Here is an 87268-nt window from a genome sequence, read left to right as displayed (position 1 = left end):
GCCATTGGCAGTGAAATTCTCTGGGATGGTGAGTGGGAAAAAATCGGCAAGCCGCACGGCGATATTGCCTGTTTTTCCTTTCATCCCCGTAAGGTAATTACCACGGGCGACGGCGGGATGTTGACGACAGCCAACCCCGAATGGGACAAGCAGTTTCGTCTGTGGCGACAACACGGAATGAGTGTTTCTGACACGGTGCGCCACGGTGCAAAACAAGTGATTTTCGAGTCTTACCCGATGTTGGGCTACAACTACCGGATGACCGATATCCAAGCGGCAGTCGGAAGGGAACAACTCAAGCGCTTACCAGAAATCGTCGCACGCCGTCGTTTATTAGCAGAGCAATATCGGGAAAAGCTAGCGGATGTGCCTAGATTAAAATTACCAACAGAGCCAGTTTGGGCGCGGAGTAATTGGCAGGGTTACTGCGTCCGTTTACCAGATCGATGCGACCAGAAGCAAGTCATGCAGGCGATGTTGGATGCAGGAATTTCGACGCGACGCGGGATTATGTGCGCCCATCGTGAAGCGGCATATCAAAGTGAAGCTTGGTCTTGTGGTGGCGATCGCCTCACCGAAAGCGAACAAGCTCAAGATCGGACTATTGTTTTGCCACTTTTCCATCAGATGACTGAGGAGGAGCAGGAGCGCGCGATCGCGGTTTTGAAAACTGCTTGTCAGGCTTGATTGTAGTTATAGGAAAGAATAGCAGGAGATCGCAAAGAGTATTGTATGGAGAGGATAGCTAGCGATACACTCAATCTTTGGCAAGCAGAAGGTAGCCGCCTGATTCCACAAAATTTCGAGGTATTTCGCAACCTAGTTGCTCGGACGAGAGATTTTGTACAAAGGGGTAAATATAACACAGCGGCAGTGTATGCAGAAATTGCAGCTTTGTATGCAACTGAGCAACACTGCGGTCTTTTTGCTAGCCCTGAGCTAGAGCAGATTCTCCTGACAATCGGACAAAAGGCTATACCGACCGACTTTACTCTTAATAAAAATTCCTCATTCAATCAAGCACCAAAAAACATCCTACATGTTTCTACTGCTGTCATGGGCGTTGGCGGACATTCTAGAATGCTGTGGCGCTGGATTGGACAGGATACTGAGCGTTCCCACTCGCTTGTATTAACACGGCAGGGATCGAACGAGATCCCTCAATTTCTGAGTGATGCCGTGAATAACAGCCACGGTAGAATATATGCGCTAGACAAGAGCATTGGTAACCTTGTCTCTTGGGCTAAAAAACTACGTGAAATTGCTGCATCAGCGGATCTGGTCGTACTGCATATATGGAGTTACGATGTGATTCCAACTATTGCATTTGCAAATAGGAAACAATCTCCACCGATTATTTTTGTAGATTACGGCGATCATTGCTTTTGGCAAGGAGTTAGTATCAGCGATATCGTGGCTAATCTTCGCGAATCTGGTATGCATATATCACAAGAGCGTAGAGGTATCGCGAGCGATCGCACCGTAATCCTACCGATTATTTTAAATCCCACGCAAAGAATACTTTCCCGAGCGGAAGCAAAACAACAGCTCGGTTTTGCTGAAGACAGCGTTGTATTGCTCTCTATCGCTCGGTCGCTTAAGTACAGAACAATTGATGGAGTTAGCTTTGCTGATGCACACGTCCCATTATTGGAAAAATCCGACCGAGCGATTCTAATAGTAATTGGTCCAGTTGATACCGAGGAATGGTCGGCAGCTATCCAGCGATCGCAAGGGAGAATTATATTTTTTGGACAGCGCGAGGATACTGCCGTATTTTATCAGGCTGCTGATATCTACGTTGATTCATTTCCTTTCGTCTCGATTACATCGCTGCTGGAAGCAGGAAGCTATGGTACGCCTCTAGTAAGCCGCTATCCCTACTCTAATGCGTCCAAAATACTGAGTGCTGATGCACCAGGTCTGACTGACAACTCGATCCTCGTACCTAATCTTCAAGAGTACACAGCAGTGCTATCTCGCTTAGTTGAAGATGAAGAATTCCGGCTATCGCTTGGAGAAACAACTAGGCAAGCAATTGTAGAAAAACACATGGGAAGTAACTGGCAGCGCTGCCTGGAAGATGTGTACTTCCGTGCGACAATTGTGCCTCGATTAACTATTACATCAATTCCAACGGCAGATCGAATATTTGTTGGTGAGCCAGATGTTTTCTTACAGAAAGTTTTTAGTTCAAGAGATATTGAAATTGAGGAAATAATTCAATCTCGCCTGAGACTTATGCCATGGGAGCATCGTTTTTCTAGCTGGGTCGAACTAGTCAAGAAGCATGGCTTTGGACGGCTTAACGTCTTGTTACCGGAATGGTTTTACTGTCACTACTACCGCCGCTTACAAAAATGGCGTAACTTGCTGAAAAAGCGGCTTTGTCAATATCTTCCCGCTCAAACTTTTAAACCCTTTAAGTAAAGAAATTTTTTAATAATTTTTCTGAGTTATCTTAAAATTATGCGGACATATTATTATGTGGACATGTTGGCGTACCCGTAATGGGAGTACTCGGATCAAACTGGCAATTTCTCGTTCGATTCCCTATTTCTTTGAGGATTTACGCGGCGGATTTATTCATCAAATTAGTAATCTCCTTCGCTTCACTGGCATTCATGCCAACATGAAACATCTTGGGATGAAACTTGGTATTGTTAAGATCCCAGAAAGTACTCTCCCCCATATTTTAGAAAAGTCGCTAGTTCAACAGCTAGCAACTCCAGTTAGCCAGCCGATTATTTTTGCCTCTTACTGTATCGATGCTAGTTTCCAAGGTAACTTAAAATTTTGTGGTGGCACTAAAGAGCTGAATCTGCTGGTGAAACTGCTGCGTCAAAAAGGCTACGAAGCATACATGGTTACCTATGACGGTAGCTATGAACCCTGGTTGATTGATAGTCAACCTCATCTTTCCATAGCTGAGTATCAGGAGAAACTTAAGTCGGCTCAGAATGTACGCTGTGTGACTTCCCTCGCAGGTGCTAAAGCTTTCATACAACCGTGTCAACAGATTTACTTTTGGGACATGGAATTAGCAATTACCGAGCATCAAGATTTTGCTGCCTTAGCAGAGCTGTATCAAGGCAAAATTAAAGGTGTTGCTACTATCTCCCGCACGATTCAGGCTTGGCACATGGCTCACTTTCAGCGTGCCTGTACTCTCTTGCCCAATCTGATCGATCGCGCCTTTTGGTTTCCGGCTCCAGAACAACGGCAACCTCGTCGCATTGGCTACATGGTTGAAGGTTGTCACACAGAAGCTTATCTCAAAATTATACAGGAAACCGTTCATGCAAAGGGTCTCGACTTAGAATTTCAGCAAATTCAGGGTATTGAAGCAGAGGTTCTTGCTGGTATGCGCTCTTGCGAAGTTTTCCTTAGCATGAATATTGGCAAGGATCTCTTATGGGGAGAAGGCTGTCCCAGAACTGTAATTGAAACCCTCGCCACTGGAGGTGTTGTCATTGCATTTGATATTATCGGCAACCGCGAAACGATCCAAGACAATTTCAACAGCATCCTCGTACCCCGATATCGCCCCGACTTAATGGCAGAGGCACTAGTAAGCCTTTATCGTATTCCTGGCGAACTCGATCGCCTCCGCAGCAATGCTCTAGCTCTAATGCAAGCGTGCCATACTTTTGAAGCCCGTTGGTCTGCCATCCAAGAATTCCTGCAACTGTGAGTAAAATGCTACATCTTAAAATTTTCCAAGCCAGCTATTGCAAAGCGATCGCATTTGTCCGAACAAGAGTGCGATCGCTTTTAAGGAACTTTTGAGCGAAATTCTCGATTGCGTGCGTAACATTTGTAGGGGGCGCACAGCTGTGCGCCCCCTACAAATCGTGTGTTTTACCCAATTGAAAATTGCTATAAATTAAGGAAGCGTAGATAACTTCCTAAATAGGATTTAGTTATTGGGAGTAAAGACAACATCAACCCAGTAGTTACTCGCCTTGTATGTTTGGTTGGGGAAGCCACTGGAGCCGTATTTGTAAACTCCATTGCCACCACTAGCTCCATTGACTAGAAAGTGTAGCGGTCCATTGTCAGCACCAGAAACAGCAAAGTAATTTTCATCACTAGAGTAGCGCCCAACATTGGTGTGATAAGAAGCAACATAGACAGTATTGGCAGTAATTGCTACGGGGCGATCGAAGTTGACTTGCTGCCAACCTGAAGCAGTTTCGTTGGTAAATGTTGCCGTTGCTAGTTGTTGTCCGCTGCTAGTCCACAAGTTACCAGTATGTACGCCCGTATTTCCAGTACCCTTGTAAAATCGAATGCCAGTAATAAAACCGCTGACATCCGTTCTAAACTTAATCCCAAGTTCCACGGCTGCGGTATCGGAGTCGGCTACCACAATGGGCATTGCGTTAGAACTCCAAATACTATAAGCAGAAGTCGATGCAGCGGCTGCGGTGGTGAAAGACCAGGTAGAGTTTGTCGCTAGAGCATTGCCAGCCAGGTCTTGTACCCGTGGTTGAGTTGTCCCACCTCTGAGGGTAGCGCGATAGGTTGCACCAGTTGCCAGTGAGTTGCTCGGTTGCAGTGTAGCGGTGCGAGTTGCGGCATTGTAGGTGACAGTAGCAGGGACGACGAGCGCGTTATTGGCATCCTGCAACACAAAAGTATTGGCATTTATCGTCGCGGGGTCAATGGCTTCGCTAAAAGTAGCGGTGAGACTCGTGCTAGTACTCACATTAGTCGCGCCGTTGCTGGGAGAAACTACACTGATCCTGGGCGAAGTTGTGTCTGTAACTGGTGGGGTGGGATTAGTTGCGTTGGTGGTAAAGGTGACATCAACCCAATAGTTGCTAGCGCGATAGGTGTTGGTGGGAAAGCCAGTTGTACCGTACTTGTACACCCCATTCCCGCCACTCTCGCCATCGCGGAGAAAGTGTAGTGGTGGGCTATCGATGCTGCTGGTAAAATAGCCTTCGTTGATGGCGTAACGACCGCTGCTGGTGTGGTAGGAGGCGACGTAGATCGTGTTAGCGTTAATTGCCACTGGTTGAGAAAAGTTAACTTGTTGCCAACCCGTAGCAGTTTCGTTGCTAAATGTTGCTGTTGCCAGTAGCTGCCCCGTACTCGTCCAGAGGTTGCCAACGTGCGTCCCAGTATTGCCACTACCTTTGTAGAAGCGGATGCCCGTCACATAACCGTTGAGATCGGACTTGAACTTGACTCCCAATTCCACAGCTTGAGCGTCAGGAGCAGATGCTGTGGTAGGAGTTGCCGTGTCATTCCAGGTACTGCACGGACAGGTACGTTCCCCAACCGTGACGGTAGTGCTTGCCCCAGAGGTTTCAAGGTTGCCGCTATCGTCGATCGCATGACTTTTAATTATTACCGAGCCAGTTGCTTGAGGTGTCCAAGTGTAGCTCCAGTTAGTACGACCTGTAGCTGGATGCCATGTCGTACCACCATCAACGGATACCTCAACACCACCGACAACACCACCAGGATCGCTTGCCGTGCCGCTAATCGTGACTGGGCTGCCTGCCTGTACGCTGACAGATGGTAGCGATGAGATTGTTGAAGTAGGAGCGGTGATGTCGGTTGAGGCAGTGGCAAGAACTAATCCAGCCTGTAATGTATGAGGTTGTACGCCCATGTCAGCAAATAAGTTAACCGTCGCTTGCTGCATCCGTACATCTGGAACTGAGCTACCGCGATCGTGATTCCCATCTAAGCCCCAAGACCATTGGACTGTTCCAGCGCCAAACACGAGCGCGCCACTATTATGTTTATACAGTGTCAGGTGGTGAGTTGCTCTAGCCCGTCCAAACCTAGAGCCATAGTCTTGCAGAACGGGTGCATTGTCAACGGTGGTTGTTGACAGCCGAATTAAGCCAGCTGGTCGAAAACCATTGTCAATATCCTCATCCCATTCGTAACCTAGCGTGCGATCGGATAGTGTGGCAGTGCTTCCTGGCGAGAGGGTCGCAACACTCGTATTACGCCACAAGCGCATTTTCCCGTCTGCTTCAGGGACTTTAATAGCAGTCGTCGCCCCGTCATTAACTGTAAAGAGAGTGCCAGTTAAGGCATTTTCAGGACGACCACCATCAGCTGGTGGGCTGAAGCGCGGATCGCGCCAAGTACCAGTCCAAGTCGATGTTTGCGGATCGATTTTTGCATTGGCTACGGTCTCCTTATAAGTCACTAGAGTGCGATAGGATGTCCCCGATCCATCAATGGCGTTTTCCCAGCGCGTCTTCCAATAAACCTCGTTACCGCTGAAGAAAGCCAAGTTCACACCGCGATCGCGAGCGGCTTCTACGTTGGCACGTTGCCCTGCCGACCAGTACTCGTCATGACCGACTGATAAGAAGATTTTGTGATTGCGGATCAGGCTGCCGTAGCGATCGCTATCGACCCCAGTGAAGTAGCTGACGTTATATCCGTTAGCTTCCAGCCAACGAACCATTGGGTATTCGGTGGCAAAAAGCCAATCTTGACCGCCATCAATTACGCGCGTGTTGAACGGACGATTGTAACTAACCTTGTAGGCTCTACCAACTGGAGATCCAGTATAAAGACTATTGCCACCATAGTTGTTGTAAGCTTGCCAGGTAGTATCGGCAGTCTGGAAGAGCAGATCGGACGTACTAGTATCGTCTCGGACAATCAAAACAATATGGCTGGCTCCCCCGGTATCAGTGCGCGCGAGCTTGGCAAAGTAGATACCTGACACGGCGTTGGTCGGTATAGCCCACGAAGCAGACACAGCCCAGTTACCGCAATCGAGCAGTCCTGTTGCTGCGTCAGTGAGGCAATTTGGTTGGCTTTGAGGGCGATTTAAAACTTGAACGGTCGTGACTTTGCGAGCGCCCATGCCACGATAGTAACCCATGCGATAGATGTCGAGGCGATAACTAGTGGCATTGGTTTTGATTTTGAAGTTGACTGTCTCACCTCGATTAACGCTCATATCGCTGGCGAAGCCTTGAATACTCGTATCGCCAACACCGCTAATATCCCACTCTGTAGAAGGATTACCCGTTAAGCAATTTTCCGCCACGATCGCGTTGGTGGGAGCAGCGCAGATATCGGCAGCGATCGCGCTTTGCACTTGCAGTCTAGATCCTACATCCAGTCCTAAGACCAGAAACATTGCTGCACTTGCAATTGCAATAAACCTAATTAATCTTTTTTTCATTTGATTTTCTGTTCAAATAGTAGTTATGGATAGGCAATGCCAGGGAACCCTATTCCCTGGCTTTAGATAAATTGCAAATCTTCGTTCGCTATAGACATTTACTGATTTGGAGTAAACACGACATCGACAAAATAGTTGCTCGACCGAAATGTCTGAGAAGGAAAACCACCATTGCCGTAACTGTAAACGCCGTTGCCACCGTTAGCCCCATCACGCAAAGCATGTAATGGTCCGTTGTCTAGTCCAGAATTGGCGAAGTAATTCAGCGCGAAAGCGTAGTTGCCAGTCGTGGTGTGATAGGAGGCGACGTAGACGGTGTTGGCAGTAATTGGTACTGGTTGGGCAAAGTTGACCTGCTGCCAGCCTGTGGCAGTTTCATTTGTAAATGTTGCTGTTGCTATTTGCCGTCCGTCGCTAGTCCACAAAGTTGCTTTGTGCAAACCCGTGTTACCACTACCCTTATAGAAGCGAATACCAGTGATATAGCCATTCGTATTCGACTTGAACTTAACTCCTAGCTCGACAGGATAAGGATCGAAAGCGGCGATTTGTGCAGGAATGGTTGCACTATTCCAAATACTATAAGCAGAAGTCGATGCAGCGGCTGCGGTGGTGAAAGACCAGGTAGAGTTTGTCGCTAGAGCATTGCCAGCCAGGTCTTGTACCCGTGGTTGAGTTGTCCCACCTCTGAGGGTAGCGTGATAGGTTGTACTAGCTACCAGTGAGTTGCTCGGTTGCAGTGTAGCGGTGCGAGTTGCGGCATTGTAGGTGACAGTAGCAGGGACGACGAGCGCGTTATTGGCATCCTGCAACACAAAAGTATTGGCATTTATCGTCGCGGGGTCAATGGCTTCGCTAAAAGTAGCGGTGAGACTCGTGCTAGTACTCACATTAGTCGCGCCGTTGCTGGGAGAAACTACACTGATCCTGGGCGAAGTTGTGTCTGTAACTGGTGGGGTGGGATTAGTTGCGTTGGTGGTAAAGGTGACATCAACCCAATAGTTGCTAGCGCGATAGGTGTTGGTGGGAAAGCCAGTTGTACCGTACTTGTACACCCCATTCCCGCCACTCTCGCCATCGCGGAGAAAGTGTAGTGGTGGGCTATCGATGCTGCTGGTAAAATAGCCTTCGTTGATGGCGTAACGACCGCTGCTGGTGTGGTAGGAGGCGACGTAGATCGTGTTAGCGTTAATTGCCACTGGTTGAGAAAAGTTAACTTGTTGCCAACCCGTAGCAGTTTCGTTGCTAAATGTTGCTGTTGCCAGTAGCTGCCCCGTACTCGTCCAGAGGTTGCCAACGTGCGTCCCAGTATTGCCACTACCTTTGTAGAAGCGGATGCCCGTCACATAACCGTTGAGATCGGACTTGAACTTGACTCCCAATTCCACAGCTTGAGCGTCAGGAGCAGATGCTGTGGTAGGGGTTGCCGCATCATTCCAGAGCCTATATGAACTTAATGTTGTTGTGGTGAAAGACCAAGTAAAGTTAGCGGCTAGAGGGTTACCTGCTAAATCTTGAACGCGAACTTGACTCGTCCCACCTATAACGGTAGCAGTATATGTTTTCCCTGCCAGCAGCGAACTGCTTGGTTGCAATGTAGCAGTGCGGGTCGCGGCGTTGTAGGTGACGCTAGCGGGTACGATCGCATTGGTGGAATCTCGTAATACTAAAGTATCTGCATTAATTGTTGCTGGGTCGATTGCCTCGCTGAAGGTAGCTGTGAAACTCGATCCAAGACTGAGGTTTGTTTCGCCATTGCTGGAAGAAGTAGAACTAATACTGGGTGGAGTCGTGTCTGTAGTATACGTAGCAACGTAGTTTCCACTAGCAGCTGAGAACAAGGCGTACTCAATACCTTTGATTTGCTGGGTTGTGTAAGTAACTGGGCTACCATTAAGTGTAATGCTGGCAACTGTTCCAGCAGCCGATCTCAATGGAATCATTGCTTGTAACCCTCTTGCACCTGTACCTGGCGCGATCGCAAAGCTTAAAGTATTGTTATTCCATACCAACGAGCTGAATGAGGAACTGTTGCGACCATCAAGCCAGGTCAACATTTGACGAGCGGAGACTATCGGTACACCACGGGCTTGTGCTGAGGCAACTACTGCATCGGAAACTGCTGAGATGTTGCTATCAGTATGGGCGTTGACAGTAAAAACACCATAGTATCCCTCTGCTCCAAGGGCGCGATCGAGTAGAGTATTGACCGTGAAAGGATATTGCTGTCCAGACTCATCGGTCATTTGTGTAGCTGCTTGATATACGTCAATAAATGTCCCGTCTAGATCTGCAACGCGCATCGGCATACCACTACCAGTCATAAATCCTGGGCGATTGCCTACCCAATTAGGCGGCCAGAAGTAGTAGTTAGTATCGAGCCTTATTCCATGATTTAGCTCTACTTTGAACCCGCTAGCCCAGTCACTCCAAGCAATACAGTGATGTCGTTGAGTTGGTGAGACAGACACGCTCGGAAAGAGGTTACTGAATGTCCTATGCTGCTGTGTGTAGAAAGTCTCAAGTGAGGTAGGCGTATAATTTGCACAGTTAGTGTTGACATGTAACCCTACTTCAAAACCATCAGCAGTGAAAGCACTTGCCTGCGCATTAGTTATTGGTGTATTGAGAAAGATATATGAAGTGCCGCGAACGCATTCCCAATCTTCTACAGAGCAACCAGCTGGACTCATAGCTTTGTATTGGTTGAATCGAGCTATTGTCCCTCCGTTTGCATGGTCGTCACCAGTCATCAGCACAACTGCTTTCTTACCATGCGGAAAATACCAGAAACGGGGCAGGGGTTTTTTATCGAGGTTCATCGTCAGGATCAAGTTTGCTAGCAGACGCTGTTGTTCGTCAGCTTGCGGAATAGCAACCTTGTTTAAATCGATCCAGTCTGGTTGAGGATCGTTGCTGGCAGCACCAAAAAACAAGTCACTGGAGCGAATCAGTGGCAACCCATCGCGCTCCTGTCCAGCCCAGGCGGGATTTCCTTGACGGGTGTAGACGATCGAACGCGCTAAGTCGTAGGTAAATGCAGCAACCTGACCACCACTACTGCCAACATTACGCAAAGTTACTGCTGGGTTAGAAGTTGCAGTCGTTGCATTTGTATAAAGATTGGCGATACTGGTAGCACCGTTGAGAGTGTAGCGATCGGCAGTGTCGTGGAACTGGATAGTTTGGTTAACGATGCCACTACCAGGGGCTTTTGACGTGTCTACGAGTAAGTAACCGTTTGAGAGTGTGGAGGCTGCATCAGTAATACCAAGCAAACTGCTAAGCTGCTTGTCAGGGCGCATAGCAATTAAATTACCTCCACTCGCTGCCCAGTTACTCAACATTGTTACTTGAGCCGGACTAAGGGTCATCTTGGCAAGGATAACTACGTCGTAGTTAGCAAGCATCTCTGAGGAAACTGAAGAAATATCGCTGACACTGAATGTATTCAGCCCTTCATTTCGCAGAATCTCGGTATAGTAGTTGCTGAAAGGGTCGGAAGTTGTTGTTATGACTAGGATCGGTCCACCTGGTTCTGCGTTAGGTGATGGCGCAGCAACAGCAGCTAATGTTTGTAACCCTGGTAAGGGCAGTGTCGTCATGAGTACAGATGCTTGACCCGCGCTCAGGAGAAATGTGCATAGAGATAATGTGAAATACTTGAGTTGTCGTTTCATTGGAATCCTTGCCAAATTACAAATATGAATAGAAATAAATAGGTTAAACAGAATTTTTCGTCTGTTTTTTCTTAGTTCCCACGGCAAAACTTGCCTACTTAGCAGGCATTTGATGCTAGTTCACTTGCAGAATTTAAACTTAAAGCTAATGGAGATATCGTGGAAAATAATTCAGTGCTTAAAACTTCCTCATCTTTAGTTTAAAATTTCTATGTTTCAAGGAGTAAGCGACGGCACTAAATTATTTATTGGCAATAGATACATAATGCTTCTTGCCACGATCGCAAATGTAGTTTCTTATTTCAGAAACCTTATCTTTGCACTTTCAAACTATTCGTTTTGATTTCGTCTAACTATGCTGAGAAAGCCCTATTAATGATTCTACGATCGGGTAAATAAACTTCATGCAAACTATATAGAGATAAATGTATTGAGAAGATAGCAACCTCTTCCTCATGGAAGTCAATAGCTTGAAACTATAGAGGTATATTTTTTATCTAAAATAGAAAATTATCATTTTTGCTTTCAGTGTTTTTACTGCTAGTGATAGTTACATTAAATACTAAAAAACTAGCTTTCAAAGCAAAAAATGGTGAAGAAACACAGCTAAATATTAAATAAACTGTAAAGAAAGTAGCTTGGTAGGTTGTACGAGTTCGGTTGTATGAAGGGATGGAGGGAAATCAGGACGTAGCATTATGGCAGCGTAGTAAATTCCGTAGAAATATACGTAGGGCGCGTTACGCGACGCGATAACACACCCTACTGGACTATGAGGTCATTAATTTAATATATAGATGCTGAATGCACTAGCTACGATCGCTACTAACTTGCACTTCGGTGCAGCGATCGTGCAGCAATTCTGTAGAATAAAATTTTATTGAGATATATACAATTCAGTTGCCGTACATTTACTTAAGTAGATTTACGGTTACGATCGAGCCAGATAGAATTATCAGTAAAATTGCGGTTGGACACGCGGAAAAGAAAGAATTACAGTTTATTCGTAAATCGAGCGAGTCAGAAATAAATCGAAAAATTCGTTCAATTCCTAAGTCACTTACATTTGAAGTATATATCCCTGCGAGATCTTCAATCTTTAATCCTTGTAGAGAGGTTACATGTAACCTCTCTACACGAGAAACATTCACAAAATCAATTTGGATCGCTATAAGCGTTTAACATGAATGAAAATATTAAATTATTTTCCTTAATTTAAGATAAAATTGGATTTTTTATACCAGAAATCAAAAGTTTCTTAAAGAGCAAGAGGGCATAATTTTGAATGAAAAAACTATTGGTAACGGGATCGTCGGGACTTATTGGATCTGAAGTTTGCCTGCATTTTGCTAGTCAAGGTTGGGCAATTCATGGTGTTGATAACAATCAGAGAGCTGTTTTTTTTGGACCCCAAGGAGATACTCGTTGGAATCAAAAGCGCTTGGAATCTCTGATTAAAGGCTTCGTGCATCACGAAATAGATATTCGCGATCGCCAACGAGTTCTAGATCTGATTGAAAGTCTCAAACCCGAGGCGATCGTGCATACAGCAGCACAACCCAGCCACGATCGAGCTGCGGCAATTCCCTTTGATGATTTTGACACTAATGCTGTAGGAACTCTAAATCTGTTGGAGGCAACGCGCCAATTTGCGCCGGAAGCTCCTTTCGTACATTTATCTACCAACAAAGTGTACGGAGATGCACCGAATGAGATTGCTATGAAGGAGTTAGAAACCCGTTGGGAATATGCCGAGCCAACTTATCAGTATGGTATTCCTGAATCGTTCCGTATCGACCAGTCGAAGCATTCTCTTTTTGGTGCTTCTAAAGTTGCAGCTGATGTCATGGTTCAAGAGTACGGTCGATATTTTGGACTCAAAACTTGCTGCCTGCGTGGTGGATGTTTGACAGGACCTAACCATAGTGGTGTAGAATTACACGGATTTCTCAGTTACCTAGTGAAATGTAATTTAGAAAATCGCACGTACAAAGTTTTCGGATATAAGGGAAAACAAGTACGAGATAATATTCATTCCTACGATGTTGCTCGTTTTATTGAAGAGTTTATCCAAGCACCCCGTTGTGGTGAAGTTTACAACTTAGGTGGGGGTAAGGACAATACTTGCTCTATTTTGGAAGCTTTTGAGCTTGTGGCATCCCTAACTCATAAACAGATGCAGTACGAGTATGTAGATAAAAATCGCGAAGGAGATCATATTTGCTACTACAGCGATCTCCGTAAAATGCAGAATCACTACTCTAATTGGTCTATTACAAAACCTTTGAAATTGATATTTTCGGAAATTGTCACGACTTGGACAACAAGACTTCAAGAGGTTGCATAGCTCGGATTATGGTTGACAAGCTACCGCGCATTTTATTAGTTACTGAAGCGACTTTAAATCAGGAAGGTAAGGGAGTTAATCGAACTCTTGTCAATTTATTCGATAGCTACCCTGCTGAATTACTGATGTTATTTTGTCCTCAAAACGAACTAGAGTCTAACCCGACAAGTTCGCCATTCGAGCGCCAAGTACTTGCCTTTGCCGGACATCGTTTACCCATAGTACACAATCGATTAGGAAAATTTCTTAATCCTTTAATCAATTGGATAAATCTACAATTGCTTGACTGGGTTCCGATTTCAAATTTACAAGAAATAGAAGAATTTGACCCGGAAATTATTTTAATTTGTCCGGTCACGTCTTTATGTTTGCTAATGGGTTATAAATTAACTCAATACTTTCACTGTCCATCCTTAATTTACTTCATGGATGATTGGATAGCAATCGATAACTCGCGATGGTTGTCGAACAGCGTTCAAAAAATAGCTAATCAACTTTTAAAGCAGGCAGATGGTTGGTTAATTATTAGCGAACAATTACAAAATGAATTATCAAATCGCTATCAGATAAAACCCCAAAGTTCGCTGATTGTTCATAATCCTGTTGATTTATCAGACAAGCAGCTACTTAATATAGCAACTAGTCATGAAGGTACGTTTAAAGTTATCTATGCTGGTTCAATTTGGTCAATGCACTATGATGCACTAGCAGCGATCGCTGAAGCAATTTTTCAACTCAGATGCGATGGAAAAGATATTGAACTCGTGGTGCATACAGACAAATGTTTCTGGAATCCATACAGAGAACAATGGAAGCAGTGGGAAGTAACGTATGGGAATATAATTTCCTATCAAGAACTCAATAGCTATCTCCAGCGTGCCGATCTACTACTTGTCGCTTCATCATTTTTACCTGAATACGCACACATGACTCGTTCTTCAGTGCAAACTAAGTTGACTGATTATATGGCTGCTGGTAAACCAATTTTAGCTTGCGGTCCAGCTTACTCTGCTTGTAATCAATTCTTGAAAAAATGGAAGTGTGGACTTGTTTGTGAAACAAACCAAGTTAGTACAATCGAGAGTTTTTTAATAGATACAATCTCGAATAAATCCTTACATCAAGAAATAGCAGAAGTAGCTTTTAACGTTTTAAATGAGAATTTCGATAAAACCATAGTGACCGAGAAACTTCAGTCATATGTTAAGCAGATTTTTAGTCAAAATATCAGAGGCGATCGCATCTCAAAACAAAAAAATCTTCGAGTAACAAACTTTTAGCTTCTGACTGTAATTAATAGATCGTAGCTCAAAATTAGTATAACCGTGCCTTACAAGTCTTAGTAAAAGCATGAATTTGATGCCTTTATTTTCTGTCATTATACCTACCTACCAGCGCAATGACTTACTAGCAAAATGCCTGTATTGCTTAGCACCTGATATTCAAACTCTACCATTTGAGCAATATGAAGTCATTGTTACTGACGATGGTTCTGAAGTAACTGCAAAGCAAATGATTTGCGAGCGTTTTCCTTGGGTAAAGTGGGTATCTGGTTCTCATAAAGGTCCGGCAGCAAATCGAAATAATGGGGCAAAATACGCCAGTGGTGAGTGGCTAGTTTTTACGGATGATGATTGTCTCCCAGATCCTCAGTGGTTAGCAGCCTATGCCCAAGCTATGATAACTCAACGATCTTATCTAGTTTTTGAGGGGCGAACTTATGTCGATCGACCAAGACGAAGCCTTGCAGAAACCTCACCTATTAACGAGACAGGTGGTTATTTATGGTCGTGTAATTTTGCCGTACAAAAGCAACTCTTTGAATCTCTATCTGGTTTTGACGAGCGATTTCCCTATGCTGCGATGGAAGATGTAGATTTCAGATTAAGACTTGTAAAGAGTGGATATAAGTTTTCTTTTGTGAAAGCTGCTTCTGTGTGCCATCCCTGGAGAGCCAAGGGAGGATGGAATAAAATCAAACAACATCGAGAATCAACATTTATTTATTTATCTATTCATGCAGAAGAATGGGTAAAGATTAATTCAATGTATTATTTTTTGTTTGCTTTACGAAGTTTTGTTAATCAAACATTTCCTGCTATTTTAAGATTTAATTTAAATGGAATCAACGAAGCTTTTTTAGAACACTTTGCCTACTTACAGATGAGCGTACTACTTTGGCAGTATAGGTTGGCAAACACAAAAACGCTTAACAATAACTAAAAATCAAAACTTTTTTGAGATATGAGAACTATTACTCTTCAAAATCACTGGTTAGAAAGCTGGAAGCAAAGTTATTCATACGATTTAATAGAAATGTATGGGGAGACTAGCTATCGCGGATATAGTTATGCATATGCCCATCGATATAAGCATACTTTAGAGCTAGTTCAGAAAGTTGCTCGATCAGGAGCAAAAGTTTTAGATGTAGCTGCTGCACAGGGAAACTTTAGTTTGACTTTGGCAGAACTCGGCTATGAAGTTACCTGGAACGATTTACGAGAAGAACTAGTTGATTACGTCAAACTGAAATGGGAATATGGCACTATTCACTACAAACCAGGAAATGTTTTCACATTAGGGTTGGATGCTGAATTTGATGTCATTTTAATTACTGAAGTTATCGAACACGTTGCTCATCCCGATCTATTTCTGAAGAAAATAGCTCAGATGGTGAAACCTGGTGGTCACATAGTCATGAGTACGCCAAATGGTGAATATTTTCAGAACCATTTGCCTAAATTTTCAGATTGTCCCGATCCCAGCGAGTTTGAAGCAATCCAATTTCAGCCTAATTCAGACGGTCATATCTTTTTATTACATTTAGATGAGATAGACAACATAGTTCATCAAGCTGGATTATCGATTCAAGAGACAAGAATTTTTACAAATCCACTAACTAACGGTCATATAAAACTAGGAAAATTATTAAATTTTCTTACTCCTAGTTGGGTTGATACTTGTGAAAACTTTACGCAATCTTTGCCCTTAGTCTTTCGTAAAAAAATTCACACTGGAGTTGCTGTTTTATTGACTCGTGTAGCATAGTTTAAATTAGTGCAGCTACTTTAATGGATATCATTCAGATTGTTCCACGACTACCTCCAGCAATAGATGGCTTGGGAGATTACGCCTTAAATCTGGCACGGCAGCTTTACAATGATTTCAATCTCAAAACTCATTTTGCGATTGGTGATGCTGCTTGGACTGGAAATACTCAAATTGAAGATTTTCTAATTAACTCAGTAAACGAGCGTTCCACCACAGCTTTACTATCCTTATTAGCGAGCAAACCAACTACAGTCTTATTACATTACGTCGGCTACGGTTATGCTAAGCGAGGTTGTCCGGTTTGGTTAGTTGAAGGCTTAGAACTTTGGAAAAGAAATACTCCTAACTCGAATTTAGTCACGATGTTCCATGAAGTTTATGCTTCTGGAAAGCTACCTTGGACGAGTTCTTTTTGGTTATCCGATTGGCAAAAAAAACTAGCTAGTCGTTTGTCTCAAATTAGCGATCGCTGCTTGACAAGTAATCAAAATTATGCAGAAATTCTATATCAGTTAAGTCAGGGAAAACAGACTCAGATTCCTATACTACCCGTCTTTTCTAATGTGGGAGAACCAAAGCAAGTACCACCTTTGGTAGAGCGTTCTCGACGCTTAGTATTATTCGGTAGTCCTAGCATTCGCAAAAGAGCTTATCGTCAATCTCTAAAAGAAATTAGCAAAGTCTGTCGGTTATTTGATATTCAAGAGATATTGGATATCGGAGCGCCAACAGGTTTAGTTTTATCTTCAATTCAAGGTATTCCAATAGTAGAAACAGGTAAACTATCTGCTGCTGAAATTAGTGACATTCTTTTGAACTCCTTCGCAGGATTCTTTAATTACCATCTAGAATATTTAGCCAAATCTGGCGTATTTGCAGCTTACTGCGCTCATGGAATGTTAACTATTAGTCCTAGAGTTTACGCTTCCACACAAGATGGCATAGAACCAGGAAAAGACTACTGGGTTCTCAGCGATCGCCTCACAGAAATAACAGATTTCGTGGAGGTGCAGGCGATCGCAAGTCATGCCTACACCTGGTATCAATCTCACAATTTATCAGTCCAGTCTCAGAACTTTGTCACACATGTATTGGGTAATGTATGCACAAAATTAGGATGACTTCGCTCAGTCACTCAAAGCAAATTGTCAAGGTAAATTTACATATTTTTAAGAGGACTATCGCGTGAAATTGCTAATTGCTGCGATCGCTATTTTGTGTATTTTTGGGATCTCGGCACTGAATTGGCGTGGCTCTGTTAAAGCTGTGTTCTTCATTCTTGTGATTGAGGGTGCATTACGCAAATGGGTTTTACCTCAAGCAAGCGACGCAATTTACTTCTTAAAAGACTTAGTGCTTTTAGGTGCTTATCTACAATACTATGTCTTCTCAACGAGAAAATTTTCACTTCAAAATTGCCCGATTTCTATCTTAATTATTTTTGCCACCATATGGTGTGTATTACAAGTCTTTAATCCCAGCTTAGGTTCACCACTAGTAGGTCTTTTTGGACTCAGAGGGTATATCTTTTATATTCCTTTAATGTGGATGTTACCAACCCTGTTTCGAGCGGAGCAAGATTTATATAAATTTTTGCGTTCTCATCTTTTATTAGTCATTCCTGTAGGTTTTTTAGGTATTGCTCAGTTCTTTAGTCCTGTTAATAGTCCAATCAACGTATATGCTCCTAGTCAATTGAAAGAAGTAGCTACATTTGGAGTTGCAGGAGCAACCCAGATTGTCCGCGTCACAGGCACATTTTCTTACATAGACGGTTATGCAGTATATCTATTAATCTGCTTTGGCTTACTGATTTCTCTCCTCTCACTCTCCCAACCACCTTTCTGGAAATGGGTTTCTATTTTTGAACTAATTCTGGTAACTGTTAACTCTTGTATGACTGGCTCTCGTAGCGTTGTTTTTGCCTTATTATTATTTTTTGTTAGTTTTATAACTGTTAAAGGATTCACTCAGCCTGAAAAGAGTATATCTCTGCTCGGTAAATTCTTATTACCAGCTATATGTATTTCTCTAGTCTCTTTTATCTGGTTTAAACCCGCAATTGATGCCTTCTTGTTACGGACAACTTCTAATCAAGATGTGTCGGCACGCATTACGACAACTTTTAGCCAACCTTTCGAGTTTATTCAATACAAAGGACTCGACGGCTACGGCACTGGAGCAACACAACCAGGGGGTCAAACACTTCGCCGATCGCTAAATTTACCAGACGGCGCAACCATTCCAACCTACTACGAAGAAGAACCAGGCAGAATAGTTTTGGAGTTAGGTCCGATTGGGTTTTTTCTGTGGTACGGACTTAGATTGAGTCTTCTCATTGCACTTTTACGAGTTTTCTGTCAGTTAAAGAAACCATTCTTGCGTCAATTGGCACTGACAGCATTACTGATACAGACAATTGAAATTTACGATCAACTAGTGACTCAACCTACTTTCTTGGCTTACTACTGGTTTTTCAGTGGCTTTATCTTTCTCTTACCACGATTAGAGTCGATAGAAAGCTGGTATCGAGAACAACAATTATTGCAACAACACAATGTCTCATCCGCGTATCTCCCTGATTCACCCTACCAGTAATCCCTTTGCCCGCAATGCCGCACTAGCTTTGGGAGAAGCTAACTTACTCCAAGAAGCGATCACGACAATTGCCTACAATCCCAAGGGAGTTTTATCGCGCTACTTAAACTTATTACCGCAGAAAATTAGCAGTCGCGTGGCGCTGGAACTAGGTAGGAGGGCGTGGACTGCGCCTGTAAATGTACCAATGCGATCGCACCCTTGGCAAGAAGCTATACGTTTAGCATTAGTCAAAACTAAATTAAGTCATTTGCTGAACTTAGGTCGTCAAGGACCGATCGACTGGGTGTACGCCTCTCTCGATCGCCACGTTTCCCAACATCATTTGCACAATTTAGATGCAGTCTATGCCTACGAAGATGGCGCTGCGATCGCGTTTGAAGTTGCTAAACAATGCGGGATTCTCTGCTTGTACGATCTCCCGATTCCCTTCTATCGCATGAGTCGAGATCTCCAAGCCCAGGAAGCAGAACGTTTTCCAGAACTAGCGCCAGCACTACAAGCAGTCAAGGAACCTGCATGGAAGATCGAGCGCAAAGAACGGGAAGTTCAACTGGCAGACCATATATTTGTTGCATCTTCTATCACCCAGCGATCGCTATTAGATGTGGGTGTCAAACCAGAAAAAATTAGTGTCATTCCCTACGGCGCACCGATTGATTATTTTCACCCGCAAGCTAAAACTGACAAACTGTTTCGCGCTCTATTTGTCGGTCGCGTCGGACCTCGCAAGGGCTTTCACTACTTATTACAAGCTTGGCAAGAACTACACCTACCCGCTGCCGAGCTGTTGGCGATCGGGATTAACGAGTTTCCTAATAACTGGCTGTCTCAATATCAAGATATTTTTCGCTACATTCCATCTCTGCCTCACGCGGCGTTGAACGAATATTACAGTACCGCAAGTGTCTTTGTTTTTCCCTCGCTTGTAGAAGGATTTGGACTCGTACTGCTAGAAGCAATGGCTTGCGGGATTCCTGTCATCACAACACCCAATACTGCTGGTCCAGATATTCTGACAGACGGGGTAGAAGGCTTCATTATTCCCATTCGCGATGTCGAGGCTCTAAAGGAAAAACTGGAATGGTGTTATTCCCACCCCCAAGAATTAGCCCAAATGGGAAAAGCGGCTCGCCACAAAGCCGAGCAATTAACTTGGGGATTGTATCGACAGCAATTAGCCAGTCGCGTCCAGGAGCTTTTATGCCAGAATTAGCAAGTCGAACTAACTGCCACTTGTGGTTTCCAAATATTTTTGAATTTAAAGGCGGAATTCAAGTCTATTCGGCTTTCTTACTCGATGCGTTAGAAAGCTTATATCCGAATTGGCACTACCAGGTTTTTCTCAAGCACGATACTCGATCTCCATTCGATCTGGCGCGATCGCGCCATACCCAGTTTCACTGTACTGGTGCTTTACCTCTGCCATTGCGAACATTTGGGTTTGCAGCTCAGATCTGTGGAGCAGGACTGCGACAGCGACCGAGTTTAGCGATCGCAACTCACCTGAATTTTACAGTTGCAGCCTATTGGTTAAAACAACTAACTGGTATGCGTTACTGGGCGATCGCCCACGGTGTAGAAGCCTGGGATATTCACAAACCTGCTTTACAAAAAGCGTTGCACCATGCCGATCGCATTCTTGCCGTTAGTAGCTATACACGCGATCGCTTGCTCAAAGAGCAAAATCTCGATCCGGCAAAAGTCTCGCTTCTACCCAACACTTTTGATGCCGATCGCTTTAAAATTCAGCCAAAGCCGCAATACTTATTAAAGCGTTACGGACTGACACCAGAACAACCAGTAATTTTGACTGTTGCTCGGTTAGATTGCCGCGAACGTTACAAAGGATATGACCAAATTTTGCAAGCATTGCCTGAGATTCGCCGTCAGATTCCTGGCGTTCGCTATCTGATTGTTGGCAAGGGTAGCGATCGCGATCGGGTCGAACAGTTAATTGCAAAACTCGATCTCAAAGATTGCGTCACCTTAACTGGATTTATTCCCGATGCCGAACTGGGCGATCACTATAACTTGTGTGATGTCTTTGCCATGCCAAGTAAAGGTGAGGGGTTTGGCATTGTCTATCTAGAAGCTTTAGCTTGTGGTAAACCCACTTTAGGAGGAGATCGAGATGGAGCCATTGATGCCCTTTGTCACGGCGAACTAGGGGCGTTAGTCGATCCAGACGATACAAACGCGATCGCCCGAACTTTAATTCAGATTTTGCAAGGTACTTATTCGCATCCAATTATTTATCAACCTGAAGTTTTAAGACAGAAAGTTATTAATACTTTCGGATTCGAGCAATTTAAACAAACGATGGATAACTTAATTAAATTCAATTTGAGCAGTCAATGAAAGTTTTACATGTTATTCCTTCGATCGATCCTGCTTTGGGTGGACCAACTCAGGTTGTCCTCAATCTAGTTAGGGCTTTACGCGAACGTGGGATTGATGCTGAAATCGCTACCACGAACGATCGCGGTTCAGAACTGTTAGACGTGCCGCTCCATCGACGAGTTGAGTACGAGCAAGTCCCAATTTGGTTTTTTCCGCGTTTTTCACCACCAATTAAAGAGTTTATTTTTTCGGCAGCTTTGACTCGTTGGCTTTGGCAACACGCCCGAGATTACGATCTGATCGAAACTCACTATCTTTTTTCCTATGCACCCGCTTGCGCTGCCCTAATTGCCAGGTTGCAAGGAATTCCCTACACCATGCGTACTATGGGACAGTTAACGCCTTGGGCTTTGTCTCAAAGTTGGCTGAAAAAACAGATATATTCATTTCTGATTGAGCGTCACAATCTCAATTGTGCCGATATGATTCATTGCACTGCTCTAGGCGAAGCTGAGGATGTGAGAAAATTTGGCATTCAAACACCCAGTTTTACTTTACCTTTAGGAGTCGATCGTCCAGTAGAAATACCTGATGCTAAGCAAAAGCTACACGAAACTTACGGTATACCTACCACCACACCAGTTGTCCTGTTCCTGTCGCGGCTTCACCCTAAAAAACGCCCAGATTTGTTAATTCATGCCCTCAGCCAGCTAGTAACTCAGAATCACAACTTTCATCTGATTTTGGCAGGTTCGGGAGAGCCGCAGTACCTCAACTACTTGACCGAGTTAGTATCATCCCTCGGACTTTCCTTGCGTACATCCATCACTGGCTTCGTTATGGGTCGAGATAAAGATCTCCTCCTACAAGCCTCCGATCTTTTTGTCCTGCCGTCCTTCTCCGAAAATTTTGGGATTGCCGTCGCAGAAGCAATGGTAGTAGGGCTACCAGTTGTTGTGACTCCCGACATCCAAATTTCACCAGAAATTGCCGCAGCATCAGCTGGACTGGTCGTTGAAGGTCAAATCGAACCCTTAACAAATGCGATCGCGCAACTACTATCATCTCCAGAACTCCGGCAGCAATTAGGAGAGAATGGTCGGCTGTTGGCAAGTCAACGATATTCTTGGCAAGCGATCGCCCAGAATCTGATCTCGATTTACACGGCAGCGATCGAACAACAACCAATACCTACAACCTTCTCAGATCCAGAGAATTTTGTCACGCTGCCGTAAGCGGCAACACGCACAGATGTAGCATCAACAATGTCAAGAGTAAAAAATGCTAGTTCGAGCAAAAAACAGCGCTTTCAGTACAAGAGATGCCGTTTTGTCTGTTTGTCAACTGCTGCTGTGTTATTCGTACTGTTCGGGATTATTCCTCTGCGACTAGCAATTGCTCTATATCAAACACCACTGCCCCAAGCAATTATTGCTTTAGGTGGCGATCCGATCCGCGAAACTTTCGCTGTTGATTTTGCTTTGCAGCATCCACCTTTAGAAATATGGATTTCTTCCCCTTATCTTAAAACCTTCGATTTTCCAGATCCGAGTAGCCCTAGACCGCGAATATATATTGACCGTCGCGCTGTCGATACCGTAACTAACTTTACCTCTCTAGTTGCCGATTTCAAACAACGGTATTTTCAACATGTTTACTTAATTACATCCGATTTTCACATGGCAAGAGCAAAGGCGATCGCCTTCTTTGTCTTTGGCAGCCAGGGGATTGCTGTGACTCCCATATCAGTTCCATCAAACCAACAACCTGAATCCTGGTTTCATATTTGCCGTGATGTTTGTCGTACTTGGCTATGGATGGTCACAGGTCGTACTGGGGCTAGCCTTAAATCTGAAATTTAAGATCGATAGTGAAATTACATGTATCTAGATCGTTATACTCTCGGTACTTATACTCCTGGCGCTCCCTTGTGGAAACAACTCCTATGGTATTTTCTCGGAGAGCCTTTATTTCGTAGTCATTGGCTACCTATCTCTCAGTTAAAAGTTTGGACACTACGTAGTTTTGGTGCTAAAATTGGTCGTTCTGTCTGTATCAAGCCTGGAGTGCGGGTAAAGTTTCCCTGGCGGCTAACTATAGGTGATTGCGTGTGGATTGGCGAAAATGCTTGGCTCGACAACGTTGCGCCGATCGCAATTGAAAGCCATGTCTGTATTTCTCAATGTGTTTATCTCTGTACTGGCAATCACGACTGGAGCGCTTCTGACTTCAAGCTGATCCCAGCACCAATTCACATCGAGCAGAGTAGCTGGATTGCAGCACGGGCGACGATTGGTCCTGGTGTCACTGTCGGCAAAGGAGCGGTGTTGAGTCTAGGAAGCGTAGCAGGGCGATCGCTTCAGCCCATGACAATCTACGCAGGTAATCCCGCACAACCAATTAAACAACGAGCGATTTGCGATCGGTAAATCTATCAGCTCCGTAATATTGCCAAAATTCGATCTATGAAAAATTAATAACTTTTATATTTTTTAAGTAAACACCTCAATATTTTTCGGCTCTTACTTTTTGAAATATACGTAGGGTGCGTTAGCCTATGGCGTAACGCACTACTCTAAATCTATGGTGTGTTACTAAAAAATCTTGGGTTATTTGCGGCAAATTTAGAATTAGTATAGACACTTAACTTTCAGTATTTTTACTGAAAAAGCCAGGAAGATTATTAAACTTCAATTGGATTCTCAGTAAAACCACACTTGGACATAAAGCTAGGTCAAAGTTAGATTTTTTCAAGTTCGATCGTGTAAAGCTACCTTACATCACCTAGCGAAATAGCCCTTTAGCTTAAGAGAGAATTTTATTTTTATTAGATAGTCTTTTGTGTAGCTTTGCCTTTCACGTAAATTGAGTGCTTTTCCTTTGCACTCCTCACTGTTTAAACAAAATAATTGCATTGGCAGAGGTAGGCAGAGCTTCAGATGCTAGATAAATACGTACAGCAAGAGCAAATTGAAAAACTCAAGATATTTTTGCCTGCTCAAAGCAAAAGTAAAGAACTCGCACCTTCTTTTAACTTAAATATTATTACGCAATTTTACCCGCCGGATTATGCTGCCACAGGGCAACTTATTGAAGAACTGGCAGTGAATTTAGGACGGTTGGGTATTCAAGTCAGGGTTTTTACCGGACAGCCAGGATATGCATTTAAAAAACATGCAGCTCCTAATATAGAACGTTCTGAAAAAATTCTGATTCGGCGATCGCGAACTTCTCGAATGTGGAATGCACGGATTCGAGGCAAAGCCATTAATGGTTGCCTGTTCTTTTTCCGAGCTATCTTACATTTATTAAATAAAAAGAACCGTGGAGATCTCCTACTTCTAACCACTGCACCAGCCTTTTTACCAATCGTCGGATACATAGCCAAACTCTTATTTGGTATTCCTTACGTTTGTTTAATGTACGATTTATATCCTGATGTTGCAGTTGAGCTAGATATTTTTTCTAGGAAAAATTGGTTGGTAAAATGGTGGAGATTACTCAATAAAAAAGTTTGGCACAACTCAGAAAAAATTATTGTTCTCAGCTCAACCATGCGAGAGAAAGTTTTATCTCACTCTCCTGAAATGAGTGACAAAATTGTAGTCATTCATAATTGGGCTAATCCCAACTGGATTGTACCGATAGAAAAAGAAAATAATTGGTTTGCTCAAAAGTACGAATTGGTCAATACTTTCACCGTGCAGTACTCTGGCAACATGGGTCGCTGTCACGAACTAGATACAATTCTAGAAGCAGCTAGACAATTGCAAGACGAACCAATTCAGTTTGTTTTTATTGGCGGAGGAGCAAAATTCCAATCTAGTCTTGAATGTGTCAAAAAACTCGGTTTAAATAACTGTCGCTTCTTGCCCTATCAAGAGAAACAAGACTTACCATATTCGCTCACAGCTTGCGATTTATCTTTGGTCAGTATTAGTCCCAAAATGGAAGGAATTGTCGCCCCGAGCAAGCTCTATGGCATTCTCGCATCTGGTCGTCCCGTCGCTGCCATTTGTGAAACCCATTCCTATTTACGACATCTCTTAAGAGAAAGCGGTTGCGGTGCTGCTTTTAATTCAGGTGATGCCAGTGGTTTAGCTCAATTTATTCGTCGTTTAAAGAGCGATCGCGAACTTGTGAAACAGATGGGAATGGCAGGTCGGCAATATCTTCAATTCAATTTCACGCCAGAAATTATTGCCAAACAGTACTCAACTGTATTACAACAAGCATTTTTGACAGCAAATAGACGAGTTATTCGTTCTAAAACTAATAACGTGGATGCCGTGACAGAAGAAAGCTAAAACTTACCAGCAGGACTATTCCTGTTTTTTCCTTCATACAACTGCCTAATAACGATATGAATATGGAAGAGCAATATCACACTCAGCATTTAGCAACAGAAAGAAATGGTAAGTACTCACAGATGTCATTGCCATCCTATGTTGCACACTACTCAGAGTTACATCAGGCAGAAGAATGGAGTTTGTCTCAGCTCCTGGCAGTTGTACGTCGTCGAGCGCCGATTATCGCTAGTGTAGCGATCGCTTGCTGCGTTACTACCTGGGTATGGACATTAACTCAACCAGCCAAGTATGAAGGAAAATTATCGGTATTGGTAGAGCCAGTCAAGGCTGAAAATAAATTGTCAGGATTATCAAACGTTCCAGTTGTGAATGCTAGCCCAAAAGGGCAAGAATCTTTGGATTACAATACACAGATTCTTGTTTTACGTAGCCCTGAAATTCTGGCTCCGATTGCTAAAAATATTTCTGTGCGGTATCCAAATATTAATTATGCTTCTTTACTAGAAGGCTTGAAGGTCTCTCGCTATCAAGAAACAAAAATTTTAGAAATTAGCTATCGAGATTCAGATCCGCAGAAAATTCAATTTGTTTTAGAACAGCTAGCCAAAGGATATTTAAAATACAGCTTACAGGAGCAGCAAACAAATCTACGCCAGGGAATTCAGTTTGTTAATACTCAGTTACCTCAATTGCAAGCACGAGTCAACAGCTTGCAATTGCAATTACAAAGATTTAGAGAACAGTACAGCTTATTTTCTCCAGAAGAGAAAACGGGACAGCTATTTGAAAAATACAGCACTTTAGAATTTCAGAAATTAGAGATTCAAAAAGACTTAGCGGAAGCTCAGAAACTCTACAATGCCTTGCAAAGTAAATCCGGTACTAAGTTGGCGCTAGAACTAGAAGCAAAAGCTCGTCATGGGGTGGGAACTTCGCAGCAACAATCGACAGTTGACCACCCTCAAAACTCGCCAGCGATCGCGGCTATAGATGAATCCTCTTCGCCCAGTCGTGCAATATCACCGCAAGCCCAGCAAGATGCTCCTCAATATCAGAGTTTACTCGCTCAGTTGCAGAATATAGATACTGAAATTGCCAAGAATGCAACTATTTATCGAGTAGATAGCCCGTACATTCAATCACTGAAACAGAAACGGGAAAGTCTACTACCACTACTCCAGAAAGAGGGAGTGCAGGCACTAGAAAATCAACGTGCGTCAGTATTAAGCCAACTTTCCATACTCCAAGTCAGAGCAGCAAAGAACGCTCAAGCACTCGATCGCTTAAATCGAGAAATCGACGGAATGCCAAATTTGGCACGTCGTTACACTGACTTACAGCGAGAGTTAGTTATTGCTACTGAAAGTTTGAACCGTTTTCTAGAAAGGCGGGAGTCGCTGCAAATCGAAAATGCTCAAAAAGAGACTCCTTGGCAACTCATTTCACCACCTCAGCTACCTTCTATACCGATCTTTCCTAATATTCCACGATTTCTCATCTTAGGTACGGTAGCTAGTGTCTTAGCTGGAATTGGAGCAGCGCTATTAGTGGAAAGGCTCGATAATGTCGTTCATTCACCTGATGAGTTGAAAGAAGCGACAAAGCTACCAATATTAGGCATAATTCCTTTCCACAAAAATCTGGGTAAGAATTTAGCAGATGGAGAAACGAATCAGAGGCAGGAAAACCGCAGGTCGCGTTCCAATAGAAATGCTTATGGCTACCACTATTTCCCTTTCTTAGAATCTTTCCGATCGCTGTATACTAACATCGGCTTTTTAGGTTCCGATACACCAATCCACTCTCTCGTCATCAGTTCTTCCGTCCACGCTGACGGTAAATCTACTATCTCAACTCACTTAGCCCAAGCAGCAGCAGCAATGGGACGTAGGGTGTTACTAGTCGATGCAGATCTACGTTTACCGCAGATTCATCACATTCTACAACTATCCAATGACACGGGATTGAGTAATGCCATAACAACTAACGTACCAGTTGCCGATTTAATTCAGCGATCGCCCGCCTGGGAGAACTTGTTTGTCTTAACCGCAGGTCAAATTCCTCCCGACCCTACCAAACTGTTATCCTCTCACAAGATGCGCAACATCATGGAGCAGTTGCGGCAGCAGTATGACTTAGTGATTTACGACACTCCACCACTTTTAGGTTTAGCAGATGCGAGTTTGCTGGCTCCTCTAACCGCAGGAATTGCGATCGTCACGCGGATGGATAAAACCGATCGTGCGATGCTAATGCAGACCCTCGATCAGTTAAAACTGTCTCGCACTCAAGTTTTAGGTGCAATTTGTAACGGGGTGAAAGATTACAAAGCTACAACTTCTTACCATCACTACTACTATCAACCTCGGACTCGGGTAGCAGAATAGTTTCATTTTGGATGCACCGTTTTTAGATTTTGGCTTGTGGGGTGTGCTACAGAATTAAATTCGCTCGACTATGTTAGCGCACTCTACTATTACTACCATTATGAGGCAATACGGTTCAGTTAAATGCGATCGATCCTCGAAGATCTGGACTTGCCCTCCTTCAAAAGGAGGGAATCATAGCCCCCCAATTGACAGCGGGGGGTCGGGGGGATCGTCTTATCTGAACCGTATTGCATTATGAGGAGCTAGAGCAATTAGATCTTCTACATTACGCAGGATAGTATTGCAAATAATATTGAGCGGTAGATCGCAAGCATTGTGTCCGAAAGGTTCTTCAATTTCGGAGCCGATTTGTTCATTACTTAATCAGACAAAACTAGCAAAAATAATAATGCTACTAATAAACCAAGTGACTTTTTTCACAATTTATAGAGGAATAACAAGTCAATAACCCAAAACCAAATTTTTTTAAATCAATGGAAAATTGAAGATAGGGGTATTTTTAAGATATATTCTTAACCTCCTAAAATATCTACTAACTAGTCTACTAATCTTTGTAGTGATGTTAACTGATAAATATTCAAACGATCGCGATCGTGTTGCTCCTGCAAATAATCTCCAATCCAAAAAGCAATTTGTAGGGGCGATCGTCAATGAGTTGTCAAAAATTAAAATTATCTACCCAGCCCCTAATCGCGCGCGATCGCTGACAACTGATAACTGACATACAATTGACCGTTAGCTATCTTTATGTTAGGAATAGCTACTTGTGCTAATGCACCCGAACCCCTGCTCGATCCTAACTCCTGCTGTGAAACGAAAATTTTGTTTGCTGCCAACTTCAGCACTATTATGGTTGCTAACTACAGCACCGTGGCTGACGTTCACTGCTGCTAATGCTCAACTTCAACCGCCTGTAACCCCAACCGTTGCGCCATCATCCGTACCGCAAAATGCCCCTAGCCTCCCCACTACACCAAATGGGCTACTTGCAGCAGGCGATCGCATCTCCTTAAACGGTCGCATTCTATCCGCAGCTTGGCGACAGTGGGAAGCGCAGCCAGCCACAAATAAAATTCAAACGGCAATTAGCGATCTAGGATTGATGCAACTGGGCGTAGATTTACTGAATACTCAGGATGTGAACCGACAACCGATTCGGTGGTTTACGACTCCTGATACTCCACCACTCGTCTCAAGCGTCTGGCACAGTAGCGCATATCGTTATTTAGATCTATCTCAATTAGCAGCAAAAGTCGGTTGGCAGATGCAAAGCGAAGGTGACGTTCTGCGAATTACTACGCCAGCCGCAAAGATTACAGGGCTGCGCCAAGGTAAACAAACTTGGGGCGATCGCTTGGTAGTAGATTTAGATCGCCCTACGCCCTGGCAGCTAACGCAACAGCGTCCAGTCCCCAAACCAAAAGTGCCGCTTGCCGAACTCCCAGACGATCCAAAACAGCAATTACCATCTCAGGCAGTCTCCACCCTCTCACCTCCATATCAACAATGGAAAATTGCGATTGACGCTACTATAAACCCTGAATTAGTCCAGCAGTTAAACGCTACTCTAGCCATCCAATTGCCAAAACGGAGTCAGATTTCACCGACTCCCCTGGTTAAATTAGGCACGAGTGCCAATCTCACGACGATCGATCTCAACTTACCTGTGGGCATCTTTCCCCGCGTCAGTACCCTCAGCCAACCTAACCGCGTCATTATCGATTTGCGCCCCGATTCGATGGTAGAACGCGACATTCTGTGGGCTAGAGGCTTGCGTTGGCAACAAAAGTATATTAAATTGGGTCGCGATCGCTTTCCCGTGACATGGTTAGAGGTCAATCCCCGCACCACGGGACTAGCCCTCAGACCAATTTGGAGTGCAGCAAATTCTCTGATTGGGACTGCCCCGATTTTGACCACCGCTCAACGTTACACAGCTACTGCTGCTATTAACGCCGGATTTTTTAACCGTAACAATAAATTACCCTTGGGGGCAATTCGTCGCGAGGGACGCTGGCTATCTAGTCCAATTCTCAACCGAGGCGCGATCGCTTGGAACGATGCCGGACAATTTAAAATCGGTCGCTTGCAACGCCAAGAAACAGCGATCGCTTCTACGGGGCAAAGTTTACCAATCGTCAATCTTAATAGCGGCTATATTCAAGCCGGAATTTCCCGTTATACCTCTGATTGGGGAACTACCTATACGCCCTTAACTAATAACGAAGCGATCGCGATCGTCCAAAATAATCAAGTTACCGCTAATCTTTCAGGCGGTTTAGCCGGAAAAACAGCCTTTCCCATCCCACTCAACGGTTACTTACTCGCATTCAGGACTGGTAGTACTGCTAACCTACTGCCTATTGGCACGCTGGTACGCTTGACCGATGGCACTGTTCCGACCGAGTTTGCTCAATACCCTCACGCGCTCGGCGCTGGACCATTATTAGTTCAAAACCGCCAAATCGTTCTCAACGCCAAAGCAGAAGGATTCAGCGATGCCTTCAGCCGCCAAACCGCCGTGCGTAGTGCTATTGGTGTCACGGCAACAGGTAATTTGCTCATTGCTACAGTTCACAACCGAGTTGATGGAACGGGTGCTACTTTATGGGAAACTGCCAAGATCTTGCAGCAACTGGGTAGTATCGATGCTCTCAATCTCGACGGAGGTAGTTCCACCAGCCTTTACTTAGGGGGACAACTCCTTAATCGCTCTCCTGTCACTGCAGCCCGCGTTCACAATGGGTTTGGCATTTTTCTAGAAACAGAAAGCAGAAAGCAGTGACCAGTTATCAGCGTCTAACCATTGTCAACCACCAATTACCAATTACCAATTACCAACTACCAACTACCAATTACTCCTTTTTGATGAAGATTATTTAAAGCTTAACGACTAGTAAGTAAAGAATTGATGTAGCCCATACCAATCGGCAAGTTTACTGATGACACTCCTCGGAAGAAGTCTGCTATCTTGGGCTAAGGCTATACTCGACATATTATTGCTATTGCATTGCTATTGCTGCGGTTATTACTGTCACTGTCTTTTGTTTTGGTTCTTTTTATTTTTAATAGTGGATAGCAGTTATCAGGAGAAAAATTCATGGTTCAAACTCAAGAAACTTCCCAGGCTCACGCACCTACTCTACCGATTCCTACCGCAGTTGCTCCTAAAAGCGTCGCCGCTACGGAACTACGCCCTTGGGGTTCTTTTACGGTATTAGAAGAAGGGCGCGGATACAAAATTAAGCGAATTGAAGTTAAACCAGGGCATCGCCTCAGCCTGCAGATGCATCACCACCGTAGCGAACACTGGATTGTTGTTTCTGGTACTGCCAAGGTTGTGTGTGGCGATCGCGAAATTATGCTTTGTAACAACCAATCTACCTACGTACCTCAGTGTACCTCCCATCGTTTAGAAAATCCCGGCGCAATCCCTCTGATACTCATTGAAGTACAAAACGGAGAATACTTGGGCGAAGACGATATCGTCCGATTTCAAGATGACTATTCTAGGGGCTAGGGGTTAGGGGCTAGGGATTAAGGTTTAGTATTATACTCTTCATATCACCCTACTCCTGTACGGGCGGGTTCACCCGAAATACCTGTTAGTAGCTAAGTCTTTCAGTAAACCCGCCCCTAAGACTTCTTGCTCCCTAGTTCTATGATTCAAATTAGCTCCTCGGCTGCTAAAGAAATTAACAGACTCAGATCTAAACAGAGCAACCCCGACATTCTTTTTCGTTTGCGCGTGCAAGCTGGGGGTTGCTCTGGTTTGTATTACGATTTGGAATTTGATGAGGCAACAGAGCAGAGCGATTGCATTCTAGACTGCAACGGCATTATTGTCGCGGTCGATGCCGACAGCTTAAACTACATTCAAAATTTAAGACTCGATTATTCTGAAGACTTAATGGGTGGAGGATTTCGCTTCTCTAACCCCCTAGCGATCGCCACCTGCGGCTGCGGTAACTCCTTTAGTGTGGAATTAGGGAGTCGGGAGTATGGGAGTGGTGCGTGAAAATACATCTTGCCAACTACCGATTACCCATTAACCACTACCAATCCCACTAGTTTGACATAAATTTACTAAAATCGGTATAATTATAGATCGTTAAATTTAAGCAGCTAAAACTACGCGCTGTAAATCATGCCAACCATACAGCAGCTCATCCGTAACGAACGTCAAGTAGCGAAAAAGAAAACAAAATCCCCTGCTCTGAAACAATGTCCGCAACGTCGGGGCGTTTGTACAAGAGTGTATACGACCACACCGAAAAAGCCCAATTCAGCTCTACGAAAAGTTGCTAGGGTTCGCCTAACTTCTGGTTTTGAGGTTACGGCATATATTCCTGGTATCGGACATAACCTGCAAGAGCACTCCGTCGTCATGATTCGTGGTGGTAGGGTAAAAGATCTACCAGGTGTGCGGTATCACATCATTCGCGGTACTTTGGACACCGCTGGAGTAAAAGACCGCAAACAAGGACGCTCGAAGTACGGAACTAAGAGACCAAAGCAGTAAGGTAATTCTGCTGCTGACATCATTGCGGTTCTAGGATTTTTTACTTTTTTTGAGGTGAGATGCCTAAAATCGGAATGAAAGTCAGCGCCAGCAGGCAAAATAACGGCATATCTAACTAGTAAGCTTTACCTGTCGTCACAATAGCTAAAGCTTCGGCTAAGCAAAAGTGCGATCGCGGCGACGCAATAAACGGTGTTAGATTTTTCAACTGCCTTGTGCTAGTTACCTCAAAGCCACCATGCCATGAAAACTTAGTTCTGTTGTTGCCAACCCCAATCAAACTAAACGTAAAGAATAACTTATGTCCCGTCGTGCTGTAGCGCAAAAGCGCCCCATCCCTTCCGATTCCGTATACAACAGTCGCCTGATTAGTATGATGATGCGCCGCGTCATGCGCAGTGGCAAGAAATCGCTGGCAGCAAGAATCATTTATGATGCGATGAAAACAATCGAAGAGCGTACTGGCAACGATCCGCTGGAAACTTTCGAGAAAGCCGTGCGGAATGCTACACCTTTAGTAGAAGTCAAAGCTCGTCGGGTGGGAGGAGCAACCTACCAAGTACCGATGGAAGTCAGACCAGAACGGGGAACAGCACTAGCATTACGCTGGTTGATCCAATTTTCTAGACAGCGTTCCGGTCGTTCTATGTCTATGAAGTTGGCGAACGAATTGATGGATGCTGCTAATGAGACAGGTAGTTCGATCCGCAAACGGGAAGAGACTCACCGGATGGCTGACGCAAACAAAGCCTTTGCTCACTACCGCTACTAAAAAGTTGCTCGGAAAAAGCGATAAAACTAGGCAATATCCCCCTATTTTGGTGGCGGCTTTCCCTAAAAGTATAGAATCTTAACAGAGAGTAATATAGAGATACCTGCGGCAAAAACTACTCAAGGAGGTAGCTGTGGCACGTACCGTTCCGCTGGAAAAAATCCGCAATATTGGAATTGCGGCTCACATTGATGCGGGCAAGACAACAACGACAGAACGAATTCTGTTTTATTCTGGAATGATCCATAAGATCGGTGAAGTCCACGAAGGAACAGCGGTAACTGACTGGATGGCTCAAGAGCGGGAGCGTGGCATTACAATTACTGCTGCTGCGATCACCACCAACTGGAGAGACCATCAAATTAATATCATCGACACCCCTGGTCACGTAGACTTCACGATTGAAGTGGAACGCTCCATGCGGGTATTAGATGGCGTAATCACAGTCTTATGCTCCGTAGGTGGCGTACAGCCTCAAACAGAGACAGTTTGGCGACAGGCAGATCGGTATAAGGTGCCACGCATCATCTTTGTCAATAAGATGGATCGGACTGGAGCAGATTTTTACCGAGTATACAATCAGGTGTGCGATCGCCTCCGCACAAACGCAGTACCGATTCAGCTACCCATTGGTAGTGAAACCGACTTCAAAGGCATTATCGATCTCGTGCGGATGTGCGCTTACATCTACGGCAACGATCAAGGTACGGATATTCAAGAAGTTGATATCCCTACCGATCTGCAAGAGCTAGCACAAGAGTATCGCACTAAGCTAGTTGAAGCAGTAGCAGAAACAGATGAAGCCTTACTAGAGAAATATCTAGAAGGTGAAGAACTGACTGAAGCTGAAATCCGTAAAGGGCTGCGACAAGGTACAATTGCGGGTACGATTGTCCCCGTGTTATGCGGTTCTGCCTTCAAAAATAAAGGCGTGCAGCGCTTGCTAGACGGCGTTGTAGATTACCTGCCAGCACCTACAGAAGTTCCGCCAATTCAGGGAACGACAGTTAACGGCGAGACAGTTGAGCGCTTTGCTGACGACGATGCACCGCTGTCAGCGCTTGCCTTCAAGATCATGGCTGACCCATACGGTCGCCTCACCTTCGTGCGCGTCTATTCTGGCGTGTTGAAAAAAGGCAGTTATGTCCTCAACGCTACTAAGAACAAGAAAGAGCGAATTTCTCGTCTAGTAGTATTGCGAGCAGACGACCGGATTGACGTTGAACAATTGCGTGCGGGTGACTTAGGTGCGGCATTAGGACTGAAAGATACCTTGACAGGCGATACACTTTGTGATGACAGTGCGCCAGTCATTTTGGAATCTCTATTTATCCCAGAGCCAGTAATCTCGGTAGCAGTAGAGCCAAAAACCAAGCAGGACATGGATAAATTGTCCAAGGCACTGCAATCTCTTTCCGAAGAAGATCCTACCTTCCGAGTGCATGTCGATCCCGAAACCAACCAAACCGTAATTGCTGGGATGGGCGAACTCCACCTAGAAATTTTGGTAGACCGGATGCTCCGCGAATTTAAAGTGGAAGCAAACGTAGGAGCGCCGCAGGTAGCTTACCGCGAAACCATTCGCAAGCACGTCACGAAAATAGAAGGGAAATTCATTCGTCAGAGTGGTGGTAAAGGTCAGTACGGTCACGTTGTCGTTGACCTAGAACCAGGCGAACCAGGCAGTGGGTTTGAATTTGTCTCTAAGATAGTTGGTGGTTCTGTACCCAAAGAGTACATCGGACCTGTAGAACAGGGGATGAAGGAAACTTGCGAATCTGGCGTACTAGCTGGGTATCCGCTGATTGATGTCAAAGCGACATTGACCGATGGCTCTTACCACGAAGTAGACTCGTCGGAAATGGCTTTCAAAATTGCTGGCTCAATGGCAATGAAAGCAGCAGTAGCAAAAGCATCGCCAGTGCTACTGGAGCCAATGATGAAAGTCGAAGTTGAAGTCCCCGAAAACTTCCTGGGGGATGTGATGGGCGACCTTAACTCTCGTCGCGGTCAAATCGAAGGCATGGGATCGGAACAAGGCTTATCCAAAGTGACTGCTAAGGTTCCGCTAGCAGAAATGTTTGGTTATGCTACAGATATCCGCTCGAAAACCCAAGGTCGGGGTATCTTCTCAATGGAGTTTAGCCATTATGAAGAAGTACCTCGCAACGTAGCTGAAGCAATCATTGCTAAAAGCAAAGGGACATAAATGGAGTTGTTAGCTGTTAGCTGTTAGTTAACCGCTAATCGCTAATTGCTAATCGCTAATCGCTTTTCATAAAAAAGGAACCGAGAACTCATGGCACGCGCAAAGTTTGAGAGAACTAAACCTCACGTCAACATTGGTACAATTGGTCACGTCGATCATGGCAAAACCACGTTGACGGCAGCTATCACCATGACCCTAGCAGCTTTGGGTCAGGCGAAAGCTAGAAAATACGACGATATTGATGCAGCTCCAGAAGAAAAAGCACGGGGTATCACCATCAATACCGCTCACGTAGAGTACGAAACCGAAAACCGCCACTACGCTCACGTAGACTGCCCAGGACATGCTGACTACGTGAAGAACATGATCACGGGTGCAGCGCAAATGGACGGCGCGATCCTAGTAGTATCTGCGGCAGACGGTCCTATGCCCCAGACTCGCGAACACATCCTGTTAGCCAAGCAGGTAGGGGTTCCCAATATGGTCGTTTTCCTAAATAAGGTAGACATGGTAGACGACGAAGAATTGTTGGAACTGGTAGAACTCGAAGTGCGAGAACTGTTGACTTCCTACGATTTCCCGGGTGACGATATCCCCATTGTCAAAGGTAGCGGATTGCAAGCGTTGGAAACAATGATCAAAGATCCTAAAACTGCACGGGGTAACAATGAGTGGGTTGATAAAATCTACGAATTGATGGATGCAGTAGATAGCTACATTCCTACTCCAGAGCGCGATGTTGACAAGCCTTTCTTGATGGCAGTAGAAGACGTATTCTCGATCTCTGGTCGCGGTACAGTTGCTACTGGCAGAATTGAGCGCGGTAAAGTTAAGGTGGGCGAAACCGTCGAGCTAGTTGGGATTAGAGGCACTCGTAGCACCACCGTTACTGGTGTAGAAATGTTCCAGAAAACCTTGGATGAAGGTATGGCTGGAGACAACGTAGGCGTGCTGTTGCGGGGTTTGAAAAAGGAAGATATCGAACGAGGCATGGTACTTGCCAAGCCTGGTAGTATTACACCTCATACCCAATTTGAGTCTGAGGTGTACGTGTTGACAGAAAAAGAAGGCGGTCGCAAAACTCCCTTTTTCTCTGGCTATCGCCCTCAGTTCTACGTGCGGACGACAGACGTAACTGGCACAATTGCCGCATTCACCGCTGACGATGGTAGTGCCGCGGAAATGGTGATGCCAGGCGATCGCGTCAAAATGACTGTAGAGTTGATCAACCCAGTTGCGATCGAGCAAGGAATGCGCTTTGCAATTCGCGAAGGCGGTCGTACTATTGGTGCTGGTGTTGTTTCTAAAATTGTGAAGTAGAACGACCAGCTATTAACTAAAAGCAGAAAAGCTTAGCCTTATGGTATAATGCTTTTCTGCTTTAATTTGTCATTTGTCACTAGTCATTGGTCATTGGTGGTAAATACAAATGACCAATGACAGCCCAAACGAGTTTCTGATAACTCTAACGAGATTACTAAATAAACCGAACCAAGAAAACTAAAAATGGCTACCCTTCAGCAGCAAAAAATTCGCATCCGCTTACAAGCTTTTGACCGCCGCTTACTCGATACCTCTTGCGAGAAGATTGTTGATACGGCAAACCGGACAAACGCTACAGCTATCGGTCCAATTCCCCTACCTACAAAGCGCCGCATTTATTGCGTGCTGCGATCGCCCCACGTTGATAAAGATTCTAGAGAGCATTTTGAAACTCGCACTCACCGCCGAATTATTGACATTTACCAACCTTCTTCTAAAACAATTGACGCTTTAATGAAACTCGACTTACCTGCGGGTGTAGATATTGAAGTGAAGTTGTAAATTTTCGGGAGTCGGGAGTCGGGAGTCGGGAGTTGGGGAAAAGATTTGAACGGTGAAGAATATGTGAAATTTCCCGTACTCGATTTTGATGCTGAAAATATTGATAGAAGAAGCGTTCGGAAACTGAAGTTACAATTCAGGATGAAAATCTCTTCTTCCCGACTCCCGACTCCCTTTAAATGTAAACAAATCCGTTAAAGTAAAAACAGGATGCGCAGTTACCGTTTTTACGAATAGACAATGACATCTTCTTCTCAAATAGCGGTGCGAGAACTCCCACTGTTTCCATTACCAGAGGTAGTGCTTTTTCCCAATCGCCCCCTACCTCTACACATTTTTGAGTTCCGCTACCGAATTATGATGAATACAATTCTAGAAAGCGATCGCCGCTTTGGGATACTATTGTGGGACCCCGTGCAAGGTCAACCTGCTAGAGTTGGATGCTGCGCTGAAATTATTCAGTATCAGCGTTTACCCGACGACCGGATGAGAGTAGCTACTCTTGGACAGCAGCGGTTTCGGGTTTTGGAATACGTGAGAGAAAAACCTTACAAAGTTGGTTTGGTGGAATGGATTGAAGACAATCCACCACAAAAAGACCTTAGACCAATGGCACGAGAAGTAGAGCAACTGCTGCGAGATGTAGTCAGGCTATCTGCTAAATTGACAGAACAGGAGATAGATTTACCAGAAAATATTCCCGATTTACCTACAGAATTATCCTACTGGGTAGCCAGCAATCTTTACGGTGTCGCAGCAGAACAGCAAACACTGTTGGAAATGCAAGATACGGCGGCGCGGCTAGAGCGGGAAGCAGATATTCTTAAGTCTACGCGCAATCATTTAGCAGCAAGAACGGTGTTGAAAGATACTTTTGAAGCTTGATAATAATCTCTCAGCCTCTTTTAACAAGGCGGAGATGAAGATCCCCCCAAACCCCCTTTTGAAGGGGGGCTTTAAGATCTTCACTACTCCCTTTAACAAGGGATGATGTTTGAAAAGCTTCCCCAAACCCCCTTAATAAGGGGGCTTTCTTTAGAGCCATTCTTGGGTTGCTTTTGTTTCAGCTTGGATTAAATTCGCCTTTAATTTGTCCCAGTCAAGTTGACTAGAATTGGACACATTTTGGCTCAAACGTCCTGCTTGCAGGAATAACACTCGCGTACAAAATTGTTTAGCTAATTCGAGTTGATGATTGACCATTAATATTGTTGTTTGACTGCTATTTGCTAGTTGGATTAATACTTCGATTAAATGAGATGCTTTACCTGCATCCAAAGCAGAAGTTGGTTCGTCGAGTAAAAGAATTTTCGGTTGGGTAGCTAAAGCACGGGCGATCGCAACGAGTTGTTTTTGTCCGACTGAAAGTTGTAGTTCTGTCTTTTCTAGCCAATCTTCGGGAATATGTAACTGTTCCATCCAGTAGGCAATTTGCTGCTGGATTTGCGATCGCGGCATTTTGCGTAAAACTAGAGGGTATTGCAAAGCCTCTCTGACTGTCATTCCCAATAGTTTTGATTCTTGCATTACTAGCGTCACTTGCTGGCGCAACTGAATTGCGGGAATTTGACCATATTCCTTGTCTTCTAAATAAATCGATCCGGCTGTAGGTTCGCTGAGGCGATTGACAATCCGCAACAAAGACGTTTTTCCCGCCCCAGAAGCACCGATAACTGCAATGCGATCGCCTGGAAATGCCTCAAAGGAAATATCCTGCAATAAGTACTGAGAACCTATTGTTGCAGCTAGGCTGACTCCTTCTAGTCTTAATTGTGCTACCTCACTTCTCACTCCTCTCTCCCAGAGTTGAATTAGTTTAATGCGATCGCAGTGGTAACTGTCCAGGCATCAACTAATAATAACAACAGAGTAAATACCAACAAAATTAAGTACATCCAAGGCTGTGATAGGGGAATGACATCCGTGGTGTCAATTCCAGTTTTTGCTTGTACTTCCCGCACCAATTTAGTAAATCCAGCCACCCGCATCGGTAACAAATAAGCTTTTCCTTCCTGACTGAGGAAATAGTATACGAGTCCACCTTGTCCGGTAGTACGGGGTTTTAACTCTTTTACCTCTGACCAAGGTAAAAACCAACCGCGCCGAAACCACTTAGGAACCCATAGGGGATATGTCACCTGAATTCCTTGGTCATTTAGTATGACTCGTTCGCTGAGTGCGGCGTATATGGCGATGAAACCGATGCTAATTCCTATCCAAAGCCAAATTGGAGGAACTGGTGCGGCTGTCACCTTTGCTAAAAATGGCAATGGTATGGTGAGGGCTATGTATAAACTCAGCAGTGTAATCCGAATTAAAGGTGAGAGACGGAAAATAGAAGTTGAGTTATTGACTAATGCGGTCACGATTCTACTACAATTAGTTTTTGCTCTTACTTATTATGAGTGAATTTTAAGATGTCGTGCGATCGCACGGGGATCGATCGATTAGTAATAAACTGAGCGAATACGAAAACGGTTCTCTCAGTAAAGGTAGAATTATCGAATTTTGAATTAGGGTTTAAATTTAAACTAACAGCGTTGCAAACGAGTTAAAAACAACACGAGATCGTCCACTGTCTGCCGCAAAACTGATGCAGGCTGGTCAGATTGATTGACAATAATACTAAAAACTAAAGGTTCGTACTTGGGAGGATTGATATATCCAGACAAGGCAACAACGCCACTCATCGTCCCTGTTTTTGCTAAGACAATTCCTTGCGCAGTTGTACCCTGAAAGCGACTTTTCAGAGTGCCGCTCACGCCAGCGACGGGCAAAGAGGTACGATATACAGAGGCAAGGGGTGAATTTGCCATCACTCTGAGAGTTTGGACGATCCCGATTGGACTGGCTAAATTTTGCCGCGACAACCCCGAGCCATCTGCCAGCACGTAACCAGTAGGATCGACCCCCAAGGCAGTCAAAGTCTCTTTGACATTCTGTAAGCCAATTTCATCTGTCGATTGTGTGGTAGGCGTTAGCTGTAATTTCGCTCCCAGTATTCTCAATAAAGCTTCCGCATAGAGATTGTTACTCTGTTGATTTGTCTCCACTAATAACTCTGATAGCGGTGGCGAGACGACAAATGCTATCTCCCGCAGTCCGAGGGTAGACTGCCGCTCTTGTTGTTGCACTAACTCGTTCCCAGGTGATAACGTAATTCCTGCTTGGGCAAGACTGCGCTGAAAGTGACGTAAAAAATGCGCTTTTGGATCGACCACCGCTAAATTTATTGATTCAGGTGGTGCGTTAATTCCCATCTGTCCGGTGACTTTGAGTACTGCTACACCTGAGTCGCGCCTGACGTTGAGGGAAGATTTAGCTGCGGGAACGGCGAGCGCTTCATTTTCGATCTGCCATTGCATACCCTCTCTCAAGTCAGACCAATTGAGGCGTAGGGGTTGACCGACTTGTTGTGGTATCGCAGTTAACTTGACAGTATTTTGATTCAAAATCAAACTATTGACAGGTGCGCCATAGTCTGATTGTATATCTTCCCATTGCCAGCCGGGATTAATGACGGAACCTTGAAAATAATCATCTTCTGCCACTAACTGACTGATGCGATGAAATTGCTGCTGTTTTACCTGTGTTGCTAATGCTTGCAACTGGATGTCGGTTAAGCTAGGGTCGCCGCGACCGATAACTCGTAAACCACCCGCGATCGTGGGATAAACAGAAGTGCGAATTTGAAATTGCGAACCCAGTCTTTGCAAAGCGGCAGCGGTTGTGAATAATTTGACGTTAGATGCTGGAATAAAATAGTTTTGAGCGTCCCGGCTGTATAGCAGATCGCCGCGATTCACGGTTTGGACTAGAATTCCCCAACGGGCGCGATTGAGTTGGGAGCGATCGATCGCCGTGGCGATCGCTGTTTCTAATTGAGCGGGACAAATGGCATTTGTTGCGTTATGTAAAGGCTGCTGGACAATTTTTAAGGATGCATTTAAAGATGCATGTGGTAAAGATGCGTGTGGAATATTGTTAGCTATGGCTGGTAGCATCAAGTAGATCTGAGCGTTGGCAATTGTTAGCAGTAGGCTAACTGGTTTGACAATATCCCTAAGAGCAGATTTCATCATGTTTTTGCTGATACATATTGTACGATTTACTTAATCTCCGACCCGTATAATTACTGCCGACTGCGTGTAGACGATGAAATGCGTACAGACGATTAAAACTATATGACTAAAGTACAAATCGCTAAACAATCGCCTGACAAAAAGACTCTTAGCATACCAAATTTGGCTCAAAGCAGCGATCGCGAGAGTAAAACATACTTTTTATTGGCGATCGCCCTGGTTATTGGAATTTGTAGCGCCATTATCGGCGGATTATTATTTGACCAGTATTTAAAATTATTCTCTACCACTCAAACTGACAAAGGCAGCCATCGCGATTTGTTCTCCGTACCACCAGCAACAAAAGTTCCAGCAGCCAATTTAGTTCAAACCGCTTTTGGCAATCAAGTCCAAGTCACAATTATTGCCGTCAAAAGAATCCCTGGCAAGCCAGATGAAGTTAATGTGGAAATGCAGATTGAAAAACTTACAGATACGCCACTTATAGAAGGTACGATTAGCGTTGGTTCGACTATGGCAAGCAATTCCGAAACCAGCGAATTCTATCGAGCCACTGATTTCATGCGGCGATCGTCTGGTAGAGTTTCACTCAGTAAACTGCGTCAGGATAAACCCATAGATGCTTATGTCGTCCTCGACGTACCGCAGGGAGTCACGACAATCGATCTGTTTGTCGATCAAACTACGCCGTTTAAGAATGTGCCGATCTCGACTGCAAATCAATTTACTAGGGCGGTTTCTCGCGCTGCAACTTCCAACATGACAGCAATGCAGGCGACTGGTAGCTTGATAATGCAACCAAATAGCTTGATTCGTAAAGCTTTGGATAATAAAGCGCAAGTCCAAGTCATTTCAGCACAACGCTTGAATAATCCCGAATTGGCAACTCGCAATGTTGTGAATGTCAAAATGCGGATTTGGCGGTTGGGTACAAAACAGCCAAATTTTCAGGACGTAATTACTGTCAGCGCCACTACAGCCCGTAACCCCGAAACTAGCGAGACTTACAGAGCCTTTGACTTTCTAAATCGAGCCACTAATCCAGTATTCCTATTTTATCTGCGTCCGCAAACTTACTCGGATGCTTATGTTTGGCTACAAGTACCAGAGGGGGTTAATACTCTCGATCTTTTTATCCCAGAGACGGGAACATTTAGAAATGTGCCGATTAGTCAGAATTAGCGGGAGTCGGTACGGGCGCAAAGCAGTGCGCCCGTACTAGGGAGTCGCGAAGCATAAACCAGGTTTTTACTATATTTATTAGCTACGATCGCACTACCAACAACTCTACTTGTGGGACATAATAGGCGATCGCATTTTAATTCAGCACTAGCACAAAGATTGACAACGATAGACTATGAGTAATTTTTTATCTGGTATGGCTGTTATACTCTCAATTTTGGCATTGGGTTTTAGTGGCTTCACTGCCTATCAAGTGTTTACGCTGCAAGAAAAAATTGCTGCTATTAGCAGTAACGCTAGTACTGGTACATCAGGAAATGCTCAACCAGAGACAACAGCACCAGTGTCGTCTGCTGCATCCGACACTACAGCAACCGCGCCCGCTGCTACAAGTGGGATTCAACCAGGACAATTCGTCCAATCTGCTATTGGCAATAAAGCGAAATTAGAGTTACTATCTGTCAAGCGAATCACAGATCCAGAAGCAAAAACGCGCGATGTCGTCAACGTACAAATGCGAATCCGTCGCCTTGCAGCTGATGCTAGCCCTAGCGACGCAATTAATGTAGCAGGTACGAAAGCCCGTAATCCCGATACTAGTGAAACTTACGAACCAGTAGACTATAAGCGATCGTCAGGCAGCGTTAATTTGTACTTTGTGCGGAAAAATGCCTCATCAGACGCTTACGTGTGGTTGAGAATACCGGAAGGTGTGACGGCGATCGATCTGTTTATTCCAGATACAGGTGCATTTAAAAACGTGCCAATTGCAGGTTGAAACTACTTTTTGATAATGGGCAATTGCAACTACCAACTACCCATTACCCATTCCCCTTACCAACTTAAATCTTCGTGCCACACTCAGGACAGAAGTTATTGCGCGAGAGATTTTGTGCGCCGCAATTGCTGCAATGGACGACCTCTACAGCTTTTTCAGCTTTAGGTTGTTTTGGTAAACCCACCATTTGAGCGTTGCTCTTACCGGGTGGAACCATTGGGTAGCAGTTCTCTTCACGATTGACATGCACGTCCATCAAGACGGGACCATCGTGAGCTAGCATTTGGGCGATCGCCGTAGCTAATTCCTCTCGCGTAGAAACTACCATTCCTTTGATGCCGTAGGCTTTAGCCAGCAGCTCGAAATCTGGCATTGAAGGTTCCATATTCGAGGAAGAATAACGCTCTCCGTAAAATGCTTGTTGCCACTGACGTACCATTCCTTGCCAACCGTTATTGACAATTACGGTCTTGACATTAATGCCAAACTGTGCAAGGGTTCCCAATTCTTGTAAATTCATTTGGAAACTCGCATCACCGCTGATGCAAATCACCTCTTCATCTGGCAATGCCACCTTTGCACCCATAGCCGCAGGCATTCCAAAGCCCATCGTTCCCAAGCCAGCACTGGAGATCCAGCGACGGGGACCATTTTTCAAAAATTGCGCCGACCACATTTGATGCTGTCCGACATCGGTAGTGTAGTAAGCATTCGGTGCTTGCTGGCTCAGTTCTACAATCACCTCTTGGGGTGAGAGGCGATCGGCGTGCCGTGGCACGATTAGAGGATAATCTTCTTTCCAACCCTCGATGCGCTTGAGCCATGCTTGAGTTTGGTTAGGATTTTGACATCCCCCTGTTTCCTGACATCGCCGCAGCAACTCGACTAAAACTGTCCGCACGTCGCCGACAATTGGCACTTCTGGGGCGCGGTTTTTGCCAACTTCCGCCGGATCGATATCGATGTGGATGACTTTAGCGCGGGAAGCAAATTCATCTAATTTACCAGTCACGCGATCGTCAAATCTTGCCCCAACAGCAATTAATAAATCGCACTCACTCACGGCAAAATTGGCGTATGCCGTACCGTGCATTCCCAACATTCCCACAGCCAAGGAATTGTGTTCGTCAAAAATCCCTTTGCCCATCAAAGTTGTGGTAACGGGAATTTGGAACATTTCTGCTAGTTGTCGAATTTCTGCATGTGCGCCAGAGGCGATCGCGCCTCCTCCCACATATAGTAATGGGCGCTGGCTCTCCCGGATCAACTGCACTGCTTGCACGATTTGACGTGGATTTCCCTTGACAGTAGGGCGATATCCAGTCAACCTCACCGTTCCTGGTTCTACAGGTACGTAGTCAAATTCTTCTAGCCCCACATCTTTCGGCACGTCAACCAAAACTGGTCCTGGTCTACCCGTACTAGCAATGTAGAAAGCTTCCGCCACAATCCTCGCCATATCAGCGGGATCGCGCACCACGTAGGAATGCTTGACGATTGGCAGGGTAATGCCATAAATATCAGTTTCCTGAAACCCATCCGTGCCAATTGCGGCGCGGGAGACTTGTCCCGTTACGATCACCATCGGAATCGAGTCCATATGGGCTGTCGCAATTCCCGTCACTAGGTTAGTTGCCCCAGGTCCAGAAGTGCCAAAACACACGCCTACCTTACCAGTAGCGCGGGCATAGCCATCAGCCGCATGAGCCGCGCCTTGTTCGTGTCTGACCAAAATATGTTGAATCCCACCAGCAGCCTCCGCCCGATATAGCTCATCGTAAATTGGTAAAATTGCTCCGCCGGGATAACCGAAAATATGTTCGACTCCGTGACGCTTGAGACTGTCAATCAGAGCATAAGCCCCAGTCGCCCGTTTGGGCGTAACTAGAGGCGTAGTAGAAATTGCCGATGAATTCAGATGACCGTTTTTGATGGAAACACTGTGGGTACGAGATGCTCGCACGGGAAACCTCACGCAGTACTTAGTTAACTAGGGGGATACCTGTATTTATATTTTGTATTTTAAATTGCCAATCGATTATTAAATTTACTCTAGTATCTAATGTTCAGGATCTCATGACATAGATAAAAAGCGCTGAATCATAGGATAAGTTTTATCTATGCGGGAGTCGGGAGTCGGGGGAAGAGATCTGAGGGAGCGAGGGGAGAGTCGCCTACTTGGGGGAGAAATCACTAGTCACTTGTAACAAAGCATTAGCTATCGCTTCTACGCTATCGAAACTTTAATAATTCTTCAATAGTTAAATCAATATCGCTGGCAATCTGCCTTAGTAGCCTGGGTGATATGTCGCGTCCTTGGTGAAACGGAACTGTTGTTCCTCGACCATCATTGTGTCGGAATTGCATGTGCGGTTCTTTCTGGCGTACTTCAGCAAATTCAAGGTTTTCTAGTATCTGAATGACCTCCTGCGGTTTTAAAACAGGAATATTACTCATAAATCTACCGAACTGCAATTTGTTGAATTCCGACAAACTCGGTTTGGAAAAATGGTTTTTCGTCCTCTAGAAGCATTTCAATGACCTCACGTAGATTCTCTTGTAACTCATCGAGAGTTTCGCCTTGGGAATCCGCTCCAGGAAAACCAGGGACGTAGCCCACATACAGTTGAGTATCGGTATCTCTCTCGATAATTGCAGTAAAAGTTGTCATCTATCTATGCTCTCTACACCCCAATTAAATCGCATCTTTCAAAACTCTACGAGTATTTTGCCACGCCCAGATCCCGATCGCGGTGACGGCGACACTCATCCCGATCAGAACGCTGCGTAAGCCAAAGGCAATGGTTAGCCTTTCGGTAATCAGCAAAGGTGCGGATAAAGCAATATTGATCGCGTGGTTTTGAAAGCCGAATACCTTACCGTGCATTTCCGGTGGAGTTTGCTGTTGAATTAGGGTTTGCATCGGTACGCCGATAAAACCAGCCCCAACACCCAGCAACACAGACAATCCCAAGGCAAGGAATAGACTGTGGGTAAATGTAAATATGCCTAAGACAAACGCCATCATCAAAAATCCGTACAAAGGTAGAGGCTTGTGATGCAAGCGATCGCCCCAGTGACCTAAAATTGCCGCACCGAATACCATACCTACCCCAGCTGCCGCCAGAAAAAAGCCGAATTGCTTTTCTTTCAAACCAAACTCTGCTGCTAGGCGAATTGCTAGTACGGTTACAGCAGCAAATACACAATATAAAGTTGTCATTTGCAACATGGCATTTAATACCAAACGATTGCGTCGCAAATAATCCAAACTCTCTTTAAACTCAGTCCAAGCATTTTTTTTCTGTCGTTCTTCTCTATGGGACTGCCGTTCTTGAAAGCTTATCGGCTGCATGATCCCCGCCGATAGTAGATATAATCCACCCACGACTAATTCTTGTCCTGAATCACCCAAAGAAGATTTCGCCCAGCTTAACAACGGTTCCCCCACAGCAAAACCAACAATTAACGCGCCCATCATCGTGCTGCTGAAAAGGGCATTAGCAGACATGAGTTGTTCTCGCTTAACTAGCAAGGGGATCGCTGTTTGTTCGGCGGGGGCAAAAAATTGCGTCACTGTAGAAATCGCAAAAGTCAGCAATAGCAAAATCAGAAATTGCCGTGGTAGAAGCGGGATCATCAGTGTCAACAGCCCTCGTACCACATCAGAGCCAACCATGATCGGCTTTTTTGGGACGCGATCGACCAATATACCCCCAGCAGAACCAAACAGAATTGCTGGTAGGGTAAACGCCATAAATAGGTCAGAACGCCTGGTATCCTCTATGCCTGCGGCAAGGGGATAGTTTTCCAACAGGGCGATCGTCAGGACGAGAAAAACTTTATCTGCTAGCTGGGACAACAGTTGCCCGATCCACAGCAGCATAAAATTTCGATTGTGCAACAGGGCGCGAAACCCATTTGTGTTAGCAGGCGGTTCGGTGGGAAACATTTAGATTAGGGAGCAGGGAGCAGGGAGCAGGGAATTGTAGGGGCGGGTTTACCCAAAGTCTGTAGTTAGTATCAGAGTTTGTTTGGAAAACCCGCCCGTACGGGAGTCGGGTAATAGGGAGACAAGGGATCGATTCTAGCCACCAGCCACTAGCCACTAACCACTCCCTCGTTCCCGTGTCGTTTTAAAAGCATAGACAAAAATTCAGATGCCGTCAGGTAAGTACGGTGTTGCAAGTGACTCTCATCTGAGTGTACCCACCAACCTGTAATTGTTGGCAGCGATCGCCATAGTACCAAATGCTCTACGGGCGGATCGGCATAAAAGCTGTCGTTTCCACCGCCTAAGAGGGCGGAACTCCAGTGGGTGAAAGGGTCGTGGCTAAGGCGATAGCAGGGAAAGTTAGCAAATAAAGGCACTCCCCATCCGTCTACCGCGATCGCCGCGCGTACTTTGCCCCCCATCAGTTGCCATCCCCAGGCTGCACCAAGTGCGCCTACGACTCCAGCGCTAAAACCGAGGAAAATCAACGGCGGCGCAGATTTTGGACTGCCGAGGCGATCGTGAAGAAACTGTAAAATGCCTACGGCAGATAGGGATAAATACGGATATGGCGGAGAATAAACCAGTAAATTTCCCGTTTCTTTTAGCTGCGATAGAGAGATAAAACTTGACTCGAAGGCTGTGATTAACGCTTGAGTCAGATGCAAATCGTGGATTCCCGCACAAATAACGACTTTCATGACTTGAATTTAGAAAGTTTTAAGAAGTCTTTCAGTGTTCTTACTGTAGTTACTCCTGGCTTCTCGAAACGAAACTTTGAAGAATACAAACCTTGTTTTTAAGTATCTAGAGTTTAGATGATTACCGCCGCCCACCAACGGCTGAATGCCTCAGCAGAAAAGTTATCAAAAACAAAATTTTTTATTGGAAATTCAACGCTGCTAGAAGATGAAGCCGCCAGACTAGCAGCTCTCTATCGGTGTCAAATTCTCGATACACCGCCAGAACCAGAGTTTGATGAAATTGTGCGATTGGCGGCGTTAATTTGCGGCGTTCCTATTGTTAGCATTAGTTTTATCGATCTCGATCGCCAGTGGTTTAAGGCGTGTTTTGGTTGGCAGATCGAGTCCCTCGCGCGCGATCTGGCGTTGTGCGGACGAGCGCTACAACAAAAAGAAGTTTTCGTTGTCAGCGATGCTTCCACAGACTCTCAGTTTGCTACCCATCCCTTAGTTTGTTCCCAGCCCTACATTCGCTTTCATGCTAGCGTTCCCCTGATTGTTGCGGAAGGATACGCAATTGGGAGTTTGTGTGCGATCGACCGCACGGCGCGAGAACTGGATTTGCAGCAAATAGAAGCATTGCAGTCTTTAGGTCGTCAAGTGGTGAAGTTGTTGGAACAGAGAAGCGAACGCCTTTCATCGACACCAACTATCAACCGCCAACATCCCAGTAACAAGCACTTTTTTACCCGCATGGCGCTTGGCTTGGGTTTAGCTTCAGCAACGTTAATTGGGGTAGGAGCAGTGTCTCATCACACTCTGACTAGTCTAGGGCGCAATCACGACAAGCAAATCCAGCACTATCGCGTCCTCGAAGACTTGAAAGACATCCATGCCTCCATGCAGAAGGCAACGATCGCCAAACATCGCTATATCGTTACTGGACAACTTAGCTATTTAGAACCTTACTACGACGCGGCAAGAGACATTCAAACTAAAGTCATCCATCTCCAGCAGGAAACTGGCAATAATCCTCACCAACAGCGCCGTTTGTCAACTCTGCAACCCTTAATCGAGCAAAAAATTACTGAAATCGAACAAGCAACTTTTTTAAGAAAGACTAAAGGAGCTACAGCCGCTTCTCAAACTACCCTATTAGAAAAATCGAAGCAGATCGCAGATAAAATTGAAGCGATCGTCCAAGAGATGGAAAGCACGGAGTACGCTCTGTTACAGAAGCAGTCGCAAGCAGAATTTACGCGCACTCGTCAATCCATGTTTGCCTTTGCTGCTGCTATTTGCCTGAATATGTTGCTCTTAACTGGAGTCTACGGTTTTACCGATCGCGAAATCAGAGAGCGCCAGCAAATAACCGAAGCGATCGCCCAGGAACGAGATTTTTCGGAAGCAATCCTCAATACCGCCGGCGCTTTGGTGGTGGTTCTCGACCCGCAAGGGAGAATTCTTCGCTGTAACCGCACCTGCGAAGAAATGACCGCTCGCACCGCAACAGAAGTTAAAGGAAAGTTTTTCTGGGAATTATTTTCGCTCCCTGGTGAAGCTGAATCGCCCAAAACTCACTGGGAAAATTTACTTACCAGTCAATCGGCAAGTCAATATGAAGGTTACTGTCTCAACCGCGATGGTAATACTCGCCGCATTGCTTGGACAAATACGATCCTGCGCGATCGCCAAGGGTTAGTAGAGTACGCGATCGCCTGTGGGATGGACGTTACGGCTCATTCCACTGCTGAAGAAAGCCTGCGTCACAGCGAACAACACTTACGTAACATTATCAATAGCTTATTCTCCTTTGTTGCCGTTCTCTCGGCTGATGGTACGCTGATCGAAGCCAACCAAGCTTTACTCGATGCAGCCGATCTTCAGCCCAAAGATGTTTTAGGTAAATCCTTGATTCAAACTTACTGGTGGTCTTACTCTCCCACGGTGCAAGCCGAGTTGCGATCGGCGATCGATCGCGTCAGTCAGGGTGAAAAAGTGCGTTATGAAGGCGAAGCAAAAGTAGGCGACGATCGATTCATCACGATTGACTTTGCTTTCACACCGATGTACGATGCCAGCGGTAAAATTAGTTACATCATTGCCTCTGGTACTGATGTAACCGAACGCAAGCAAGCGGAAGCAGAAAGAGTGCAAGCTAACGAGCAACTGAGTAATTGGGTCAACGAACTCAAACAGCGCAACCACGAAATTACCTATCTCAGCTATACCGTTGATGTACTACAAGCTTGTCTGACGCTGGAAGAAGCTTGCACCACCCTAGCTCAACTCGTGCAATCTCTGTTCCCGCAAGCATCGGGGGGAATTTTTCTCAACCGCAACACGAAAAGTTTACTAGAACCAGTTGCTACCTGGGGAGTCCCCCTCTTAGCAAATCAGCAAGCTTTTAATCCCGATGATTGTTGGGCGCTCCGCTTGGGTAAACCTCATTGGGTAGATGATGCCGACGACGGTTTGCTCTGCAAACACGTACACCACAGCTTACCAGCTGAGTCCTTGTGCGTGCCTTTGATGGCGCATCGAGAAACCTTCGGCGTGCTTTATCTCGGTTCGCTAGAGAAGGGCGTTCTTTCCCCTGCCAAAAGGCAACTAGCGATTGGAGTCGCAGAACATATCGCTCCGACTTTAGCTAATTTAAAACTCCGCGAAACTTTGAAAAACCAGAGCATTCGCGACTCGCTGACTGGTTTATTCAATCGACGTTATATGGAAGAAGCTTTAGAGCGGGAAATGCTACGTTGCGATCGCAAGCAACAACCACTTTCCGTAATTATGCTCGATGTCGATTACTTCAAGCGGATCAACGACACTCTCGGACACGATGCTGGCGATGCCGTGTTACGAGAATTAGGACGCTGCCTGCAAAGTTACGTCCGAGGTTCGGATATTGCTTGTCGTTACGGTGGAGAGGAATTTCTGCTCATTCTTCCCGAAGCCTCCCTTGGAGTAACGCAATTACGTGCCGAACAAATTCGCGCCGCTGTCAAACAACTGCATGTCGAATCTTCCGGTCAACCCATAGGAGCAATAACTCTATCTTTAGGAGTAGCTAGCTTTCCCAAACACGGTTTAGAGGGAGAAGCCATTCTCAAAGCTGCCGATACCGCTCTCTATCGCGCTAAACAAGAAGGACGCGATCGGGCGATCGTTGCCTAATTCCGAGTAGAGCCGTTGCACGCAGCGTCTCTACTCGATTCTTAAAACATATGTATTTCTCCTAGAGATAGACCAATCCCCCTATAGGGGATGCTAACCTAGTGTGAGTAAGAGTAGTACCAGCGATCGCGGGGTATGAGAATTTGTACTCTCCCTGCTACAAGCATCAAAGACTGGCAGAACATTTATTCAGGCGAGGCAAGGAAATTGGTAGCAACTCCAGAGAAACAACAACCTCAAGCGCCAGCTCCAAATTATAACCAAGACAGAGTTGCCGTTTTACTAATGGGTTATGGTGAAGTTGAAAGCTATGCAGATTTCGCCAACTATAACGAACAAGCTTTAAATCTACTTACAGCTAAATTTGCCCCCGTGCCAACGTGGATCTATCCTCCTTTAGCAAAGCTATTGGCAATGTTTGACTTGCACGAGTGGCAGCATCAACACAACCACTTTGTTTCCCCCCATAACGCAATTTTCGAGCAGCAACGGGCGGGAATCGAGCAAGAGCTACAAGCTAAATGGGGCGATCGCATTCAAGTCTTCAAAGCCTTCAACTTTTGCGCTCCCTACCTTCCAGAGCAAGTTCTCACAGAAATCAAGGCACAAGGATTTGACAAACTACTGATTTATCCTCTACTGGTTGTCGATTCTATTTTCACCAGCGGCATTGCTGTCGAACAAGTTAATAATGCTTTAGCAAAGTTAGCTGATGGTGAAGAACACTGGCTGAAGGGACAACGCTACATTCCTTCTTTCTACAACGAACCTGCCTATATCAATTTGATGGCGCAGTTGGTAGAAGAAAAAATCGCCGCCGAGCTTGCGTCTGCTTACTTACCTTCCCAGATCGGCATCGTGTTAATGAATCACGGTTGTCCCCACAAAGCTAAGGGTTTCACGTCGGGGATTGCAGAAAGTGAAGCTCTATACGAACTAGTGAGAGAACAACTCATCCACCGCTACCCACTGATCTCTGTAGGCTGGCTCAACCACGATACTCCTCTCATTGAATGGACGCAGCCAAATGCATTCCAAGCAGCAAAAAATCTGATCGATTTGGGCGCAACGGCGATCGTCTTCATGCCAATTGGTTTTGCCACAGAAAATCATGAAACTCTACTAGACGTAGACCACATCATTCACAACTTGCGACGCAAGCATTCCACAATTAGCTACGTGCAAATGCCTTGTGTAAATGCTCATTCTCGCTTTCTACAAATGGCAGCAGAATGGGCGAATCCTCAAATTGCTGCTCTTCTATCAGAGCAGGCACTCTCAGTTAATCCTCAGTTAGCGGTTGTGTCCGCTCACCACCATCACCACGACCATCACGACGGACATCATCACCACGACGGACATCATCACCATTAGAAATGTAGAGACGTTGCACGCAACGTCTCTACATTTTTAGGAAACACCGCGTAATTTGCGCGTATTCTCAACTAAACTTTGAGCAAATTGGTCGAAGCGTTGCGACAATTTTTCATCCAATAGCTTGCCATCAGCTCCAAAAGCTTTCCACGCTTGTCCGATCGCAATTTGTTCCGGTATTACCCAAGCGTGAACCCATCTCATAATTAACCGCATATCGTTGAGAGCATTGCTATTTGGTTGACCACCTAGAACGCTAATTAGCCCTGCAACTTTACTATCTAGCTGGTCGAAGCTCATCAAATCTAAGGCATTCTTCAGCACGCCGCTAATGCTACCGTGATACTCGGGCGTAGCCAAAACTAAGCCATCAGCCTGCTGGACTGTATTCTGCAACCGCTCTACGTCTGGGTAGCCTGGATACTCATCGCCCCCATGACAAAAGGGTAACTGCATCTGCCTTAAATCTAAAATCTCTACCTCTGCTCCTAGTGCTTCGACTCGCCTCGCTGCAATTTCTAATGCGAGTTGGCTGTATGAATCTTCTCGCAAGCTGCCACCGATACCCACAATCTTAACCATATCTCAATCCTTGTTGACGATATTTGTTGACTATCGCAAAAGTAAAACTAGAATATTCCTTGTTTCACTTGTTTGATGGCTTTATCTATTTTTTCTGCTTGTTGATACTCGTAATCATTACGAGTATGTTTAAATTAAATATAGCGACTTTTACTAGAGGATGTCAAATTTGAGGAAATAGTAGTAAGTCATCGGTCATTAGTCATCAGTCATTGGCAAGAGGTAACCGATCGCGGACAACTTTGTACAGACGTTACATGTAACGTCTCCATACTGATAACTGACAACTGATTCAGGAAGTTACACTAGAGATTGGAAGAATTGAGTTTATAGCTGGAGCTAAGGCAAAATCTCTTCAATCTGTTAAGTATGAAATAGAACGGTGGATCGTACCTACCGTCCTTTGCAAAACAGTTTATGGGTCAAGGCAGCGACAGAGGGCATTTTAATATGAGAGGTTCGCGCAAACAGTCATTAGATCGGCGATCGCCAGTCGGTAGCAAAGCTATGAATATGGCGAAGCGAAGTCTATGGCATTTGGCAGCAAGTGGAATGATATTGCAGTCAATGCTTGTAGGTACTCCGGTACTGGCGCAAAGAGAAAATTCCAACACGCTGAATTACGGCGAATTGTTACGCAGCATCGATCGCGGAGATGTTACCAGAATAGAGCTTGACCCAGCGCAGAATATTGCTAAAGTTCAGCTCAAGGGACAAAAGGCGGACGAACCACCTAAAGAAGTATTGTTATTACAACAAAATCCAGAATTAATTAATAGAGCTAGAGATAGACAAGTCCCATTGGAAGTCAATTCTTCTGCTGATAGTAGGGCTGCAGTGGGTCTGCTAGCAAATTTACTCTGGATCGTGCCTCTGATGGCGTTGATGTTGCTATTGTTACGTCGTTCAGCTAATTCTTCTAATCAAGCCCTGAGTTTTGGGAAGTCTCGCGCTAGATTTCAAATGGAAGCTAAAACGGGCGTAAAATTTGACGATGTTGCAGGGATTGACGAAGCCAAAGAAGAGTTACAAGAAGTTGTGACTTTCCTCAAACAGCCAGAGAAATTTACCGCAGTCGGGGCAAAAATTCCTAAAGGAGTTTTGTTAATCGGACCCCCAGGAACGGGGAAAACATTACTAGCAAAAGCGATCGCTGGGGAAGCAGCAGTCCCATTTTTCAGTATCTCTGGTAGCGAATTCGTCGAAATGTTCGTCGGTGTCGGTGCATCGCGGGTACGAGACCTATTTAAGAAAGCGAAAGAAAATGCCCCCTGCTTAATATTTATCGATGAAATTGACGCGGTAGGCAGACAAAGAGGTGCGGGAATTGGTGGTGGAAACGATGAGAGAGAGCAAACTCTCAACCAATTACTCACAGAAATGGACGGGTTTGAAGGCAATACGGGAATTATCATCATTGCTGCGACGAACCGTCCTGACGTACTCGATGCGGCATTATTACGTCCCGGTCGATTCGATCGCCAAGTCACGGTGGATCTGCCAGCATATAAAGGACGATTGGGCATTTTACAAGTCCACGCCCGTAATAAGAAAGTCGATGATTCCGTCTCTTTAGAAGCGATCGCCCAACGCACTCCAGGGTTCTCTGGTGCAGATTTAGCGAATCTACTCAACGAAGCGGCAATTCTAACCGCGAGACGGCGCAAAGAGGCGATTACACCGTTGGAAATTCTGGATGCGATCGATCGAATTACGATTGGGTTGTCGCTCACACCCTTATTAGACAGTAAGAAAAAGCGGTTGTTGGCTTATCATGAAATCGGACACGCCTTATTAATTACGCTGCTGAAAAATTCCGATCCTTTAAATAAGGTGACAATTATTCCCCGTTCAGGCGGAATTGGTGGTTTTGCCCAAAGCGTACCCGATGAAGAAAATGTAGACAGTAGCTACTTGCGCAGTCGCGCTTGGATTTTAGACCGAATTGCGATCGCCCTGGGAGGATTAGCCACTGAAGCCGAAGTATTTGGCGATTCAGAAGTCACTACGGGTGCTTCTGGAGACTTAAAAATGGTTGCTAACCTAGCGCGGGAAATGGTGACATTATACGGAATGTCAGATTTGGGTCCAGTCGCTCTAGAAAGTCCAGATAACGAGGTATTTTTAGGGGGAGGGTGGATGGAGCGATCGGAATATTCCGAAGAGATGGCAAGAAAAATCGACAATCAAGTTAGGGCGATCGCGACTGAAGCATTTACAAAAGCGCGGACAATTATCCGCGAAAATCGCGATTTAGTCGATCGCTTAGTAGATTTGTTAGTCGATAACGAGACAATTGAAGGCGAACAATTCCGGCAAATTGTCACCGAATACATGCAAGAAAAAGAGCAAAAATTATCTGTTGTTTGAGCTTGACTTGTTAGTAGGGTGGGCATTGCCCACCCTACTTTTTTATGACTGAATAATGATGCTTTATTTAACAAGCATGATGAATGCGATCGAATCACTTCTTGGGGCGCTATTCCATCGAACTTCTCCAAGGCTTTGCACTCTAAGCACCCTATTGCATAGACTATAGTGCAAGAGTAAGGCAGAAAAAGAGAAAATAACTAAAGTTTGTCTGTCTAATCACCCAGATTCCACTAATATACGAGCAGATACGCAGTCTAATCAGCTAAATATCGGATTTAGACTGCGTGTTTGCAGTCTAATCACCCAATTGGGTATGTTAGGTTGCGAGGAGTCAGTCTAATAAATAGTTCTGCCGCTTGTGTTTTGGGTTATGGCAGTCATTTGAAGCGAATCTGCTGGTGTCTAAATCCAAGTTGTTTCGAGGCTATAGGCGAGGTAAAGCTTTAAGATTCTCAGTAAGTATTAAATTTCATTTGGTGTCTTGCCATCCAAGATAAGTGCATATACACTTAAAATCATGAAGAAACTCACTAACTCAATCAACTCATCTGAATTCGATCGAGCGGTTTCAAGAGGAAACCCTTAGACAACGGCGTATGGATGAGATGCTTGCCTACTTGACGGAAACAACTGCACTCATGCGCTAAGTCTAAAAATTTTCCATTAAACGTGCATATACACTTAAATGTCCTTTGCTTTCATTCAAAACACCACGTTAAGGGTTCAAAATGATGAAACATCCCACCATATTAGTTACAGGTGCCACTGGTAAGACAGGCGGTGCCATTGTCGAGCAATTGGTAGCAAAGGGGTATCCGGTTCGCGCGCTCGTGCATCAACATGACGCAAGGAGTGAACGGCTCAATCGCTTTGGCGTGGAAACTATCGTCGCAGACATGTTCGATCCCCACCAGTTGCTGGATGCTATACGTGGAACTCAACGCGCTTACTATCTGCCAGTTTACCATACCTATGCGATCCAGAGTGCAGTAGCTTTTGCGATCGCCGCAAAAGAGGCAAAGCTCGAAGCGATCGTTCAGATGGGGCAATGGCTGTCGCACAGAGCGCATCCAGCCATCATGACTAGACAGACCTGGCTGATCGATCGTCTGTTCGCACAGATTCCCGGTGTCGCCCACACGATCGTCAATCCTGGTCTGTTCGCAGATAATTTCCTTCGCACGATCGACTATGCAGCGTTGCTGGGAATTTACCCAGTGTTAACAGGAAAGGGCAAGGCAGCACCTGTCTCCAATGAGGACATCGCACGAATAGCGGTCGCTATCCTGATGCAGCCCGATCGTCATGCGGGAATGAGCTATCGACCGACGGGACCAAAGCTTCTGTCTGGGAGAGAAATGGGTGAGATTATTGCTAAAGTCGTGGGGCATCACGTCATACCAATCAACTTGCCGTTCTGGATGTTTCGCAAAGTCGCTCAACAGCAGCGTGTTAATCCACTGGAGATCAGCGGCTATCGCTACTACATTGAAGAGATGAAGCGGGGCACATTCGAGATCGATGGCGGTGTCAATGATGTGGTTAGAAAACTGACGGGAACCCCAGCCGAGAGCTTCGAGACAACCGCCCGTCGCTATGCTGCTCTGCCATTCGCCAGACAAACGTTTAGCAATCGGCTGAAGGCTTTCACCAATTTCATGCTCACGCCCTTTTATCCTGGCTACGATTTGGAGCGGTGGGATCGACAAAAAGGCTTTCCGATGCCTCCCAATCCTAGCCTTTCTGGTGACGACGATCGCTGGAAGTTTGAGCATAGCCCACAAGTTAATCATCGGTCTGGGTGAAAGCATTTCACCCCCTAACGCTCATAAACTGACTTTAAAGTGCTGCATAACTCTATCTGACCATGCATTCAAAAAGAGGTAATTTTCAATGACTGAACCAATGATGGACAATGCTGGAGTAATTGCTTTTCCACCAGCACTTTACGCTGGAACGTTAACGATCGGGTTGCTACTCAATGTCGTTTTTCCAATTGGTTTGCTGCCTCGCCCTGTAACATTGGTTTTGGGGCTAGTGGCAGTTATTTGTGCAGGAGCGATCGCAATATCTGCTTTACGGGCAATGAATCGCGTAAATACGGCAGTTAACCCTTCGCAGCCAACAACAGCAATTGTTTCAGACGGCGTTTTTAGTTTGAGCCGCAACCCGATATACGCATCATTTACGCTGCTGTACATCGGCATCGCTTTACTGAACAGTGCGATCTGGGCATTACTGCTGCTGCTGCCTCTGTTAGTCATTGTACAAATCGGAGTTGTTCAGCGCGAGGAGAATTACCTAGAACGGAAATTCGGTGATGAATACCTGCACTACAAAGCACGAGTGCGTCGATGGATTTGAATTGACTATTCAAATCATTCTGCTGTTTTGTTAATACATGTTGGGGCATAGTTTTAGAGCAATTTACTCAGTGTTCGAGTCAGTCTACAGCTTTTGAACTGGTTACTGCGCGATGAAAAGAAAGCAACTCCAAACTTGCAGGAGGATTGTCAAATAGAAAGGTTAGTGGTGCCAGCGGCAGAACAATCCCAACGCACCGGAACAATGTCAAGTGGTCAGTGGGTTGCCAAGGGGATCTGTGTCCGGTGATTGGAACCGTTGTAGTTAGGTTCTGCAAACTCATTGGTGTAAATTGTGGTGAACTACACTAAAGCTATCTTTGAGGAGCATTCATGAAAGCGATTGTCTGCACAGAATACGGATCGCCGGAGGTTATGCAGCTAAAGGAGGTAGAAAAACCTACTCCCAAGGACAATGAAGTATTGATAAGAATACATGCGACAACAGTAACGTCAGCGGATTTGCGCCTACGAAAGGCTGACCCATTCGCCGTACGATTTTTCTATGGTTTCATAAAACCTAAAAAGAACGCGATCCTGGGGAGCGAGCTAGCTGGAGAAATTGAAGCGGTTGGCAAAAATGTAACGCAATTCCGAGCAGGTGATAAGGTGTTTGCTGGAGCGGGGATCGATCTTGGAGCTAATGCCGAGTACATATGCTTGCCTGAAGCAGGAGCGATCGCCATCAAGCCTACTAACATGACCTATGAGGAAGCCGCCGCCATTCCTTTTGGGGCAACAACCTCACTGATTTTCCTGAAAGATAAAGGGAAGATTCAGAGCGGACAAAAAGTTCTGATCTATGGGGCTTCTGGAGCGTTAGGTACGGCTGCCGTGCAGCTTGCCAAGTACTTTGGCACAGAAGTGACTGGGGTATGTAGTACGGCAAATTTAGAATTAGTGAAATCTTTGGGAGCCGACGCGGTTATCGATCGCACTCAAGAAGATTTTACAAAAAGCGGTAAGACCTACGATATTATTTTTGACACGGTAGGCAAGAGTTCGTTTTCAGGTTGTCTGCGATCGCTCAAGAAAAAAGGCATTTATCTCAGAGCTGTCCACATAAATCTGTCCCCAATACTTCGAGGACTATGGACTTCAATAACAAGCAGCAAGAAAGTTATAGGTGGGATAGCAATTGAGCGTAAAGAAGATCTAATTTTCCTCAAAGAGTTGATTGAGGCGGGAAAGATAAAATCAGTTATAGATCGGCGTTATCCATTGGAACAAACTGCCGAGGCTCACAGGTATGTCGAACAAGGACACAAACAAGGAAGTGTCGTCATAACTGTGAAGCACGATCGCCAAACCTGAGCAAGACTTAAAGTGAGTACTAAATCCACTCTATTTTTCTTCTGTGGAAAAATGGCTGCGGGAAAATCTACCTTAGCCAGACAAATAGCCAAAGAATACAACGCGATTCTTCTCGTTGAAGACGAGCTACTTGCCCAACTTTACCCTGACGAAATTGTCGATGTCCCAAGCTATATTAAATACTCGCCACGTCTTCGGACTGCGATTTCATCCCATATTAGCGATCTTCTCTCCAGAGGAATATCGGTCGTTCTAGATTTTTCAGCCAACACAATCAACCAACGCAAGTGGTTTCGCGGATTGTTTGAGAAAGCTAATGCAGCCCATAGGCTATACTTCATTAGCGCAACTGATGACCTTTGCAAACGTCAATTAAAAGAGCGAAGTAAAAATCAATCGGAATCAGCTTTTGCCAGCGATACAGTTTTTGAGGAGATAACCAAATACTTTCAGCCTCCCTCCGAGGATGAGCAATTTAATATTGTCGTCTACGATCGCTCCTGAATATACGCGATACAGCCCTTGTGAATTATCTATAGCAAGGTGATAATTTAGTGGCGATCGCTCCCTCGTGCTATCCATAGTTATGCAGCAAGATTTTCAAGCACTAGCTGAATTGTACAAAAATGCTCTCCTCAACGACGTAATTCCGTTTTGGGAACGACATTCAGTTGACTGGCAGCAAGGCGGCTACTTTACCTGTCTCGATCGCGCGGGGAAAGTTTACGATACTGACAAGTTTATCTGGTTGCAAAATCGCCAAGTCTGGATCTTCTCCATGCTGTATAACCAACTAGAAAAACGTCCAGAGTGGCTCAAAATCGCCGCAAACGGCGCAAATTTTCTAGCAAAACACGGGCGAGATCCTGAAGGAAACTGGTACTTTGCTCTCGATCGCGCTGGTAATCCTTTGGTACAGCCATACAATATCTTTTCCGATTGCTTCGCGGCAATGGCATTTAGTAAATATGCCTTAGCTTCGGGAGAAGACTGGGCAAAAGATGTAGCCTTGCAAGCTTACAACAACGTCTTGCGCCGCCAAAATAACCCCAAAGGCAAATATAACAAAGCATATCCTGGGACGCGATCGCTCAAATCGCTAGCAGTACCGATGATATTAGCCAACTTGTCCCTAGAAATGGACTGGCTGCTACCCAGCGATCGCCTAGAGGAAATTTTAGCCGCCACCGTGCGCGAAGTCATGACCGATTTTTTAGATGGCGATCGCGGGTTAATGTATGAAAACGTGACTCCCGATGGTTCCCATATTGATTGTTTTGATGGCAGGCTGATTAATCCTGGTCATGGGATTGAAGCTATGTGGTTCATCATGGATATTGCCCGCCGCCACAACGATCCGAAAACGATTAACCAAGCAGTTGACGTAATCCTCAACATGCTCAATTTTGCCTGGGATAACGAATACGGTGGCTTATACTATTTTATGGATGCTGACGGACATCCTCCTCAGCAGCTGGAATGGAATCAAAAACTGTGGTGGGTGCATTTAGAATCATTGGTAGCACTGGCAATGGGATATCGCCTGACGGAACGCGAAGCATGTTGGGAGTGGTATCAAAAAATGCACGATTACACTTGGTCGCATTTTGCCGATCCTGAATATGGCGAATGGTTCGGCTACTTAGATCGCCAGGGACAAGTCTTATTAAACCTTAAAGGTGGCAAATGGAAAGGTTGTTTCCACGTTCCCAGAGCGCTCTATCTTTGTTGGCAGCAGTTATCGACCAGTGACCAGTGACCAGTGACCAGTGACCAGTGACTCCCGACTCCCCTCACAGATAAGAGAAAAACTAAGTTAGTCTCGATACAGATTTTTACTGAGCGGTTTTAGTACCATTAAATAAATTAAAACTCTAATCTAATCAAGCACAACTAAAATTGAAATTAGAAGTGGTGCGAATTAGGTTAGTGCGTGTCTGCAATATACGTATTTATTTACCGACCTATGGAGTGTAGAAGTTTACTCAAACCTCGCGCTTGTTTTGACAAGCTAAAGCTATGCTCTGCCTACGATTTTCTCCTATTGCAACTGCTATATTGCTAGTAACAGCCCCCTTGGGTCAACCAGTTTTAGCTCAAACAGAAGTCAACCCTGGTATAAATAAAATCTCAACAGTTGAAAGTTCACAGAAGCGAACGATCGCCCGAGGAAATGCAGAAATTTTAGGCACGATAGAACTAGAAACCACAACAAAGCGATCGCCTGCTTCCGCCAAACTGCCAGCCCCTAGAGCAATCCAAATTAAGCCAGTACAAAGAGATTTATTTACCCCTAGACCAGTTACACCAGCAGAAGCAGATGCAACAATTGACCGAGGGATTCAAGTCATTATCGATAACCCGTGAATGAGCAAGTCGGTAGTTTAGCGAGTAGTCAGTGACGGTTGGGGAGTGGTGAGGAATTAGTATAAATTCTTTCCTGCCCCCTACCCGAAACCTACCTATTCGCTACTTACCTGTATACAATTTTACGGTTAAGATCTGCTGCTATCTCTAGACAAGTTTACAAAATTTTGATAAGTTCCTGTTTTAGGGGTGTAAGTTAACACCTGAACAAATATAAGCTAGTAAATACAAAACCCAATTTTACTTCCACGGTGGAAAACTAGAAAAAGTCAACTATCAACAACTACAACCAGATATTTTTTACTTTAGCTGAAATTTATAGATGAAAACCGTTTTAGTTGTTGAAGACAGCCCGACCGATCGACGGTTGATAGTGGCTTTATTGCAACAAGTTGGCTTAAATGTGGTTTGTGTTGACTCGGCAGAATCTGCTTTGCACTGGTTGTCAGCCAACCACCGACCAGATCTGATCGTATTAGATATTGTTATGCCTGGGATAAGCGGACTCGATTTATGTCGCCAACTGCGTGCTAGTCCGACATTTGAAGATATATCAATTATTTTTTGTTCCTCGAAAGATCAGGAATTCGATCGGTTTTGGGCTTTACGTCAAGGAGGAGATGCTTATATTGCTAAACCTTTTGCACCACTCGATCTAGTCCAGACAGTGTGTAGTCATCTCAGTTAGTCACCGCATTCCACTGCCTAGTTGGCTCTAATGCTCACCGAATACTTTCACATTCAGCTATCGCCGGGAATCGAACTGTTATTACCGTTGGAACAGACGGTAGGTGTAGTAACCTTGACGCTAGAGCAAATTTGCCCCATCCCTGGCGTAGCATCAACATTGTTAGGGGTAGCAAATCAGCGCGGTAAGTTGTTGTGGATACTAGATTTAAGCGGGTTGTTGGGGCTAGTTAGTTCGGTCAGAAATGCTCATGCCAAGACCAACTTAACTCTTGTCGTGCTGAACGGGAGCGGTCATGTGACAAGAGAGCAAGATTCGCGGCAAGTCGGCTGTGTGGTGTCGCTGCTCAAGGGAATTGTATCGCTCGATCCGCAGCAATTACAGCCCGTACCGACAGAATTTCCGCCAGCTTTAAAGCTCTATGGCATTGGTGTTGCCCAGATCGAACGCCCCGTAACTATCCTGAATGTGAATGCTATTTTTACGGCTCTATCCACCTGCGATCGCACCTCAGTACATCCATGACAGCATCTAGCAAAAGTTATCCAAATCTGCCCACGCCACAGCACATTGCGGCGCTAGCAGCAGAAGTCGAACGCGAACCAAAAGATTTGGTGAATAAAATTACGCTCGCGAATGCCTTAGAGCAGACGGGAGATGCGATCAAAGCTGCCGCATTTTACCGAGAAGCGATCGCGCAAGATCCCGATGGGATTTACGGCTCTGTGGCACGAAAGGCGCTGGAAACTCTAGAAAAATCTGATGGGTGGCAAGAGGCGAATAGCTCGGAAACGGGCAAACCACTGTCAGAATCCAAATTAAGTTTGGGGGAGGAGCTGGAAAGCACTGTTAGCCCACAGTCACTCATGCTGAGAATGAGAGTAGCTGGCAGTAGAATCACTAACGTCTGGCAACACTTCAACTTTCGCACCAAACTCGCCATTGTTTTAATAATTAGCACTGCCCTACCAATCGTCGTCATCACGCAAGGAATTGTCGCAGTTACCCGAGACACCTTACTGCAAAAAGCCAAGCAGTCTTTACAAAGGGATGGGTCGTATTTCAATGAAGACTACGTGATGTGGAGCGTAGATGAGGCGCAGACAGAGGCAGATACGATCGCTCGGCTGGTCGAAACTTTGAAGATCGATTTGAACAGTCAAAGCCAAGTCAGCGCGTATCGACAGCAATTGCAAACTTACATGGAAAGTTTAAAAGTCTCCGATGAAAGCGACTCGGTAGAAAAAAACTTGAGAATTGTCACCGATGCTCGGGGCAGAACGGTAGCCCAATATATTCAAACCTTATCCCCAGAATCGTTCAACCCCTCCGCCGAACAACTTCAACTCTCACCGCAATATCAGCCCGTGTCCTTGCCCTTGGGGATAAATGTGGCAGATATTCCCATCGTTCAAAATGCCTTGCGCACGGGCAAAACGCTGCAAGGCATGGAGTTGTGGAAGGGAGATTTTCTCAAACGTTTGGGGCAAGACAAACAAGCAAATATCAGGTTACGGTCGCCAGCTCAAGCAGCACAGCCTTCAACTGCAAGTCAATCCAGCATTGATGGTGGGAAAGCTGCTTTAGTAGGTGTCGTCGTTCACCCCATCAAAATCGACAATCGAGTCGTAGGCACTGTCATTGTCGGCTCGCTGGAAAACCGCAACTTTTTAAATAGCGATAGTATAAAACAACGGGTGGGCATTCCCCTCTCAGCAGTCTATGCTCAGGACTGGCAAATTTCCTCTAACATTCCGGCTGGCGACGGCAAAACCCGAGATATCGGTACGCGATCTCCTCAAGCTATAGCCGCCACCGTTCTCGGTAAAGGACAAGAATTTATTACTCAAACAACGATTGCCGGTGCAGAATACCTGGGCATATACCAACCATTGTACGACCACCAGCAAGAACTCAATCCGACCAAAGCCAAGCCTGTAGGCATGACCTTTGTAGCTCGCCCAATGTCAGAATTAGACGAGCTGCTTGCCCAACAGCAAAAAACAGCCTATGGAATTGGAGCGGGAATGCTATTAATAGCAGCATTGATGGCAATTCCAATTGCCAGTACCTTTGCCCGCCCGCTCAGACGACTAGCAGAATTCGCTCAGGCAGTAGGTGAGGGCAAGCAGGGAGAGAGATTAGAAAATTCTCAGCGCGGCGACGAAATAGGCATTCTAGCGCGGCAATTGAATGCGATGACGGCAAACATTGAAGCGAACCTAGAGGCAATGCGCATCTCAGAAACCCGCCAGCGTCAGGAAAAAGAAAGGTTACAGCGGGGCATGATAAACTTGCTATTAGAGACGGAAACAGTCAAACACGGCGACTTAACTGTTAGAGCTAAAGTCTCGCAGGGGGAAACAGGCGCAATTTCTGATGCATTTAATACAGTTATTGCCAGCTTGCGCGAGATAGTCTTGCAAGTTAAATCAGCCGCAGAACAGGTGCAAATTTCAGCAGTAGACAGCGAAGCTTCTGTAGAAAAACTTGCCTGTGAAGCCAACACCCAAGCCGAAACAGTGGCAGAAGCATTGACTTCGGTAGAAGAAATGGAACAGTCGATTCAAGCGATCGCCAGTTCCGCCCAAACCGCCGCCACCATTGCTCGTCAGGCACTAGGTGCAGCCCAAGATAGCGATCGGACGATGGACGAGACTGTCAATAGTATGGAAACACTCCGCGCTAATGTTTGGGAGACAACTGTAAAAGCCAAACGGCTAGCGGAATCTTCCCAAGAAATTTCTAAAATCGTCAGCATTATCTCCACAATCTCTGAAAAAACCAACGTCCTCGCCTTCAACGCCGCGATCGAAGCAACTAGAGCAGGAGAAAATGGTAAAGGCTTTCGCCTCGTAGCTAACGAAGTCAGACGCTTAGCAGAAAGAGTCACAGACGCAACTAAAGAAATTGACCGATTGGTGCGAACTATCCAGCAAGGAACCAGCGATGTGCTAAAAACGATGGAAGTTAGCAACGCCTCTGTAGCAATAGGAACCCAACTGGTGACAAAAACGAAAACTAACTTGCAAGATATGGCACAGATCGGTCAAGAAATCGACCAATTGTTGCAATCAATTTCCGTGCGGACAGTTTCTCAAGCAGATAACTCCTGTATGGTCAATCAAACCATGCAAACAGTAGCAGCGATCGCCCAAACAACTTCGACCGAATCTGCTGCCGTGCTATCTACGCTACAGGAACTCCTTGAGGTCGCCCGCGAACTCCAACTTTCCGTGTCCCGATTTCGAGTAGAAGATTAACTATGGTGCTGGATGCTGCAAGCTTAGAGGCAATTACTCAAGAAATACGCACTTGCTTCCTGTACGAAGATGCCCCAGACCAATTGTCAGTTTTGGAACAGGGAATTCGCCAGTTGCAAGCAACAGATCCCGAGGTGAATTTGAGCGGGTTATATTCCACCATGCTGCGGGCAGCTCATTCCCTTAAAGGTGGAGCGGGAATCGCTCAATTTACCACCCTGAGCCGCCTATCTCATCACCTAGAAGACCTATTACAAGCCTTACAGCACGAACGGGTAGAGCAGCAGGAGTTAGCCTATGAGTTGATCTCCCTGAGCATCGAACAGATCGGTAGCTTGATTGTCACTGCGATCGGCAATCCCGAAGGAGTCGATCGCTTAGAAGCAACGACCTTACTACCTACAACAACAGCAATTGAAAATTTTTTGCAATCGCTGCCACCGATTACTAGAACTGAGCCAACTGGAGAAGAATTTTCGCTTCCCAACTCCCAAACCTTCAATCCGAGCGCACCGCATCCTCCTACTGATTCCCAACTCCTAAACGATTCCCTAGCGATCGCCTCCGGCATCCGCAGTTTAAATTTAAAAATACCCGTATCGCGACTGGAGCGGATCGATAACACCATCGGCGAGTTGTTTATCAGTTACGAACGGTTATCTTTGTACCAAGAACAGCTGCATCAGGTCGATCTGACGTTAAAACAGCGGGCTGCCCAGCTCAACCCTCTTAGCGAAGACATGCAAGCTCTTTACAACCAACTTGCTGCACTTGGCAGGAAAAGCAGGGGAAAGAGAGCTGAGGGAGCTGAGGGAACTGAGGAGCTGAGGGGCAGAGGGGTAGAGGGGCAATTCAAAATTCAAAATTCAAAACTAATTCCGAATTCCGAATTCCGTCAGCCGAAGGCGAAGCGAAGCGTTATTCCGAATTCCGAATACTCCTCACGCACCACGCACCACGCACTACTCAATTACCAACTACCCACATCTAATTCTTTCCAAGAATTGCAAGAACTGATCGTCCAGGTGCAAGAAGCTAGGGCGGATGTGGAATTTATTTCTCTAGAAATGCGGGAAGCTTTGGTAGAGTTACGCCAGCAACTCGACGATTTACGCGGAGATTTAACCGAGTCGCGCCTAGTCAAGTTTGGCAGCTTGGCAAACCAGTTTGCTGCTGCCCATCAATCATTTAGCCAACGCTACGGCAAATCCGTTCAGTTGACGATCGAAGGACGGGAAACCACGATCGATCGGGCGATCCTCGAACAGTTGAAAATTCCCCTGTTGCATCTATTTCGCAATGCTTTCGACCACGGGATCGAATCTTCTTCAGAGCGGCAGGCAAGTGGTAAATCTCCCATAGCGCGGATGAGTCTGATTGCTGTAACTGAAGGTAATCAACTGATTATTACTCTTGCCGATGACGGGCGCGGTATTGACTTGACCGCAGTGCGACAACGAGCTGAAGCACTCGGACTGTGCGACTCAACTGCTGTACTCTCTTCAGAGCAAATTTTGGAATTTTTGTTTCGTTCTGGTTTTTCCACCTCCACCACAGTTACGACTTTATCAGGGCGCGGTTTAGGACTAGATATCGTCCGCCTGCAAGTCGAGCGCTTGCGCGGCACGATTGGCGTGGAAACTACGGCAGGGCAAGGGACTAAGTTTAGCATTAGCATTCCCATGTCTTTAAATATTTTGCCGCTGCTATTATGTAAATGCCAGCAGCAAACCTTGGCATTTCCTGCCTCTCAGGTTAAAGAGGTTATCGTCTTGTCGGAGTACGCGACGGGATTGCAGCATGGCAGCACGATCGCTTGGCGTAATCTCCCAGCTCGACTGTACTATCTGCCACAGTTTTTACCTTACCAATGGCGGCGCGGGGCGATAACTTCGCTAAGCTTCGCTAACGCTACCGAACTAGACCAACGTTTGGGAATCGTGTTGGAGATTGAGGCAGAGACAGTCGTGCTGGCTGTAGATCAGATGTTGGGAGAGCGAGAATTAGTTCTCAAGCCTTTTGACGCTACAGTGAAAGTTCCGAATTACCTGCTCGGTTGTACGGTGCTGGGTACGGGGGAAATCGTTCCCGTTCTCTCACCCGATCGGTTTCAAGAACTGCTATCTCAGTTTTCGGTCGCACCAGCAACAATTCGTCAAGAAAGCAGCCGACAGGAGACATTTTCAGCTACAACTGAAGAGATTCCCAAAATTTTGATCGTAGATGATGCGATCGCATTTCGGCGAATTTTAGAGCGGATCCTCACGGCAGCAGGGTATAAAGTAGTACAGTGCCGTGATGGGCAAGAGGCTCTAGAAAAGCTCTCTTCCTCAGAGGAACGCTTCGACCTAGCCATCTCCGATCTGGAGATGCCCCGCGTAGATGGGTTATCCTTACTACGGGAAATCCGTGCTTCCTCCCAATGGCAAAAACTCCCAGTCATCGTATTGACCTCGCGGGAAAATCAGTGGCATCGGCAAACAGCGTTCGGTCTGGGTGCGACGGAGTATTTTACCAAGCCCTTTTGCACGGACGACTTACTGCAAGCGATCGCCAACCTCTTGCCAGTCACTACCCTTTAACTTGTCAATGTTTGCTGCATGATTCGGATTTTGCTGGTAGACGATCAAAAACTGATTCGCCAAGGGCTGAAAGCATTGCTAGAACTCGATCCTGAGATGGATATTATCGGCAGTGCTAGCGACGGTCAAGCGGCGATCGAACAAGTAGACATACTCAACCCCGATATCGCGCTGATCGATATTCAGATGCCTGGAATGGACGGAGTGACAGCAACGCGCATCATTTCCGAACGCTTTCCAGCCACAAAAACGATCGTTCTTAGCGGCTACGACGACGAGGAATACTTAGCTGAAGCGTTGCGTTCTGGAGCCAAGGGTTATCTGTTGAAAGATACCCCTGCCGAAGAACTGGTCAACGTGATTCGTGCCGTACACAAAGGATACACTCAAATTGGTCCTGGCTTACTGGAGAAAATTAGCGGAAAAATTACAGGGCGGAATACCGAGCGCATCCAAGCGATGCCAATTACCAAAACGACTGTAGCTACGGAGACTAAGGTGCTGTCGCTATGGCAACGTCAGGTAGAACAACAATTAGATCGTTTCGATCCTGAGTCTCTATCAGAAACGATTCACCTTGCCATCAGTCAAAATTGGGTAGAAGAATTGCTAGCTTACGTTAAGCAACAGCTGTGGGAAAAACCGCTCAATTTATCTGCTCTTTACCTAGCTGGCGTTTTATCGTCTCAGAGCCACTCACCAGACCGCAATGCAGCCTTAAGACATCTCGGTGTCGGCTTTCAAGCAGGAATTGACCAGAAATTGTCGTCTGATGATTTACTGTTATTTTACCAAGCAGGCGTAGATGTCGATCCAGCTACTGCCTTTAACTGGTTGACCCATATCAATGCTCCTTGGAACCAGAACCAAGATTTATCTTTTTTACTTACAGAAGCTTTGCGCTTATTTGGCAATAGCTCCCAACCTTATCGCACTTTATTAGTCCTAAAACAAATCAGGGATCTTCGTGCCGTCAGTGAAAACTGCAATGCTTTGAACGAGAAAATCATTACTCTTCGTCAAAGTTTGGCGCAACTGAAGAATTTTGGATAATTTATTTAAAGTCCGAATTAAAGCCTGAGTCAAAAAAATCTTATGAAAACTAATTTGACCGAACTATTGTCTGTGGAACAAGAACTAACAGAACTGCGCGATCGCCTCAAACAATCATTTGCTGTCTTAGATTCACTCACACAAATTCCAGCTCAATTCGCCGCTCTAGGGCAATCATACCAACAATTACAAGCAAATCTAGAACAGGTCAAAGCAAATAAAGCAGACCTCATCAACTTAGAAACAGATGTTAACTTACGTCTAGCGGCGATCGAAACTGCAATTGATGTCCGTTGGCGAGAATTTAAAGGAGAATTAACACATTTACAAGACGAACTCGGGAGCGCGGATATTCATTTAAGTAACTACAATGCCGAACTCGCCAAGCAAGTCAGCGAATTACGGGAAGAGGTATCAAAGCGACTGAAGCATTTTTGGCAAGAATGGACGGCTGACGAGGCAACGCACACGGCAATTAGCGAAATTGTCGATACTAAATTAAATGCAGAATTAGAAGATTTTATTCAAAAATTAGAGCAAGCTGGCTTTAGCCCCCAATATTTTGAAAAACAACAAAACCTTGAAACAGAATTGCGTCTGACGCAATCCTCTTTGCGCGATACCGAGCGCCAGTTGCAAATGATCCGCAACTTTACTACGATCACTGGCTTGACAGTTGCGATCGCCCTTGGGTTAACAATCGTACAATTGCTGTCGCGCTGAATAGGGAGTAGGGAGCAGGGAGCAGGGAGTAGGGAAAGACAAGGGGGACAAGGGGGACAAGGGGGACAAGGGAGAATAACTATAAATGACCAATGACCAATGACCAATGACAAATAACAAATTGCAGCGGCGGGAGTTGCTGCTTGGTGCAGCGGCTTTGGCGGCTGGAACGATCGCTAGTCAATGGCAGACAAAAACGGCGATCGCGAAACCGAAATTCTCCCAGTATCCGTTTAAGTTGGGCGTGGCTTCCGGCGATCCACTGCCAGAGAGTGTCGTCATTTGGACCCGCCTCGCACCCGATCCGCTGGAAGGTGGCGGGATGCCTGCCGAATCGGTTGTCGTCCAGTGGCAAGTGGCAACTGATGAAAATATGCGACAAATTGTTCAGCAGGGAGAAGCGATCGCCACTCCAGAATTCGCCCATGCCATCCACGTTGAGGTAGAAGGGTTGCAACCCGGACGTTGGTATTGGTATCGATTTCAAGCAGGGGATGCCGAAAGTCCAATTGGACGCACGCGCACCGCTGCCGCACTGAATGAGGCACTCGGACAACTAACTTTTGCTTTTGCTTCCTGTCAAGATTGGCAGAACGGTTATTATACGGCACATCAAAACTTAGCCAAGGAAGATGTGGAGCTAGTTGTCTTTCTGGGTGACTACATCTACGATGGCGGCTCTCGCACCGATAGCGTGCGATCGCACCGTACTCCCGCTGCTGTTAGTCTTGCCGATTACCGCAACCGCTACGCTTTATATAAAACCGATCCCAACCTTCAAGCGGCTCATGCTGCCTTTCCGTGGATCGTGACTTGGGACGATCATGAGGTACAAAATAACTATGCAGGCGATCGCTCTGCCTTCGGCGACTCGCCATCGGCTTTTGGGCGGCGGCGGGCAGCTGCTTACCAAGCGTATTACGAGCATATGCCCTTACGACGCGATCGCGCACCCCAAGGCTCTCGGTTGCAGCTCTATCGGCGCTTTACGTTTGGTGACTTAGCTGAATTCAATATTTTAGATACACGCCAGTATCGGACTCAGCAGCCCTGCGGCGGCGGATTTAAATCTCGCTGTCAGGAAGCTTTCGCTGCTAATGCAACGATGATGGGACACCAGCAAGAACAATGGTTATTTCGAGGCTTAACTCGCTCCACAGCACGGTGGAATATTCTTGCTCAACAAACCGTACTCGCTCAATTCGATGTCGATCCGCGCTCTCGTTCGGAGTTATTTAATCTCGATCAGTGGGACGGCTATGTCGAAGCGCGTCAGCGATTGCTGAAATTTCTATCACAACGCCAACCTGCTAACCCCATCGTGATTACAGGCGACGTGCATTCCAGTTGGGTACACGACCTCAAACTTGACTTTAAAAATCCTAATTCCCCCACCGTTGGCACTGAGTTTGTCGGCACTTCTATCTCTTCCAATTTTCCCAAGCAGTTTATTCCGACGGCAACGATCGCGATGAGCAGAAACCCCCACACCAAATTTTTTAACGGAACTTACCGGGGGTACGTTCGATGCCACTTGACACACGATCGCCTAGTAACCAACTATCGGATTGTCTCAACCATCCGCCAACCCGAAGCCAGTGTGAGAACGCTTGCTTCATTCGTCGTGGAGAACGGGAAATTAGGGGTGAGGAGCTAGGAGTAAGTGGTACGTGAGGAGAATTCGGAATAACGCTTCGCTTCGCCTTCGGCTGACGGAATTCGGAATTCACTTTCGTTGTTTCTTTGCCTTGCTAGAACGACGAAGTTCTTTGTTTTCCCGATCGCGACGACGGCGATCGCGCCATTCTACCAGTGTCAGGTAGCCGATACCACCAGTGACCGCTAGTAAAAGACCAAACGCCGCGATCGCCAGAATGTTGAAAACTGGTATTGTATCCACGGGATTTATTACAGTCCGTTACGACCCCAAACGACCATAGCAATAGACCAAGTAAAAGTTACCAGCAATCCAACCCAACCCAGTGTCAAAATAGCGTCCATAACAATCTGTTACAACAAATTCACAAAACAACTCTAGTGTTAATCATACTAGGAATCAGTTGTCGGTTATCAGTTATCAGTGAATAGTGGCTAGTGGCTAAAATCTTTTCTAGTCACTAGCCACCAGCCACTCATCAACAACCAATTCTCTTACGCTTCGATGACCACACGCAGGTTACCGCGTTTTTTGACCACGCGACAGGCGGTCGTATTGCCAGCACGCTCGAATTCTAGGTCGAGTAAGGTAGGACCGACACGTAGATTGTGTATGGATAGGCGATTGATCGAGTCTGGTAAAGCCGGATCGATGATTCGCAAGCAATTATTTGGAGCATCAGGTACGAGATTGATAATTGTTTGCAATAACTGAAAAATTGTTCCCGTTGCCCAAGCTTGGGGAGAACAAGCCACGGGATACTGGACGGGAGAGCGATCGCCATTGCGTTCGTAGCCGCAGAATAGTTCTGGTGGACGCTGGTAGGGTTGCTGAACTGTCATATCGAATAACCCCTGAAATACGTCCAAGGCTTGATCCACTAGCCCAAGCGATCGCAGTCCCAGCACGATCAGAGAATTATCGTGAGGCCAGACCGAACCGAGATGGTAGCCCATCGGATTATAGGCAGGGGATAAACTGCTTAAAGTGCGAATTCCCCAACCGTTAAACATATCTGGCGCTCGGAGCCGTTCGGCAACGCTATAGGCTTTTTCAGGTGTAAAAATGCCTAGATGCAAACAATGCCCGGGATTAGAGGTAATACTATCGACTGGTTTGCCTTCCCCATCCAACGCCAATGCGCAAAAATCTTGGTCAGACAGCCAAAAATCGCGATTAAATTGAACTTTCAGCTCTCTGGCTTCATCCTGCCACTTTTCGGCAAGATCGAGCCGCTTCTTCATCCGAGCAATTTCTGCCAGTCGCACTTTTGCGGCGTAGACATAAGCCTGCACTTCGCATAGAGCGATCTCTCCTGTGGCTAGTTCTCCTTGACGATTAACTATACAATCGCCAGAATCCTTCCAACCTTGATTGGCTAAACCTCCGCGTGACTGGCGGAAGTAGGATAAATATCCCGTTGGCTTGAGGCGGCGATCGATCCAATCCATTGCTGCTAAAGCATTTGACCACAAACGATCTAGGGTTTCTAAGTCGTGAGTCCAGGCAAAGTATTCGGCATAGAGCATTAACCACAAAGGAGTAGCATCGATCGTACCGTAATAAGGCGTATGGGGGATTTCATGGCAACGTGCCATTTCTCCCATGCGGATTTCATGTAAAATTTTGCCTGGTTCTTCTTCCCGCCATTCATCCTCAGTTTTGCCTTGATAAGCTGCGAGTAAAATCAGAGTTTCGCGGGCGATCGACGGATTTAACATTAAAGTTTGAGCCGCCGCGATCAGCGAATCTCGTCCGAATAGAGTAGAAAACCAAGGTACGCCAGCGGAAACAGTTTTATACTTGCCAAAAGATTGCCGTAGCAAATACATGTCTTGCTCGGCTCGCTCGACGACATGATTGAAATCAGCTTTGTCAGAGCGAATTTGCGTGCTTTGCTGACACCAGTGCAGTTCCTCTGAGTCTTCCGCTGCTCTTGCTTGGACTAATGTATTGGGAGCGTGAACGGTAGAAGCCGAGCGATCGTTAATTGTCATTGACAATCGATAACCGAGCTTTTTGGTTTCGTGGGAAGCCAAGTCTAGCTGCCAAATTGCCGTATAGCCTTTGAATGAATCTGGCTGAGTGTGTTGGAACTGCAACCGCGATTCCATGATGGAATTATCTAAACCCTGATAAGCAAGGGTGAGTGTTTCTGGACATTGGTAATTGGTAATTGGTAATTGGTAATTGGTAATTGCTCCCTTGTCTTCCTTGTCTCCTCTCTCTTTCTGTCTTCCATCTACTGCGGCAAGCCGTAGCAATTTACCGCGCTTTTCTCGATTAAAGCCGCGAATTTCAAATAAATCGACAAAATCGGCATCAAAACTCAGGCTAATAGAAACGCTGACGGCACTCGTGCTGTAGTTGGAAATTTCTATTTCTTCAAATAGTGCTCCATTCAAAACCAGTTCGCGACGAATGCCCAGGGTGTCAGCTTTCAAGCGATTGTCTACTGTAGGATTAGTACATAAGACAGAAAGGGAAAACCCTTTATCGGCAGTACTACTGAGTAAAACAGGCGATCGCCCCTCAATCTGTAATTCTAAGCGACTTAGAAATCGGCTATCGCAGCAAAATAACCCCATGCTAGCTGCACTATCATCGCTATAACAGCCGCCAGCAATATTTCCTAGCGTATCTGTCACCAAAAATAGATCGTCGTCTTTAATCGTCAAAGTCGGCTGTGGTCTTTCGCTCAACACGCAGGGCCATTCTGGAATTGGCAATTGTTCTGCGGGAACGAATACTCTACCACTTATTTCTAATCTGTCTTGCGTTGCTATCGTATCCAGTGTCATACCAAAGGCTTTTTGCTGTTATAGGTGTGCGACCCAGTTTTATTATTATCAACCTTCTTAGTAGAGCCTGCGATCGCAATTTTTTTATTGGCTTTACTACTTTCAGCAACAACTTTTTCTCTATGACTTTTGCGCTTAAAGTTGCAGCTTATATCTGTAATTTCTATAAGCGTCAGCAATAATTAATTACACTAATTTGAACAATGTGAATTATTGTAAACAGATTTTAAATAGAAATACAACTCATTAAAGATGTTTGCGATAAAGTTAAAAAATCTTAGCTTTCAATCCAGGGGTCAACTCATAAAGTAACAAAGGCAAACAGTTGTCAGTTGTCAGTTATCAGTGACTAGTGGCTGGTGGCTAGAATCGTTTCTAGTTACTAGTCACCAGCCACCAGCTACTCATCATCAACCGTCTCCTCAATTTTGACTTTTCCCCTACCCCTTCCAAGTTTGATACGCCTTTTCATATGCGCTCGTCATCGCTTGGACGCTAAAGCGATCGATCGCATAGTCGCGACATGTTTGGCGATCTATTTTCATCGCATCGGGAATCACATCCACCATTTGTTCTAGAGAATGACAAACAAAGCCTGTTTTACCATGAGCAATCACTTCTGGTACGGAACCCAAACCCATGCCAACTACAGGCGTGCCTGTTGCCATTGACTCAATCATGACTAGACCAAACGGTTCTCGCCAGGTAATCGGAAACAAAGTTACTGTAGCTCCACCCAAAAGCTGAGCCTTCTCTTCATGAGATACTTCCCCAAGGTATTGGATTTGCTCACCGTCAATTAATGGCTCGACGCGATCGCGAAAATATTCTCGATCCACCGGATCGACTTTGCCAGCCATTTTTAATGGTAAACCAGCAGCGCGGGCTATTTTCATTGCTTCAATCGGACCTTTTTCAGGAGATATGCGACCGACGAAAGCCAGATAAGCTGGTTGACTAGGTTGAGCCTGAAACGGATAGATCGAGGTATCAATACCGTTATAGATAGTTTGAATGTAATTTAACCCTAGACGAGGTTCTCGTTGCGCTTCGCTAATACTGATGTATGGTTGCCAAGCAAAACGCCGAAACATCTTTTCATTATCAGGAGTAAAAATCCCGTGAGTTGTATGTACCGTAGGCGTTTTAGCAAAACCAGTGTAAGGCAAGGCAGCGCAGCCAACATGAGAATGAATAATGTCAAAACGATCGGCGTTGCTAAAAACCTCAAATAGCATCATTTGCTCATAAAGCCCTGGTTCCTTGACACTGGGATCGAGACGTAATGCTTTATTGTGGACTGACTTGAGCTGAGCTGTAGTAATCGAGTCACCAGAGGCAAACAGCGTGACTTCATGACCGCGCCGGACTAATTCGTCAGTTAGTAAACTAACGATTAATTCAATACCACCGTAGCGAAAGGGTGGGACTCGTTCCCACAGAGGAGCAATCTGAGCGATTTTCATTATTTTTTGGTAATTTAGCAGTAACTACAAATCGATCCGAAGAATGCTGCCAATTTCCTTTGGCAGCCTTCTTACTCGCAAACGACAGAAGATTTCTCTCATCGCTTAATAAGTTTTAATAAAAGGCACAAACTCGCCTAGATGTAACCCTCTATAGGTTTATATACTTAGAATTTTTAGTTCTAAAGATTAACTTATACTATTTTTACTTGACTTTTACAACATCTATCTATCTAAGGATATTGTTGGTATTTGGTATTTGGTATTTTCTCCCCCATGCTCCTCAGGTCCCTGTGCTCCCTCAGCTCTTTTCCCCTGCTCCCTACTCCCTACTCCCTGCTCCCTAATAACTGACTACTAGCTCCTAGTCCCCAGTATCGGTAGGATGGTTGATAGAGAACCCTCGATGCAAGCAAGCAGCGATCGCGCTTCCTAGTTCTCCTGGCAGGGTGGTACGCAGGTAACGCGATCGACAAACACAGTCATGAGCAATTTGACTTCTGTGCTAAGCGATCTGCTAGTAGCAGTACCCCAACTGCGACCCCAAGTTTATTTCAAAGCTTCTTTAACGGCTTTGTCCCATGCGATGGAAGACCAAGTGCTTGCTTCGACTTCAGACCAACCGTTGCTGATTGCTAGCTTTCAGCGAGAACGCTTCTATCGTCAAGAAGCCCACCGCTACAAGCGTATCGCTCGGCAAACGAATCAAGTCTACGTACTAGCAGCACCGGAAACGGATTTTACCAATGCCTCCGAATATTACGAGACGATCGCCTTCGATCCAACAGAATCATTAAGTCAAGAATGGCATCTTGTCGTCATTGGGCAGAACTATAGTACTTGCCTGATTTGCCGCGAACGCCCAAGCATAGTCCAGATTAAACCCTCACCTCATTTGCCAGCGGTGGATATGGACCCCACCCGCCAGTTTGAAGGCATCTGGACTTCCGAGCGACAAATTAGCTGTATCGCAGCCGAGCTGTTACTTCAACGCATTTTACATTACAGACCAGAATTAGCCGCTAAAATCGAACTCGCACGCGATCGCTTCGGTATATTTCCACAAAGGCGATCGTCAGCGAAAAAGTCTAAAACTGCTGCCCCGATTACTTTACCCTCACTAGATCCTGCGGCGATCGATACCAATCCTTTCGTCCAGAGATTAGTAACGTACCTGCAAGCCGGACAGTACAAATTACTCAAAGCCTACCGCTCGATTGCTGCCCAAGAACGGAAAGAACGCCTCATCAACTCAATTACCGCTGCGATTCGCAAAGGTAGCGCCACCGGACTACCGTTACATCCCCAAGAAATTTTGAAAGTCGCAGTTCGCGAATTGGGAATTGCCCTGGCTGCCTGCCGTTGCTTGATTTATCGCGCCCAAGCTAACGATGATAGGGTGGCGATCGCCCACGAATATTTACAACCTGGCGTTTCCTCAGTAGTAGGAAAAGTCATGCCTTTACAAAAAAATCCCTTATTTCAAGAAATGACCGCTCAGCAAGGATCGATCTGTATTGTCGATACTCAAACTGACTCCCGCGTGACTGATTCACCCCTGCTACAACAGCTCGTAAAACAGATGGATATTCGTTCTTGGTTGTTAATGCCAGTGTTGTACCAAGGTAAGTTATTGGGAATAGTCGAATCTCATTATTGTGGTTCCCAACCACACCAGTGGACGGCAGATGAAACTTCTTTAGTCGAAGCGATCGCCACTCAGGTAGGCGCAGCATTGATTCAAGCCGAAGCTTACGCAAATCTAGAAGACCTCAACCAGCAATTAGAGGCGCTCGATCGCACCCGCAGCAACCTCATTGCGATTACTGGACACGAACTGCGTACCCCCCTCTCGACGATCCAAGTTTGTTTGGAAAGCCTTGCTACCGAGCCAGATATGCCCTTGGAATTGCGGCAAGTCATGCTCAGCACTGCTCTTACCGACTCCGAGCGGATGCGCAAATTAGTCCAAGATTTTCTCACCCTCTCCAACTTAGAAAGCGGACGGGTAGAATGGCATCCTGAAACTTTACCCTTAGATGAGTGCGTCGAGCTTGCCCTCAGCCGCGTCCGCACCCGTTCTAACCCAGAAGATTTACCGCAGATCGTCAGCACAATTCCAGTCCAACTTCCTCTGATTAGGGTTGATGGAGACTGGTTGGTAGAGTTAATCGCTAAACTGTTGGATAACGCCTGCAAGTTTACGCCTCCCACAGGACAGATCGCGATCGCAGCGCGTACCAATGGTGGCACAACGCTAGAGGTCACCGTTTCCGATACCGGACGCGGTATTGAACCCAATCGGCTCGAAATTGTTTTCGATCGCTTCTACCAAGAAGAAGGCGCGCTCCGTCGCACCGCAGGAGGTACGGGTTTAGGCTTAGCAATTTGTCGTCAAATTGTCAATAGCTGGAACGGGAAAATCTGGGCAGAATCAGCAGGAAAAGACAAAGGGAGTACGTTTCACTTCACAGTTCCGACTGTGGAATAGTCATTGGTCATTGGTCTCTCCCTTGTCCCCCTTGTCCCCCTGCTCCCTGACAAACTGTTACAGTTCCTTACATACTGGCTAAATAGACGCTATCTCAGTGATAGGATGCCCTAAAAACCTTGAGAGAGAAATCTATGGCAGAAACACTTGAGGGACAAACACCTATATTTGGTGGCGGCACTGGTGGCTTGCTGACCAAAGCAGAAAGAGAAGAAAAATACGTTATCACTTGGACTAGCCCCAAAGAGCAAGTTTTTGAAATGCCTACAGGTGGTTCAGCCATCATGCGGCAGGGTAAAAACAAGCTAGAAATTGCTCGCAAAGAGTATGGTATCGCTTTGGGCGGGCAACAACTGCGGGCAAAATTCAAAATTAACGACTACAAAATCTATCGAGTTTATCCTAATGGGGAAACTCAGATGATTCATCCGGCTGATGGTGTCTTCCCAGAAAAAGTCAACCAAGGTCGTCCAAAAGTACGTTACGTCGATCGCAACATTGGCAGCAACCCCAGCCCAGCCAAGTTGAAGTTCAGCGGCGTACAGCCATACGACGCACCCTAATCGGGGCTAGGGACTGGAGACTAGGGGCTAGGGATATTACGATTTCTAGTTTTTAGTTTCTAGTCTCTGTTTTTTGTTGATAAAAAAGGCAATAATATAAAACTTTCTGAGTGGGGTGGGCAATGCCCACCCTACATTTACTTTTTTCAGTTTTCCGTGCAGAAGGTAGGCGATATTCGCCATACATTCTGGTTATCTAGTGTTTTGACTTCTAACTTTTGACTTTTGACTTGTTCATCATGATTTTTCCCGATTTTGCTCAATTTCAGCAGTTAGCGACGCAAGGTAATTTCATTCCGGTTTACCAAGAATGGGTAGCGGATTTGGATACGCCTGTATCTGCTTGGTATAAGGTGTGTGCGGGACAGCCTTATAGCTTTTTGTTGGAATCGGTCGAAGGAGGCGAAAATATCGGGCGCTATAGCTTCTTGGGGTGCGATCCGCTATGGACTTTAGCGGCAAAAGGCAATCGCACGATTCAAACTTATCGCGATGGTACGCAAGTCACGATTGAGGGCGATCCGTTTGCTGCCCTAGCATCGTGTTTAGAACCTTATCATCCGGTGAAGTTACCTCAACTTCCCCCAGGTATTGGTGGTTTGTTTGGGTTCTGGGGATACGAATTGATCCGTTGGATCGAACCCAGGGTTCCAGTTTATCCAGCAACAGAAAGCGACCAGCCGGATGGCTTGTGGATGCAGATAGACCAATTACTCATTTTCGATCAAGTCAAGCGCAAAATCTGGGCGATCGCCTATGCCGACGTGCGCGACAATGCCAATCCCCAGCAAGCATATCAACAGGCGGGCGATCGCGTGCGTCAAATGGTTGAGAAACTCCAACTCCCTCTGTCGCATCGGGATACGGTTTTAGAATGGCAATCGCCAGAAGAAGTGAGAGAAAAAGACAATCGTTCCCGACTCTCTAGTACGGGCGCACAGCAGTGCGCCCCTACCGACTCCCGACTCCCCTTAAATTACACGAGTAACATTACCAAGGAACAATTCTGTGCCAATGTCGATAAGGCAAAGGCATACATTAAAGCTGGCGATATTTTTCAAGTCGTCCTCTCCCAACGCCTCACGACAACCTATGAGGGAGATCCATTTGCTTTATATCGTTCTCTGCGACTGATTAACCCCTCTCCCTATATGGCTTATTTCCACTTTCAAGACTGGCAAATTATCGGTTCTAGTCCTGAAGTGATGGTGAAAGCAGAACGAGATTCAAATGGGACGATGGTGGCGACTTTGCGCCCGATTGCGGGGACTCGTCCGAGGGGAAAAACACCCCAGGAAGATGCAGCCTTTGCCACAGATTTATTGCAAGACCCGAAAGAAATTGCCGAACACGTCATGTTAGTTGATTTGGGACGTAACGATTTGGGGCGGGCGTGTAAAAGCGGTACGGTGAACGTTGATGAATTAATGGCGATCGAGCGCTATTCTCATGTCATGCACATTGTTAGCAATGTCGTGGGAGAACTCGCACCAGATAAGATAGCATGGGATTTGCTTAAAGCTTGTTTTCCGGCTGGTACGGTCAGTGGTGCGCCAAAAATTCGGGCAATGGAAATTATTCACGAATTAGAAACGTGCCGTCGTGGGGTTTATTCTGGAGTTTACGGTTATTATGACTTTGAAGGGCAGTTGAATAGCGCGATCGCCATCCGTACTATGGTTGTGCGTGATGGTGCTGCTAGCGTCCAAGCTGGTGCTGGGATAGTAGCTGACTCTGACCCAGACAAAGAATATGAAGAAACTCTCAATAAAGCTAGGGGTCTTTTAGTCGCGATTCGTTGTTTGGAAAAAAATTAAGCGCTGATGCCACGATCCCCCAACCCCCTTAACAAGGGGGCAACAAATCCCCACCTTTTTAAGGGGGGAACCAGGGGGGATCGAATTTCTCACCTCAAGTGGGTAAATCCTAAGTCGTCTGAATTTGTGTTCTAGAGACGCTGCCAAGAGTTTGAGGTTTTGCTAATATTGCTCAGTCCTCTAGCAGTTGAATTTCATGTCAGAGACACCGAGTCCACGCGCGATCGTCGCAAGTTTATTTCCCCATCTTCAAGTAGCAGCAGCCTACGCGGATCGGATTCAATCTAAAATTACCGCACTCCCTGCAAAAGGAGAAGGAGATAATTTCTTTGCTGCGGCTTTGACCGATGCAGATCTGGCGATTCAGAATTTAGTGGAAGTGGCACTTTTGGCAAACTTTCCCCACATCCGATTTTACGGAGAAGAATACGAACAATCGCGCAATACCAAATATTTCCGCGCGATCGATTTGGGTGGTGAAGGCGATTATCTCGTGACGCTAGACCCCATAGACGGGACTCAGTTCTACCTCGACGGACATGCAAATTATCAAATCATTCTCAGCATTCTCAATTGGGACGACTTTGAAGCGGTCATTGCCATCTCTCCCGCCCAAAATACCTACTACTACGCGCTACGTGGCGAAGGCGCTTTCCAAGGGGCGTTAAACCAGAGTTTAGCAGCCTGTAAGCCATTACGAGTCGAACAGCCAAAGCCGACTATTTTATTAGGATGGGGGATGAGTGCGATTCAATCGAGATTGAAACAACAAAATTACGAAATTATAGATATAGCTAATGCCTACTCGCGGGAAATTCAAGTTCCTAACCTCAACGGTATTTTAACTGGTGAAATAGCTGGGGCAGCGATCGCCTCTGGTAAATTTATCGATGGTGCTGCACTCGCTTTTCTCGCTAGAGAAGCTGGCTGCATTGTCACCACTCATCATGATTCCGTTCCTCCTCCCTTGCACACCTGTAAGGACTACAGCCTACCTGGACTCATAGTCGCTACATCAGAGTTGGTACACCAGCACTTATTAGCAGCAGTGCAAAGTTTGGCAGAGTAAGCATTCGATCGCATTTTCCTATCGCGCTTGAAAATATTTTTTGCTCAACTTACTCATGAATCTTTTTAAGTTTAACTGGGCGATCCGTATCGATGTCAAATCTCGAATTGGATGAACGTAAGACGATCGCTTGTCGAAAAAGATATTAATATCTTGCAAAATTACTTGTAACCGTTTCAAAATATTCTCAGTCCGGTACTCAGCCAAAACAGACTCAGAGAGAAAAGGTAATTGAGGACGTTCTATGACTTGGAGAATCCGCTGCACGTCAAATTCCCGCGTATATCCAGCAATTTTATAACAGTTAAAACCAGGATCTAAGTAATCGGATAACCCACCATTTACACTGGAAAAAACTTGACAACCACATGCCATCGCTTCTAGAGGTTGTAGTCCAAATCCTTCAGTTACTCCCTGTTGCGCCCAATATTCTGCTGAATCATATAGGTAAACTTTAGCCCGATTAAATAGTTCTGCTATATCTTCAACATAAGAATTCACGACGACTACGCGATAGCTTTGTTCTAAAGCAGGAATTAATTCTTGGATGAGATATTGAGAAGATTTTCGTGCTTGAACTAAAACGTCTATATCGCGTTGGCGATTAAAATTGTGAAACTCATCGCTAATTTGGTTGGGCAAATAATAAATTAGAGAATGTGGCGATCGCTGTCCCCAATACCCCATAGTATGACGACTGACAGTAATAATTGGAATATTGGCTGAAAGTCTAAATCCATAATTCGTACTGTGGGCATGATAGATCGCATGATATTGTTTGAGCTGATTAGCGAGTTTGGCGACATCAAATCCCCAACTCAGTACAAATATGACATCATCTGCATTCAAATTACTCTGCAATAGATCTTGTAAGAACGGCGTATCCTTTTCTCGCTGACGATATGTTACCGCTTCTGCATCACAAATCTGTTTTGCCAGATTTAGAGTTTTTAACTCCGCCCACAGCCCACCACAGGCAAACTTCCCACCCGTTCCCGGTACTAAGAAATACAATTTTCTCATGCGATCGCCTCGTATTCTGCCTGTAAGTTAGCTCATCCAAACCAAATTCAACCTTATTCATCCTCATCTGAGGCAAGCTATGTTTACATTTCTCAACTTAAAAGGGCTTTAACTGGTAGACAACAATCTTTTATCCTGAAAGTATGAGTGTTTGCTTGTAGGTGCAAAATGCCCGAACCCGATAAAAACGAAATCAAAATTGAACCAGGTACTTTGCTTTTGATTATCACTGCCTTGCTGCTTGTACCTTTACTTTTAGCTGGATTTTTCTTTCAATAGTACGCGCGATCTCGTACTATGCAACGATAAATCAAGACTTTACTAACAAAGACTAAGTTGCGGCTTACTTCCCGCCCCGAGGTAGAGAAATTCCTTTGATCTTTTTATAAACTGATACGGCATAAGAATCAGTCATGCCAGAAATATAATCCGTGACTTTCAAAATTTTCTTGTATATATCTAAGTTTTCATCATCTGCTTTAAAATTAGGCAGTAATTTTTTAATTAAATAGCTTTTAGAAAATTGCTCTTGACTAATAGCAGTAATAAATTCTTCTAACAATCCTCCTAAAACTTCATAGCCTGCTACTTTAACTTCAATTACTTCGCAAGATTCGTAGACTTTTCTACGTGTAATATCTACAATTTCTTTCAGACTATTTGCTGAAGGAATAACCGATGTTAAAGGCGCATCGAATTCTCCAGATAATATTTCAGACTCAAAATCTAGAAAAACGTGCTTAGCTTCAAGAATTAATTGGTGGATTGTTTTAGAGCGTAAATATTTAATGTTATCTAATAAATCGCTACCCAAATATTCTAAATTGTCTTTTTTAAGTAGAGTCTTTAATAAGTTTTCCGCTTCTTCATAAGTAATATAACCCATGCGAAAGCCATCTTCTAGATCGACAATATGATAACAAATATCGTCAGCTGCTTCTATCAAAAATACAAGTGGGTGTCTGCACCACCAAGCAGACTTTGCATCGCGACGAATCAAGCCAACTTCAGTGGCAATTTGTTCGACTAAATTTTTTTCTGCCTGAAAAAAACCATGCTTAGCGATACTTTTGCCTTGATATTGTTGAAAAATCTCACCAGAGATCGAAGATTCTCTAGGATATTTCATGAAAGTACCTAACGTTGCATAGGTAAGTTGCAAACCAATGCGATCGGCTTGTTTCTCTTTTTGAGTTATAATTCTGAATCCTTGAGCATTACCTTCAAAGCAGGTGAGATCGGCTTGTTGTTGTAGATTTAACTGTTGTAATACTGGCTGAGCGCGAGCCGATTTAAACCACTCTTGAATCGCCTCTTCACCAGTATGACCAAATGGCGGATTGCCGATATCGTGTGATAGACAAGCAGCAGCAACAATATCACCAAAATCAGAGGCAATATAGTCATGCAAACTTTTACTATGTCTTTGAATAATTTCTTCCCCGACAATTGTGCCGAGGGAACGTCCCACACAAGATGCTTCTAAACTATGAATGAGACGGTTGCGAACGTAATCGTTATTAAATAGGGGAAAGACTTGTGTTTTATCTTTTAATCTTCTAAAAGAAGAAGAGAAGACAATGCGATCGAAGTCTCTTTGAAATGATGTCCGATTTTGTACCGGAATTTCTGCTTCGCAAGTTTCTAGAAAAGTTTCTCCTAGCCGTTTACGAGATAGTAATTTAGACCATGCCATTAAGGTAGCCATTCTATACCCCTTATCAGTGGATAAATCTACAATAAGTCTTATTCTTCACTTATTGCTTGTACTAAATCAAATAAGGAGCGATCGCGCTAAATTCACCTAACAGAACGTGACAGTCGTAAGAGTGGCGATCGCACTAGACTAAAGATCCTGCTCGAAATTCTCAACCTTCCACAATGCAGAGATTCAAACTGTCTCAGTCAAATCGTTGGGCGATCGCCTGTTTAATTAGTATTTCTACTCTGTTTCTAGTCTGGTTTGTCTCACCAATACCATCACTGCTAGCAAAACCGCAAGTACAGGTATTCGATCGCGTTTGGCAAACGGTAAAGGAAAACTTTTTTGACCCTAAATTCAACGGCGTAGACTGGAAAGCAATGCGAGAGCAATATAAGCCTCAAGCAGTTCGAGCGAAATCGACACCAGAATTTGCTACCGTTGTCAATCAAATGCTATCCCAGTTGCGGATATCTCACACGCGCTATTACACCGCAGATGAGCCTGCATATTATCAACTTTTGGGTATTTTTGCCAAACGCAATCCTGACTTGCAGAAACAATTAAAAAAATTCTTGCCCCAAGGTAAGATTGCATATCCTGGAATTGGTATTTTTACCAAAGAGATTCAAGGCAAAACTTTTATTAGTGGCATTTTAGAAGGAAGTCCGGCGGCGAAAGCCAAATTAAAAGTCGGCGATCGCATTGTTAGCGTTAATGGTAAGCCTTTCCAACCAATCCAATCTTTTACAAATGCTGGTAAGCCAGTTGCGATCGCAATTCAGCGAAATGCTAATACTCAAACTCAGCAAGAAATTGAGGTTACGCCGCAGATATATGATGCAAAGACGATGTTTCTCAAGGCACAGCAAGCCAGTACCCAAATTATTCAAAAAGAAGGTAAAAAAATCGGGTACGTACATATTTGGTCGTATGCAGGTGACGAATACCAGCAGCAACTTGAAGAAGATTTAATGTACGGTCGCCTTAAAGATGCAGATGGGTTAGTTTTAGACTTGCGGGATGGATGGGGTGGCGCATCGCCCAATTATCTTAATATATACACTGCCGATGGTCCCAGCGTTACCATGACAGGACGCGATCGCCGTCCGTTGACAGCAAACTATCAATGGAAAAAACCAGTCGTGATGGTTGTCAATGAAGGTAGTAGAAGCGGTAAAGAAATTTTGGCGTTTGGCTTCCAGCGTTATAAAATTGGTTCTGTAGTCGGTTCCCCTACAGCAGGTGCAGTAGTCGGTGGTCGTCCTTTTATCATGCCAGATGGCAGCATTCTTTATTTAGCCGTTGCTGACGTGATAATTGACGGTAAATATAGACTAGAAGGCAAGCCCATTACTCCAGATATTACCGTTCCCTTTACTTTAGAATACGCCCAAGGCGCAGACCCGCAAAAAGAACGGGCGATCGAAACAGTGACCAGTTATCAGTTATCGTAGGGGCGGGTTTAGCCAGAAAATAACAATCAAAACAGTAGATCGGGAGTCAAAACCCGCCCGTACAGCAGTCAGTTATCAATTACCAACCACCAATGACCAATGACCAATTAGAAAGATTAGAATCCCTCAAGGCTGGAACCATAGCATCTGTAACTTTAGCTTTGGCGTTCGTCGTTACTACCTTTGTAAATAACTTCTTGCTTACCCCCAGCGTTTTCAGTTTCTCCAGCCTTTTTGCAGGAGCGATCGCAGTCGTTTGTGGCTTTCTATTTGGCGTGACATATCGCTATATCATTCGAGAGGATAGCAATATTCAGTTAAAAACTGGAGCTGTTATGGCTTTTGGTTGCGTGCGCGGCTTAACTCAAATCGAAATGGCGCTGCAATCCTCCCGGACCATCTTACCCGCGATCGCGACTGCTGGAGAAAGTATAGTCTGGTTTGCCCTTGCCGCGATCGCCCTGTCGCTATCTATTCGCCTTGGCTGGGTGAAAGCTTTTAGTTCAAACTAAACTCCTCAAATTGAGTTGGAGTATAAAGCATTTCCCGATCTACGGCGGAAAGAATTTGATTATTCGCTTTTTCCGAATTCAAACAACGACAAATCAGTTGAGCTACATCAGCGCGATGAATCGTTCCCGCAATACGCGGATCTGCCGTGAGCAAACCATTACCCGTCGCTGGTTCCGATTTCAACCCCCCAGGACGAATGACTGTATAAGTCAAACCACTTGCTGCAAGATAGTTTTCTGCTTGTTCCTTCTCGACTAAAACATCTTTTAAAGTCGCTAAAGCCTGCGGAGGTATGGCTGATACACTATTGCCGCTACCAATGGAAGATACCAAAATAAACTTTTGTACGCCTGCTTTCACTGCTGCATCAATTAAATTTTTATTGCCTAAATAGTCGGCTCTGACTCCATCTTTTGGTAAACCGCCAATCGTGCTAATAACTGTAGAGATAGAATCTCCCAGCATTGCCCGTTCTACGTCTTCAACATTCAACGCATCGCCAAAAACTACCGAAATTCCCATTGCTTCTAATTCCGCTTGCGCCGCCGCTGTCCGCAACAATGCTTTTACCTGCAAACCTTGTTGTACCAAGCATTGAGCAATTTCCCGCCCCACACCGCGACTCGCACCAGCCAGAAAAATGTAAGAACTATCCGTCATGTTTCTAATTCTCAATCCAGTATGCAAGCTACACAATTCATTGTGGACGATGAGTTACACATTTTGGAGATATTGTACAATTGTTGATGCGCTAACTTGCACTTGAAAAAATAGTAGCATCAACCGAATTAAAAATAACCATGATTACATAAGTACTACATTGTCCTTACTGCTAGGGAATAGATCTAGTTAAGAATGGGAAAACTCCGCAAGGAAAGCAACGCTATCAATGTCGAGAAAAACCTTGTGAT

At 45.3% G+C, this 87268-nt stretch carries 69 protein-coding genes; 50 read left to right on the top strand and 19 right to left on the bottom strand.

Annotated elements, in window-relative coordinates:
- The 3 genes from H6G17_RS22875 to H6G17_RS22865 form a co-directional block, all read left to right on the top strand.
- A partial coding sequence (locus H6G17_RS22875) for a DegT/DnrJ/EryC1/StrS family aminotransferase (RefSeq protein WP_192160908.1) occupies positions 1-687 on the top strand: 687 nt, incomplete at its 5' end.
- 45 nt (positions 688-732) lie between these two features.
- Positions 733-2430, top strand: a complete 1698-nt coding sequence (locus tag H6G17_RS22870) for a glycosyltransferase (RefSeq protein ID WP_192160907.1) — start codon at positions 733-735, stop codon at positions 2428-2430.
- 55 nt (positions 2431-2485) lie between these two features.
- Positions 2486-3694 carry a glycosyltransferase gene (locus H6G17_RS22865; RefSeq protein WP_192160906.1) on the top strand — a complete coding sequence of 403 codons (1209 nt, stop codon included), beginning with the start codon at positions 2486-2488 and terminating at the stop codon, positions 3692-3694.
- A 225-nt stretch (positions 3695-3919) separates the two neighbouring features.
- Here H6G17_RS22865 and H6G17_RS22860 read toward each other — a convergent pair whose 3' ends face one another.
- Together H6G17_RS22860 and H6G17_RS22855 are read right to left on the bottom strand one after the other, a co-directional pair.
- Positions 3920-7174: a DUF4082 domain-containing protein gene (locus tag H6G17_RS22860; protein ID WP_192160905.1), complete on the bottom strand. Its 3255-nt coding sequence runs from the start codon at positions 7172-7174 to the stop codon at positions 3920-3922.
- 98 nt (positions 7175-7272) lie between these two features.
- A complete protein-coding gene (locus H6G17_RS22855) occupies positions 7273-10854 on the bottom strand; it encodes a DUF4082 domain-containing protein (RefSeq protein ID WP_192160904.1) in 3582 nt (1193 codons plus the stop codon).
- Between the two features lie 1285 nt (positions 10855-12139).
- Here H6G17_RS22855 and H6G17_RS22850 point away from each other — a divergent pair.
- The 13 genes from H6G17_RS22850 (at position 12140) to H6G17_RS22790 (ending at position 27890) form a co-directional block, all read left to right on the top strand.
- On the top strand, positions 12140-13201 hold the full coding sequence (locus tag H6G17_RS22850; RefSeq protein WP_192160903.1) for an NAD-dependent epimerase/dehydratase family protein: 1062 nt from the start codon (positions 12140-12142) through the stop codon (positions 13199-13201).
- A gap of 8 nt (positions 13202-13209) precedes the next feature.
- Positions 13210-14481, top strand: a complete 1272-nt coding sequence (locus H6G17_RS22845; RefSeq protein ID WP_192160902.1) for a glycosyltransferase — start codon at positions 13210-13212, stop codon at positions 14479-14481.
- A gap of 70 nt (positions 14482-14551) precedes the next feature.
- Positions 14552-15424, top strand: coding sequence for a glycosyltransferase (locus H6G17_RS22840; protein WP_192160901.1), 873 nt, complete (start codon positions 14552-14554; stop codon positions 15422-15424).
- 21 nt (positions 15425-15445) lie between these two features.
- On the top strand, positions 15446-16249 hold the full coding sequence (locus tag H6G17_RS22835) for a methyltransferase domain-containing protein (RefSeq protein ID WP_192160900.1): 804 nt from the start codon (positions 15446-15448) through the stop codon (positions 16247-16249).
- A 23-nt stretch (positions 16250-16272) separates the two neighbouring features.
- Positions 16273-17373, top strand: a complete 1101-nt coding sequence (locus H6G17_RS22830) for a glycosyltransferase family 1 protein (RefSeq protein WP_192160899.1) — start codon at positions 16273-16275, stop codon at positions 17371-17373.
- Positions 17374-17437: 64 nt separating this feature from the next.
- On the top strand, positions 17438-18850 hold the full coding sequence (locus H6G17_RS22825) for a hypothetical protein (protein WP_192160898.1): 1413 nt from the start codon (positions 17438-17440) through the stop codon (positions 18848-18850).
- Positions 18810-20066, top strand: coding sequence for a glycosyltransferase family 4 protein (locus tag H6G17_RS22820; protein ID WP_192160897.1), 1257 nt, complete (start codon positions 18810-18812; stop codon positions 20064-20066). Before H6G17_RS22825 ends, H6G17_RS22820 begins: the two co-directional genes overlap by 41 nt.
- The gene (locus tag H6G17_RS22815; protein ID WP_192160896.1) at positions 20054-21211 is read left to right on the top strand and encodes a glycosyltransferase; all 1158 of its coding nucleotides are present in this window, start codon (positions 20054-20056) and stop codon (positions 21209-21211) included. The genes H6G17_RS22820 and H6G17_RS22815 overlap by 13 nt, the downstream gene beginning before the upstream one ends.
- Positions 21208-22428 (top strand): glycosyltransferase, encoded by a 1221-nt coding sequence (locus H6G17_RS22810; protein WP_192160895.1) that lies wholly within the window; start codon positions 21208-21210, stop codon positions 22426-22428. The genes H6G17_RS22815 and H6G17_RS22810 overlap by 4 nt, the downstream gene beginning before the upstream one ends.
- Before the next feature lie 30 nt (positions 22429-22458).
- Positions 22459-23055 carry a YdcF family protein gene (locus tag H6G17_RS22805; RefSeq protein ID WP_192160894.1) on the top strand — a complete coding sequence of 199 codons (597 nt, stop codon included), beginning with the start codon at positions 22459-22461 and terminating at the stop codon, positions 23053-23055.
- An 18-nt stretch (positions 23056-23073) separates the two neighbouring features.
- The gene (locus tag H6G17_RS22800) at positions 23074-23622 is read left to right on the top strand and encodes a WcaF family extracellular polysaccharide biosynthesis acetyltransferase (protein WP_192160893.1); all 549 of its coding nucleotides are present in this window, start codon (positions 23074-23076) and stop codon (positions 23620-23622) included.
- Between the two features lie 510 nt (positions 23623-24132).
- The gene (locus H6G17_RS22795; RefSeq protein WP_192160892.1) at positions 24133-25500 is read left to right on the top strand and encodes a glycosyltransferase family 4 protein; all 1368 of its coding nucleotides are present in this window, start codon (positions 24133-24135) and stop codon (positions 25498-25500) included.
- A gap of 62 nt (positions 25501-25562) precedes the next feature.
- Positions 25563-27890: a polysaccharide biosynthesis tyrosine autokinase gene (locus tag H6G17_RS22790; protein WP_192160891.1), complete on the top strand. Its 2328-nt coding sequence runs from the start codon at positions 25563-25565 to the stop codon at positions 27888-27890.
- A gap of 216 nt (positions 27891-28106) precedes the next feature.
- Here H6G17_RS22790 and H6G17_RS34775 read toward each other — a convergent pair whose 3' ends face one another.
- Entirely contained in the window at positions 28107-28229 is a 123-nt protein-coding gene (locus H6G17_RS34775) for a hypothetical protein (RefSeq protein WP_347276461.1), read from the bottom strand.
- Positions 28230-28452: 223 nt separating this feature from the next.
- On the opposite strand from H6G17_RS34775, the gene H6G17_RS22785 reads away from it, so the two are divergent.
- The 10 genes from H6G17_RS22785 to H6G17_RS22740 all read left to right on the top strand — a co-directional run bounded on the left by H6G17_RS22785 (position 28453) and on the right by H6G17_RS22740 (position 38105).
- Entirely contained in the window at positions 28453-28614 is a 162-nt protein-coding gene (locus H6G17_RS22785; protein WP_192160890.1) for a hypothetical protein, read from the top strand.
- Between the two features lie 87 nt (positions 28615-28701).
- Positions 28702-30678 (top strand): phosphodiester glycosidase family protein, encoded by a 1977-nt coding sequence (locus H6G17_RS22780; protein WP_347276460.1) that lies wholly within the window; start codon positions 28702-28704, stop codon positions 30676-30678.
- A 315-nt stretch (positions 30679-30993) separates the two neighbouring features.
- Entirely contained in the window at positions 30994-31413 is a 420-nt protein-coding gene (locus H6G17_RS22775; RefSeq protein WP_015156712.1) for a phosphomannose isomerase type II C-terminal cupin domain, read from the top strand.
- Between the two features lie 141 nt (positions 31414-31554).
- On the top strand, positions 31555-31911 hold the full coding sequence (locus H6G17_RS22770) for an iron-sulfur cluster assembly accessory protein (protein WP_192160889.1): 357 nt from the start codon (positions 31555-31557) through the stop codon (positions 31909-31911).
- A 129-nt stretch (positions 31912-32040) separates the two neighbouring features.
- Positions 32041-32415 carry a 30S ribosomal protein S12 gene (gene rpsL / locus H6G17_RS22765; protein ID WP_015156710.1) on the top strand — a complete coding sequence of 125 codons (375 nt, stop codon included), beginning with the start codon at positions 32041-32043 and terminating at the stop codon, positions 32413-32415.
- A gap of 301 nt (positions 32416-32716) precedes the next feature.
- Complete coding sequence (rpsG, locus tag H6G17_RS22760; RefSeq protein WP_015156709.1) at positions 32717-33187, top strand: 30S ribosomal protein S7; 471 nt, start codon at positions 32717-32719, stop codon at positions 33185-33187.
- A 133-nt stretch (positions 33188-33320) separates the two neighbouring features.
- Positions 33321-35396: an elongation factor G gene (fusA, locus tag H6G17_RS22755; RefSeq protein ID WP_192160888.1), complete on the top strand. Its 2076-nt coding sequence runs from the start codon at positions 33321-33323 to the stop codon at positions 35394-35396.
- Positions 35397-35486: 90 nt separating this feature from the next.
- A complete protein-coding gene (gene tuf, locus H6G17_RS22750; RefSeq protein WP_192160887.1) occupies positions 35487-36716 on the top strand; it encodes an elongation factor Tu in 1230 nt (409 codons plus the stop codon).
- Between the two features lie 186 nt (positions 36717-36902).
- The gene (gene rpsJ, locus H6G17_RS22745; protein ID WP_015156706.1) at positions 36903-37220 is read left to right on the top strand and encodes a 30S ribosomal protein S10; all 318 of its coding nucleotides are present in this window, start codon (positions 36903-36905) and stop codon (positions 37218-37220) included.
- A 240-nt stretch (positions 37221-37460) separates the two neighbouring features.
- Entirely contained in the window at positions 37461-38105 is a 645-nt protein-coding gene (locus tag H6G17_RS22740; protein ID WP_192160886.1) for an LON peptidase substrate-binding domain-containing protein, read from the top strand.
- A gap of 150 nt (positions 38106-38255) precedes the next feature.
- Here the strand turns inward: H6G17_RS22740 and H6G17_RS22735 are convergent, their stop codons facing one another.
- The 3 genes from H6G17_RS22735 to dacB form a co-directional block, all read right to left on the bottom strand.
- Positions 38256-39011 carry an ATP-binding cassette domain-containing protein gene (locus tag H6G17_RS22735; protein ID WP_192160885.1) on the bottom strand — a complete coding sequence of 252 codons (756 nt, stop codon included), beginning with the start codon at positions 39009-39011 and terminating at the stop codon, positions 38256-38258.
- 20 nt (positions 39012-39031) lie between these two features.
- Entirely contained in the window at positions 39032-39589 is a 558-nt protein-coding gene (locus H6G17_RS22730; RefSeq protein ID WP_192160915.1) for a hypothetical protein, read from the bottom strand.
- A 162-nt stretch (positions 39590-39751) separates the two neighbouring features.
- Positions 39752-41302 carry a D-alanyl-D-alanine carboxypeptidase/D-alanyl-D-alanine-endopeptidase gene (dacB, locus tag H6G17_RS22725; RefSeq protein ID WP_192160884.1) on the bottom strand — a complete coding sequence of 517 codons (1551 nt, stop codon included), beginning with the start codon at positions 41300-41302 and terminating at the stop codon, positions 39752-39754.
- A gap of 102 nt (positions 41303-41404) precedes the next feature.
- On the opposite strand from dacB, the gene H6G17_RS22720 reads away from it, so the two are divergent.
- Together H6G17_RS22720 and H6G17_RS22715 are read left to right on the top strand one after the other, a co-directional pair.
- Positions 41405-42484, top strand: a complete 1080-nt coding sequence (locus H6G17_RS22720) for a hypothetical protein (protein ID WP_192160883.1) — start codon at positions 41405-41407, stop codon at positions 42482-42484.
- A gap of 175 nt (positions 42485-42659) precedes the next feature.
- Positions 42660-43262, top strand: coding sequence for a hypothetical protein (locus H6G17_RS22715; RefSeq protein WP_192160882.1), 603 nt, complete (start codon positions 42660-42662; stop codon positions 43260-43262).
- A 64-nt stretch (positions 43263-43326) separates the two neighbouring features.
- On the opposite strand, the gene ilvB is transcribed toward H6G17_RS22715, so the two are convergent.
- The 5 genes from ilvB to H6G17_RS22690 all read right to left on the bottom strand — a co-directional run bounded on the left by ilvB (position 43327) and on the right by H6G17_RS22690 (position 47957).
- A complete protein-coding gene (gene ilvB, locus H6G17_RS22710) occupies positions 43327-45180 on the bottom strand; it encodes a biosynthetic-type acetolactate synthase large subunit (RefSeq protein ID WP_199316936.1) in 1854 nt (617 codons plus the stop codon).
- Between the two features lie 314 nt (positions 45181-45494).
- Entirely contained in the window at positions 45495-45719 is a 225-nt protein-coding gene (locus H6G17_RS22705) for a type II toxin-antitoxin system HicA family toxin (RefSeq protein WP_192160881.1), read from the bottom strand.
- A gap of 4 nt (positions 45720-45723) precedes the next feature.
- Positions 45724-45933, bottom strand: a complete 210-nt coding sequence (locus tag H6G17_RS22700) for a type II toxin-antitoxin system HicB family antitoxin (protein ID WP_192160880.1) — start codon at positions 45931-45933, stop codon at positions 45724-45726.
- Positions 45934-45957: 24 nt separating this feature from the next.
- Positions 45958-47214 (bottom strand): MFS transporter, encoded by a 1257-nt coding sequence (locus H6G17_RS22695; protein ID WP_192160879.1) that lies wholly within the window; start codon positions 47212-47214, stop codon positions 45958-45960.
- Between the two features lie 149 nt (positions 47215-47363).
- Positions 47364-47957, bottom strand: a complete 594-nt coding sequence (locus H6G17_RS22690; protein WP_192160878.1) for a hypothetical protein — start codon at positions 47955-47957, stop codon at positions 47364-47366.
- 117 nt (positions 47958-48074) lie between these two features.
- On the opposite strand from H6G17_RS22690, the gene H6G17_RS22685 reads away from it, so the two are divergent.
- Together H6G17_RS22685 and H6G17_RS22680 are read left to right on the top strand one after the other, a co-directional pair.
- Positions 48075-51116, top strand: a complete 3042-nt coding sequence (locus H6G17_RS22685; protein WP_192160877.1) for a diguanylate cyclase — start codon at positions 48075-48077, stop codon at positions 51114-51116.
- A 207-nt stretch (positions 51117-51323) separates the two neighbouring features.
- Positions 51324-52490 (top strand): ferrochelatase, encoded by a 1167-nt coding sequence (locus H6G17_RS22680; protein WP_192160913.1) that lies wholly within the window; start codon positions 51324-51326, stop codon positions 52488-52490.
- A gap of 36 nt (positions 52491-52526) precedes the next feature.
- Here H6G17_RS22680 and H6G17_RS22675 read toward each other — a convergent pair whose 3' ends face one another.
- On the bottom strand, positions 52527-53072 hold the full coding sequence (locus tag H6G17_RS22675; RefSeq protein WP_192160876.1) for an NADPH-dependent FMN reductase: 546 nt from the start codon (positions 53070-53072) through the stop codon (positions 52527-52529).
- A gap of 507 nt (positions 53073-53579) precedes the next feature.
- On the opposite strand from H6G17_RS22675, the gene ftsH reads away from it, so the two are divergent.
- From ftsH to H6G17_RS22605, 14 genes are all read left to right on the top strand, one after another.
- The gene (ftsH, locus tag H6G17_RS22670) at positions 53580-55442 is read left to right on the top strand and encodes an ATP-dependent zinc metalloprotease FtsH (RefSeq protein ID WP_192160912.1); all 1863 of its coding nucleotides are present in this window, start codon (positions 53580-53582) and stop codon (positions 55440-55442) included.
- A gap of 731 nt (positions 55443-56173) precedes the next feature.
- The gene (locus tag H6G17_RS22665; protein ID WP_199316932.1) at positions 56174-57250 is read left to right on the top strand and encodes an NmrA family NAD(P)-binding protein; all 1077 of its coding nucleotides are present in this window, start codon (positions 56174-56176) and stop codon (positions 57248-57250) included.
- Between the two features lie 88 nt (positions 57251-57338).
- Positions 57339-57809, top strand: a complete 471-nt coding sequence (locus H6G17_RS22660; protein ID WP_192160875.1) for an isoprenylcysteine carboxylmethyltransferase family protein — start codon at positions 57339-57341, stop codon at positions 57807-57809.
- Between the two features lie 332 nt (positions 57810-58141).
- The gene (locus H6G17_RS22655; protein ID WP_192160874.1) at positions 58142-59122 is read left to right on the top strand and encodes an NAD(P)-dependent alcohol dehydrogenase; all 981 of its coding nucleotides are present in this window, start codon (positions 58142-58144) and stop codon (positions 59120-59122) included.
- A gap of 12 nt (positions 59123-59134) precedes the next feature.
- Positions 59135-59626: an ATP-binding protein gene (locus H6G17_RS22650; RefSeq protein ID WP_192160873.1), complete on the top strand. Its 492-nt coding sequence runs from the start codon at positions 59135-59137 to the stop codon at positions 59624-59626.
- Between the two features lie 82 nt (positions 59627-59708).
- The gene (locus H6G17_RS22645; protein WP_192160910.1) at positions 59709-60881 is read left to right on the top strand and encodes an AGE family epimerase/isomerase; all 1173 of its coding nucleotides are present in this window, start codon (positions 59709-59711) and stop codon (positions 60879-60881) included.
- A gap of 260 nt (positions 60882-61141) precedes the next feature.
- Complete coding sequence (locus H6G17_RS22640) at positions 61142-61489, top strand: hypothetical protein (protein WP_192160872.1); 348 nt, start codon at positions 61142-61144, stop codon at positions 61487-61489.
- 322 nt (positions 61490-61811) lie between these two features.
- Positions 61812-62177, top strand: a complete 366-nt coding sequence (locus H6G17_RS22635) for a response regulator (protein WP_015156687.1) — start codon at positions 61812-61814, stop codon at positions 62175-62177.
- A 30-nt stretch (positions 62178-62207) separates the two neighbouring features.
- Entirely contained in the window at positions 62208-62702 is a 495-nt protein-coding gene (locus tag H6G17_RS22630; RefSeq protein WP_192160871.1) for a chemotaxis protein CheW, read from the top strand.
- Entirely contained in the window at positions 62699-65440 is a 2742-nt protein-coding gene (locus H6G17_RS22625) for a methyl-accepting chemotaxis protein (RefSeq protein WP_192160870.1), read from the top strand. Before H6G17_RS22630 ends, H6G17_RS22625 begins: the two co-directional genes overlap by 4 nt.
- Positions 65441-65442: 2 nt before the next feature.
- Positions 65443-68022, top strand: coding sequence for a response regulator (locus H6G17_RS22620; RefSeq protein WP_192160869.1), 2580 nt, complete (start codon positions 65443-65445; stop codon positions 68020-68022).
- Positions 68023-68040: 18 nt separating this feature from the next.
- Positions 68041-69075 (top strand): response regulator transcription factor, encoded by a 1035-nt coding sequence (locus tag H6G17_RS22615; protein ID WP_192160868.1) that lies wholly within the window; start codon positions 68041-68043, stop codon positions 69073-69075.
- A gap of 42 nt (positions 69076-69117) precedes the next feature.
- The gene (locus H6G17_RS22610; RefSeq protein ID WP_192160867.1) at positions 69118-69798 is read left to right on the top strand and encodes a hypothetical protein; all 681 of its coding nucleotides are present in this window, start codon (positions 69118-69120) and stop codon (positions 69796-69798) included.
- Between the two features lie 106 nt (positions 69799-69904).
- Complete coding sequence (locus tag H6G17_RS22605; RefSeq protein WP_192160866.1) at positions 69905-71455, top strand: alkaline phosphatase D family protein; 1551 nt, start codon at positions 69905-69907, stop codon at positions 71453-71455.
- Between the two features lie 69 nt (positions 71456-71524).
- On the opposite strand, the gene H6G17_RS22600 is transcribed toward H6G17_RS22605, so the two are convergent.
- The 4 genes from H6G17_RS22600 to H6G17_RS22585 form a co-directional block, all read right to left on the bottom strand.
- The gene (locus H6G17_RS22600; protein ID WP_158265857.1) at positions 71525-71698 is read right to left on the bottom strand and encodes a hypothetical protein; all 174 of its coding nucleotides are present in this window, start codon (positions 71696-71698) and stop codon (positions 71525-71527) included.
- 8 nt (positions 71699-71706) lie between these two features.
- Positions 71707-71799, bottom strand: coding sequence for a cytochrome b6-f complex subunit PetN (gene petN / locus H6G17_RS22595; protein WP_015156680.1), 93 nt, complete (start codon positions 71797-71799; stop codon positions 71707-71709).
- Positions 71800-71949: 150 nt separating this feature from the next.
- Positions 71950-74256 carry an amylo-alpha-1,6-glucosidase gene (locus H6G17_RS22590; protein ID WP_192160865.1) on the bottom strand — a complete coding sequence of 769 codons (2307 nt, stop codon included), beginning with the start codon at positions 74254-74256 and terminating at the stop codon, positions 71950-71952.
- 440 nt (positions 74257-74696) lie between these two features.
- Entirely contained in the window at positions 74697-75722 is a 1026-nt protein-coding gene (locus H6G17_RS22585) for a glycosyltransferase family 4 protein (RefSeq protein WP_192160864.1), read from the bottom strand.
- 484 nt (positions 75723-76206) lie between these two features.
- On the opposite strand from H6G17_RS22585, the gene H6G17_RS22580 reads away from it, so the two are divergent.
- The 4 genes from H6G17_RS22580 (at position 76207) to H6G17_RS22565 (ending at position 81662) form a co-directional block, all read left to right on the top strand.
- Entirely contained in the window at positions 76207-78213 is a 2007-nt protein-coding gene (locus H6G17_RS22580) for a DICT sensory domain-containing protein (protein ID WP_192160863.1), read from the top strand.
- A 134-nt stretch (positions 78214-78347) separates the two neighbouring features.
- The gene (locus H6G17_RS22575) at positions 78348-78776 is read left to right on the top strand and encodes a photosystem I reaction center subunit II PsaD (protein WP_015156676.1); all 429 of its coding nucleotides are present in this window, start codon (positions 78348-78350) and stop codon (positions 78774-78776) included.
- Between the two features lie 239 nt (positions 78777-79015).
- Complete coding sequence (gene trpE / locus H6G17_RS22570; RefSeq protein ID WP_192160862.1) at positions 79016-80593, top strand: anthranilate synthase component I; 1578 nt, start codon at positions 79016-79018, stop codon at positions 80591-80593.
- A gap of 196 nt (positions 80594-80789) precedes the next feature.
- Complete coding sequence (locus H6G17_RS22565; protein ID WP_192160861.1) at positions 80790-81662, top strand: inositol monophosphatase family protein; 873 nt, start codon at positions 80790-80792, stop codon at positions 81660-81662.
- Positions 81663-81680: 18 nt separating this feature from the next.
- Here H6G17_RS22565 and H6G17_RS22560 read toward each other — a convergent pair whose 3' ends face one another.
- On the bottom strand, positions 81681-82685 hold the full coding sequence (locus H6G17_RS22560; RefSeq protein WP_192160860.1) for a glycosyltransferase: 1005 nt from the start codon (positions 82683-82685) through the stop codon (positions 81681-81683).
- A 343-nt stretch (positions 82686-83028) separates the two neighbouring features.
- A complete protein-coding gene (locus tag H6G17_RS22555; RefSeq protein WP_192160909.1) occupies positions 83029-84381 on the bottom strand; it encodes a deoxyguanosinetriphosphate triphosphohydrolase in 1353 nt (450 codons plus the stop codon).
- 185 nt (positions 84382-84566) lie between these two features.
- Between H6G17_RS22555 and H6G17_RS22550 the strand changes: the two genes are divergently transcribed.
- Positions 84567-85844, top strand: coding sequence for a S41 family peptidase (locus H6G17_RS22550; protein WP_192160859.1), 1278 nt, complete (start codon positions 84567-84569; stop codon positions 85842-85844).
- 92 nt (positions 85845-85936) lie between these two features.
- Positions 85937-86356: a hypothetical protein gene (locus H6G17_RS22545; protein WP_192160858.1), complete on the top strand. Its 420-nt coding sequence runs from the start codon at positions 85937-85939 to the stop codon at positions 86354-86356.
- Here H6G17_RS22545 and H6G17_RS22540 read toward each other — a convergent pair.
- Positions 86343-87017 (bottom strand): SDR family oxidoreductase, encoded by a 675-nt coding sequence (locus H6G17_RS22540; RefSeq protein WP_192160857.1) that lies wholly within the window; start codon positions 87015-87017, stop codon positions 86343-86345. The two genes, H6G17_RS22545 and H6G17_RS22540, sit on opposite strands and share 14 nt — an antisense overlap.
- Positions 87018-87268 lie beyond the last annotated feature (251 nt).

Source organism: Chroococcidiopsis sp. [FACHB-1243] (assembly GCF_014696895.1).
In the GTDB taxonomy this organism is placed as follows: Bacteria; Cyanobacteriota; Cyanobacteriia; order Cyanobacteriales; family Chroococcidiopsidaceae; genus Chroococcidiopsis.
Note: the sequence above shows the minus strand (reverse complement) of the source record. Positions and strands in the feature narration are given on the sequence as shown.

Bases quoted from the DNA above. Each gene is read 5' to 3' on its own strand.
- H6G17_RS22870 (WP_192160907.1), top strand. From the start codon at position 733: ATGGAGAGGATAGCTAGCGATACACTCAATCTTTGGCAAGCAGAAGGT.
- H6G17_RS22865 (WP_192160906.1), top strand. From the start codon at position 2,486: ATGTGGACATGTTGGCGTACCCGTAATGGGAGTACTCGGATCAAACTG.
- H6G17_RS22860 (WP_192160905.1), bottom strand. From the start codon at position 7,174: ATGAAAAAAAGATTAATTAGGTTTATTGCAATTGCAAGTGCAGCAATG.
- H6G17_RS22855 (WP_192160904.1), bottom strand. From the start codon at position 10,854: ATGAAACGACAACTCAAGTATTTCACATTATCTCTATGCACATTTCTC.
- H6G17_RS22850 (WP_192160903.1), top strand. From the start codon at position 12,140: ATGAAAAAACTATTGGTAACGGGATCGTCGGGACTTATTGGATCTGAA.
- H6G17_RS22845 (WP_192160902.1), top strand. From the start codon at position 13,210: ATGGTTGACAAGCTACCGCGCATTTTATTAGTTACTGAAGCGACTTTA.
- H6G17_RS22840 (WP_192160901.1), top strand. From the start codon at position 14,552: ATGAATTTGATGCCTTTATTTTCTGTCATTATACCTACCTACCAGCGC.
- H6G17_RS22835 (WP_192160900.1), top strand. From the start codon at position 15,446: ATGAGAACTATTACTCTTCAAAATCACTGGTTAGAAAGCTGGAAGCAA.
- H6G17_RS22830 (WP_192160899.1), top strand. From the start codon at position 16,273: ATGGATATCATTCAGATTGTTCCACGACTACCTCCAGCAATAGATGGC.
- H6G17_RS22820 (WP_192160897.1), top strand. From the start codon at position 18,810: ATGTCTCATCCGCGTATCTCCCTGATTCACCCTACCAGTAATCCCTTT.
- H6G17_RS22815 (WP_192160896.1), top strand. From the start codon at position 20,054: ATGCCAGAATTAGCAAGTCGAACTAACTGCCACTTGTGGTTTCCAAAT.
- H6G17_RS22810 (WP_192160895.1), top strand. From the start codon at position 21,208: ATGAAAGTTTTACATGTTATTCCTTCGATCGATCCTGCTTTGGGTGGA.
- H6G17_RS22805 (WP_192160894.1), top strand. From the start codon at position 22,459: ATGTCAAGAGTAAAAAATGCTAGTTCGAGCAAAAAACAGCGCTTTCAG.
- H6G17_RS22800 (WP_192160893.1), top strand. From the start codon at position 23,074: ATGTATCTAGATCGTTATACTCTCGGTACTTATACTCCTGGCGCTCCC.
- H6G17_RS22795 (WP_192160892.1), top strand. From the start codon at position 24,133: ATGCTAGATAAATACGTACAGCAAGAGCAAATTGAAAAACTCAAGATA.
- H6G17_RS22790 (WP_192160891.1), top strand. From the start codon at position 25,563: ATGGAAGAGCAATATCACACTCAGCATTTAGCAACAGAAAGAAATGGT.
- H6G17_RS22785 (WP_192160890.1), top strand. From the start codon at position 28,453: ATGTTAACTGATAAATATTCAAACGATCGCGATCGTGTTGCTCCTGCA.
- H6G17_RS22775 (WP_015156712.1), top strand. From the start codon at position 30,994: ATGGTTCAAACTCAAGAAACTTCCCAGGCTCACGCACCTACTCTACCG.
- H6G17_RS22770 (WP_192160889.1), top strand. From the start codon at position 31,555: ATGATTCAAATTAGCTCCTCGGCTGCTAAAGAAATTAACAGACTCAGA.
- rpsL (WP_015156710.1), top strand. From the start codon at position 32,041: ATGCCAACCATACAGCAGCTCATCCGTAACGAACGTCAAGTAGCGAAA.
- rpsG (WP_015156709.1), top strand. From the start codon at position 32,717: ATGTCCCGTCGTGCTGTAGCGCAAAAGCGCCCCATCCCTTCCGATTCC.
- tuf (WP_192160887.1), top strand. From the start codon at position 35,487: ATGGCACGCGCAAAGTTTGAGAGAACTAAACCTCACGTCAACATTGGT.
- rpsJ (WP_015156706.1), top strand. From the start codon at position 36,903: ATGGCTACCCTTCAGCAGCAAAAAATTCGCATCCGCTTACAAGCTTTT.
- H6G17_RS22740 (WP_192160886.1), top strand. From the start codon at position 37,461: ATGACATCTTCTTCTCAAATAGCGGTGCGAGAACTCCCACTGTTTCCA.
- dacB (WP_192160884.1), bottom strand. From the start codon at position 41,302: ATGATGAAATCTGCTCTTAGGGATATTGTCAAACCAGTTAGCCTACTG.
- H6G17_RS22720 (WP_192160883.1), top strand. From the start codon at position 41,405: ATGACTAAAGTACAAATCGCTAAACAATCGCCTGACAAAAAGACTCTT.
- H6G17_RS22715 (WP_192160882.1), top strand. From the start codon at position 42,660: ATGAGTAATTTTTTATCTGGTATGGCTGTTATACTCTCAATTTTGGCA.
- H6G17_RS22705 (WP_192160881.1), bottom strand. From the start codon at position 45,719: ATGAGTAATATTCCTGTTTTAAAACCGCAGGAGGTCATTCAGATACTA.
- H6G17_RS22700 (WP_192160880.1), bottom strand. From the start codon at position 45,933: ATGACAACTTTTACTGCAATTATCGAGAGAGATACCGATACTCAACTG.
- H6G17_RS22695 (WP_192160879.1), bottom strand. From the start codon at position 47,214: ATGTTTCCCACCGAACCGCCTGCTAACACAAATGGGTTTCGCGCCCTG.
- H6G17_RS22690 (WP_192160878.1), bottom strand. From the start codon at position 47,957: ATGAAAGTCGTTATTTGTGCGGGAATCCACGATTTGCATCTGACTCAA.
- H6G17_RS22685 (WP_192160877.1), top strand. From the start codon at position 48,075: ATGATTACCGCCGCCCACCAACGGCTGAATGCCTCAGCAGAAAAGTTA.
- H6G17_RS22675 (WP_192160876.1), bottom strand. From the start codon at position 53,072: ATGGTTAAGATTGTGGGTATCGGTGGCAGCTTGCGAGAAGATTCATAC.
- ftsH (WP_192160912.1), top strand. From the start codon at position 53,580: ATGAATATGGCGAAGCGAAGTCTATGGCATTTGGCAGCAAGTGGAATG.
- H6G17_RS22665 (WP_199316932.1), top strand. From the start codon at position 56,174: ATGATGAAACATCCCACCATATTAGTTACAGGTGCCACTGGTAAGACA.
- H6G17_RS22660 (WP_192160875.1), top strand. From the start codon at position 57,339: ATGACTGAACCAATGATGGACAATGCTGGAGTAATTGCTTTTCCACCA.
- H6G17_RS22655 (WP_192160874.1), top strand. From the start codon at position 58,142: ATGAAAGCGATTGTCTGCACAGAATACGGATCGCCGGAGGTTATGCAG.
- H6G17_RS22645 (WP_192160910.1), top strand. From the start codon at position 59,709: ATGCAGCAAGATTTTCAAGCACTAGCTGAATTGTACAAAAATGCTCTC.
- H6G17_RS22640 (WP_192160872.1), top strand. From the start codon at position 61,142: ATGCTCTGCCTACGATTTTCTCCTATTGCAACTGCTATATTGCTAGTA.
- H6G17_RS22635 (WP_015156687.1), top strand. From the start codon at position 61,812: ATGAAAACCGTTTTAGTTGTTGAAGACAGCCCGACCGATCGACGGTTG.
- H6G17_RS22630 (WP_192160871.1), top strand. From the start codon at position 62,208: ATGCTCACCGAATACTTTCACATTCAGCTATCGCCGGGAATCGAACTG.
- H6G17_RS22625 (WP_192160870.1), top strand. From the start codon at position 62,699: ATGACAGCATCTAGCAAAAGTTATCCAAATCTGCCCACGCCACAGCAC.
- H6G17_RS22620 (WP_192160869.1), top strand. From the start codon at position 65,443: ATGGTGCTGGATGCTGCAAGCTTAGAGGCAATTACTCAAGAAATACGC.
- H6G17_RS22615 (WP_192160868.1), top strand. From the start codon at position 68,041: ATGATTCGGATTTTGCTGGTAGACGATCAAAAACTGATTCGCCAAGGG.
- H6G17_RS22610 (WP_192160867.1), top strand. From the start codon at position 69,118: ATGAAAACTAATTTGACCGAACTATTGTCTGTGGAACAAGAACTAACA.
- H6G17_RS22605 (WP_192160866.1), top strand. From the start codon at position 69,905: ATGACAAATAACAAATTGCAGCGGCGGGAGTTGCTGCTTGGTGCAGCG.
- petN (WP_015156680.1), bottom strand. From the start codon at position 71,799: ATGGACGCTATTTTGACACTGGGTTGGGTTGGATTGCTGGTAACTTTT.
- H6G17_RS22590 (WP_192160865.1), bottom strand. From the start codon at position 74,256: ATGACACTGGATACGATAGCAACGCAAGACAGATTAGAAATAAGTGGT.
- H6G17_RS22585 (WP_192160864.1), bottom strand. From the start codon at position 75,722: ATGAAAATCGCTCAGATTGCTCCTCTGTGGGAACGAGTCCCACCCTTT.
- H6G17_RS22580 (WP_192160863.1), top strand. From the start codon at position 76,207: ATGAGCAATTTGACTTCTGTGCTAAGCGATCTGCTAGTAGCAGTACCC.
- H6G17_RS22575 (WP_015156676.1), top strand. From the start codon at position 78,348: ATGGCAGAAACACTTGAGGGACAAACACCTATATTTGGTGGCGGCACT.
- trpE (WP_192160862.1), top strand. From the start codon at position 79,016: ATGATTTTTCCCGATTTTGCTCAATTTCAGCAGTTAGCGACGCAAGGT.
- H6G17_RS22565 (WP_192160861.1), top strand. From the start codon at position 80,790: ATGTCAGAGACACCGAGTCCACGCGCGATCGTCGCAAGTTTATTTCCC.
- H6G17_RS22560 (WP_192160860.1), bottom strand. From the start codon at position 82,685: ATGAGAAAATTGTATTTCTTAGTACCGGGAACGGGTGGGAAGTTTGCC.
- H6G17_RS22555 (WP_192160909.1), bottom strand. From the start codon at position 84,381: ATGGCATGGTCTAAATTACTATCTCGTAAACGGCTAGGAGAAACTTTT.
- H6G17_RS22550 (WP_192160859.1), top strand. From the start codon at position 84,567: ATGCAGAGATTCAAACTGTCTCAGTCAAATCGTTGGGCGATCGCCTGT.
- H6G17_RS22545 (WP_192160858.1), top strand. From the start codon at position 85,937: ATGACCAATGACCAATTAGAAAGATTAGAATCCCTCAAGGCTGGAACC.
- H6G17_RS22540 (WP_192160857.1), bottom strand. From the start codon at position 87,017: ATGACGGATAGTTCTTACATTTTTCTGGCTGGTGCGAGTCGCGGTGTG.